Below are 113755 nucleotides of genomic sequence, written 5' to 3' on the forward strand. Positions count from 1 at the left end.
ATTCGGCGAGCTCTGTGTACCGCCGGGCGTTGCCGATTATCGGCGTTTGGCCGGCGGATTTCTGCCGCGAAAGCAGGAATTTGCATAAACTTACGCAAGAAAGTGCCGGTACATTGCCAGCGCGGGCCGCAGGCCGCATAGTAAGTGTCATAATAACCAGATAATTTACCGCGGAAAACAAGCATGCAGTGGAAATCTCTCCAGGCCCTGACGCCTGGTTTGACGCATTTATTGGGCTATCAACGCAGTTGGCTCAAGCCGGATATTCGCGCCGGCCTTTCCGTCGCCGCCGTCGCCCTCCCGGTGGCCATCGCCTACGCCGAACTGGCCGGGGTCAGCCCGGTGGTGGGGCTCTACTCCTGTATCTTGCCGATGATGGCCTACGCGCTGTTCGGCTCGTCGCGCCAGCTGATCGTCGGGCCCGACGCTGCCACCTGCGCGGTGATCGCCGCAGTGGTGACGCCGCTGGCAGCGGGCAATATGGAACGCCATTGGCAACTGACCATTATGATGACCGCCATGATGGGCGGCTGGTGCCTGCTGGCCAGCCGGTTCAAGCTGGGGGCGCTGGCGGATTTGCTGTCGCGGCCGATCCTCAGTGGGCTGCTGAACGGGGTGGCGATCACCATTATTGTCGATCAGATCGGCAAGGTGTTGGGGTTTACGATGCGCCCGGCACAGCTGATCGAGCGCATCTACGCGCTGCCCGGTAACCTGCTGCACAGCGACTGGCTGACGATGGCGGTGTCGTTGCTGACGCTGGTGACGCTGCTCGGATTTAAAAAATGGCGGCCTAACTGGCCGGCGCCGCTGTTCGCTATCGTGCTGGCGGCGTTCGTGACCTGGGCGGGCGGCCTGCAGCAGCATGGCGTGGTGACGGTGGGCGGTTTCAGCGGCGTGCTGCCGATCGTCCAGTGGCCGGACTTCCAGCCCGGTTTGCTGCGCGACATGGTGATCCCGGCGCTTAACCTGGCGGTGGTGAGTTTTGTCAGCATGATGCTCACCGCCCGCAGCTTCGCCGCCAAAAACGGTTATGAGGTGAACGCCGACGCCGAGTTTCGCGCGCTGGGGCTGGTGAATATCGTCTCTGCGCTGTCGCAAGGTTTCGCCATCAGCGGCGCGGATTCGCGCACCGCGGTGAATGATGCCAACGGCGGCAAGAGCCAACTGGTGTCGATCATCGCCGCCGCGGTCATTGCCTTTGTCTTGCTGTTCCTGATGGCGCCGCTGCAGTTTATTCCGGTGGCCGGGTTGGGCGTGGTGCTGATGTATGCGGCCTGGTCGCTGCTGGACATCCGCGGCATCTGGATCTTGCGCCGTCGCAACGCGCAGGCGTTCCGCCTGGCGCTGTTTACCTTCCTCAGCGTGCTGCTGGTGGGAGTGATCAGCGGCATTGGGCTGGCGGTGTTGCTGGGGCTGATGCAGTTTCTGCGCACCGTCTTCCGGCCGACGGAACAGCTGCTGGGCGTCAACGACGAAGGCATGATCCATTCCATGGGCAATAACAATGGGGTGAAGGCGGTGCCTGGCGTCATGATGTATCGCTTCAATTCGCCGCTGACCTATTTCAACGTGGCGTATTTCAAACGCCGTATTCTCAATTTGGTCGACGGCACGCCGTTCCAGCCACGTTGGGTGGTGGTGGATGCGGTGGCCAGTTTCACCCACGCCGATATCAGCGTGCTGGCGGCCATCGACGAACTGAAACGCGACCTGTTACAGCGTAACGTAAGGCTGGTGCTGGCGGGGCGCCGCACCGAGCTGACGCGTTGGTTCCGCATCAACCGCTTAGGGCGCGACAAGGAGTTGATTTTGGTGCCGGACCTGTATCTGGCGCTGAAGCTGATTCAGAGTAAGGAGCAGGCGGAAGCCGCCGTGGTGGGGTAAAAAAAAGGGGCGCGCCGAAGCGTGCCCCTTGGTTTTTGCTTGCGCCGGCGTTAGCCGCGCAGCAGCATGTACAGACGGAACAGGTAGATCAGCAGCAGGGCAGACACCAGGTTGCTCAACGCGGTCAGTACCACGCTGGCGACGTTCGGCGTCAGCACCGACAGATGGCTCACCAAAAACAGCACCAGCAGCTTGGCCGCCAGCCACAGCATCATCGCCGGCACCAGCACGCGCGCATTGGCGAAGGCTAATTTGCTGCTCAGCTTGAGCGAAGCGAAGACGCCTTTTTTGTCGACGGAGGCGATCACCGGCGCCAGTGCGAAGGCGATAGCCATCAGCACGCCCGGCACCACAAACAGCGTCAGGCCAAGTTGGATCAGCAGGGTGCAGATAAACAGCAGCAACAACAGGCGCGGCAGATCGGGCGCCGAAGCGCCGAGCGCGCGCAGGGCGCTGGTGCGTTGCCCTTGCGACACCAGACGGATCAGCGTCAGCATCCCGCCGACCAGCAGCACGTTGCCGACCAGCGCGGAGAAGGTGGCGGCCGCCGACACTTTCAGCAACACCATCTGCTGTTCCGGCGTCATCTGCTGGATCACTTCCTGAATGCCCATGCCGGTAGAGGAAGCGAAATCGCTGGTGGTGGCAGCGAGCGTCGCCAACTGTTCGGCATCGGGGCTGAAGGCCTGATTCAGCAGCACGGAGATAAACGCCGTCAACAGCGCCAGCATCAGGATGCTGGCCAGTTGATTGCGTAAAAAGTTAAAACTGTCACGGTACAAAGCGTTGGCCGTGATAGGCATGCAGACTCCTTGGCGTCGGGAAAACAGAGATAAATCAGTGGGTGATTGTACCCTGTTCCACGCCGCAGTGGCACCCCGCGAATTGCACTACGCCTATTTCTTCAACGATCGTCGTCTCAGGCAGCGATAGCGGCAAGGGCACCGGCAAGGGGGGCAGGCCGTAGCGTTCCCGGGCGCGATCGCAGGCTTCGTTACGCAGGCCGTTTTCACCGGACTGATCGAACTCTCTGCACGGGCTGGGTCGATTGAGGTAGATCGAGCAGGACACGGCTTTGCCGATCTCGCCGTCCAGCGCGGTGCAGCGGGGGGACTTGCTGTTGGTCCCCTGCATGCAGCGCAGGAACGGGCTCAAAGGCTCCGTCAGGGAAAGGGGGACGGTGCCGCCGCCGTCTTCGGCTTCGGCCCAATAGAATGACACTCGAAAATAACCGCAGCATGCGCCGCAGCTGACACAGGGATTAAGGATTTCGCTCATCTTGATTGCCCGCCGACTCCTCACGGCACCAACCAAAACCAACACGGAAAATGAAATTACCTCAGCCGCATTTTTCTCCGCAACTGAAATTTGAACATGTAGATAATTTGCAACAAAATCGTTTTTTTGATGCAGATCAATCCTTGATTTATTAGACGGTTAGGTAACCTTGTTTTTAGTGGGATTTTAAATTTTTACACATAAGATGTGATCTCGATGGGATCACAAATACCCGAAAGTAGGTATATTCCCCCTCGAGCGATTAACCACACAAATGGAATGGATAATGAAAAAGACAACTCTGATGGTATTGGCGACGATGATGGCGCCTATGTTGGCAAGTGCGCATCAGGCCGGTGATTTCCTGTTCCGCGCGGGAACCGCGACCGTGCGTCCAAATGCGGGTTCAGACAACGTACTGGGGTTGGGCTCGCTGGATGCGAAAAACAACACCCAGCTCGGTCTGACCTTCGGTTACATGGTGACGGACAACATCGGCGTTGAGTTGTTGGCCGCAACGCCATTCCGCCACAAGGTGACGCTGGGCGGTACCGATCTGGCGACCGTTCACCAACTGCCGCCTACGCTGATGGCGCAATACTACTTCGGCGACAAGCAGGACAAACTGCGTCCTTACCTGGGCGTCGGCGTTAACTACACCACTTTCTTCGACGAGAAGTTCAACGACTACGGCAAAAGCGCCGGGTTGAGCGACCTCGATCTGAAAGATTCCTGGGGCGTGGCGGCGCAGGCCGGCCTGGATTACAACCTGGATGAGCACTGGATGCTGAACATGTCGGTGTGGTGGATGAACATCGAAACCAAAACTCGCTTCAACGATGCGAATGGTGGGCACCATAGCTTCGATACGCGTCTGGATCCGTGGGTGTTCATGTTCGGGGCGGGTTACCGCTTCTGATGAAGGCTTCCAAGCAGGGAGGCGTTGCGCCTCCCTGTGTCGGTATTATTTAATCTGCATCACGTTTTCAACAGATTTCACGCCGGCTACGCCGCGTGTGACCTGCACCGCACGGTTGGCGTCATCGCTGGACGTCACGAAGCCGCTCAGCTGTACGCGCCCTTTAAAGGTTTCCACGCTAATCTCGCGTGACTTGATGTTTTTATCCGCCAGCAACGCCGATTTCACTTTGGTGGTGACCACGGTGTCATCGATATAACCGCCTGTTCCCTCTGATTTTGCCGTCGGCGCGCAAGCGCTCACCGCGACCGCCACAACGGCTGCCATGCACAAGGCCGAAAGGGTTTTAAACAGCTTCATAAATTACTCTCCATGCAATGTTATGGTTGAAATTCGCTACGGTTTTTCGCCGCAGCGAGCGCATTCCCCAAATCAAACGAAGAAATGCATAGCGAACAAAGTTCATTGTGAGACAAGACTGGGTTTTGTTCAAATTTTTGCTGTAAATAAATGGAACAAACTTTGAGGGGAAACAAGCTGTTAAAGCGAGCGCCGGCAGGGCGCTCGCTAAAGAGGATCACGCCCGGGTGGCGCGCTTCATATTGCTGACAAAGGCCGCCAGCTTAGTCAGCATCTCCGCCGGGTTGGCATGGTGCTGTTCGATGATTTTGACGATTGCCGAGCCGGAGATCGCGCCGGCGGCCCCGGCCTGCAGCGCCGCCTTCACCTGCTCGGGTTCGGAGATGCCGAAGCCCTGCAGCGGCGGCGCGGCGTGATACTCGCGCAGCTTGTTCACCAGGTGATGCAACGGCAGCTGCGCTCGGCTTTCGGTGCCGGTCACCCCGGCGCGCGACAGCAGGTAAGTGTAGCCGCGGCCGTGCGACGCGATTTCACGCAGCAGATCGTCATCGGCGTTCGGCGGGCAGATGAAGATCGGTGCGATACCGTGGCGAATGGCCGCGGCGCGGAACGGCGCAGACTCTTCAAACGGCACGTCGGCGACCAGCACCGAATCCACGCCCACTTCGGCGCAGCGTTGGTAAAACGCATCGATGCCTTTATGGAACACCAGATTGGCGTACATCAGCAGCCCAATGGGAATGGTCGGGTGCTTCTGGCGGATGGCCGCCAGCATCTCGAAGCACTGGGTCGGCGTGACGCCGGCGGCGAAAGCGCGCAGCGTCGCGCTCTGGATAGTGGGGCCATCCGCCAGCGGATCGGAGAAGGGGATGCCCAACTCCAGCGCGTCCGCACCGGCTTCGATCAGGGTGTCGATAATCTGCAGCGATAGCGTCGGATTGGGATCGCCTAACGTCACGAACGGGACGAAGGCGCCTTCCTTGCTGCTTTCCAGACGCGTGAACAGTTGCTGATAACGTTCCATCAGATTTCTCCCCGAGCTTTCAAAATGTCGTGAACGGTAAATATGTCTTTGTCGCCGCGGCCGGACAGGTTGACCACCAAGATTTGCTCTTTCTGCGGCGTTTCACGGATCATTCTCAGCGCGTGCGCCAGGGCGTGTGAGGATTCCAGCGCCGGGATAATGCCTTCATGGCGCGACAGCGCCTTGAACGCTTCCAGCGCTTCGTCGTCGGTGATCGACACGTATTCGGCGCGGCCAGTGCTGTTCAAGTAGGCGTGCTGCGGCCCGACGGATGGGAAGTCCAGCCCGGCGGAAATCGAATAGGACTCTTCAATCTGGCCTTCGTCGGTCTGCATCATCGGCGCCTTCATGCCGAAGTAGATGCCGACGTGGCCGTGCTTGAGCGGCGCGCCGTGCTGACCGGTTTCGATACCCAGGCCGGCAGGTTCCACGCCGATCAGCCCAACGTCGGCGTCATCGATAAAATCGGCGAACATACCGATGGCGTTGGAGCCGCCGCCGACGCAGGCGATGACCGCATCCGGCAGGCGGCCTTCGCGCTCCAGCACCTGCGCTTTGGTCTCTTCGCCGATCATGCGCTGGAATTCACGCACGATGGTGGGGTACGGGTGCGGGCCGGCGGCGGTGCCGAGCATATAGTGCGCGGTTTCATAGCTGCCGGACCAGTCGCGCAACGCTTCGTTGCAGGCGTCTTTCAGGGTGGCGGAGCCGCTGTGCACCGGGATCACTTCCGCGCCCATCAGCCGCATGCGGAACACGTTCGGCGACTGGCGCTCGACGTCTTTGGCGCCCATATAGATGCGGCATTTCAGGCCGAGCAGCGCGCAGGCCAGCGCCGACGCGACGCCGTGTTGGCCTGCGCCGGTTTCCGCGATGATCTCGGTTTTGCCCATGCGCTTGGCCAGCAACGCCTGGCCCAGCACCTGGTTGGTCTTGTGTGCGCCGCCGTGCAGCAGGTCTTCACGCTTCAGATAAAGCTTGGTGTTGCTGCCGGCGGTGAGGTTTTTGCACAGCGTCAGCGCCGTCGGGCGGCCTGCGTAGTTCTTTAGCAGATCGATGAATTCGGCCTGAAACGCCGGATCGCGCTGAGCGCTGACAAAGGCTTCTTCCAGTTGTTTCAGGGCCGGCATCAGAATTTGCGGCACATACTGGCCACCAAATTCGCCGAAGTAGGGGTTAAGCAGCGTCATGAGAGTTCCCGTTATTATCCGTTATTAATGTTGAGCCGTATTCAGTAGGCGCGCAGGGTCTGGAAGACCGAGGCCAGGCGCGCGGGATCTTTGATGCCCGGTTCGCTTTCCACGCCGGAGTTGAAGTCCAGCCCGGCGCAGCCGAGCTTGGCCGCTTCGACGCAGTTGTCGGCGCGCAGGCCGCCCGCCAGCATCACGTTAGTCAGATCTTCGTCTTGCAATACCGACCAGTCGAAGCGTTGGCCGGTGCCACCGGCACCGTTGTCGAGCAGGTAGCGATCGACATACTGCAAATCGCGCGCCGGCACCCGATCTTTCACGCTAAGCGCTTTCCAGATGCGGCAATCGGCCGGCAAGCGGGCGCGCAGGGCGCTGATATAAGCCTGGTCTTCCGCGCCGTGTAATTGCACCGCGTGCAGACCGAGGCGCTCAACGGTCAACGCCACGGTCTCGACCTGGGCGTCGCAGAATACGCCGACGTACTTCAGCGGCGCGCCGGAAATCACTTCGCGGGCGCGGGTGATATCCACGTAGCGCGGGGAGCGGCCGACGAAAATCAGCCCGCCGTAGATGGCGCCCGCCTGATACGCGGCGGCGGCGTCCTGTGGGCGGGTCAGGCCGCACACTTTGTTGTCGCCCAGGATCACGCGGCGCACGGCGGCGCGCAGATCGGGTTCAGACATCAGCGCGCTGCCGATCAGAAAGCCGTTGGCGTAATGGCTCAGCTCGCGGATCTGCCCGTAGTTGTTGATGCCCGACTCGCTGATCACCGTTACGCCATGCGGCACGCGCGGCGCCAGCTCACGGGTGCGGTTCAGGTCGATGCTCAGATCGCGCAGATCGCGGTTATTGATGCCGACCACGCGCGCTTCCAGCGCGATCGCCCGCTGCAGCTCTTCTTCACTGATCACTTCGGTCAGCACGCCCATATTGAGGCTGTGGGCCACCGCGGCCAGCTGGCGGTACTGCTCGTCGGTCAACACCGACAGCATCAGCAGAATGGCGTCGGCCTGATAGTAGCGCGCCAGGTAAATCTGATACGGGTCGACGATAAAGTCTTTGCACAATACCGGCTGGCTGACGGTCTTACTGACCAGCGGCAGGAAATCGAAGCTGCCCTGGAAGTATTTCTCGTCGGTCAGCACCGAGATCGCCGAGGCGAAATCTTTATAGACCGTGGCGATCTCCACCGGATCAAAGCTCTCGCGAATCAGCCCCTTGGAAGGCGAGGCCTTCTTGCATTCGAGAATGAAAGCCGTACGGGTGCCCTGCAGCGCGTGGTAGAAGCTGCGTTCGCTCGGTACGATGTCATTCTGAAAGCCGGCCAGGGGCTGTTGCTGTTGTCGCGCCGCGATCCATTGCGCTTTGTCGCGGACAATCTTGTGTAGCACGGTTTCCTGCATCATTTATCCTCTTGCCGCCAGTGCGATGACACGCTCATAGGCCTGCCCGCTGTTGATCATATCCAGTGCCTGCCGCGCATTTTGGCGCAGGTCTTCATGTCCGAATAACTTCAGAAGCAACGCGACGTTGGCCGCGACCGCCGCGGCGTGCGCCGGCTCGCCTTTACCTTGTAACAGCCGCGCCAAAATGTCACGGTTTTCTTCCGGCGTGCCGCCCAGCAAGGCTTCCAGCGGATAGGTTACCAATCCGAAGGACTGCGGCGTGAGCTGGTAGCTGCTGATTTCGCCGTTGTTCAATTCCGCTACGTGCGTCGGGGCGTGGATCGCCACCTCGTCCATGCCGCCGCCGTGAACCACCGCCGCACGTTGATAACCCAGCACGCGCAGGGTTTCGGCAATCGGCAGCACCAGTTCCGGGCTGTATACGCCGATCAGCGCCAGCGGCGGACGCGCCGGGTTAATCAGCGGGCCCAGCACGTTGAACAGCGTGCGGGTCTTCAGCTGCTGGCGCACCGGCATGGCGTGGCGAAAACCGGTGTGGTACTGCGGCGCGAACAGGAAGCACACGCCGAGGTCGTCCAGCGCCTTGCGCGCTTCTTCCGCCGGCAGATCCAGACGGATGCCGAACGCCGCCAGCAGATCCGAAGAGCCGGAACGGCTGGAGACGCTGCGGTTGCCGTGTTTGGCGATTTTCGCGCCGCACGCCGCCGCCACAAAGGCGCTGGCGGTGGAAATATTGATGCTGTTGGTGCCGTCGCCGCCGGTGCCGACGATATCGGCGAACGGGTAGTCAGGGCGCGGAAACGGCTGAGCGTCGTCCAGCAGCGCTTTGGCGGCGCCGGCGATCTCTTCCGGGCGCTCGCCGCGGACTTTCATGCTGATCAACGCCGCCGCCAGTTGGCTAGGTTCCAGTTCGCCGCGCACGATAGCGCTGAACAGCTGTTGGCTTTCCTGCTGGCTCATCGACTCGGCGCGGTACAGTTTCTCAAGAATAGGTTGCATCGTCGTGTTCCTTATATTACTTCGCCAGCGCCCAGGCGAGGGTCTGCTCAAGCAGGCGCGCGCCATGGGTGGTCAGAATCGATTCCGGGTGGAACTGGAAGCCGCACACGCGGCGGTGGTCGTCGCGCACCGCCATCACCATCTCGCCGAAATGGGCGTTGACGGTGAGATCGGCCGGGATGTTGCTGCCGACCAGCGAGTGGTAGCGCGCCACCGGCAGCGGGTTGGCCATGCCGGCGAACATGCCTTCGCCATCGTGAGCGATCGCCGAGGCTTTGCCGTGCAGGATCTCACCCGCCTGGCCGACCTGGCCGCCGTAGGCTTCGACGATCGCCTGGTGGCCGAGGCAGATGCCGATAATCGGCAGCCGACCGCGCAGACGCTGCAGCAGTTCCGGCATGCAGCCCGCTTCGGACGGCGTGCCGGGGCCGGGCGACAGCATCAGTACCGGCTGAGTCATGTGCTCCAGGCGTTCGATGATCACCTCGGCGGCGATCTGGTTACGGTAAATCACCACCTGGTGGCCGCTGGCGCGCAGCTGATCGACCAGGTTGTAGGTAAAGGAGTCGACGTTGTCGAGCAGCAGGATATCGGCCATCAGAACACCTCCTTGGCATGGTGCGCAGTGGCGATGGCACGCAGCACGGCACGGGCTTTGTTGCGGGTTTCGTCGGCTTCCGCCTGCGGGATGGAATCCAGTACCACGCCGGCGCCGGCCTGCACGGTGGCGATGCCGTCTTCAACGTAGGCAGAGCGAATGACGATGCAGGTATCCAGATCGCCGGTGGCGGTGAAGTAGCCCACCGCGCCGCCGTAGCTGCCGCGGCGCGTGCCTTCTGAGGCGGCGATCAGCTGCATCGCCCGCACTTTCGGCGCGCCGCTGAGGGTGCCCATGTTCATGCAGGCCTGATAGGCGTGCAGCACGTCGAGATCGGCGCGCAGGGTGCCCACCACCCGGGAAACCAGGTGCATGACGAACGAATAGCGATCCACTTTGGTCAGGTCGGCCACGTAGCGGCTGCCGGCCTGGCAGATGCGTGCCAGATCGTTGCGCGCCAGATCGACCAGCATCAGGTGCTCGGCCAGCTCTTTGTGGTCGGTGCGCATTTCCAGCTCAATGCGGCTGTCGAGATCCAGATCCAGCGAACCATCGGCACGGCGTCCGCGCGGGCGGGTGCCGGCGATCGGGTAGATTTCGATCTGGCGATTGCCCGCGTCGTATTTCAGCGCGCTCTCCGGCGAAGCGCCGAACAGGGTGAAGTCATCATCCTGCATGAAGAACATGTACGGGCTGGGGTTGTTGTCTTTCAACGTCTGGTAGGCCGCCAGCGGCGCCGGGCACGGCAGGGTGAAGCGGCGCGACGGCACCACCTGGAAAATCTCGCCCTGGCGGATCGCTTCCTGCAGCTCGCTGACCACCGCGCCGTACTCTTCGTCGCTCTGGTTACAGCTCAGCTGCATGTTTTCCAGCGTTTGGTGCGGGATCGGCTGCGGGGTTTGTTGCAACTCGGCCTGAAGTTGTTCCAGACGTTGCTGCAAACGCTGCGCTTCACTCGCTTGTTCACTGAAGACGCTGGCCTGCAGACGGGCCGTACCGCGTTGGTGATCAAGCACCAACAGCGTTTCAGCCAGATAGAAGCAGAAGTCCGGGCAGCGCTGATCCTGGCGCAGTGCCGGCAGATCTTCGAAACCGGCGACCAAATCGTAGGCGAACAGGCCGCCCAGCATCACGGCTTCGCGCTCGTCCGCCGGAGAGTCCACCAGGGTCAGCAGCGTGCGCAGCGCGTCGAACACCGACAGTGAGCGCAGGCGAGCGTCTTCGTCCTGCACCGCGTCGATCGCCGGGAAGGTCAGTTCGCGGCCGTTGGGGCGCGCCTGATTGCGCACCTCGGACGGCAGCGCTTCGTCCAGCAGCGGCAACAGCGCCGCGCCGTTGGCGGTCAGTGCCTGCACGCTGACGGTGTGGCCCAGTGCGGTAATGCGCAGCGCGCTGTCGATCACCAGCAGGCTCTGCAGATTCTGTTTGCTGTTGATTTCCGCCGATTCCAGCAGCAGGGTGGCCGGACGGGCGCCGCACAGCTGGTGGAAAAGGGTGGTGGGGTCGCCCCGGTAGCTGGCTTGCGCCTTCAGCAATGTCAGTTGTGGTTTGGTGTTCATCATCGGTGGTTCCAGTGAATTCTGTCCATAAAAAAGCCCGCATCAAGTGCGGGCTCAGGAAATCTGCATTGTCAGATGACAGCTATGCGCGATTACACCGCCCGCAAGAGGGAGGTACGCCACCAACCGTGAAGAGAAATATAGTTGTTCATTTGCCGACTCTCTCTGTTAACACTCATCTGACACGGCCGTTGCCGTGAACTTGTGTACTAGTTAACTGGTTCGTGGCGGCAAAGTCAACCCTCTTTTTGCACAATGTTTTAGCGGCCAGGGTGAATTCTATTCATCATCCGCCTGGCGCCTGCGGCCAGGGCAGAATAGATTTCCGTCCGGCCGTCGATCGCGGGTATGATAGAAAACCAAGCCATTGCCGGATAGCCGTTTTGACAGACAGTAACCCCCCATCCACCGCTTTTACTCTGTACGATCTCCACAGCCACACGACCGCCTCCGACGGTTATCTGACGCCGACGCAGCTGGTACTGCGGGCGGTCGAGATGCGTGTAGGCGTGCTGGCGATCACCGATCACGATACCACCGCCGGATTGGCCGAGGCCGCCGCGGCCATTGCGGAGCAGGCGTTGCCGCTGCGGTTGGTCAACGGGGTGGAAATCTCGACGCTGTGGGAAAATCATGAAATTCATATCGTTGGGTTGGGCATGGACGTCACGCATCCGGCGCTGGTGGCACTGTTGGCGGAACAAACCGAACGCCGCAACTGGCGGGCGCAGGAGATTGGCGTGCGCCTGGGTAAAGCGCGGATCCCTGACGCTTATGCCGGCGCGCAACGGCTGGCGGGCGCCGGCGCGGTCACCCGCGGCCATTTCGCCCGTTACCTGGTGGAGCTTGGCGTGGCGAACAACATGGCGCAGGTGTTCAAGAAATACTTGGCCAAGGGCAAAACCGGCTACGTGCCGCCGCAGTGGTGTACAATAGAACAAGCCATTGATGCGATTCATCAATCGGGCGGTCAGGCGGTGATGGCGCATCCCGGCCGTTACGATCTGACCGCGAAGTGGTTGAAACGTTTACTGGCGCATTTCGCCGAACACGGCGGCGACGCCATGGAAGTGGCGCAGTGTCAGCAGGCGCCGCATGAGCGCGCGCAGCTGGCGAAATACGCGCAGGACTACCACCTGTTGGCCTCGCAAGGCTCTGATTTCCATCAACCTTGTTCGTGGATCGAACTGGGGCGCAAGCTGTGGCTGCCGGGCGGTGTCGAGCCAGTGTGGCGCGATTGGCCGCAACCGGGCCAGGCGGTCTGATTTTACGCGCGTGGCAACGCGCGCGGGCATCATTTTAGGAGCAAGTCATGAGTCAGCTTTTTTATATTCATCCGGACAACCCGCAACCGCGTTTGATTAACCAGGCGGTCGACGTGCTACGCAAGGGCGGCGTGATCGTTTATCCCACCGATTCCGGCTATGCGTTGGGTTGCATGCTGGAAGAGAAGGCGGCGATGGAGCGCATTTGCCGCATCCGTCAACTGGACGGCAACCACAACTTTACCCTGATGTGCCGCGATCTGTCCGAATTATCGACCTATGCGCACGTCGATAACACGGCCTTCCGCCTGATCAAAAACAATACGCCGGGCCACTACACGTTCATTCTGAAGGCGACCAAAGAAGTGCCGCGCCGCCTGATGAATGAAAAGCGTAAAACTATCGGCCTGCGCGTGCCCTCAAACCCGATCGCGCTGGCGCTATTGGAGGCGTTGAACGAACCGATGATGTCCACCACCCTGATGCTGCCGGGCAATGATTTTGCTGAGTCCGATCCGGAAGAGATCAGCGATCATTTGGGCAAGGTGGTCGATCTGGTGATCCACGGCGGCTTCCTCGGCCAACAGCCGACTACGGTTATCGATCTGACCGAATCCACGCCGGAAGTGGTGCGCGAAGGGGCGGGCGACGCGGCGCCTTTCCGCTGATGTAAAAGGTTGCCACCTTGCCCATTGTCTGAAAATCGGCTGAAGCGAGGCTATTTCGCGTGAAAGCCGCTATTCTTGATTACTTCAGAATTGATAATGGGCAGGATGCGCAGCAATGATTAAACAGGTTTCTTTTTTAGCGGCCTTATTATTTTCCTCAATGGCAAATGCGGGTTTTTATTCAGGCAGCGGTTTGCTGGCGGAATCCGGCGGTTACGTAAAAAATAAAAGCGGTGAAGCCACCGTGGCCGAAGCGCTGAATGGTGGCATGTTTATGGGATACGTCGCCGGCGTATTCGATACCTATTCTATGCAGGGCAATCGCAATATCTGTCCGGCTGCCGGGATGAGCATCGGCGTCGCCGCCGACGCGGTGATGAAGTATTTGAACGAGCACCCAGAGCAACTGCATTATTCCGCTCCGTCGGTGATCATGCTGGCATTAAGCGCTGCCTATCCCTGCGTGCGCCATTAAGTTCCCGTTCCAATTAGTGCGCATTTTTTCATAAGATGCGCTCGGGGCGCATTCCGCACGAACTTCAATAGATCAATGCCTGCTGCGCTGTCACCTTATTCCCGTCGGTATTTCCCGAACGGGTCGGGGAGAGACGCGCAGGAGGTAATATGACCGCATTTCACAGTGCCAACATGATGCTCGACTATCAGGATATCGGCTCAGGGCCGCTCACGCTGGTGCTGTTGCCCGGCTGGTGCGAACCGAAAACCGTGTTCGAGCCGTTCATTGTTTTGGCGGCCGAACGTTATCGGGTGATCAACATCGACTGGCGGGGCCATGGCCTGTCGTCGAAAGCCGCGGAGATGTCGCTGACGGCGGACGATTTGCTGGAGGATGTGCGCCAACTGCTGACGGCGCTGCGTTTGGATAACGTGGTCACCCTGTCGGTGGCGCACGCCAGCTGGCTGGCGGTAGCGTTGGCTGAAGCGTTGCCGCAGCGGGTGCAGGGCATGGTGTTTCTCGACTGGATCATGACGCAGCCGGAACCGGCGTTCTTTACGGCGGTGAGGCGCATGCAGGAGCCGCAGCAGTGGCTGGCGGCGCGCGACGCCTTGTTCGACTTCTGGCAGGGCGGCATCCGCCACGATCGGGTCAAACGCCATCTGGAGGTTGAGATGGCGCAGGAAGATTACCGGCTCTGGCGTGCCGCCGGCGTGGCCATCGAACAGGCCTATCGGCAATTCGGCTCACCGCTGCAACGCCTGGCGGGAATGAGCGCACCGCCGCCGTGCCGGCACATCTACTCGTTGGATCGCCGTGACGACTATCTGCGGCAACAGCAGGCCTTTGCCGCCGAGCAGCCGTTTTTCTCCGTGGTGCGTCTCGGGGAGGCCCGCACTCACCTCGGCATTCTGGAACGGCCTGACTCGGTGCTGTGGGCTGTGGAGGATTTTTTGGCGCCGTGAACGCCGTCTGAAGGGGGGCACCGCCGATAAAGTGGGTTTCAACACCTTAGAAAGCCTGTATAATACACGGTTCGATCCTGATAAACGTATTATGACCGTTGTGGCTGTTGGCCACGACGGTATCCCCCCGACGCCTGTGAAGGCGACATTAGAGGTTGCTCAATGAGCGAAAAGTTACAGAAAGTATTAGCGCGCGCCGGGCATGGCTCGCGTCGTGAAATCGAAACCATGATTGAAGCCGGGCGCGTCAGCGTCGACGGCAAGGTCGCCAAGCTGGGCGACCGCGTTGAAGTGACCCCGGCGATGAAAATTCGTCTGGATGGCCATGTCCTGTCGATCAAAGAATCCGAAGAGGTGGTTTGCCGGGTGCTGGCTTACTACAAACCGGAAGGCGAGCTGTGTACCCGCAGCGATCCTGAAGGCCGCCCGACGGTGTTCGATCGCTTGCCGAAGCTGCGCGGTTCACGCTGGGTGGCGGTAGGGCGACTGGACGTCAACACCTCCGGTCTGCTGCTGTTCACCACCGATGGCGAACTGGCCAACCGTCTGATGCATCCAAGCCGTGAAGTGGAACGTGAGTACGCGGTACGCGTGTTCGGCCAGGTTGACGATGCGAAAGTGAAGCAGCTGAGCAAGGGCGTGCAATTGGAAGACGGCCCGGCCGCGTTCCGCACCATCAGCTTCCAGGGCGGTGAAGGCCTCAACCAGTGGTACAACGTGACCCTGACCGAAGGCCGCAACCGTGAAGTGCGTCGCCTGTGGGAAGCCGTGGGCGTGCAGGTGAGCCGCCTGATCCGCGTGCGCTACGGCGACATCGATCTGCCGAAAGGCCTGCCGCGTGGCGGCTGGGCGGAACTGGATCTGCCGGCGATCAACTACCTGCGCGAGCTGGTTGAATTGAAACCGGAAACGGTCAGCAAAATGCCGGTGGAGCGTGAGCGCCGCCGCGTGAAGGCTAACCAGATCCGCCGTGCGGTCAAGCGCCACTCGCAGGTAGCCGGCAGCGGCCGCCGCAGCGCGCCTGGCAGCAAACCGGGTAAACCGGGCAAGCCAAGCAAACGCAGCTAATCCCTCATTCTGGCCCCGTTCGGGGCCAGAACTTTTTGTTACCAATCGATCCCTTGTTGCGCCTTCACGCCTGCGTCGAACGCGTGTTTCACCGGTCGCATCTCCGTGACCGTATCAGCCAGTTCCAATAGATCGCGATGGCAACCGCGCCCGGTCAGGATCACCGTTTGGTGCACAGGGCGCCGTAGGAGCGCTTCCTTCAACTCGTCCAGTTCCAGATAGCCGTAGGTCAGCATGTAGGTCACTTCGTCCAACAGCACCAGGTCCAGGCTGCTGTCGGCCAGCATGCGTTTACCGTGCTGCCACACCGCCTGGCAGGCGGCGGTGTCGCCGGCCTTGTTCTGCGTCTCCCAGGTGAAACCGGTGGCCATTACCTGAAATTCAACGCCGTGTTGCTGTAGCAGATTCTTTTCGCCATTGGGCCATTCGCCCTTGATGAACTGGATCACCCCGGCGCGCATGCCGTGGCCAACCGCCCGGGTGACGGTGCCGAAGGCGGCGGTGGTTTTACCCTTGCCGTTACCGGTAAACACCAGCAGCAGGCCGCGGGTATCCTGCGCCGCGGCGATGCGCGCATCGACCTGTTCTTTCAGGCGCTGCTGGCGCTGTTGATGACGATCTTCCGCCATGAAACGCTCCTTATTATTCGGCCGCGCCGGGTTTACGGTTCGGCTGCGCGTCGAAGCTCATGCCAGTTTTGCGGCGGCTGTCCTCGCCCATCAGATACAGGTACAACGGCATAATATCGGCGGGGGTCTTCAGTTTGTTCTTGTCTTCGTGTGGGAAGGCGGATGCGCGCATTTTGGTGCGGGTGCCACCCGGATTGATGCAGTTCACCCGCAAATTGCGAGTTTTGTACTCGTCGGCCAATACCTGCATCATGCCCTCGGTGGCGAACTTCGACACCGCATAGGCACCCCAGTTTGCGCGGCCGGTACGCCCGACGCTGGAGCTGGTGAACACCAGCGAACCGGCGTGGGATTTCAGCAGCAGTGGCAACAGTGCCTGGGTCAGCATAAAGGTGGCGTTGACGTTAACCTGCATCACTTCTTGCCACATGGTCATCGACAGCTCGGCCATCGGCGCGATGTCGCCGAGCAGGCCGGCGTTGTGCAGCACGCCGTCAAGGCGGGGGATCTGGCTAGCCAGATCGTCGGCTATCTGCCGGCATTGCTCCTGAGTGGCGTGCAGCAAGTCCAGCGTCACCACCCGGGCCGGGGCGCCGCCCTGGGCCGCGATCTCTTGTTGTACCGCCAGCAGTTTGCTCTCGGTGCGCCCCAGCAGCACCAGCTGAGCGCCGAAGCGCGCGTAGGTCAGCGCCGCTTCGCGGCCGATGCCGTCACCGGCGCCGGTGACCAAAATGATACGTTGTTCGAGCAGATCTTGTTTGGGTTGGTAATGCACGATAAATCCTCGCCTGGGTGGCTGTTCTCCCGCGAATATCGGGGAGCAAGGGTGAAACGCGCGGCCGGGGCGGGAGCAAAGGCTCGACCGTCTGCGGGCCGCGCAGCGAATTCGTCTCATCGTATTGATGAATAATGGGTGTTATATGCCTTAATCCGTGGGCATTTTCAATGCGTAGCAGGCTGAAATGGCATTCTTTTGTAACAAAAGCACGGCGGTGGCGCCTTGGTTCGGCCTTGAATCGTCCCCATAGTGATGATCCGTGTGCAATGAATTTTCATTTAGCCGCGACAGCAGCCGCTGCGGTTGGCTAAAATGGAAAGAAGCATACTAACAACCTGTAAATAAAGGCGGAATCTGTGGAGTTTATATCTGTTTATGGCCTGTTTCTGGCCAAGGTCGCCACGGTGGTGCTCGCCATCGCCGCGTTGGCCATCCTGGCGGTCAGTTTGGGGCAACGTAAGAACCGCCAGAAAGGGGAGCTGCAGCTGACCGATCTCGGTGAACAGTATCGCGAGATGCAGCGTGATATGCGCCTGGCGCGTATGGATACCGCCGAGCAGAAGGTCTGGCTGAAACAGTTCAAAAAGCAGACCAAGGCCGACGACAAGCTGAAGAAGCAGCGCGCCAAGTCCGGCGCGGTGGAAGTGACTAAGCCGTGCCTGTATGTGCTGGACTTCAAGGGCAGCATGGACGCGCACGAAGTCACCTCGCTGCGCGAAGAGATCTCGGCGGTGCTGGCGGTAGCGTCGGCGCAGGATGAAGTTCTGCTGCGCCTGGAAAGCCCTGGCGGGGTGGTGCACGGCTACGGCCTGGCGGCCTCGCAGCTGGAGCGCCTGCGCAAAGGCGGCATTCGCCTGACGGTAGCGGTGGATAAAGTGGCGGCCAGCGGCGGCTACATGATGGCCTGCGTCGCGGATCGCATCGTGGCGGCGCCGTTCGCCATCATCGGCTCCATCGGCGTGGTGGCGCAGATCCCGAACTTCCACCGCCTGCTGAAAAAGAACGACATCGATGTGGAGCTGCACACCGCCGGGCAGTTCAAACGGACGCTGACGCTGTTTGGCGAAAACACCGAGCAGGGGCGCGAGAAGTTCCGCGAAGATCTGAACGAAACCCACGAGCTGTTCAAACGCTTCGTGCATGAGCAGCGCCCGTCGCTGGACATCGACAGCGTCGCCACCGGTGAACACTGGTTCGGTTCTCAGGCCAAAGAAAAGGGGCTTATCGACGCCATCGGCACCAGCGACGATTTGCTGATCGCCGAGTTGGATAACCACGAAGTGATCGCCGTGCGCTACGCGCGCCGCAAACGCCTGATGGATCGCTTCACCGGCAGCGCGGCGGAAAGCGTCGATCGTTTGCTGTTGCGCTGGTGGCAGCGTGGGGAAAAGCCGTTGTTGTAACGGCGATGAGAGCAGGAATCAACGGGGGCCAGGTGCCCCCGTTTTCTTTACTCAATCGACCAGGTGGTATTTTTCCGAAAGCAGATGGGCCAAATGTTTAAACATATTAAATACCGCGGTGGTTTTGGCGGTGGGCAATCCGTCGGCATCCAAAAAGTATTCGCCGCGAAAAACTAAAACGCCGCTTTTTTGTTCAACGTCGGTGGCGATCATGCCGTGCAGATAATCTTCGTGTTGGCGGATGATGTTATTTGCTTCCGCCAGTAGGGCCTCGCGGCCGATAGGTGCAGTATTCTTGTGCATTTATTAGACTCCAAACAAAAAACGCTGCGCATATTCTAACGCCGGTTCGCTTTTATCCGCAAACCGACTAAGGTTTATTTGCCGTCTGGATGGCCATGGGCGGCCGCCGGTTGGCGAAATCTGCCTTTCCGTGCTAATTAGGTTGCGTGACGCTTTTTATCAGGTACAGTGTGGGATTTTGCGGCGTCGGGTGGAAGGTTTTGTTTACGCCATGAATAAAACTCACACAGCCATACTTCTGGGGCATGGGTGAATAGCAGGCAGGATCAACAACTTGCGTTCAGGTTGAGCAATTGGGCAACCAAAAGAAAAAAATCTGTTGATCTCTTGCCAGACTGCCGCAATATAAAAAAAGAGACACGAATTGCCGCGGCACGGCGAGATAAAAGACTTCTTTTTAGAAGAAATAAATTAGGTAAAGGTAAATATGGGTAAAGCTCTCGTAATAGTTGAGTCCCCGGCAAAAGCCAAAACTATTAATAAATATTTAGGAAGTGACTACGTGGTGAAGTCCAGCGTCGGTCATATCCGTGATTTGCCGACCAGTGGCTCAGCCAGCAAAAAGAGCGCTGACTCAACCGAAGACAAAGCCAAGAAAAAAGTTAAAAAAGATGAGAAGGCGGCGCTGGTAAATCGCATGGGCGTCGACCCTTACCACGGCTGGAAAGCGCATTATGAAATCCTGCCGGGTAAAGAAAAAGTGGTCGCCGAGTTAAAATCGTTGGCGGAAAACGCCGACCACATTTATCTCGCAACCGACCTTGACCGCGAAGGGGAAGCCATCGCCTGGCACCTGCGGGAAGTGATCGGTGGGGATGACAAACGCTTTAGCCGCGTGGTGTTTAACGAAATCACCAAAAACGCAATCCAACAGGCGTTCAAACAGCCGGGCGAGCTGAACATTGACCGCGTCAACGCGCAGCAGGCACGCCGGTTTATGGACCGCGTGGTGGGCTATATGGTCTCGCCGCTGCTGTGGAAGAAAATCGCCCGCGGCCTGTCCGCCGGCCGTGTGCAGTCGGTGGCGGTGCGTCTGGTGGTTGAGCGCGAACGAGACATCAAGGCGTTCGTGCCGGAAGAGTATTGGGAGCTGCATGCCGATCTGCTGGCGAAGGGTGAAACCGCGCTGCAGATGGAAGTGACCCATGCGCACGACAAACCGTTCAAGCCGGTCAACCGCGAGCAGACTCACGCCGCGGTCAAGCTGCTGGAAAAAGCCCGTTATACGGTGCTGGATCGCGAAGATAAACCGACCAGCAGCAAGCCGGGCGCGCCTTTCATTACCTCCACGCTGCAACAGGCCGCCAGCACTCGCCTGAGCTTCGGCGTGAAGAAAACCATGATGATGGCGCAACGGCTGTATGAAGCCGGCCACATCACCTATATGCGTACCGATTCCACCAACCTGAGCCAGGATGCGCTCAACATGGTGCGTGGCTACATCGGCGACAACTTCGGCGACAAATACCTGCCGAAGGCGCCGAATCAGTACAGCAGCAAAGAGAATTCGCAGGAAGCGCACGAAGCGATCCGTCCTTCGGACGTGAACGTGCTCGCCGAGCAGTTGAAAGACATGGAGGCGGACGCGCAGAAGCTGTATCAGCTGATCTGGCGCCAGTTCGTTGCCTGCCAGATGACACCGGCGCAATACGATTCCACCACGCTGACGGTGAAAGCCGGCGATTATCAACTGCGCGCCAAGGGCCGTACGCTGCGCTTTGACGGCTGGACCAAGGTGATGCCGGCGCTGCGCAAGGGCGATGAAGATCGCACTCTGCCATACGTCGAAATCGGCAGCGAACTTGATCTGCAGAAACTGATCCCAAGCCAGCACTTCACCAAGCCGCCGGCGCGCTACAGCGAAGCCTCACTGGTGAAAGAGCTGGAAAAACGCGGTATCGGCCGTCCGTCCACCTACGCCTCCATCATCTCGACCATTCAGGATCGCGGTTATGTGCGGGTGGAAAGCCGCCGCTTCTATGCCGAGAAAATGGGCGAGATCGTCACCGATCGCCTGGAAGAGAACTTCCGCGAGCTGATGAACTATGACTTCACCGCGCGTATGGAAGACGGCCTTGATGAGGTCGCCAACAACCAGGCCGAGTGGAAAGCGGTGTTGGACGAATTCTTCGTCGACTTCAGCGAGCAGCTGGAAACGGCGGAGAAGGATCCGGAAGAAGGCGGCATGCGGCCTAACCAGATGGTGATGACCAGTATTGACTGCCCGACCTGCGGCCGCAAGATGGGCATCCGTACCGCCAGCACCGGTGTGTTCCTCGGCTGTTCCGGCTACGCGCTGCCGCCGAAGGAGCGTTGCAAAACCACCATCAACCTGGTGCCTGAAGCGGAAGTGCTCAACATCCTCGAAGGCGACGACGCGGAAACCAACGCGCTGCGCGCACGCCGCCGCTGCCAGAAATGCGGTACGGCGATGGACAGCTATCTGATCGACAACCAGCGTAAGCTGCACGTCTGCGGTAACAACCCGGCGTGTGACGGTTATGAGATCGAAGAGGGCGAGTTCCGTCTGAAAGGCTATGACGGCCCGGTGGTGGAGTGCGACAAATGCGGCTCGGAAATGCACCTGAAAATGGGGCGCTTCGGCAAGTACATGGGCTGCACCAACGAGAACTGCAAAAACACCCGTAAGATCCTGCGTAACGGCGATGTCGCGCCGCCGAAGGAAGATCCGGTACCGTTGCCAGAGCTGCCGTGCGAGAAGTCCGACGCCTATTTCGTGCTGCGTGACGGCGCTGCCGGCGTGTTCCTGGCGGCCAATACCTTCCCTAAATCGCGCGAAACCCGTGCGCCGCTGGTGGAAGAGCTGGCTCGCTTCAAGGATCGTCTGCCGGAGAAACTGCGTTATCTGGCCGATGCGCCGGTCGCGGATGCCGAAGGCAATAAAACGCTGGTGCGTTTCAGCCGTAAAACCAAGCAGCAGTACGTCTCTTCTGAAAAAGACGGCAAGGCGACCGGTTGGTCTGCGTTCTACGTGGACGGCAAGTGGGTTGAAGGCAAGAAGTAAGGCTGATGTCCTGCCTGTAAGATGAAAAACCAGCCCTGGCGGCTGGTTTTTTATTGGTGAAAAGGGGCAAACGGATCTATCCTTTGCTGTTTTTATCCCTCCGTTACCGTCGTTTCACGTTGATACCAATGCAAAATAATCGTTATCATAGTGTGACGCGGATCTATACTTGAAGCTGCAACGTGGTATAGTGGTTATATAAAAAGTTTTTTTATTATTAAAGCTTATTAACAACGGCGCTTTCTTCACCATCAGGGTAGAACACGGTGTTTATGGCTTGTGAGTTTCAGCATACCGGGGCGACACCGATATACCTGGCTGCGGGTAAGCCGCAGTGTTTAACCTAGGATGGTATAAGATATGAAATTGCAGCAGCTTCGTTACATTGTGGAAGTGGTTAACCACAACCTGAATGTCTCCTCGACGGCAGAAGGGCTCTATACCTCGCAACCCGGCATCAGTAAACAGGTGCGCATGCTCGAAGATGAGCTGGGCATCCAGATTTTCGCCCGTAGCGGCAAGCACCTGACCCAGGTCACCCCCGCCGGCCAGGAAATCATTCGCATCGCGCGTGAAGTATTGTCCAAAGTGGACGCCATCAAAGCCGTTGCCGGTGAACACACCTACCCGGACAAAGGCTCGCTGTACGTCGCCACCACGCATACGCAGGCTCGCTACGCCTTGCCCAACGTGATTAAGGGCTTTATCGAGCGTTACCCGCGCGTCTCGCTGCACATGCACCAGGGGTCGCCGACGCAGATCGCCGAAGCGGTCTCCAAGGGCACCGCCGATTTCGCCATCGCCACCGAAGCGCTGCACCTGTACGACGATCTCATCATGCTGCCGTGCTACCACTGGAACCGTGCGGTGGTGGTGAAGCCCGATCATCCTTTGGCGGGCAAAAGCAGCATCAGCATTGAAGAACTGGCGGCTTACCCGATCGTCACTTACACCTTCGGCTTTACCGGCCGCTCGGAGCTGGACACCGCCTTCAACCGCGCCGGCCTGACGCCGCGCATCGTCTTTACCGCCACCGACGCCGACGTGATCAAAACCTATGTGCGTCTGGGACTGGGGGTGGGGGTGATCGCCAGCATGGCGGTGGATCCGGTGCAGGATCCGGATCTGGTGACGGTGGATGCGCGCGATATCTTCACCTACAGCACCACCAAGATCGGCTTCCGCCGCAGCACCTTCCTGCGCAGCTACATGTACGACTTTATTCAGCGCTTCGCGCCGCACCTGACGCGCGACGTGGTCGACAGCGCGGTGGCGTTGCGTTCCAACGAAGAGATTGAAGCGATGTTCAAGGACATCAAGCTGCCGATTAAATAGCCGCCAGCGTTGACGACATCAAACAACACCCGGACAGGCCTGCGCCTCTCCGGGTTTTTTATGCGTAAAACCCTGCGCCATAACACACCCCATTCGCAAGCTGCGCTAATCCAATCTTGGTTGGGGGAACGCGTTATGGCGCTTTAACGTCAGACCGACTCCCTCTGTCATTTCCACTAAGTTTCTGAATAATGCCCATTCTGGCTTAAGACAGCTTATGTCTTCCTTGTTAGGAATCATCTGAAAACAAAGTGTTTTTGTTCTGGCAAAGAGTTTTTTTTCTCTCGGAAGTTAAAGTAATGCTAACCAATTGCCAGCGGAGCCGCTTATCTCATGACCAGCCGTATCTCTGTTCAATTGCCCGTTGAGGGCCTGCTTTTTTGGAAGCTGGCGGGCCGTGAGGCCTTGTCCGAGCCGTTTGCGCTTACGCTGACCTTGCTGGGACGGGATGCCCGCATTAATCGCAGCGAGCTGTTGGGGCAACCGGTCACGGTGAATCTACCGACGGGACTGCTGTCAGCGGATCGCCATATCAATGGCAAAGTGACCCGCGTTGCCGTCAGTGCCGTCGAATTAAGTGGCACGCGTTATGCTGTGTATACGCTGACGGTGGAATCGGATCTATGGCCGATGAAGCGGGATCGCAATCTGCGCATCTTCCAGGGCCAGACGGTGCCGCAAACGGTGCATGCTTTGCTCAGCGAATATCAGGTTAACGTAGAGGATAAACTCACCGGTCGCTATCGGGTGTGGGATTACTGTGTTCAGTATCAGGAGAGCAGTCTCGATTTTATCAGCCGCCTCATGGAGCTGGAGGGTATTGTTTACCATTTTCGCCATGAGGCGGGCCGCCACACGCTGGTGCTGACGGATGCGGCAGGGCAGTATCAGCCGTTTAGCGGCTACGAGACGATTCCTTACCATCAGACTCCGTCTGGCGGCAGCACCCTCGAGCAGGGCATCGGCCAATGGGCACCGGAAGACAGCGTAACGCCGGGCATTTACGGTTTGGACGACTATGACTTTCGCAAACCGAACGCCTGGCTGTTCCAGGCTCGCCAAAACCCGGCCTCGCCGATGCCGGGCAGCATCGACGTCTACGATTGGCCGGGCCGCTATGTCGAGCACGCCGATGGAGAATTCTACGCACGCGTGCGCCAGGAACGCTGGCAGGTGGAACATCAGCAGGTACATGGCACAGCAACGGCGATCGGAATCGCGCCGGGCTATACCTTTACCCTGATCAACGCCCCGTTTTTCAGCGATAACGGCGAATACCTGACGACGGCCGCCGATTATACGCTCTCCGAGAACCGCTACGCCAGCGGCGAAGAAGGAGAGACGATTCATCGCATCGACTTTACGGTTATCCCGGCTGCTACCGTCTTTCGTCCGCTGACGGTGACGCCGTGGCCGCGCACCTATGGCCCGCAAACGGCCAAGGTGGTGGGGCCCGTCGGCGAGAATATCTGGACGGACAAATACGGCCGGATAAAAGTGAAGTTTCACTGGGATCGCCGCGCCAAAGGGGATGATACCAGTTCGTGCTGGGTGAGGGTCTCGAGTGCCTGGGCGGGGCAAGGGTTCGGTTCGGTACAGATACCGCGCGTCGGTGATGAAGTGGTGGTGGACTTTATCAATGGCGATCCGGATCGGCCGATTGTCACCGGGCGCGTCTACAATGAAGCGAGCATGCCACCGTGGGTGTTGCCGGCGGCGGCTACGCAAATGGGCTTTATGACTCGCAGTAAGGACGGAAGCCGGGACAATGCCAGCTATCTGTTTTTCGAAGATAAGGTGGGCAGCGAGGCCGTGGAACTGCACTCCGAAAAGGATATGAAGGTTTCGGTGGAAAATGACCAGCAGGTCAATATTGACGGTAACCGGTCGACAACTATCCTCAAGCAACAGCAAGACGAAGTGACGGGCAATGCCACCTTCCATTACAAGAGCCAGCGCACCACCACGGTGGATAGAAAAGAAACCGGCTATTTTAATGGCGGTGTCGCTACGGAGATCAAGGCAGGGCGGACGTTCGACATTAAGGACGGCGGTGACAAGGTAACGATCAAAGGCGACCGTACCAGCGATATCGACGGGAATGAAAGCCACCATGTCTCCGGCAAACTGACTGAGACCCTGGATAAAGGGCGGGACGTTACGATCGGCGCTGGCGGCCATAAAGAGAACATCACGGGGGGCGTTACCAGCGAGATCAAGGGCGGCGTCAACGAAACGATCAAAGACGGCGTTACCACCAATATCAATAGCGGCGACTGGACGCAAAACGTCAACGCGGGAACCATTACGATTTACAGCCCGCATCAGATCAAAATTGTCAGCGGCGAAAAGATCAGCCTCGAAGCGCCGGAGTCCGTGTTCAATCCCAAGCTGCACAGCCTGACCGTGACTGCCTTCAGTGAAAGCATTACCGGTAATAGCGTATCGGCATCGGCGATAGCCAGCAGCATCGTTGGCGTGTCCAACGGCCTGACGGGGCTATCCAATTCTTATAAGCTGAAAGAGTTTTCAAAGACGGCGTTCAAAACGGAAACGAACGGGGTGGTGGTGAATGTCGAGGTGACCAATATCAGCAACAGAACGCTGAATGTAACGAATAACTCGTTGTTTATAATTACATAAAATGGAGCAGCACGCTTATGTCTCTGGCTGATATGTCGAAGTACTTCCTGTATGCGGGGATCGCCACCCCTGTCGTGATGGGCATTTTCTTTTACTGTATTTTTAAAAACAACGGCGGTAACTCGACCGAGATGTCTGCAGTTAAAAACTATCTCAACAAGGACAGCTGGCAAGGTGAAATTATCGCCTCACACCTCGAATCCTGTCGGCAAACCAACACTCGATATGGCAATGACTTTTTCTTTGACGTTGATTTTTATCTCCCGGGCGACACCCGACTCCACACTGCCAAGGCCCTGGTTCAACCAGGCCAGATGCATCTACTGCGCAAAGGGATGGACATCAAGGTAAAGAAGGGGCGTAAGAATCAGCTGGCGGTTGTGGAGATGGATTTCCCCGCTGAGCTGTTGTAGCTAACCTTTCCCTGCCAAAGCGCCGCATCGTTGCGGCGTTTTTGTTGGCGTATTGCCTAACCCCTTGGCTGGGCTCGCACTTCCTTCCCGCTGATTGTTCCCGCCTATCGTTGTGATCAAATCGTGTTGTTATCAAAACGTTAACTTATCTTTGTGGTATCTTTAAACAAGACCTCACTGATTACCCTGTTTTAGTCACAATAAGAAATGGAGGAGCTATGTCGTCCGATCTTCGTGAAACAAGTCTGGATAAGCTGGTTGCGCTGAATAGCGAATATTACTACTACAGTCTGCCGCTGGCGGCGAAGCAGCTGGGTGATATCGATCGGTTGCCGAAATCAATGAAAGTGCTGTTGGAGAACCTGCTGCGCCATGTGGATGGCGATACCGTGCAGGTTGACGACCTCAAGGCCATCGTCGCCTGGCTGCAAACCGGCCATGCTGACCGTGAGATCGCCTATCGTCCGGCGCGCGTGCTGATGCAGGATTTTACCGGCGTTCCGGCGGTGGTGGATCTGGCCGCGATGCGCGAAGCGGTACGGCGACTGGGCGGCAACGTCGACCAGGTGAATCCGCTGTCGCCGGTGGATCTGGTGATTGACCACTCGGTTACCGTCGATGAATTTGGCGACGATAACGCCTTCGAAGACAACGTGCGTATCGAAATGCAGCGCAACCACGAGCGCTACACCTTCCTGCGCTGGGGGCAGAAAGCCTTCAACCGCTTCCGCGTGGTGCCGCCGGGCACCGGCATCTGTCACCAGGTCAACCTCGAATACCTCGGCCAAACGGTCTGGCACAGCGACGAAAGCGGCCGCCGCGTGGCTTATCCGGATACGCTGGTGGGCACCGATTCCCACACCACCATGATCAACGGCCTGGGCATTCTCGGCTGGGGCGTCGGCGGCATCGAAGCGGAAGCGGCGATGCTGGGCCAGCCGGTGTCGATGCTGATCCCGGACGTGGTCGGCTTCAAGCTGACCGGCAAGCTCCGCGAGGGCATTACCGCCACTGACCTGGTGCTGACGGTGACTCAAATGCTGCGTAAGCATGGCGTGGTCGGCAAGTTCGTCGAGTTTTACGGCGATGGGCTGGCCGATCTGCCGCTGGCGGACCGGGCAACCATCGCCAATATGTCGCCGGAGTTCGGCGCCACCTGCGGTTTCTTCCCGGTGGATGACGTTACGCTCGGCTATATGAAGCTCAGCGGCCGCAGCGCCGAACAAATCGCGCTGGTGGAAGCCTACGCCAAAGCGCAGGGCATGTGGCGCAACCCGGGTGATGAACCGGTCTTCACCAGCTCACTGGCGCTGGACATGTCAACCGTGGAAGCCAGCCTCGCCGGGCCAAAGCGCCCGCAGGACCGCGTCGCGCTGCCGAATGTGCCGCAGGCGTTCACGGCCGCGACCGAGCTGGATATCGGCGGCCACAAGGCCAAGACAGACAGCAAAACCTTTACGCTGGACGGGCAGCAGCACGAACTGCGCGACGGCGCGGTAGTGATTGCGGCGATCACCTCCTGCACCAACACCTCCAACCCGAGCGTCATGATGGCGGCCGGCCTGCTGGCGAAAAACGCCGTCAAGAAAGGGCTACGCAGCAAACCCTGGGTAAAAACCTCGCTGGCGCCGGGTTCCAAAGTGGTGACCGACTACTTTGACAGTGCCAAACTCACCGCCTATCTGGAAGAGCTGGGGTTCAACCTGGTGGGATATGGCTGTACCACCTGTATCGGCAACTCCGGGCCGCTGCCGGATCCCATCGAGCAGGCGATCAAAGAGGGCGATCTGACCGTGGGCGCGGTGCTGTCGGGCAACCGTAACTTCGAAGGGCGCATCCACCCGCTGGTGAAAACCAACTGGCTGGCCTCGCCGCCGCTGGTAGTGGCTTATGCGCTGGCGGGCAGCATGAAGATCGATCTGACCAAAGAGCCGCTGGGCGAGGGTAATGACGGTCAGCCGGTCTATTTAAAGGACATCTGGCCGAGCAGCCAGGACATCGCTCAGGCGGTGGAAGAAGTGCGCACCGAGATGTTCCACAAGGAATATGGTGAAGTGTTCGACGGCGACGCCAACTGGCAGGCGATCCAGGTGACCGGTTCGGCGACCTATCAATGGCAGGAGGATTCTACCTATATCCGCCATCCTCCGTTCTTCAGCACCATGAAGGTGAAGCCGGATCCGGTGCAGGACATCAAGGACGCGCGCATTCTGGCGATTCTGGCCGACTCGGTGACCACCGACCACATCTCGCCGGCGGGTAACATCAAGCGCGACAGCCCGGCGGGGCGTTATCTGAGCGAGCACGGCGTGGCGCCGCAGGATTTTAACTCCTACGGTTCACGCCGCGGCAACCACGAAGTGATGATGCGCGGCACCTTCGCCAACATCCGCATTCGCAACGAAATGGTGCCGGGCGTCGAAGGCGGCTATACCCGCCATATTCCGTCGCAACAGCAGCTGTCTATCTACGACGCCGCCATGCAGTACCAGCAGGAGAAAGTGCCGCTGGCGGTGATCGCCGGTAAAGAGTACGGTTCCGGCTCCAGCCGCGACTGGGCGGCGAAGGGGCCGCGTCTGCTGGGCGTGCGGGTGGTGATAGCCGAATCCTTCGAGCGCATTCACCGCTCCAACCTGATTGGCATGGGGATTTTACCGCTGGAGTTCCCGCAGGGGGTGACGCGCAAAACGCTGGGGCTGACCGGGGATGAGCAGATCAGCGTTGGCGGCCTGCAACAGCTGCAGCCGGGCCAGACGGTGCCGGTGCATATCACCTATGCCGACGGGCGCAAGGAAGTGGTCGACACCCGTTGCCGCATCGATACCGGCAATGAGCTGACCTACTACGAAAACGACGGTATCCTGCACTATGTGATCAGGAAAATGCTGTAATTAAGCAATAAAAAGGGCGCCGCGAGGCGCCCTGATTGTTTCCACCGCGGTAGCGATCACTTCTGGTCGAGCAAATGGCCCATTTTGGCGGCCTTGGTGGCCAGATAGCGTTCGTTCTTCGGATTGCGGCCGACGATCAGCGGCACGCGCTCGCTGATATTGATACCGGCTTCGGTCAGGATCTCGACCTTTTTCGGGTTGTTGGTCAGCAATCGCACCGCGTCGACGCCCAGCAGTTTGAACATATCGGCGCACAGGGTGAAGTCGCGCTCGTCGGCGGCGAAGCCGAGCTGATGGTTGGCTTCCACGGTGTCTGCGCCCTTATCCTGCAGGGCGTAGGCGCGGATCTTGTTCAACAGGCCGATATTGCGGCCCTCCTGGCGATGATAAAGCAGGATGCCGCGGCCTTCTTCGGCGATCTGTTCCAGTGCGGCTTCGAGTTGAAAACCACAGTCGCAGCGCAGGCTGAATAAGGCGTCACCGGTCAGACATTCGGAATGCACGCGTGCGAGTACCGGCACTTCGCCGGAAATATCACCGAATACCAGTGCCAGATGGTCATGCCCGGTCGCTAGTTCTTCGAATCCTACCATCAGGAAATCGCCCCAAGGTGTCGGCAGTTTAGCCTCTGCCACCCGTTTAAGCTGCATGTCATTCTCCACAAAAACCTACGATTCAATCATTGTCGCGCATCCTAAGTCCGGTTCAGTGAATTGACCAAGACTAAAACGTGCTACGCCGATCTCTATTTCGTTAATTATCGGCTATTTTGCCACAACTTCTTGCCGGGCGGTGCTCAGCAAACCAGCAGATGGCGTTTTCTGACCACCTATTATTGCGATAGGTTGCCTATCTGTTTAATTTTTCGCGTGTTATCAATATTGCACTCTTGTTACACTGCAGACTGATTCACGCAGAGGAAAACGGGAATGTATGAGATAGCGAAACGTACGGCGGGCGGCGCGCTGCTGCTGCTGTTGATGCCGCTGATAGTATGGGCATCCGGCTGGCACTGGCAGCCTGGCGGCAATGATCGGCTGCTCAAAGCGCTGTACTGGGTGACCGAAACCGTGACCTCGCCGTGGGGTATTCTGACCAGCGCTATCCTTTGCGGCTGGTTTTTGTGGTGCCTGCGCTTTCGGTTGAAGGCGGCCATCGGTCTGGCAATCCTGCTTTCCGCCGCGTTGGTGATTGGGCAGGGGGTCAAATCGTTGATCAAGGATCGGGTGCAAGAACCGCGACCGTTTGTGGTATGGCTCGAGCAAACCCACGGTGTGGACGGAAAATATTTCTATTCGCTGCACCGCAAAGAGCGCAGCGCGCTGGTGCGCGAGCAGTTGCAAGACCAGACGCTGGTGCCGAACTGGCTGCGCAAGCACTGGCAGTTTGAAACCGGCTTCGCTTTCCCGTCGGGGCATACGATGTTCGCCGCCACCTGGGCACTGTTGGGCGTAGGGCTGCTGTGGCCGCGCCGCCATTATAAAACTGTCGCGCTGCTGATGGTGTGGGCAACGGGTGTGATGGGCAGCCGTCTGCTGCTGGGCATGCACTGGCCGCGCGATCTGGCAATGGCCACGTTGATCAGTTGGTTGCTGGTGGTGATCACCTGCTGGCTGGCGCAGCGTTGGTTCGGTCCGCTGACGCCGCCGCCGCAAGAGCAGCAGGAAATCGCGGCGCGCAAGCCGGAATAATCACTTCTTTCACAGGCGCCGTTCAGGCGCCTGCCACCAAGACCTTAACGCCTACCTTTTCAAATGCCTGCAGTGCGGAATCGCCAATTCCGTTGTCGGTAATCAAATAGTCGATATGCTGCCAGTCACAAGGCAGCGCAAACATTGAAACCTTATCGATCTTGCTTGAGTCGGCCACCACATACACCGTGTTGGCTGCATTGATCATCGCCATTTTCAGTTTGATGTCGGTTTCGCTTGGGAAACTGAGCCCGTGGCGGGGCGAGATGCAGGCCGTCGCGAGGAACAGCTTTTGCGCCAGCACGTTTTCGAAGAAGCTGGCGGCTTTGTCCCCGGAGGTGGAGAGCGTGGGGAATTTGAATGAGCCCCCGGTCAGCAAAATATTCACACCCGGTTCGCCGCCCAGCTGCAGTGCAATATTGACGCCGGTGGTGATAACGGACAGTTTCTTTATGTGATTCAGGTGATTGGCGATAGCCGTGGTGGTGGTGCCTGAATCAAGAATGATGGTGTCGCCGGGCTCGATAAAACCGGCGGCGAGCTTGCCGATGCGATCTTTGGCGGTCAGGTTAACCTGGCGTTCCAGCAGCATGGCATGAGTATTTTGCTTGCCATCAACCAGAGTTGCACCACCGTGGAAGCGCTGCACATAGCCTTGCTGCTGCAGGACGCGCAGATCGGTACGAATGGTCGCCTCGGTCAGCTTGAAGGTATCGGTAAGCATTTTGACCGTCGCCGAGCCGTCTTCGCGGATCATGTCGAGGATCTTTTCGCGCCGTTGCTGCATTTCCGCCAGCTGTTCGCTTTTGCTTTTCAATCGAAAGACTCCTGCACCTATCAGTACCTGTCAGTTCCCGCCGCGCGGTTTGCTACGGCAACTCCTTATTGATGCGTTGAATTTTAGCTCGCGATTATTGATAAAGCCACGGATAAACCCGGCTAAGCAGTATTGATTTTTATTCGAAAATCATTGGCGTCCGATCAAATCAACGGTAAAAACTAAATCAAAGCAGCTGGGTGATTTTTATCATGTTGTTATTTATTGGTTTTTATCGGCATGGGTGTTGTCTGGTAAGCGCTTTTGCTTGAAATTTGATCTTGCCCACATTAATTATCGTTTTTGCTGCATATGATTTCCATTCGAAAATCAATAATGGGTTAACGGATCGCTTTTGATGCGATAACGATAATCAGGGCGCTTAAGTAGAGGTGACGATGGACTTTCAGGCGATTAAAAACACGGCACGCCAGGCGCGCCGATATGTGGTGACCATGAACCATAAGGCAGGCAAGGGTCATACCGGCGCCGATCTGTCGGAAATCGACATCATCTGCACTTTGTATATGGCAGTGATGGATCGCAGCAATGCCCGGCCCGATCAGGATCGGTTCATTTTGTCTAAAGGGCATGGCGCCGGCGGTTTCTATTGCAGTTGCGCGGCGATGGGCTTGCTGGATCCAGCGGTGCTCGATCAGTTCATGGGCGACGACACCTTGTTGGCCGGGCATCCGGTGCGGCAGAAGCTGCCGGAGCTGGTGGAGATCAACTCTGGCGGTTTGGGGCATGGGCTGCCGATCGCCGTGGGGCTGGCGCTGGGCAACAAGCTGGCGGGGCGTGCGCATCGCCGCGCTTTCGTACTGCTGGGCGACGGCGAACTGGCAGAGGGTTCCAATTGGGAGGCGGTGATGGCGGCCAGCAAATTTAAGCTGGATAACCTGATTGCCATCGTCGATCGCAACCGGCTGCAACTGGCGGGAAAGACAGAGGCCATCATGCCGCTGGAACCGTTGGCGGAAAAATGGCGCGCTTTCGGCTTTGAAACTCTGGAATGTGACGGCCACGATCCGGCGGCGCTGGTGGCGGCGATCCAACGCCCGAGCCAGGACAAGCCGCGAGTGATTTTGGCCAATACCGAAAAGGGGCACGGTGTGTCGTTTATGGCTAACGTTGCCGCCTGGCATCACGCGGTACCGGACGAACAACAGCTGGCGCAGGCGCTGGCGGAACTGGAGGGGTAAACATGCAGGATTTACGCGATGCCGTTGTGACGGTGTTGATCGAACAGCAACGGGCGGGTGCGGATCTGAGCGTGATGGTGGCGGATTCCACGTCCACGTCAAAAATCGCGCCCTTTGAGCAGGCTTATCCGGAGCGGGTAGTGAACGTCGGTATCGCCGAACAGAACATGGTTGGCATGGCTGCCGGCATGGCGCTCAGCGGCCGTACGGTCTTTACCGCCAACGCGGCACCTTTCCTGTTCGCTCGTTCAAACGAACAGATGAAAAACGATGTTTGCTACACGGAGACCAACGTGAAAATGCTTGGCCTGAATGCCGGATTTGGTTACGGGCCACTGGGCGCGACGCACCACTGCATGAACGATATCGCCATCGCCCGTACGTTGGGCAATCTCAGCGTCTATGCGCCGGCGGATGCAAGGCAAGCGGCAGAGATTGTCCGTCATGTCATCGCGCAACCCGGTCCGGCCTATATCCGTATGGACAGTGACAAGCTGCCGGTGTTGAACGCGGATTACCAATTCCGTCCGGGAGAGCCGGAGGTGTTGCACCAGGGGGAAGATAACCTGGTGTTCTGTTTGGGCACGGTGGCTCATGAGGCGATGAAGGTGCTGGCATTGGGCGATAACCCGACCATTGTCTCTCTCCCTTCGCTCTGGCCGCTCAATGAGGAGGCGGTGGTGGCGTTGATGCGCTCGCACCGCCAGGTGCTGACTATGGAGGAGCATGCGCTCAGCGGTGGTTTAGGCACCATCATCGGTGAATTGTTGCTGCGGCATCAACTGCCGCGGCCGTTTACCGCGCTGGGCGTGCCGGCTTACGAATTTACCCACAGCAGCAGCCGGGCGGCGCTGCGGCGGCAATACGCCATAGATACGGCAGGATTGCACGCACAGTTAACGCAATAGGGGGATGCGATGGAGCGGAACGAATACGACGTTAATTTACGCTACGGTGTCGATAGCCGGATGTCGCTGGCAGGGAAGGTTGCGGTAATCACCGGCGGTTTGGGCGGCATCGCGATGGCAGCCAATCGCCTGCTGTTGGAAAAGGGCGCGCGCCTGGTGTTGATGTATCCGGCCTTTGAACAAGACAAGGCCGCGGCAGCGCTGCGAGAGTTGGGCGATGAACAGGTGTTCTGTCAGGTGTGCGACGTGACCGAACCCGACTCGGTGGCTGCCGCCTTCAACGCGGCTGAGCGGCGCTTTGGCCGGCTCGATATCCTGGTCAACTGCGCCGGCTACGTTAATTTGCAGCCGGCGACAGAAGTCACGCTCGAGGAGTGGCAGCGCCATCTGGCGGTCAATCTCACCGGGCCTTTCCTATGCTCACAAGAACTGGCGCGCCGCGCGATAACCGCCGGTCACGGCGGGAAAATCATCAACATCGCGTCGCAGGCGGCTTCCATCGCCATTGACGATCACTGTGCTTACACCTCCGCCAAGGCGGGGCTGCTAGGCATGACCAAGGTGATGGCCAAAGAGTGGGCGCCGCACGGCATCACCGTCAATACGTTATCGCCCACCGTGGTGCTGACGCCTATGGGAGAGAAAGCCTGGCGAGGCGAAAAGGGCGAGGCGATGAAAAAGCTGATCCCACTGGGGCGTTTTGCTTATACCGATGAAATCGCGGCGGCGATCCTGTTTTTTGCCAGCAACGGCAGCGACATGATTACCGGCGCGGACCTGATGATCGACGGCGGTTTTACCATTTGGTAAGCGGCAACCGCAGCGATCGCCAACACCAGACGATGTTCAACACAACGATAAGAGAACACCATCATGAGAAAAATAGCCACTTACCTCACCCTGCTCACCGGTTTTGCCTTCACCTCTGCCATGGCGGCGGAAAAGGGCACGATCGCCATCCTCGTCAACTCATTGGACAACCCTTATTACTCCGCGGAAGCCAAGGGGGCCGAAGCCAAAGCCAAGTCTCTCGGCTATCAGACGCTGGTGCTGTCGCACGGCGAAGACGTTAAGCGCCAGGGAGAGCTCATCAGCCTGGTTATCGGCCGTAAGGTTCAGGGCATCATTTTGGATAACGCCGATTCCCAGGCCAGCGTCGCCGCCGTACAGCAGGCGAAAAACGCCGGCATTCCAGTGGTGCTGATCAACCGCGAGATCCCGGTCGATGGCGTGGCGTTGGCGCAGATCACCCATAACAACTTCCAGGCCGGCTCGGACGTCGCCAACCAGTTTGTGGAAAAAATGGGGGAAACCGGCAAATACGCCGAGCTGACCTGCAACCTGGCGGACAATAACTGCGTTACGCGTTCGCAGTCGTTCCACAACGTGATCGACCAATATCCTGAGATGGTCAGCGTGGCGCGTCAGGATGCCAAGGGTAATCTGCTGGAGGGGAAACGCATCATGGACAGCATTTTGCAGGCGCATCCGGACATCAAAGGTGTGATCTGCGGCAACGGACCGGTGGCGCTGGGCGCAGTGGCGGCGCTGAAAGCCGCTGGCCGGCAGGATGTCACCGTGGTGGGCATCGACGGCAGCAACGATGAACGTGACGCCATTCTCAACGGCAACCTCTACGCCAGCGTGATGTTGCAGGCGCAGGCTATCGCTGCGCAGGGCGTTGAAATCCTCGACGGCTATTTCCAATCCGGCAGCTATACCGGCAAGGAACGCGTGATGTTCCGCGGCATCCTGATCGGCAAAGACAATGCGCAACGGGTCAGTGACTTCAACTTCAAACCGTAACCCGCGCTGAGCGGCGTCTTTCACCACCCCGTCCTGGCGGCGGGGTGCGATCGGAGGTGTTGTTATGTCGATGCGCATTGCGTTGACCCTCATCGTCGTCCTGGCGTTGAGCGGTTGCCGTATCGTCTCGGAGAAAAAGCTGGCGGAGCTTCGCTCCCCGGTGAATCCACATGTGGCGCAGGCAGCGGAGATTTACCGCAGCAAAATCGCCCCGCAAGTGGTCAAAACGGCGCAGCCGCTGGGCGAGCTGATCGCCCGGATCGCCCAGGCCAAGGATTTTGACAGCGCTTGCGGCCTGCTGGGGTACCGTGCTCAACCGGAGTTTCCTTGTTACTTCAACGTTAAGGTCAGCGGTGAAGTTGCGGCGGTCAACACCCGCTCGCGCAGCGGAAAATTAACGCTCGCACTGACCGATGCGCCGCTCAGCAGCGTGGAGGTGCAGATCGGGCCGGTCTACCGCGGTACGGCGTTACGCGACAGCTATCGCGGCCTGAGCTACAGCGATTTCAATGACCAAGCGCTGTTCGGCGATTTTGCCAGGGCGATTAACCAGGCTTCGATCGACGAACTGGCCGGATCCCAGCCCAAGGTGGGTGACCACATTACCGTGTATGGCGTATTCAGCAGCTGGCAGGCACCTGCCGAGCCGCTGTTGATCACGCCGGTGCGCATTCAACCTTAAGGGGGCGTGATGAGCGATCCGATCATTATTCAAACGCGCAACGTTTCGCGTCTCTATCCGGGCGTCACCGCGTTGGATAGCGTGTGTTATCAAGTGTTTCGCAACCAGGTCAACGTGCTGATCGGCGAGAATGGCGCCGGCAAGTCGACCATGATGAAGCTGCTGGCGGGGGTGGAAACCCCGTCCTCCGGCACTATCGAGCTGGAGGGGAAAGCGGTGACGTTAACCTCCACGCAGCAGGCGGAGCGGCTCGGGATCAGCATTATTTTTCAGGAGCTGAACCTGTTCCCCAACATGTCGGTCATGGACAACATTTTTATGGCCAACGAGTTCTTCCAGCGCGGCCGTATCAATGTGGACTACCAGTATCAGCTGGCCAAATCCTTGCTGCAGCGGCTGGAGTTGGATATCGATCCGCATACGCCGTTGGGCAGCCTCGGTATCGGTCATCAGCAGCTGGTTGAAATTGCCCGTGCCCTGGCGAAGGACACCCGGGTGCTGATCATGGATGAGCCGACGTCGGCGCTGAGTCAGGCCGAAGTGCGCACGCTGTTTCGGGTGATCGCCGATCTGAAAAAACGCGGCGTCACCATCATCTACATTTCTCACCGACTGGAAGAGCTGATGGAGATTGGCGATCGCATCACGGTGTTTCGCGACGGGCGTTTTGTTGCCGCCGAACCGGTCAGTAACGTCAGCATTCCGTGGATCATCGAAAAGATGGTGGGGGAAAAGAGCAAGCACTTTGATTATTGCGCGGCAGAACAAGGGGATGAAGTGTTGAAGGTCGAACAGCTGACGCTGCCGCGTGAAAACGGCGGCTATTGCCTTAACGACGTCAGTTTTTCACTGCGCAAAGGGGAAGTGATCGGCATTTATGGCCTGCTGGGGGCCGGCCGTACCGAACTGTTCAAAGTGCTCAACGGCGTGATGCGCCAGACGGCAGGTCGCATTTTGCTCAACGGCAAAAGCGTGGAGCGGCTGGGATTCCGTCAACGCATGGCGTTGGGCATGGCGCTGGTGCCGGAAGACAGGCAGGCGGAGGGGTTGGTGCAGATGATGTCGATCAAGGCCAACATGACCCTGGCCAGCCTGGGACGTAATGCGCTACGGCCGTTGGCGTCGGCCGGGGAGTGTACGTTGGTCGATGGCATGATCGAAAAACTGGCGATCAAGGTCAGTGACCGGGAGCTGCCAATTACCAGCCTGAGCGGCGGCAATCAGCAGAAAGTGGTGTTGGGCAAGGCGCTGCTGACCGGGCCGCAGGTGGTGTTTCTTGATGAGCCGACGCGCGGAATTGACGTCGGTGCCAAAACGGACGTTTACCACCTGATTGGCGCGATGGCGCGCCAGGGGTTGGCGGTGATGTTCTCTTCATCGGAGCTGGATGAGGTGGTCTCACTGGCCGACCGGGTGATGGTGATGGCGGACGGGCAGCTGACGGCCGATCTGCCGCGTGAACGGGCCGATCGCGAAACGCTGATCCGCGCCTCAACCCCTCATGCATAAGGATAAGGCAATGCAAACCAAGTATCGGTTGTATATGTATTTGCTGCAGGCGCGCACCTTCATCGCCCTGTTGCTGGTGGTGCTGTTCTTCAGCAGCATGGTGCCGAATTTTCTGACCGTCTCTAATCTGCTGATCATGACACAGCACGTGGCGATTACCGGGCTGCTGGCGGTTGGCATGACGCTGGTGATCCTCACCGGTGGCATCGACTTGTCGGTCGGCGCGGTGGCAGGTTTGTGCGGGATGATTGCCGGTGCGCTATTGACCGTCGGTATCCCGCTGTGGGAGGGCAATCGGCTGTTTCTCAACGTTTTTGAAGTGATCGGCGCGGTGGCGCTGTTGGGCGTGTTGTTGGGTTTGATCAACGGCACGCTGATCACGCGGCTCGGCGTTGCGCCATTCATCTGCACCCTGGGGGCGATGTACGTGGCGCGTGGGGCCGCGTTGCTGACGGCGGACGGCAAAACCTATCCCAATCTGGTGGGCATGGAAGCGCTGGGCAACACCGGTTTCGCGGCCCTGGGGTCCGGCACCTTCCTGGGAATTTACAACCCGATTTGGCTGATGTTGGCCATCGTGTTGTTGGGGATCTATCTCACTAAGAAAACGCCGCTGGGCCGTTATATCTATGCCATTGGCGGCAATGAGCCGGCAGCGCGGCTGTCGGGGGTGCCGATCGTCAAAGTGAAAATGTTCGTCTATGCGTTTTCCGGGCTGTGCGCGGCGCTGGTGGGGCTGGTCATCGCTTCTCAATTGCAAACCGCGCACCCGATGACCGGCAATATGTTCGAAATGGACGCCATCGGCGCGACGGTGCTGGGTGGTACGGCGCTCAGCGGTGGCCGCGGCAGGGTATTCGGTTCGATCATCGGCGCCTTTGTGATCGTTTTTCTGGCGGACGGCTTGGTGATGATGGGCGTCAGCGAATTCTGGCAAATGGTGATTAAAGGGCTGGTGATCGTCACCGCCGTGGTGATTGACCAGTTCCAGCAGCGTTTGCAGAGCAAGGTCATTTTGATGCAGCGCCAGGAAAAAAAAGCGGTGCAGCCGCTGGCTGAGGTGAGCCATGGTTAAAGCGGATTGCATTGTCGCGTTGGACGAGGGCACCAGCAACGCCAAGGCCGTGGTGGTGGATGCGCAGGGTACGATCGTCGCCAGGGCCAGCAGGCCACTGACGTTGCAGACGCCGCAGCCCGGTTGGGTGGAGCAACGGGGCGAGACCTTGCTGGCGGCCTCTCTGGCGGTATTGCGGGAGGCTATTGCGTTAGCCGGATCATCCCGCATTGCCGGTATCGCCATCAGCAACCAGCGTGAAACCGCCATCGGCTGGCGGCGTTCCAACGGCCAGCCTATCGGGCCTGCCTTAACTTGGCAATGCGCGCGTTCCGCCGATTTCTGCGAACGGCTGCGGCGCGATCGGCAGGAGGAAGCAGTGCGTCGCGCCACCGGTTTGCCGCTTTCACCCTTGTTCTCGGCGTCGAAAATGCGTTGGTTGCTCGATCACTGCGAAGAGGGACAGCGGTTGGCGGAGAACGGCGAGCTGTGCCTGGGCACCATCGATGCCTGGCTGCTGTGGCAGTTGAGCGGAGGACAGGCATTCGGTTGCGATATCTCCAACGCCGCTCGCACTCAGCTGCTGAACCTTGTTTCCGGCGATTGGGACGAGCAGATGCTGGCGCTGTTCAATATTCCCCGTCAGGCGCTGCCGACGATCCATCCCTCCAGCCATCTGTTCGGTACGACGTTGGGATTGGACGGCATTGCCGACGGCATTCCAATTGCTGCGATGGTAGGGGATTCGCATGCGGCGCTTTATGGCCATGCGCTGGGTCAGGCTGGGCAGGTCAAAGCCACCTATGGCACCGGATCATCGGTGATGGCGCCAATCGCCGACGCGCAATGCGATACGAGCGCTCTGGCAACGACCATCGCTTGGCATGACGGTGGACGCATGCAGTACGCACTGGAGGGCAATATTCCCCACACCGGCGACGCTATCGCCTGGATGCTGGATATCGCCGCCATGCCGTCGGAGGGGAAAGCGCCGTTGAGTGAACTGCCTGTTCGCGTGCCCGACAGCGATGGCGTCTATTTTGTACCTGCGCTGACCGGTGCCGGCGCACCCTGGTGGGATGAGCAGGCGCGCGGCGTGATTTGCGGGCTCAGCCGCGGCACGCGGCGAGAACATTTGGTGCGGGCCGCTTTTGAATCGGTGGCTTATCAAATCGCCGATGTGATCGGCGTACTGCGGCAACAACCGGGTTTTGCGCTGCAGGGGCTGATGGCCGATGGCGGCCCCAGCCGCAATGACTGGCTGATGCAGTTTCAGGCCGATCTGCTGGGTTGCCCGGTGTGGCGCAGCAACACGGCGGAACTGTCGGCCCTGGGGGCGGCGTTGATGGCGATGCGCAGCCTGTGGGGCGCTACCGATCGGCAACTGGCGGCACTGTTGCCTCAACATGATGAGTTTAAACCCGATATGCAGCGCCACCGGCAGCTGCAGGAAAACTACAGCGCGTGGCGGCAGGCGGTACAGCGCACCTTGTGGCGGCCGCAGACGGCCTCATTGATGACAGGAGAACAATCATGAATCGTGACTTCACGGGGAAAACCGTGGTGATTACCGGCGCATGCCGCGGCATTGGCGCCGGTATCGCCGAGCATTTCGCCAGTTTGGGTGCCAATCTGGCGATCGCATCGAATGCGGAGCGCATTCTGACCGCGGCGGAAACGCTGCGCCAGCGTTATCGGGTGGCGGTGCTGCCGGTCATCCTCGACGTTACCGATGAAGCACAGGTAGTTGATTTTTATCGTCAGGTCTGGGAGCGATTTGGCGCGATCGACGTTTCTATTCAGAACGCCGGGGTGATCACTATCGATCGTTTTGACCAGATGCCCAAAAGCGATTTTGAGAAAGTGTTGGCGGTAAATACTACGGCGGTCTGGCTCTGTTGCCGGGAGGCGGCTAAATATATGGTCGGCCAGCGCAAGGGGCGCCTGATCAACACCTCTTCCGGCCAGGGGCGTAACGGGTTTATTTACACACCGCATTACGCCGCCAGCAAAATGGGGGTGATCGGCATTACGCAGAGTTTAGCGCTTGAGCTGGCGCCACATGGCATCACCGTCAATGCATTCTGCCCCGGCATCATTGAAAGCGAGATGTGGGAATATAACGACCGCGTTTGGGGAGAAATTCTCAGCGGCCCGGAAAAAACTTACGGCAAAGGGGAGTTGATGGCCGAGTGGGTGGCGGGTATTCCGCTCAAGCGTGCCGGGCAACCCGAAGATGTGGCGGGTCTCGTGGCCTTCCTTGCCTCAGATGATGCCGATTATATCACCGGCCAAACCATCAATGTGGATGGCGGGTTAATCATGTCTTAACGTGACGATGTCACAAAAAGCGCCGCGGCGTCGGATCGGCGCCGCATCAATCGCTTACATTTTCCCGCCATTGCAATCCACGCGGTTGCCCCCATATCCTTATAAATTCGACGTTTTGAGAAGCTTTCTCATCAATTTGTTCGCTAAAGCCGTTTACTGCCGAATATGCCAGCAGATATGTGGTTTTATCGTGCCGCAGGGTTTCCCTGCCGCAGCGGGAAATGCTAACTTAAGGGTTAGGGACGCCACGTTTTGGCATCGTTCATCCGATTCACTCGGCATCGCGGGAAAGAATGTGAAATATTTGCTGATTTTTTTGTTGGTTCTGGTGATCTTCGTGATTTCCGTCACTTTGGGTGCGCATAACGATCAGGTGGTCAATTTTAACTATCTGGTTGCGCAGGGCGATTATCGCGTATCGACCCTGTTGGCCACGCTGTTTGGCGCCGGCTTCGTTCTCGGCTGGATCATTTGCGGCTTGTTCTACCTGCGCACGCGCATTGCGCTGGGCCGCGCCGAGCGCAAGATCAAAAGGCTGGAGCTGCAGCTTGAGCAGCCCGCTGAACCGGCGGCTCAGGCCGTTGTCAGCAAGGAATAACCCTCTATGTTAGAACTGCTGTTTCTGTTGCTGCCCGTGGCTGCCGCGTACGGTTGGTACATGGGGCGCAGAAGCGCTCAGCAGGATAAACAGCAAGAAGCCAACCGCCTGTCGCGCGAATACGTGGCAGGGGTGAACTTTCTGCTTTCCAACCAGCAGGACAAGGCGGTCGATCTGTTCCTCGATATGTTGAAAGAGGACAGCAACACCGTTGAAGCCCACCTGACGCTGGGTAACCTGTTCCGTTCGCGCGGTGAAGTCGACCGCGCCATCCGCATCCATCAGGCTTTGATGGAAAGCGCTTCCCTGACCTTCGAACAGCGCCTGCTGGCGGTACAGCAGCTGGGCCGCGACTATATGGCGGCCGGGCTGTACGATCGCGCGGAAGACATGTTCAGCCAGTTGACTGACGAAGCGGATTTCCGCGTATCGGCGCTGCAGCAGTTGCTGGTGATCCATCAGGCCACCAGCGATTGGCAGAAAGCCATCGACGTGGCGGAAAAGCTGGTCAAGCTGGGCAAAGAGAAACAGCGCGTCGAGATTGCGCATTTCTACTGTGAGCTGGCATTGCAGGCGATGGGCAGCGACGATCTCGATCGGGCGATGAGCTTACTTAAGCGTGCGGACGCGGCCGATAAACAGTGTGCACGAGTATCCATCATGTTCGGGCGCATCTACATGGCGCAAAACGACTACGCCAAAGCGGCAGAGTCGCTGCAGCGCGTACTGAGCCAGGACAAAGAATTGGTCAGCGAAACGCTGCCGATGCTGCAGGAATGCTACACGCATCTGCCGGAACAACAGCACAACTGGGCTGAATTCCTTAAGCGCTGCGTAGAAGAGAACACCGGCGCTACCGCCGATCTGATGTTGGCCGAGATCATCGAGCAGCACGAAGGGCGCGACGTGGTGCAGGTCTATATCAACCGTCAGCTACAGCGTCATCCTACTATGCGGGTGTTTTATCGGTTGATGGATTATCACCTGGCGGACGCCGAAGACGGCCGTGCGAAAGAGAGTCTGCTGTTGTTGCGCGATATGGTCGGCGAGCAAATTCGCACCAAGCCGCGTTACCGCTGCCACAAGTGCGGATTTACCGCACACTCGCTCTATTGGCATTGTCCGTCGTGCCGCGCCTGGTCATCGGTCAAACCGATCCGCGGTCTGGACGGACAATAACGCGGCGGCGCGACAAAATAAAACGGGGCGATTCATCGCCCCGTTTTTCTACGTTCATCGCTTACTTTTTCTTGCCGCCTTTGGCGCCAGTTTTCAACAGCTGACGCAGTTTCTTCAGCTCTTTCTGGCTCAGCGGCTGTTCAATCTCTTCTTCAGTGCTTTGATTGTCGATCTCGCCGTGGTGCAGCTCATCCGCCTTTTTGGTCGGTTTTTCTGCCTTGGCGGCGGGGGCGCTGAAGCTGCTTTCCAGGCGCTGGCACACTTCCACGCTCAATGAAAACTCGTTTTCAGCGGCGGCGGCGCGGATTTTTTCCTTCAGTGCCAGAGGAATTTTAATGGTAAGTGTCGATATCTCGCTCATTTTGAAAGCCTTTCTGCAGGAAGATGCCTTCAAGCTAAGCCACTGGCGATCGGGTGTCTAGTGTGTAATAAAAATTTAATATTTTTGTAACAGTGTAAGGCGAGCAAGATGCGGTTTTTTCAGGCGGGAAACAGAGGCAGGGCCCGAGCGAGCGGGCCCTGTACCGGAAACATTATTTGTAGATGACCGCGGTGCCGCTCAGCATGTTGTTACCACCGGCGGAGATGATGCGGTAGCTGCTGGCGCCCTGGGCATCCGCTTTAGCGGCCAGTTTTTTCTCCAGGCTGCTGAGGGTGGTCGCATGACCTGCGGAAACGACGCCGGTGGCGGTCAGGCTATCGGCCTGCTGGCTGCTGATCGGCTCAGCGGCGAAAGTGGCGAAAGAGGTCAGTGCGATAGCGGCAGCGGCTGCAAAATATTTGATGGTTTTCATAGGTGACTCCAGTCTGTTTATTTAGGAAGGAAGCCATTCGCTTCCGATGTGGTGAATAATAAAGCATCTTGGCCGATTGAAAATCTGATAATGCTGAGTAATTTATTCAAAATATTTGATTGATAATTTACGCATCTTTACGGCGTTTTACGCTGCGTGGTTTATCGCTGGCGCGCTTTCGTTGACGCGCCATGACAAAGGTGAGAGGTAACATGACAGAGCGCCGGTGCGCGCTGCGGCTGGGATTTCTGGCCCCCGGCATGTAGAATGCGGCGGTCAGTTTCGCGGGTGAGTCCCTGATTATGTCTATTTTACAGAAGGTAGAAGAAATGAAGTCTGAAAATAACGCTAATAACAATGACTTAAAATCATCTCCAATCGTTGTGGCGTTAGATTACGCCGATAAGAATGCCGCGCTGGCGTTCGCCGACCGTATCGATCCGCAAGACTGCCGGCTGAAAGTGGGCAAAGAAATGTTCACGCTGTTCGGGCCGCAGCTGGTGCGCGATCTGCACGGGCGTGGCTTCGACGTATTTCTTGACCTGAAATTCCACGATATTCCCAATACCACCGCGCATGCGGTCGCGGCGGCGGCCGAGCTGGGCGTTTGGATGGTCAACGTCCACGCCAGCGGCGGCGCGCGCATGATGACCGCCGCTAAAGAAGCGCTGACGTCATTCGGGGCGGATGCGCCGCTGCTGATCGCCGTGACGGTGCTCACCAGTATGGAAGCGGAAGACCTGCGCGGCATTGGTATCGAAGCCAGCCCGGCGGAACACGCCGAGCGCCTGGCGCGCCTGACCCGCGACTGCGGGCTGGACGGCGTGGTGTGTTCGGCTCATGAAGCGCAGCGCCTGAAGGCCGCCTGCGGGCAGGCTTTCCAGCTGGTGACGCCGGGGATCCGCCCTGAAGGCAGCGCGGCGGGCGATCAGCGCCGCATTATGACGCCAGTGCAGGCGCAGGCCGCTGGCGTGGACTACATGGTGATTGGGCGTCCGATCACCCAATCTGCGGATCCGGCCGCGACGCTGCGCGCGATCCGCGCCTCTTTGGCCTGAGGAACCGCCGATGAATGACGATAACAGCCGCCTGGTGTATTCCACGGACACCGGCCGCATCAAGCAGGAAGACGTTAAACCGCAACGCGCCAAGGGCGACGGCATCGTGCGCATCCAGCGTCAGACTAGCGGCCGCAAGGGGAAGGGCGTGTGCCTGATTACCGGCGTCGATCTGGATGACGCTGCGCTCGACAAACTGGCGGCCGAACTGAAAAAGAAATGCGGCTGCGGCGGTTCGGTGAAAGACGGGATCATCGAGATCCAGGGCGATAAACGCGATCTGCTCAAACAGCTACTGGAAGCCAAAGGCATGAAGGTCAAACTGGCGGGCGGTTGAGGCGAATCGCCATGCCGCAGTGCAATGCTGCGGCATGGCTTGAGGCTGTTGCTGCCGGGGGTTAGCCCGTTAACGGCGAAAGAACCATAGACTTAAAGTAAAGCAGACCTGAAATCATCGTTATTCTGGTTAATACGTCAAAGCGCCTCGGCGCTTTTGCCCGCCTGTCGGCAGAGGAACATCGGAAAGGTTATTTGCCAACCTGGTGACCGATGATGCCCCCTACCGCAGCCCCACCCAGCGTGCCCAACGCGCTGCCGTCTGTCAGCACTGCGCCGCCGACTGCACCGGCGCCGGCGCCGATAGCGGTGTTGCGATCGCGTTTGGACATGTTGGAACAGGCGCTCAGTGAAAACGCCAGAGTCAGAGCCAGAGCGGCGGTGGCGAAACGTTTATTGATAATCATCATAATGACTTCTCCTTAGCATTGGCTATATGGAAGTGCCCTCTAAGTATAGGCGCTAACCATAAATCAGGCCTGCTGTTGATTCCCGTACAGTATCGATATAAAAAATGGCACTTTTTGTTAACGGCCGAATAATTAGCAGGTTACGGCCCAAAAGTGACCGAAACTGAGTATAGGTTTCTCTGAAAGGATAAACAGGTAAATAGTCTTAAAATCCCGTTGCACAAGGGAAACGGCGCGCGGCGTGGCCCGCGCGACGCGAGAGGTGCGGTGGCGGCCCGCGTTATTCGTTGACCAGCTCCACCTGTACGCCCTGGCGTTTCAGCTGATGCTGATACTCCAGCGCCAGGCGTGAATCGGTGATCACTCGGCTGATTTGCCCCGGCTGCGCCAGCGGGTTGGGTTGGATCTGGCCGAATTTGCTGGAGTCCGTCAGCACGATATTCTCCACGCCCTTGGCCAGCACCGCGCTGACCACGTCGGCGCGCATCATGTCGCGGCCGGTAAAGCCGGTTTCGGCCTGAAAGCCGTCAATGCCGATAAACGCCTTGTTGAAATGCACCTGCTGAATGCACAGCCGTGTGAGCGGGCCGACCACGGTCTCGCTTTTCTTCTGATACATGCCGCCGAGGACAATCACGTCGCAGTCGGTTTCTTTCAGCAGGTTGGCGATATAGTGGCTGACGGTGATCAGCGTAATACGCTTGCGTTCGGCGATGTAGCGCGCCAGCAGGGCGTTGGCGCTGCCGCTCTCGATGAAGATCGTCTCACCGTCGTTGACCTGCGCCGCAGCGTACTGTGCCAATCGTTGTTTGAGGGTGAAATTGGACATCATGCGAGCGTCGACGTCGTCGCTTTCCAACGCCACGGCGGAACCGTGTACGCGCTTCAAATAACTGCGTTTTTCCAGCAGGTTGAGATCCTGCCGGATGGTGACTTCCGATACGCCCGAGGCCCGCGCCAGCTCATTGACGCTGATCCGCCGGCGATCGTTAACCAACTGCAATATGGTCTGTTGTCGTAAATTCATATCGGCCTGATGATGCGGCCGCCAAGGCGCGGCCGCTAAGAGTCAAAGGTTTAAAGAGTATGTTCTGTGCGCGCAATAATATCATCCTGCGCCTCAGGGGATAATGCGGTAAAGAAAGCGGAATAGCCAGCTACGCGAACCACTAAATCACGATATTGGTCAGGGTGTTGCTTCGCCGCCAGCAGCGTTTCGCGCGACACGATGTTGTACTGCACATGCCAACCGCGATAGCTCTCGAAGAAGGTGCGCAACATCAGCATCAGCTTTTCCCGATCGCGCGGGTTGTCCAGCGTCGCCGGATTCAGCTTTTGATTGAGCAGCACGCCGCCAAGGATCGCCTCGGTTGGCAACTTGGCGAGCGAATTGAACACCGCCGTTGGCCCCAGGTGGTCGGTGCCGGACGCCGGGCTGGCGCCTTCCGCCAGAGGCTGGTGCGCCTTGCGCCCATCCGGCGTGGCCAGGGTGGCGGCGCCGAAGGGCACGTTGGCCGAAATCGACGAGGTGCCGGCGTAGTAGCCGCCGCCGATCGGCCCGCGGCCGAAGCGGGTGTTGCGGTACTGTTTCAGTTCTTCGATGTAGGTTTGGTAGGCGCGCACCAGCAGCCGATCGACCTCGTCCACATCGTTGCCGTATTTGGGCGCGGCGTTGAGCAGCCGCTGACGCAGCTGTTCGCCATCCAGTCCGGCGAAGTCTTCGGCCAGCGCGGCCGCCAGCTGCTGCTGGCCGATTGCCCCTTGGTCGAACACCAGTTTGCGCACCGCCGCCAGGCTGTTGCCCAGGTTGGCGATGCCGACCTGCAGGCCGGAAACCCAGTCGTATTTGGCGCCGCCTTGCTTGATGCTTTTGCCGCGTTCAATGCAGTCATCCACCAGCGCGGAGCAGAGGATATCGTGGGCGTTCTCCTCCAGCACGCTGTCCACCACGCACTCGATCTCGATCGACTTGCGCGTGTAGTAGCGAATTTGCCGATCCCAGGCGGTTAAGACCTGTTCGAAATCGGCGAAGTTTCCTTTGGACAGCGCCTGTTCCTGCGGCAGGAAGATCTGCCCGGAGGTGGCGTCGCGGCCTTGTTCCAGCGCCGCCAGCAGCACGCGGGCGAAGTTGATGAAGCTCATGCCGGTGCAGCGATAACCCCATTTGCCGCCGACGGCGGTCTCGATACAGCCGATGGCGGTGTAGTCGTAAGCGTCCTGCGGCTCGACCCCCAGCTTGATGAACTCGGGAATGACGATTTCGTCGTTATTGAATGCCGGCATGCCGAAGCCGCAGCGGATCACCTGTACGCAGGCGTCGAGGAAATCGGCGCTCATCCCGGCGTGGTAACGCACGCTGAGGTTGGGCTGGGTGGAACGCAGGCGGCCGCAGGATTCGAGAATGGCGTAGGACAGCGGATTGACCGCGTCACACGGCCGGCCATCGACCCGTTTTTGCCCGCCGATGGTGACGTTTTGGTACAGCGGGCTGCCGGCGGAGGCCTTGGAGTGCGAGCCGGAGCGGATCTTGTTGATCTCCAGCAGCTTCAGCCAGCAGCTGTGCAGCAGCTCGATGGCGTCTTCCCGCGCCAGGTTTTGCTCCAGCTCCACGTCGCGCCGATACCAGGGATAAAGATATTGGTCGAGGCGACCGAAGGAAACCGAATGGCCGTTGGATTCGATCTGCAACGTCAGCTGGATGAAATAGCACAGTTGCAGCGCCTGCCAGAAGGTTTGCGGCGGGCGATGGGCGATCAGGTCGCAGTTGTCTGCGATAGCCAGCAGCTCGGTGCGACGCCAGTCGCGGGTTTCGCGTTGCGCCATATCGCGCGCCAGGCGTGCGAAGCGTAGGATGTGCTCACTCAGCGCCGTCAGCACGATATCGATAGCGTTGAGAAACTGCGCTTTGTGCAGATCTTCCCACTCGGTCAGGCGCAGGCGGCTGCGGCGCGCGTTCACTTTTTCGCGCAGGCCGTCGAGGCCTTGTTCCAGTAGCAGCGGGAAGTTGACCGCCAGATGGGCGTCGCCAGAGGTCATGTTGCCCTCGGCCTTGATGATGCCGGTGGCCAGCAGCGCCTTTTGTTCGTCGGTGAACATGCCGTAGCAGCGATCCTGCACCGTTTGGCCGCGCCACCATGGGCACAGACGGTGCAAAATCGCCTTATTCTCTTCGCTGACCGAGAAGCCGGCACCCGGCCGGTCTGCCAACTGGTCTATCTCGTTTTCTATCCAGCCGACGGTGTATTCGGGGAAGATCGGCGCGGCGCGCAGCTCGCTGGCCTGGTTGCCGACGATCAGCTCGTCGTTGGCGATCCAGATGCTGCGCTTCGCCAGGTGGTTGGCCAGCGCCAGCGCACGGCGCACCGGCAGCGGCCGATCCTGATGCTGCTGATAGGCCTCGGTATAGTGCTGCGCGCGTTCGGTGCACACCGGCGGTTTGACGATGTGGATCAGCGCGTTCTTATGCGCCTGAATACGGGCGCTGAGGGTGGTCAAATCCAATGTGGTCATGGCGTTATCCTCGCAAAATGGCGGTCAGGCCTTTGGCGCCGGCGTACGTTTCGGCGAAGGCCAGCAGATCGGGCGCGTCCAGCGGTGTGCGGGCGGCGCGGTAGGGTTCGCCGAGCAGGTGATACTTGTTGATGCCCAGCGTGTGGTACGGCAGAAAGTGGATCTCCGATACGCCGATCTCGTCGGCGGCGAAGTCGACAATCGCGCGGACAGAGTGGCGATCGGCATTGAAATCGGGGATCAGCGGTACGCGCACGGTCATTGGCACGCCGTGCGCCGCCAGCCGGCGAAAATTGTTCATCACCCGGCGGGCCGAGCCGCCGGTCCAGGTTTTGAAACGCGCTTCATCGGTGTGTTTGAGATCGGCCAACAGCAGATCCAGCCAGGGCAACGAAGGGGCGATGTAATGCCACGGCACGTGCAGACAGGATTCGACGGCGGTGTGGATGCCGGCTTCGCGACCGCGCCGCAGCAGCTCCGCCGCGACTTCCGGCTGCATAAAGGGTTCGCCGCCGGACAGCGTTAAACCGCCGCCGCTGCGCAGGTAGAAAGGCTTATCCCGCATCACCTCGGCCATGATATCGTCGGGGTTGACCACGCTGCCGCACAGGCTGAGCGCGCCGGTTGGGCAGGCGGCGGCCAGCGCCGCGTAGTCGTCTGCGCTGATGACGTCGCGCCGCAGCGTCAGTGCGCCCTCGTCACGTAGCAGGCCTTGTGGGCAGCGCTCGGTGCACAGCGTACAGCCGCTCAGACACAGGCGCTCGTCAAACAGCAGATCCGCGTGGCGCGAGCGGCTTTCCGGGTTCTGACACCAGCGGCAGCTCAGCGGGCACCCTTTTAAAAAGACCACGCTGCGGATGCCGGGGCCATCATGGGTCGAGTAGCGCTGCAGATTGAAGAACATGAATCACCCGTTTGGCGTTGCTGAATCTTTCGCCATTAAAGATCTTTCGAATGAAAGTTGAATTGATTTTGATCAAAAGTTGACGGGGTTTTTGCCCTATGATGATCAGAGTTTGAATCCGCCCACAGAACATGACACAGGAGTCCGTGATGGAGCTTTATCTCGATACCGCCGATGTGACCGCGGTAAAACGCCTGGCGCGCATTCTGCCGCTGCACGGCGTCACCACCAACCCGAGCATCGTGGCGAAGGAAGGCAAGCCGATCTGGGAAGTGCTGCCTGCGCTGCGCGACGCCCTTGGCGGCACCGGCAAGCTATTCGCGCAGGTGATGGCGGCCGATGCGGAGCGCATGGTGGCGGAGGCGTCGCTGCTCAGCCAGCGGGTACCGGGGCTGGTGGTGAAGATCCCGGCAACCGCGGAGGGATTGGCGGCGATCAAGAAGCTTAAAACGATGTCCATCCCGACGCTGGGCACCGCGGTGTACGGTGCCGGGCAGGGGCTGTTGGCCGCCTTGGCCGGGGCGGAATATGTGGCGCCTTACGTCAATCGGGTTGACGCGCAGGGCGGCGACGGTATTGAAATGGTGCACGAGCTGCAGCAGCTGCTGAGCCTGCACGCGCCGTCGGCGCAGGTGCTGGCCGCCAGCTTCAAAACACCGCGCCAGGCGCTGGAATGCCTGCTGGCGGGCTGCCAGGCCATCACGCTGCCGGTGGATGTGGCGGAGCAGTTCCTCAGTGCGCCGGCGGTGCAGGCCGCGGTCGAGAAGTTCGAGCAGGATTGGCAGGGGGCGTTCGGCTCCACGCTGTTAGGCTAAAGCCAGTAAAAAGGGCGCCGCGGCGCCCTTGCTTGATGCTCGGTTCGTTTAGCCGCGGCCGGTCTCCTCTCGCAGCGCGGCGCCGACCTCGTGCGTCGTCGGCTGTTCGGAACGCAGCGCCCGGCGGATCGCGAAGAAGGCGGCAATCAGCATGGTTACCGCCACCAGCATAAAGAACCCGCACAGCGCGGCGTTGATCTGGTTGCTGAACACGATGGTTTCCATGTCTTTCAAAGACTTGGCCGGCGCAATGATCGTGCCTTGCTCGATGCCGGTGGAGAACTTCTTCGCCTGCGCCAGGAAGCCGATGCTTGGTTTTTCGTGGAAGATCTTCTGCCAGCCGGCGGTCATGGAGGTCACGAACAGCCAGGCGGTCGGTAAAATGGTGACCCAAGCGTAGCGCTGTTTTTTCATCTTGAACAGCACCACGGTGCCGAGGATTAGCGCCATCGACGCCAGCATCTGGTTGCCGATACCGAACAGCGGCCACAGGGTATTGATGCCGCCGAGCGGATCGACCACGCCCTGATACACGAAGAAGCCCCAACCGGCCACCGCCACCGTGGTGCCCGCCAGGTTGCCGAACCAGGAGCGGTTGTTGGCCAACTGCGGTACCGCCACGCCCACCAAATCCTGCACCATAAAGCGACAGGCGCGGGTACCGGCGTCGACGGCGGTCAGGATGAACAGCGCTTCGAACAGAATGGCGAAGTGGTACCAGAAGGCCATCATCGCCCGGCTGTTGAATACCTCGCTGATGATGTGCGCCATGCCCACGGCGAAGGTCGGGGCGCCGCCGGCGCGCGACAGGATGGAGTTCTCGCCCACCTCTTTGGCGATCAGCGCCAGCGTTTCCGGCGTGACGATAAAGCCCCAGCTGTTGATCACCTGCGAAGCATTTTCCACCGTGGTGCCGATCAGTGCCGCCGGCGAGTTCATGGCGAAGTAAACGCCCGGATCCAGCACCGAGGCGCAGATCAGCGCCATGATGGCGACGAAAGACTCCATCAGCATGGCACCGTAGCCAATAAAGCGAATGTGGCTTTCGCGTTCCACCAGCTTGGGCGTGGTGCCGCTGGAGACCAGCGCGTGGAAGCCGGAAATGGCGCCGCAGGCGATGGTGATGAACAGGAACGGGAACAGGGCGCCGGCGAACACCGGGCCGCTGCCGTCGATGAAGCGCGAGACCGCCGGCATTTTCATCTCCGGCATGGCGAAGACGATGCCGATAGCCAGGCCGATGATGACGCCGATTTTCATAAAGGTGGAAAGGTAATCGCGCGGCGCCAGCAGCAGCCACACCGGCAGCACCGAGGCGACGAAGCCGTAGATCACCAGCACCCAGGTCAGGGTGGTACCGTGCAGCGTGAAGAACGGCCCCCAATAGGGATCTTGCGCCACGTTGCCGCCGTAAACGATCGCCAGCAGCATCAGCACGAAGCCAATCACCGAAATTTCAGCGATTTTGCCCGGCCGGATAAAGCGCATGTAGATGCCCATGAACAGGGCGATCGGGATGGTGGCGGCGATGGTGAACAGCCCCCACGGGCTGTCGGCCAACGCTTTTACCACCACCAGCGCCAGCGCCGACAGGATGATGATCATCACCCCCAGTGCGCCGAGCATGGTGATCACCCCGGCGAATGCGCCCAGCTCTTGCTTGGCCATTTCCCCCAGCGAACGGCCGTCGCGGCGTGTGGAGATGAACAGCACCAGGAAATCCTGCACCGCGCCGGCCAGCATGACGCCGACCAGGATCCAGATGGTTCCCGGCAGGAAGCCCATCTGCGCGGCCAGGATCGGCCCCACCAGCGGCCCGGCACCGGCGATGGCGGCGAAGTGGTGGCCGAACAGCACCCATTTGTTGGTGGGCACGTAGTCCAGGCCGTCGTTGTGACGTTCTGCCGGGGTCAGACGACGGTCATCCAGTTCAAAGACCTTGTCGGCAATGAACCGGCTGTAGAAGCGGTAGGCGATGCTGTAGCAGGCGACGGCGGCGACCACCAGCCAGACGGCGTTGACGTGCTCGCCACGGCTGAGCGCCAGCATGGCGAAAGCGAAGGCGCCGACCAACGCCACCAGCAGCCAGATAAATCCGGACCTGATGTTTTTCATGAAACAACTCCTTGGCGTGCAGAGGTAAAAATCAACGTTGTTATTAGGAATGACGTTTTAACAGTAGAAGTTTTGCCGCCGAACCGCGGCAGGTCGGATGAGAAATGTGAAGCAGGTGGGGTTTTAGTGTAAAAACAACGTGATGAAACCGCGTTGGCGCAGGCTGTCGCCCACACCATCCTGAGCAGTTATTCATTCTGCATTTTCACGGCGCGCACAGCGAATTATCGTCGTTTTTTATCTGGGCACAGTGTCTGGCGGATTATTATTTTATCTGTCGAGGCGTGCCGAAATAAAATTATTCATGCCGTGTTATACCTTTATTTTCACCCGCAGGCTTAATCATTCATCAAATAAATAATAAAGCTACGAAAGGAATTTAATTATGATAAATAAAATCATCGAAGGGTATTTACCGCAGCTCACGGCCATTCGGCACGATATTCATCAGCACCCTGAATTGGGTTTCGAAGAGTTTCGCACCAGCGATCTGGTGGCGGATTATCTGAGTTCGTGGGGCTATGAGGTGCACCGCGGATTGGCGGGCACCGGCGTGGTGGGTACGTTGCGGGTGGGCGACGGCGTTAAACGCCTCGGATTGCGTGCCGATATGGACGCTCTGCCGATCGAAGAGAACAACGGCAAGCCCTGGAGCAGCAGCGTGGCCAACCGCATGCACGCCTGCGGCCATGATGGTCACACCACTATGTTGCTCGGTGCCGCCCGCTATCTGGCGCAAACGCGCAACTTCAACGGCACGCTGCACCTGATTTTCCAACCGGCGGAAGAGATGCTGAACGGCGGCGCGCGCATGGTGGAACAGGGGCTGTTCGAGCGCTTCCCCTGCGACGCCATCTTCGCCATGCACAACATGCCGGGGATGCCGCTCGGCGAGTTCTTCTTCCAACACGGTCCGTTTATGGCCTCGATGGATCAGTTCAACGTGCGGGTGCAGGGGCGTGGCGGCCACGGCGCCATCCCGCAGCTGGCGGTCGATCCCGTGCTGGTGGCCTCGCATATCACGGTCGCCCTACAGAGCATCGTTTCGCGTAATATCGATCCGCTGGAGGCGGCCGTGATCACCGTCGGCAGCATCAAGGCCGGTGAGGCGGCCAACGTGATCCCGGACAGCGCGGAAATGAAGCTCAGCGTACGCTCTCTGGATCGTCAGGCGCGCGCAACCCTGCTGGCGCGCATTCCGGCGCTGATCGAGGCGCAGGCGGCAAGCTTCGGTGCCCACGCGGTGGTGGAGCACGTTAACGGTACGCCGGTGTTGGTCAACGAAGAAGCGATGACCCGCTTTGCCCACCGTGTGGCGGAGCAGCAGTTCGGCGCCGCCCGCGCGCACTACGGTGCCCGGCCGCTGATGGGCAGCGAAGATTTCGCCTTCATGCTCGATGCACATCCGCAGGGCTGCTACCTGATCGTTGGCAACGGCGATGGCGAAGGCAGCTGCATGGTGCATAACCCGGGATATGACTTCAATGACGGCTGTCTGGCGGCCGGCAGCCAGTATTGGGGAGCGTTGGCGGAAGCGTATTTAAAATAAACGCGAAAAATAATAACAGGGAAGATAATGATGAGTGAAAATACGGCTGAAACCCAAACGGAAATAATATCGGCCCCGAAGGTCGGTGGCAAAAAGGTCATATTCGCCGCCTCCTTCGGTAATGCGCTGGAGTTTTTCGATTTCGGTATTTATAACTTCTTCGTTATTTATATCAGCGTATTGTTTTTTCCCCCGTCTAGCGATCCGCATCTGGCGTTGCTGTTGGCGTTTGCCACGTTCGGCGTCAGCTTTTTCATGCGGCCGCTGGGCGGCATTCTGATTGGCGCCTATGCCGATCGCTGTGGCCGCAAGCCGGCGATGATCCTGACGATTTCCTTGATGAGCCTGGGCACGGCGATGATCGGCTTTGCGCCGACCTACGCCAGCGCCGGCTATTGGGGAACCGCCACGCTGGTGGCCGCGCGTCTGATCCAGGGCGTAGCGGCGGGCGGCGAGGTGGGGGCGTCGATGTCGTTGCTGGTGGAGTCGGCGCCGCCCCATCGGCGCGGTTTCTATTCCAGCTGGTCACTGGCGACGCAGGGCATCGCCACCGTGGTTGGCGGCGTCACCGCGCTGGCGCTCAGCGCGGCCTTGCCGGTGCTTTCCGGCGAACCGAACGCCATGGCCGAGTGGGGATGGCGCATTCCATTCTTTATCGGCGTGGCGCTGGCGCCGCTCGGTTGCTGGCTGCGTCTCGGGCTGGAAAGCGATCGGCCGTCGGTGGCGCGGGCTCACGAGCCGCCTGCTCAGCTGCGCCAGCACTCGCGGGCGGTAGTGCTCGGTGTGATGCTGACCATCGGCGCCACCGTCGCCACTTACATCTCGATGTATTATCTCGGCACCTACGCGGTGAAATACCTGGGAATGGCGCAGGCCTACGGTTATGCCGCGATGCTATTGGCGGGGCTCATCACCTTCGGCGGCAGTCTGCTGGTCGGGCGCTGGTGCGATCGTTACGGCCGTCTGCCGCTGATCCGCGGGTCGCGGATCGCGATTCTGATCGTGGCCCTGCCGGCGTTTTGGTGGCTGAGCGCGGTGCCGCATCCTGCGGTGCTGCTGCTGATCGTCGCGGTGCTGGTCGGGTTGACCACGCTCGGTTCGGTGCCGACCATGCTGATGATTTCGGAGCTGTTCCCGCAGCGCATTCGTGCGCTGGGGTTTGCGTTGGTCTACAGCCTCGGGGTGGCGATCTTCGGCGGCTTCGCCCAGTACATCGCTTCGCAGTCGATCGCGCTGAGCGGTTCGCTGCTGGCGCCCGCCGTCTATCTGATGGTGGCTACGCTGGCTTCGCTGGCGGTGCTGCCATTGCTGCGTGAAACCGGCGGAGAGCCGCTGCGCTAGCCGAAAAAAAACGCCGGCGGTTTTCACCGTCGGCGCTTTGCGTTGCGACCGTTTCAGGTTGGCGTTCAGGCCGCCGGGCGGGCGATCACGCTGCGGGTTTCCATGCGCACTTCGGCGATGGTGACCTGCAAGGTATCGCTCTGGCGGTAAACCACTTCGCCTTTAATCTGCACGGTGCCGGTTTCCTGGCTGCACTGCATCTCGTCACGCACCGCGTGAATGAACGGTGCCGGGATGAAGGCAACCGCGCCGTTGTCCAGCAGGCGTACACGCAGGCCGCCACGGGTCACGTCGATGATCTCGGCGTTGAAGCGGGTATCGGTACCGGCCTTGTCCTGCAGGAAGCGGGCGTACAGCCAGTCGCCGACGTCGCGCTCCGCCATGCGGTTCAGGCGGCGGCGCTCCGCCAGCTGCACCGTGACGTCATCCTGTGGCTTTTCCGCCGGTTGCTGGTTGATGATCGCCTTCAGCAGACGATGGTTGACCATATCGCCGTATTTACGGATCGGCGATGTCCAGGTGGCGTAAGCCTCCAGCCCCAGACCGAAGTGTGGCCCCGGCGTAGTGCTGATCTCGGCGAAGGTCTGGAAGCGACGGATGCGGCTGTCGAGGAATTGGGTCGGCTGCGCATCCAGGTGGCGGCGCAGTTCGCAGAAACCGTCGAGGGTCAGCAGCTTCTCGGCTTCGGCTTCCACGCCGTTGGCCTGCAGCACGGTGACCGCTTGTTCAACCAGCGCAGGATCGAAACCGGTGTGCACGTTGTACACGCCGAAGCCCAGGCGATCGCGCAGCACGATGGCGGCGCAGACGTTGGCGGCGATCATGCACTCTTCAACGATGCGGTTGGCGCTGCGGCGCTGCTCGGTAACGATCTCCAGCACGTCGCCTTTTTCACCCAGCACGAAGCGGTAGTCCGGACGATCTTTGAACACCAGCGCATGCTGGTGGCGCCAGGCATTGCGCGCATCGCAAACGCGCTTCAGCAGGGTGATTTGTTGCGCGATGGCGTCGCTCGGCGGTTGCCAGCCGGCAATGCCGTCCAGCCAGTCGGAGACTTCGTCGTACACCAGTTTGGCTTTGGATTCGATCTCGGCGGCGAAGAACTGAATATCGTCGCCTAGCGCGCCGTCGGCGGCGATGGTCACGCGGCAAGCCAGCACCTGGCGGCGCTCGTTAGGGCGCAGCGAGCACAGGTTGTCCGACAGATCGCGCGGCAGCATCGGGATGTTGAAGCCCGGCAGGTAATTGGTGAAGGCGCGCACGCGGGCGATATCGTCCAGCTTGCTGCCTTGTTCGACGTAGGCAGTCGGATCGGCGATGGCGATGGTCAACTGCAGCGAACCGTCACCGTTGTCGGTCACGTACAGCGCATCGTCCATGTCCTCGGTGCTGGCGCTGTCGATGGTGACGAATTCGAGCGCGGTCAGATCTTCACGCACCAGCGCAGCGTCCGGCTCGCTGAGGGCCTGCATCTCCGGCGCCTCTTTTTCCAGGTTGTGACGCGCCAGCGTCACCCACCACGGGGCGAAATGGTCTTCGCCTTCGGTGATAAAGTGGGTCAGGTCGGCGTTGAAGCCGCGATCGCCTTTCAGCGGATGGCGGCGCATTTCCGCCACCGCCCAGTCGCCGGCCTGGAAGTTGTGGGTCAGTTCACGCACCGGGCGGCACGGAATCGCATCTTTCAGCAACGGATGATCGGGCACGATGGACAGGCGATCGTCGCGCTTTTGCACGCGGCCGACAAAGCGCGACAGGAACGGCTCGACCAGGGTTTCCGGCTCGGCGATTTCGCGCTCTTTCTCGGTGTGCAGGGTGGCGATAATGCGATCCCCGTGCATGACTTTCTTCATGTACGGCGGTGGAATGAAGTAGCTTTTTTGACCGTCTACTTCAAGAAAGCCAAAGCCTTTCTCGGTCCCTTTCACGACGCCTTCAACGCGCGGGGTCTGAGAGTGAAGTTGCTGTTTAAGCTGCGCCAGCAGCGGGTTATCTTGAAACATATCGTCCAGTGAATGGGTTGTGAGTGGCAAGATTTGCGGCTGACAGTTTTACGCGAATCACCCGCTGCGAGCAAGCCTAACGTCACGGAACCCCGCGTTGCCGCGCGATTTTGCGCAAGAATGGTCAATCGAAGGGCGAACGATGAAAAACCCCGGCGCGCAGGCCGGGGTGAAGGGCGTGGGACAATCAGTCCCGCAGCGGCGTCGGCTGCAGGATTTCAATCCAGTAATCGTCCGGATCGCGAATGAACGCCACGTAGTTCATGCGGCCTTCATGCAGGCGTTTCTGGAAGGTGACGCCCAGGCGCTCAAACCGCTCGCAGGCGGCGCGCACGTCCGGCACCGTGACACACAGGTGGCCAAAGCCGCGCGGTTCGCTGTTGCCGTTGTGGTAGTGGAAATCCGCCTGATTTTCGGTGCCGTGGTTATGGGTCAGCTCGAGAATACCCGGCTGGCTCAGCGCCCAGCGTTTGCGTTCGTCGTCATCCTGCGGGATCTGCTCGCGCGGGCTGCGCGTCAGGTAGCAGATGGTGAAAGCGGCTTCTTTGAACTCTTCCAGATAGACCGGGGTAAAGCCCAGCACGCGCGTATAGAAATCCAGCGCTTTGGACAGATCCTTCACGCGGATCATGGTGTGGTTGAACACGTAACCGTCGGTTACCGCGTCCGGTTGGGCTGCCACGCCGGGCAGCGTCAGTAAATCATTCAGTGGCATCAGTGATCCTCCTCAGGGTGTTGGCAGACTGTAGGTGAAATCGATGCTAATCTAAAGTAATTGTTTTTAACTAAAACACTAACTAAAAGTGAATGATAGATGAAGCTGAGCCAGCTGAAGTTTTTCTGCACCGTGGTGGAACACAAAACCATCGCCGCCGCCGCCCGCGAGCTGCACTGCGTGCCTTCCAACGTCACGCTGCGGCTGCGTGAACTAGAGGAGTCGCTGGGCGGCGAGCTGTTTTTCCGCGACAAGAACCGGCTGTACGTCAATCCCAAAGGGCGGCTGTTCTATCAGCAGGCGCGCGACATCGTGGCGCAGGCGGAGCGCAGCAAGCAGCTGTTCGCCGGCGAGCATCAGCATGGGCTGCTGAACCTCGGGGCGCTGGATTTCTCGCTGGTCAGCCATTTACCGGCGCGTATTGCCAGGCTGCGCCGTTTACAGCCTCATCTGCACATCAACGTACTGAGCCGCGACTCGCTGGTGCTGGAACGCATGCTGATCGACAGCGATCTCGACCTGGCGATCACCGACGGCCCGATTGAGCATCCGTTACTGGCCAGCCAAAAGGCATTCGATGAACGGCTGGTATTGCTGATGCCGGCCGATGTCGGGGAACCCGACGCCGCTACGCTGGTGCCGCTGGAGTTTTACACGTTCAGCCGCGAATGTTCGTTTCGCCTGAAGGTGGATCACTGGCTGGCCTCGCGCGGGCTGAAACCGCGCATGACGCTGGAAATGGAGTCTTATGCCGCGATGGCGGCATGCGTGCAGGCCGGTTGCGGCGTGGCCTGCGTGCCCGGTTCGTTGCTGCCGCTGATCTTGCCGGCACCAGGGTTGAAGGTGGTGGAAATGGGTGAGGAGGGCGTGAGCGATCTGTACTTCGTCTGGCGACGGCATCAGCTGTCCGACGAGTTGCAGACTATCCTGGAAATATTGGCGCGCCCGGCGTGAACCGGGCGCGCATGTTCAGGCAATACGCAGCGAGGGTTGCTGCTCGCTGCGGCGAATCACCACCGGGATCGACTTCGAGGTCGGGGTGCCGGTACCGTCGCCGAAGCTGGCCAGCGGCACCAGCGGGTTGGTTTCCGGGTAGTAGGCCGCCAGGTTGCCACGCGGAATGTCGTAACTCACCAGCTTGAACCCGTCCACTTTACGCACCACGCCATCGTTCCACAGGGTTTCTATCTCTACCCGTTCGCCATCCTGTAGGCCCAGTGCCGCCAGATCCTCCGGATGGATGAACAACACTTCGCGCTGGCCGTAAACGCCGCGATAGCGGTCATCCAGACCATAGATGGTGGTGTTGTACTGATCGTGCGAGCGCAGCGTCTGCAGGGTAAACGGCGCTTGCTCGTCGCCCAGCTGCGGGAACAGGGTGGTCGGCAGCGCGGCGGCGCTGAATTCCGCCTTGCCGCTCGGCGTGGCGAAGCGCAGTTCGGCGGCAGCATTGCCCAGGTAGAAACCGCCGGGCTGGTCGCAGCGCCGGTTAAAATCCTCGAAGCCGGGAATGGTGGCGGCGATATGATCGCGGATCAGCGAATAGTCGTCGGCCAGTTCCAGCCAGTCCAGCTGTTGCGTACCTAGCACGGCGTCGGCGATGCCGCAGACGATCGCCGTCTCCGAACGTTGAGTATCCGCCAGCGGTTTGCCGATGCCTTCCGAAGCGTGAACCATGCTGAATGAATCCTCGACCGTGATGTACTGCGAGCCGCTGGCCTGCATGTCCAGTTCGGTGCGGCCGAGCGTCGGCAGGATCAGCGCGTCTTTGCCGGTCACCAGGTGGCTGCGGTTAAGCTTGGTGCTGATATGCACCGTCAAATCGCAGTTGCGCAGGGCGCGGGCGGTGCGTTCGGTGTCCGGCGCTGCGGCGGCCAGGTTGCCGCCCAGCGCGATCAGCACTTTCACTTCGCCGCGCAGCATCGCTTCGATCGCTTCCACCGTGTTGTGCCCCATCGCGCGATTGGCGGTGAAGTTAAAGTGGCGTTCCAGGCTGTCGAGCAGTGCCTTCGGCGACTTCTCATCAATCCCCATGGTGCGGTTACCCTGGACGTTGCTGTGGCCGCGCACCGGGCACAGACCGGCGCCCGGTTTACCCAGTTGCCCGAACAGCAACTGCAGGTTGGTGATTTCACGCACCGTCGCAATAGAGTGTTTATGCTGAGTCACGCCCATCGCCCAGGTGCAGATCACCCGTTCGGCACCCTGGTAGGTGGCCGCCGCCTGGCGCAATTGCGCTTCGCTCAGGCCCGATTGCGCGGTAATGGTCTGCCACTCGGTCGCGTCCACCTGCGCCAGGTAAGCCTCCACGCCGACGCTGTGCTGTTCGATAAATGCCAGGTCGAACAGGGCGGGTTCACCGGCGGCCATACGCTGGCGGTGAGTTTCCAGCAGCGCTTTCACCATGCCGCGCACCGCTGCCATATCGCCGCCCAGATTTGGCTGGTAATAGGAAGAGCTGATCGGCGAGGATTTTGGCGTCAGCATCTGTACCGGATCCTGCGGATCGGCGAACCTTTCCAGCCCACGTTCGCGCAGGGTGTTGAAACTGACGATACGCGCGCCGCGTCGGGCGGCGTTTTTCAGGCTGTGCAACATGCGCGGGTGGTTGGTGCCGGGGTTTTGACCGAACACGAAGATGGCGTCGGCCTTTTCGAAGTCATCGATGCGGATGGTGCCTTTGCCAACGCCGATGCTCTGCTTCAGCCCGACGCCGCTCGCTTCGTGACACATGTTGGAGCAGTCGGGGAAATTGCTGGTGCCGAGCATGCGGCCGAACAGCTGATAAAGGTACGACGCTTCGTTGCTGGCGCGGCCCGAGGTATACAGCTCGATCTGGTTCGGGTTGTCCATACCGTTGATGTGCTTGGCGATCAGCGCCAGCGCGTCCGGCCAATGGATAGGCTCATAGTGGTCGGTTTCGGCGTTGTAGCGCATCGGATGGGTGAGGCGACCCTGGTATTCGAGGAAATAGTCGCTCTGCTGCTGCAGGGTGCTGACGCTGTGGGCGGCGAAGAACTCAGGCTCCACGGCGCTGCGCGTCGCTTCCCAACTGACCGCTTTGGCGCCGTTTTCGCAGAAGCTGAAGGTGCTGTGGTTGTCGTCGCCCCAGGCGCAACCGGGGCAGTCGAAGCCGCGTGCCTTGTTGACGCGCATCAGGTTGCGCATGTTTTTTAGCGTTTGTTTACTGTCGAGGACAAAGCGGGTGGTGGCTTCAAGCGAACCCCAGCCGCCCGCTGGGCCGGTATAAGGCTTGATTGACGGTTTGAATTTCATGGTGACACTTCGCAGGTGGTTGTAGCTAAAAAGTAAACGCTTTTTTATGCGTCTTGCGTATTTATGTCACAAGTTTAGGGGCGTGGCAGGCAGGCGTCTAATCGAATGGGGCAATGGCGGCATAGAGCGTATCTATCGCAGGCGGACGCTGACCTAAACAAATGGTTGCATAAAGACACCCGCTGCAAAAGAGTAATGGTTTCGTCTGAAAGTGAATTCATGCAGTCTATCTCGCGGATTATATTGGCATTTTATTCAGCCTGCGGGCCTGAGGAACACAGCGTGAAGCGTTCAGTATCAGTGGTGATCGGCGGTATATTACTGCCTTTAGCGGCGCAGGCGGCGGAAACGACGCCCCATTTTCCCACCATGACCCCACCGGCGATAGACGCCGCCTCTTACGTTTTGATGGATTACACCACCGGCCAGGTACTGGCGGCCGGCAATGCCGACGAACGGCGCAACCCGGCCAGCTTGACCAAACTCATGACCGGGTTGGTGATCGACCACGCGCTCGATCAGCATAAGATTGGCCTCGACGATGTCGTCACCGTGGGGAAAGACGCCTGGGCGCAGGGCAACCCGGTGTTCAAAGGCTCTTCGTTGATGTTCCTGAAGCCTGGTGACAGGGTCACGGTTCGCGATCTCAGCCGCGGCATCATCATCGATTCCGGCAACGACGCCTGCGTGGCGATGGCGGACTATGTGGCGGGCAGCCAGGCCAACTTCGTCAAGCTGATGAACGAGAAGAGCGCGCAGCTGGGCCTGCAGAACACCCATTTCGAAACGGTACACGGGCTGGATGCGCCGGGGCAATTCACCACCGCCGGCGATCTGGCGGTGATTGCGCGCGCCATCATCATGAGTGAGCCGGCGGAATACCACATGTACAGCGAGAAATCGCTGACCTGGAACGGTATCACGCAGCAGAACCGCAACGGCCTGCTGTGGGATAAGACGCTGCACGTCGATGGGTTGAAAACTGGGCACACCGCCTCGGCCGGCTTCAACATCATCGCCTCCGCCACCGAAGGGGATCGCCGCCTGATTGCCGTGGTGATGGGCGGCAAAAGTTCCAAAGGCCGCGAGGAACAGGCGCGCAAGCTGCTGAGCTGGGGGCTGCGCGACTTTACCACGGTACACCTGTTCAGCGCCGGCCAGAGCCTGGGGGAAGAGCCAGTCTGGTACGGCGAGAATCACCGGTTACCGGTCGGCAGCGTGCAAGAGCAGTCGCTCAGCCTGCCAAAAAACGAAGCGGACAAGCTGAAGGCGCAGTACGTGATCAATACCGCGCGGCTGGAAGCGCCGATTGGTAAAGGGCAAACCGTCGGCGAGATCCGCATCAGCGACAATGGCCAGGTAGTGAAAACCCTACCGCTGGTGGCGCTGCAGGCGGTACCGCAGGGCGGCGTGTTCTCGCGCCTGGTGGATTACGTGAAGCTGAGGCTCTGACTCGTCGGGCGGGCGGCGGCCCCCGGTGGTATACTGGTGCGAATGCCGATCATTGAGCTGCGCTATGGATATTAAACAACTGATTTATTTGTGCAATCTGGAACGAGAGCGCCACTTCGGCCGGGCGGCGGAGGCCAGCTTCGTCAGCCAGCCGACGCTATCCATGCGATTGAAAAATCTGGAAAAAGAGCTGGGCGTGTCGCTGATTAACCGCGGCAACCATTTCGGCGGTTTTACCGCCGAAGGCGAGCGGGTGTTGGCGTGGGCGCGTGAGATCGTCTCGGTTTATCAGGGGCTGAAGCTGGAAGTGGAGTCGCTCAAGCACGGTTTGCACGGCACGCTGCGCCTCGGCGTGGTGCCGCAGTGCAGTATCTCGGTATCGGAAATGCTCAAGGCGGTCAGCGAACGTTACCCGCATCTCGATTACCGGCTGGCGGTGCTGAGCGCTGATCAGCTGTTGGAGGCGCTGACGGCGCACACCGTCGACATCGGCATCGGCTTTTTCGAGCTGTCGACCTTGAAGGAGCTGCATTTCCAATCGCAACCGCTGGTGGAAACCGGCGTCGAGCTGGTATTTCATCCGCAACATTTCCCGAAGCTGGTGGGCGATACGCCGTTGCCGCTGGAGGCGGTGGCCGCCTTGCCGTTGTGTCTCGCCGAGCCGACGCGTTATTTCCGCCGCTATCTCGATCAACACTTTCGCGACGCCGGGTTGACGCTGCACACGCGGCTTGAGACCGCGTCGATCTTCCAACTGCTCGAAGGTATTTTCGTCGGTTTGGGCTGCGGACTGTTCCCGCGCGGCCAGCTGCAATCGCCGTTGATGCCGGCGTTGCAGCGGCGTCCGGTGGCCATCGGCGCCATGCCGCGTCATGCGGCGGTGGTCGTCGATATGGCGGAGCGCGCTACGCCGTTGGCGCAAAAGTTCTTCGATGCCGCCAGCGAGTGGCTGCGTCAGCAGAATGTCTAAAACGCGCCGTATTGCGGCCGGTAATAAGGCCGCATAGCGGTATTCAGTCGGCGGTGATGGAAGATGTTGCATCGCCCAACGTTTGGCGCAGGCGATTTTCCCAGGCGTAGAGTGCGGCGGTGAGGATCACTTCCAGCGCCTGCGCCTGATTCAGACCGCTGTTGAACAACGGCTGCACGCTCTGCGGGGTAAATTTCTCCGGTGCGCGCGTCAGCTCGGCGGCGGTGTGGACCACCGCGCGTTTGACCGTATCCTCGGTAGAGGCCAATCCCTGAGGCAGCCCGGTGAACAGCGCCTGTACCAATCCGTCATCCTGCATTTCATGCGCCACCGTGGCCGCGCAGTAACGGCTGCCGTTGATGCGCGAGACCACCAGCGTCGCCAGCGCCTTCAGGCGGCTCGATAACCCATACCCTTCGGCATTGATGCCATTGAACACGCCGTTGCGTTCGCGCAGTGCGGCGGCATCGTGCGCTAACAGCAGATAATAAGATTCGGCGCGCGCCTGCGGGTGGCTCTGATCCAACACGTCAAGCTGTTCGGCGGCGGCGGTTTCCGTGTCGATCGGCGGCAGCCGCGCAGTCCAGCTCAGTTCTTCGGTACTGAAAGCGACGCCATCGGCGTCTTCGACATTCGGGAAGCCGGGCACCACTACCGCCGGTCGGCCGGCTAACGCCGCGATGCCAGCTACCACACGCGCCTGATAGCTGACAAAACCGATGATTTGCGAAAAGGTGACGATATCCGCAGGGCTCAGCCCGACGTCGACAAGCTGTTGCAGCGCCTTGCGGCAAATCAGCGTGGGTTGGCTGGCAAGCTGGCGGGCATATTGGGTGATCTGGGCGAGCCGGATATTGCTTTCCCGGGAGGCGTCCGGGCTGTGCAGCGGGGCGAGGCGGGCGGCATAGTGGCTACAGAGGGACTGCACGCCGGTCACCTGCGCGACGGTCAGTGCGGTGCTGAGGCGATCGTAGGGTGACAATGTCACGTATCGTGATAGCGACACCTGGTCGGGAAACAGGGCGTGGTAACCGGCCAGTGAGGCGTTGAATACCCCGGCGCGGGCGCCGAGCGCGCTGTTTAACGCTTCATCGGCGAAGGCACCCAGCCCCAGCAGAAAACGATCGCGCAGGGTAGCCGCCTGCGGCTCCAACGGCGTATCGCCCCGCACGCTGCTTTGGGTTTCGTGATACCACTGGGCATTATGTTGTCGACGGAGTCGTTCCATAGGGTCAATCCTTAATCATGATCAACAGCCACCGCTGCGTACGGCAGCGGTGGCTGGACAAAGAGGCAACATGCCCGCAGGCGGGGCGAAAGGCGGATTTAGCGCAGCTCATCGCAGTACAGCGCGTGGCCGTAAACAGAGAAACCGGTGGCCAGCGTGAGCAGAAACTGCGCGAGGCGGCGATGGCGAAGGCTGTTCATCAGTGCGATATCCTGTCGTATGAGAGGCTCAACGTAGGGGATATCCTCACCGATCGCCCTGGCGAGATAAAATAATGTTACGGACTAATCAATAACTGAAAGGAATAAAATATAAGGATATATAACAAGAATGTAATTTGTATGTGCATTTTCTCGCTAAGCGACCGAGGCGCGCAGCAATAAAAAACCCGCCGCAGCGGGTTTGTTGCAGGCCAGGACGGGGCTCAGAAACGGCCGCCGTCGCGTCGCCAGGCGTCGGCGGTCAGCGCCTCGCCGAAGTGGCTGGCGATAAGACGCTTGGTCAATTCGTGCAGCGGCGCCGCCAACACCTCGGCGGTGCTGCCGCGTTCGACGATTTCCCCTTCGTGCATCACCAGCACCTGGTCGCTGATATGCTTCATCATGCCGAGATGCTGGGTGACGTAGATATAGGAAATGCCGTGTTTTTCCTGCAGTTCCAGCATCAGGTTGATGATTTGCGAGCGCATCGACATGTCCAGCGAGGCCAGCGCCTCATCGGCGACGATCACCTTCGGCTGCAGGATCAGCGCACGGGCCAGCGCGACGCGCTGTTTTTGCCCAGAAGCCAGCATGTGCGGATAGTAGTAAGCGTGATCCGGCAGCATGCCGACCTGGCGCAGCGTTTGGTTGATACGCTGCTCGCGCTCGGCGGGCTCCAGATCGGTGTTCAACCGCAGCGGCGCATCCAGCAGCTGGCCGATGCGCTGACGCGGGTTGAGCGAGGTGCTCGGATCCTGAAAAATCATACGAATGCGCTGGCTGCGGTAGCGATAATCACCGAACGCCAGCGGATGATCGTCGATCAGCAGTTCGCCGGCGGTCGGTTCCACCATGCCGGAGAGCATTTTCGCCAGCGTGGATTTGCCAGAGCCGTTCTCACCGATCACCGCCAGCGTCTGACCTTCACGCAGGGTAAAGCTGACGGACTTCACCGCCTCGACGTGCTGACGGCGGAACAGCCCGGTGCGGTAGCGGTAGGTTTTGCTCAGGTTGCGCACTTCCAACAGCGTTTCCATGTTATTGCTCCTCCATGTTCAGCGGGAAGTGGCAGGCGAAGAAGTGGTTTTTGACCGGGCGCAGGCGCGGCGTTTCGATGCACTTCTTCTGCGCGTAAGGGCAGCGCGGCCCCAGGCGGCAGCCGATCGGCAGGTGTTCCAGCGAAGGAATGGCGCCCGGTAGCGTGTTCAACCGGCTTTTGTGCGGCAGCGAGCGGCCGAAGTCCGGCATGGCGCGGATCAGCGCCTGGGTATAAGGGTGGTGCGGCGCCGCCAGCAACTCTTCGCACTGGGCGCTTTCCACCGTTTGCCCGCAGTACAAGACGTTCACCCGGTCGGCCCACTTGCTCATCATCTGCAGGTCGTGGCTGATCAGCAGAATGGTGGTGTTGTTGTTCTGGTTGAGGCGCGCCAACAGGCGGAAAATCTGCGCCTGAGTGGTCGGCTCCATGGCATTGGTCGGCTCATCGGCGATCAGCAGGCGCGGCTGGTTGGCCAGCGCGATGGCGATCATCACTTTCTGGCACTCGCCCTCGGTCAGCTCGTACGGGAAGCTGCCCATGATGTCGTCGTGATCCTTGATGCCGACGCGGTGCAGCAGTTCGATGGCGCGGCGTTTGCGCCAGTTGAAGCGTTGCCACCAGCGGCCCTTGTAGGTCCAGCCCGGTATGGCCTGCGCCAGCTGGCGGCCGATGCTTTCGGAAGGATCGAGACAGGACTGCGGCTCCTGGAAGATCATCGAGACGTTGTGGCCCACCAGCCTGCGCCGCTCGCGCGGGCTTAGCTGCAGCAGGTCGATGTCGTCGAAGCGAAAGCGATCGGCGGTGACGCGCCAGTTGTCTTTGGTCACGCCGCAGATGGCCTTGGCGATCAGGCTCTTGCCGGAGCCCGATTCACCCACCAGGCCGCGCACCTCGCCCTCGGTCAGCGTCATGCTGACGCGATCGACCGCCTTGACCGGCCCTTCGGCGGTCATAAATTCAATCGTCAGATTGCGGATATCGAGTAACGGCATTATTCCACCCCGGCATTGATTGCGCGGCGCATACCGTCGCCTAACAGGTTAACCAGCAGCACGCTGACGAGGATGGCCGCGCCGGGCAGCATCACCGTCCAGGGCGCAACGTACACCAGCTCGAGCGAATCGCCGAGCATCGCTCCCCATTCCGGCGAAGGCAGCTGCGCGCCGAGATCGAGGAAGCCGAGTGCGGCGATATCCAAAATGGCCATCGACAGCGCGCGGGTGAACTCGGTCACCAACACCGCCGCGATGTTCGGCATGACCGCGTACCACAAGATCTGCAGCGTGGAAGCGCCGTCAAGCCGGGCCGCCACCACGTACTCTTTCTCCAGTTCGTCGTGCACCGCGCTGTAGATAGTGCGCACCATGCGCGGCAACAAGGCGAGCCACACCGCCAGCATGGCGTGTTCAAGTTTGGGGCCGATAAACGCCACCACCACGATCGCCAGCAGCAGCGAGGGAATCGACAGCAGGGTATCGAGGATGTGGTTGAGCACCGCCGAGCGCAGCCCGTGGGTGACGCCGGCGAACACGCCGAGGATCACCCCGCAGAACGCCGCGGCCAGCGTCACCGCCAGCGCGGAGCCGAAGGTGGCGGCGGTGCCGGTCAACAGGCGACTAAGGATGTCGCGCCCGAGATCGTCGGTGCCGAGGAAAAACGACACGTTGCCATAGCGCGACCACGACGGCGGCAGCAGCTGATAACCAAGGAACTGCTGATCCAGCGCGTAGGGCGCCAGCAGGCTGCCGAACAGCGACAGTAGCAGCAGGGCGATCACCCCGTAAAAACCGATCATCGCCAGCGCGTCGCCATAGAAAATCCGCCAGGTGTAGCGCAGCGGGCTCGGCATCTTTTTCTCGCGGTATACGTTATCGAAGGGCATACCATTCCTTATGTTTCAGCGGGTTGGTTGCCGCACCCAGAATGTCGGCCAGAACGTTAATGGTGATCACCAGCGTGCCGACCACCATGACGCCGGCGGAAATTGCCGCATAGTCCTGCTGGCGAATGGCGTTGATCAGCCACCGGCCGAGGCCCGGCCAACTGAACACCACTTCGGTGATCATTGCCAGCGTGAGCATGGTGGAGAACTGCAGCCCCAGCTTGGGCACAATTGGCGGCAGCGCATTGTGCAACACGTGGCGGCGAATGATGGTGAAGCGCGACAGGCCGCGGGTAGCGGCGGCCTTGATGTAGTTTTGGCTCAGCACATCGTCGGTGCTGATGCGCATCAGGCGCACCACTTCGGTGGTGGGCGCCACCGCCAGCGCGGCGATCGGCAGGATCATGTGACGCAGTGCGCTGCCGATCATCTCGGCGCGGTACGGCGAGTCCGACAGCCAGGCGTCGATCAGCGCGAAACCGGTGATAGGCTTCACCTGATACAGCAGATCGAAACGGCCGGAAACCGGCAGCCAGCCGAGATGCAGCGAGAAGAACAGCATCAGCAGCAGCGCCAGCCAGAACACCGGCATTGAAAAGCCCAGCAGCGCGAAGGTGCTGATGGCGGTGTCCTGCCACTTGCCGCGCAGCACACCGGCGATGATGCCCAGCGGAATGCCGATAAACAGCGCCAGGGCGAACGCCAGCAGGCACAGTTCCATGGTGGCCGGGAATACTTCGCGCAGCTGTTCGCTGATCGCCTGGCCGTTGATGCTGGAGACGCCGAAGTCCCAGTGCAGCAGGCTAACGAAGTAGAACTGATAGGCGTCCAGCAGGGCGGCGCCGTTCAGCGGCGCGCGCGGCGTGAAATAGCTCAGGCTGAAGCTGACCAGCGTCAGGAAGAACAGCGTGATCAGCAGCAGCAGAATGCGGCGCAGGGTAAAGATAATCACTTGTTCACCTCCGGCGCGGATTCACGGTACACCCCGGCGAACGAGGCGTTGCCGAACGGGCTCAGCACCAATCCCTTGATGTCGTAGCGGTAGGCCTGCAGACGCAAAGAAGAGGCCAGCGGCAGCACCGGCAGTTGCTGCTCGAGGATTTTCTGCGCCTTGCGGTAGTTGTCGATGCGCTGAGACAGCTGCTGTGACAACAGCGCGTTCTGCAGCACCTCGTCGAAGCCTGGGTCACACCAGTGAGCATAGTTGGTTTGCGAACGGATTGCCGCGCAGCTCAGCAGCGGCCGGAAGAAGCTGTCCGGGTCGTTGCTGTCGGTGGCCCAGCCGGTCAGGGTCAGATCGTGGTTCATTTCCATCAGGCGCGCCTCTTGGAAACGGCCTTCTACCGGCACGATGGTGACGTTGATGCCCACCTGGCCGAGATCGGCCTGGATCAGCTCGGCGGTTTTCAGCGGGCTCGGGTTGTAAGACTGCGAGGCGGTCGGCACCCACAGCTTCAGGTTCAGCTGGCCGACGCCGGCCTGCCGCAGCATCTCGCGCGATTTGGCCGGATCGTACTCGGTGACGTGCGCGTCGTTGTCATAGGCCCAGGAGGCGCGCGGCAAGATTGAGGCGGCGGTTTCCGCCGTGCCGTAATAGATCGACTGCATCAATCGTTGGTTGTTGATCGCCAGCGAAATCGCCTGGCGCACATTGAGGTTGTCGAGCGGCGGTTTGCGGGTGTTGAACGCCAGATAGGCGATGTTCATCCCAGGGCGCAGCGTCAGGCGCAGGCGCGGATCGTCGCGCAGGATAGACAGCTGGCTGGCCGCCGGATAGGCGAGGACGTCGCACTCGCCGGTCAGCAGCTTGGAGAGGCGGCCGGTGCCGCCGGCGCCCAGATCGATCACCACCTGCGGCATGCGCGGCAGGCCTTTCCAGTAGGCGGCGTTGCGCGCCAGGCGAATATATTGCCCCGAGCGGTATTCGTTGAGCAGGAACGGGCCGCTGCCGACCGGCTCGCGGTCGATCAGCTCCTGATGGCCTTGGCGCGTCAGCGTGTCGGCGTATTCGGCGGACAGCACCGGCGCGTAGTGGGTCGCCAGGTGCCACAGGAACGAGGCGTCCGGTGACTGCAGGCGAATCTCCACCGTGTAGTCGTCGAGCTTTCTCACGCTCTGCACCGAATCGCCGAACTGCAGGCTGTCGAAATAGGGGTATTCGCCACCGTTGACGTCGTGATACGGGTGTTTTTGGTCAAATACGCGCGCGAAGCTGAACACCACGTCGTCGGCGTTCATCTTGCGGGTGGGCGTAAACCAGGCGGTGGTCTGGAACGGCACGTCCTTGCGCAGATGGAAGCGGTAGGTGGCGCCGTTGTCCAGCACCTCCCAGCTTTGCGCCAGTTCGGGGATCAGCCGGTAGGTGTACGGGTCGACGTCCAGCAGGCGATCGTACAGCTGGGCGGCCAGGGTATCCACCGTCAGGCCGCTGCTGGCCATTTGCGGGTTGAAGGTATTCAGTATGCCGCTGACGCAATAAACAAAGCCGCTCTGGCGAATGTCCGGCAGCGGCGCCGCGCTGGGCGCGGGCGGTGTTGTCGCGGCCAGGGCAGAGCCCGTCAGGCACAACGACAGTATCCAAAAGGGTAAACCACGCATAGAGGCTCATGGGTTAATCAGCAATAGCGTTAGTGTATCGTACTCTGACCAGCAGCCCAATCCATTGAACAAAATCGCTGAGTTTTCTGCGACTTGATTAATCAGGCCGTTCAGCGGCAAGAAAAAAGTTTTTCATGTTATGTTATAATATAACAAAACCGTGTTACCGTTCCCCGGCAAAGTCACAATAACGCAAGGGGATGTATGAACGAAGTTGCACTTCCACCACGCCGTTCGCTGCCGGACGCTCAGGCATGGCGCGGCGAAATGAGTGATGTCGGGCTCGATTGGGTCGGGATGCAAGGGATCGCGCTGCCGCTGGAACTGGCTGGCAAGCCATTGATGGCGAAGGTCGACGCCGGCATCAACCTGCGCGCCGAAGCGGCGGGCGAACGCGGTATTCACATGTCGCGGCTGTATCTGGCGCTGGACGAATTGACGCAGGGCGAGCTGACGGCGCAGCGCATCGGCCGGACGCTGCAGGCCTTTCTGGATTCGCAGCCAGAACACAGCGATCGCGCCAGCTTGTCGATCAGTGGTGAGCTGTTGCTGTCGCGCCCGGCGCTGCTGTCGCCGCAGCGCGGCTGGAAAGCCTATCCGCTGCGCATCGAGGCCACCCTGACGGATACGCTGACGCTGGCGTTGACCGTCGGCGTGCCTTATTCCTCCACCTGCCCGAGTTCGGCGGCGCTCAGCCGCCAGCTGGCGCAGCAACAGTTCCAGTTTGATTTTGAACAGGCGGCGGAGCAGATCAGCCAACGTCAGGTGAGCGAGTGGCTGCTGGAACAGGGGATGCCGGCCACGCCCCACAGCCAACGCAGCTGGGCCTGGATCACCGTGACGCCCGAGAATGAACGGGCGTTCGAACCGGTGAAACTGATTGACCGCATCGAACACGCGCTGGGCACGCCGGTACAAACGCTGGTGAAACGCCGCGACGAGCAGGCCTTCGCATTAGCCAACGGTCAGAACCTGATGTTTTGCGAGGACGCGGCGCGCCGTCTGTATGGCATGCTGCGCAGCCAGTGCGACTACCGCGCTTTTTCGCTGCGCGTCGAGCATCAGGAGAGCCTGCATGCCCACAATGCGGTGGCGGAGCTGAGCTGGCGGGGAGAACACCATGCTGCGTAAAAATCCCAGCGGCCATCTGCCGCAGGTCTCGCCGCTGGCCTACATCGATCCCACCGCCATTATTTGCGGCCGGGTGATCGTCGAAGATTTCGTCTACGTCGGGCCGTATGCGGTAATTCGCGCCGACGAGTTGAACGCCGCCGGCGACATGGAACCGATCGTCATCGGCTCGCACTCCAATATTCAGGACGGTGTGGTGATCCATTCCAAGAGCGGGGCGGCGGTCACCATTGGCCGTTACAGCTCTATCGCCCACCGCGCCATCGTTCACGGCCCGTGTCGCATCGACGATCGGGTGTTTATCGGTTTCAACAGCGTGCTGTTCAACTGCCACATCCAGTCCGGCTGCGTGGTGCGTTATAACGCGGTGGTGGATGGCGTGACGCTGCCGGAAAACCGCTATATCCCCTCGACCGAGCGCGTGGGGCCGGACAGCGACCTGTCGCGCTATCGCCAGGTCGACCGCGGCGCGCTGCAGTTTTCGGAAGAAGTGGCCGCCACCAACGTCGAGCTGGTGCGCGGTTACCAGGCATTACGCAATGAATTTTAGTGAGGCTCTCATGAAACAACTTCCCGTGACCGTGCTTTCCGGCTTTCTCGGCGCCGGCAAGACCACGGTGCTGAACCACATCCTGAACAACCGGCAGGGCATGCGCGTGGCGGTGATCGTCAACGACATGAGCGAGGTGAATATCGACGCCGCGCTGGTGGAGAATGAAGTGCACCTCGATCGCCAGCAGGAAAAGCTGGTGGAGATGAGCAACGGCTGCATCTGCTGTACGCTGCGCGAAGACCTGCTGGTGTCGGTGCGCGAGCTGGCGCAGGACGGGCGCTTCGATTATCTGCTGATCGAATCGAGCGGCATCTCCGAACCGCTGCCGGTGGCGGAAACCTTTACTTTCGAGGATGAAGAAGGGGAAAGCCTGTCGCAGTTCGCCCGGCTGGATACCCTGGTGACGGTGGTCGACGGGGTGAATTTCATCCAGCAATATCAGCAGGCGCAAAGCCTTCAGGAGGCCGGTCAAAGCCTGGGCGAGGACGATCTGCGCAGCGTGGCGGACCTGTTGATTGAGCAGATCGAATTCTGCGACGTGATCCTGGTCAGCAAAACCGATCTGTTGACGCCAACCCAGCAGGGCGAAGTGATGGCGCTGCTGGCCAGCCTGAACCCGGACGCCCGCATTGTGCCGATCGCGCCGGGCAAACTGCCGCTGGAGGTAGTGCTGAATACCGGCAGCTTCAGCTTTGAAAAGGCTCAGCAGGCACCCGGCTGGCTGAAAGAGCTGCGCGGCGAACACGTGCCGGAAACGGAAAGCTACGGCATCAGCAGCTTTGTCTATCAGGCTCGGCGGCCGTTTGCGCCGGACAAGTTCTACCGCGTGATCAACGGCGACTGGGGAGGCGGCAAGCTGCTGCGGTCGAAGGGCTTCTTCTGGCTGGCGACGCGGCCGCGGCAGGCCGGGCAGTGGAGCCAGGCGGGCGGCATCGCCCATTATGGCCTCGCGGGCACCTTTTGGCGCGCCATCCCGCAAGACAACTGGCCACAGGATCCCGAAACGCGGGCGCATATTCAGGAGAAATGGGTGGAACCGTTCGGCGACATGCGCCAGGAGCTGGTGTTTATCGGCCAGCATTTGCAGCAGGCGACGATCGTGCGTCTGCTGGACGACTGCTTGTTGAGCGACGATGAAATGGCCGCCGGCGTGGACTATTGGCTGGACATGGCAGACCCGTTCCCTGAGTGGTAATTGCGCAATCTTCGTGTGGAAATGAGAAAAATTCTCAACAAAGTGCTTTACAGACGATACTGATAACTATTATCATCGCCTGGCAGTTCACGGAAGGCCACAGTTTGCGGCTCTGATGTGGAAGGCACGACATTGCTCACATTGCTTCCAGTGTTTTTTAAGCCAGCTCGGGTGCTGGCTTTTTTTTTGCCTGTTATTCCTCGTCCGCTTCGCCGTTTTGCAGCAGCGCATGCTTTTTCAGCATACCGCGCAGCTGATGATAGGTGAGCCCCAGCAGCTGCGCCGCCTTGCGCTGATTGAACCGCCCCTGCTGCAGCGCCGCTTCGATCAATGCCTTCTCCTGCTCCAGCTGCCAGAGTTTCAAATCCAACGGCAGCGGCGGTAACGCGCCGGCGTCTTCAGGAATGGGCGCGACCGGCGTGGCCTCGCGTGGCGCAAACGGGTTGATGACGATCTCATCCAGCGGGCTGTCGCTGTCGCCGTGGCGATAGACCGAACGCTCCACCACGTTTTTCAGTTCGCGCACGTTGCCCGGCCAGCCATACTCGAGCAACGTTTGCCTGGCACGTTCGGTAAAGCCGGGAAACAGCGGCAGCGCCAGCTCGCGGCACATTTGAATGGCGAAATGCTCGGCCAACAGCATGATATCGGGCCGCCGTTGGCGCAGTGGCGGCAGTTGCACCACGTCGAACGCCAGCCGATCCAGCAGATCGGCGCGGAATTTGCCCGCCGCCGCCAGCGCCGGCAGATCGTCGTTGGTGGCGCACACCAGGCGCACATCCACCCGCAGCGGCTGGCTGCCGCCCACGCGTTCCAGCTGGCCGTATTCGATCACCCGCAGCAATTTCTCCTGCACCAGCATCGGTGCGGTTGCCAGCTCATCGAGGAACAGCGTACCGCCGTCGGCGCGTTCGAAGCGGCCCAGATGGCGCCTTTGGGCGCCGGTAAACGCGCCGGCCTCGTGGCCGAACAGTTCGGAATCCAGCAGGTTTTCATTCAGCGCCGCGCAGTTAAGCGAGATGAACGGCCCTTGCCAACGGTTGGAGAGGTAGTGCAGACGGTGGGCGATCAACTCCTTGCCGGTGCCGCGTTCGCCGATCACCAGCACCGGCTTGTTCAGCTTGGCGACCTGGGAGACTTGCTCCAAGACTTCGACAAAGGCGTTTGCCTCGCCCAACAAATTCTCTGGCTGTTCGTTCATGATGAAATTCGCCAATGTTTGGTGAAAATAATCACTCTACAGCAAGCGCGCAGAGAGTCAAAAATAAAGAGTTGTTGTTTTTCAATGATTTAAAAGTTGGCACGGGTTTTGATTATCTCTTTGGGCAAGCTGTACGACTTAACGCGGCGCTTCAGACGCCATCAGAACCAAGAGGAAGTGAATTATGGGTATTTTTTCTCGTTTTGCCGACATCGTGAACGCCAACATCAACACCCTGCTGGACAAGGCGGAAGATCCGCAGAAGCTGGTGCGGTTGATGATCCAAGAGATGGAAGACACGCTGGTTGAAGTCCGTTCTACGTCGGCGCGCGCGCTGGCGGAGAAAAAGCAGCTGCTGCGTCGCATCGAGCAGGGTGAAAACCAGGTCAGTGACTGGCAGGAAAAAGCCGAACTGGCGCTGCGCAAAGATAAAGAAGACTTGGCCCGTGCGGCGCTGATCGAAAAACAAAAAGTGGCCGATCTGATCGCTACGCTGACGCAGGAAGTGGCGACCGTAGAAGAAACGCTGGCGCGCATGAAGAGCGAAATCGGCGAGCTGGAAAACAAGCTGACCGAAACCCGTGCGCGGCAGCAGGCGTTGGCGCTGCGTCATCAGGCCGCATCTTCTTCTCGTGACGTGCGCCGCCAGCTCGACAGCGGCAAGCTGGATGAGGCGATGGCGCGTTTCGAACAGTTCGAACGTCGCATCGACCATATGGAAGCCGAAGCGGAAAGCATCAGCATTGGTAAAAAGAAGTCGCTGGACCAGGAGTTTGCCGAGCTGAAAGCCGACGACGCCATCAGTGAGCAGCTGGCGGCGCTGAAAGCCAAAATGAACCGCTCCGAGTAAGGCGAGCCGCGGCCACACGCCGGAGGTGGCCGCCTATCCAGGATCCGATAAGAAGGAACAACAATGAGTGCTTTATTACTTGCCATTCCGCTGACAATTTTCGTGCTGTTTGTCGCGCCGATTTGGCTTTGGCTGCATTACAGCAATCGGCAACAGACCGGCATACAGCTGAGTCAGCAAGAAATGCAGCGCCTGGCGCAGCTGGCGGAAGATGCCAAACGCATGCGTGAACGCATTCAGGCGCTGGAAGAGATCCTCGATGCGGAACACCCGAACTGGAGACAGTCCTGATGAGCACGACGCTGGGCAGTAAAAAGCTTTATCGCGTTCCCGAAGAAGGCATGGTGAAAGGCGTCTGCGCCGGTTTGGCGCACTATTTCGACGTACCGGTGCGACTGATCCGCGTGATGGTGGTGCTGTCGCTGTTCTTCGGGCTGTTCTTCTTCACGCTGGTGGCCTATATCGCGCTGGTGTTCGTGTTGGATGAAGCGCCGGCCAGCCGTTTCGAAGGCGAGCATCAGAAGACGCCGCGCCAACTGCTCGATCAGCTGGAGTATGAGTTGGGCAGCGGCGAGCAGCAGCTGCGTCAGGTCGAGCGCTACGTGACGTCCGATACCTTCGGCGTACAGAGCCGTTTCCGCAAGCTGTAACCCTTCTTGCGATACCCGGCCTGCGCAGGCCGGGCATCTTCGCCGCCGTTATCCCGTTGAATGTAATCTTAATCTCTTGTGCCGGAGGGCATTGTCATGAATAAAATCGATGTTGCAAACACCGCCAGAACGGGTGGATTTAAACGAGGAGCGGCGGCAATGTTGAAGACATTGGCTAAAGTCATCATCATAGCGTTATTGAACTATGGCCCGGCGGGCGCCGCCGGCTGGCTGCTGAAAACCGTCGGCCGTAAACCGGTGCGCGTCGTGCTGGCGCTGGTGCTGGAACCGCTGTTCCGTAAAGGCCTGAACAAGGCATTCGGGCGTTACGTCAAGGAGAGCAATGAAACGACTGCAAAATGAGTTAACCTCGCTGGTCAACCGCGGAATGGATCGCCATCTGCGCCTGGCAGTGACCGGCCTGAGCCGCAGCGGCAAAACCGCCTTTATCACCGCCTTCGTCAACCAACTGCTGCATGTGCACAGCGGCGCGCGCATGCCGCTGTTTTCACCGGTGCGCGAAGAGCGCCTGCTGGGCGTCAAACGCATCCCGCAACGCGATCTCGGCATCCAGCGTTTCACCTATGACGAAGGGCTGGCGCAGCTGTACGGCACGCCGCCGGCCTGGCCGACGCCGACGCGCGGCGTCAGCGAAATCCGGCTGGCGCTGCGTTACCGCTCCAACGATTCGCTGCTGCGGCACTTCAAAGACACCTCCACGCTGTACCTGGAGATCGTCGATTATCCGGGCGAATGGTTGCTGGATCTGCCGATGCTCGAACAGGATTACCTGGCCTGGTCGCGCCAGATGACCGGGCTGCTGCAGGGCGAACGCGCCGAATGGGCCAAGCCCTGGCTTGAGCTGTGCAAGGCCTGCGATCCGCTGGCCCCGGCCGACGAAAACCGGCTGGCGGCGATCGCCCAGGCCTACACCGATTATCTGTTGCGCTGCAAAAGCGAAGGGCTGCACTTCATTCAGCCGGGGCGTTTCGTGCTGCCGGGCGACATGGCCGGCGCGCCGGCGCTGCAGTTTTTCCCGTGGCCCGACGTGGCCGCGATCGGCGAATCGAAGCTGGCGCAGGCCGACAAACACACCAACATCGGCATGTTGCGCGCTCGCTTCAACTATTACTGCCAGTCGATCGTCAAAAACTTCTACAAAGAACACTTCGTTCGTTTCGATCGGCAAATCGTGCTGGTTGACTGCCTGCAGCCGCTCAACAGCGGCCCGCAGGCGTTCAACGACATGCGCCTGGCGCTGACCCAACTGATGCAGAGCTTCCATTACGGCAAGCGCACGCTGTTTCGCCGCTTGTTCTCGCCGACCATCGACAAACTGATGTTCGCCGCCACCAAGGCGGACCATATCACCGCCGATCAGCACGCCAATCTGGTGTCATTGCTGCAGCAGCTGGTGCAAGAGGCGTGGCAGAACGCGGCGTTCGAGGGCATTAGCATGGATTGCGTCGGCCTGGCCTCGGTGCAGGCGACCGAGAGCGGCATCGTCGATCACCAGGGGCAACGCATTCCGGCATTGAAGGGCAACCGCCTGAGCGACGGCGCACCGCTGACGGTGTTCCCCGGCGAAGTGCCCGCCCGCCTGCCGGGACCGGCGTTCTGGCAGAACCAGGGGTTCCACTTCGATGAGTTTCGTCCGCGCGCCATGAGCGTGGACAGCCCGTTGCCGCACATCCGCCTGGATGCGGTGATGGAGTTTTTATTGGGAGACAAATTGCGATGAGCGAGCCGATCAAACCGCGTATCGATTTTGACGAGCCGCTGCAGCCGCCGCAGGAGCCGGCGTTGCGCGCCGGCGTCGCTTTCGATGCCGAACAGGCAGAAAGCTTTTTCCCGGCGGCGCCGGAACTGCAGCAGGAAGAGGAAGAAGGGCGCGCCGAAGGCATCATCAACGCCGCGCTGAAACCTAAACGCAGCCTGTGGCGCAAAATGGTCGCTGCCGGGCTGGCGCTGTTCGGCGTCAGCGTGGTGGCGCAGGGCGTGCAGTGGGTGCATACCGCCTGGGTGCAACAGGACTGGATCGCCATGGGCGGCGGCGTGGCCGGCGGCCTGATCGTGTTCGCCGGCGTCGGTTCGGTGGTCACCGAATGGCGGCGTTTGTATCGGCTGCGCCAGCGCGCGGAAGAGCGCGACGTGGCGCGCGAGCTGTTGCACAGCCACGGGCTGGGGCAAGGGCGCGAATTCTGCGAGAAGCTGGCGCGTCAGGCCGGGCTGGATCAGGGGCATCCGGCGTTGCAGCGCTGGCAGGCCTCGCTGCATGAAACCCAAAATGACCGTGAAGTGGTGGAGCTGTACGCCAAGCTGGTACAGCCAGTGCTCGACAACCAGGCGCGGCGCGAAATCAGCCGCTCCGCCGCCGAATCGACGCTGATGATTGCCGTCAGCCCGTTGGCGCTGGTGGACATGGCGTTTATCGCCTGGCGCAACATCCGTTTGATTAACCGCATCGCGGCGCTGTACGGCATCGAACTGGGTTACTTCAGCCGCATTCGTCTGTTCCGCCTGGTGCTGCTCAACATCGCCTTCGCCGGCGCCTCTGAACTGGTGCGTGAAGTGGGCATGGACTGGATGTCGCAGGATCTGGCGGCGCGGCTATCGGCGCGCGCGGCGCAGGGCATCGGCGCGGGGTTGTTGACCGCGCGGTTGGGCATCAAGGCGATGGAGCTGTGTCGCCCGCTGCCGTGGCTGGAAGGGGAAAAACCGAAGCTAGGCGATTTCCGCAGCCAGCTGATCGGCCAGTTGAAAGACACGCTGAAAAAGAGCGACGGCAAGGCCAAATAACCCCGCGACGGCGCTCCCAGGAGCGCCGTTTTCTCAACGGCACCGACGCCGGACGTAATCGAGACTTGACGACAGTCGATCCCCCTGTGATTGCGTGATAAATCTCTGCAAAATTAATTCTGGTTGTGATAACTCTCTGTTTGTAGGCTAAAATGACGCCGATGCTGTTATCCGCTTGCGTTTAAAATCAGCAACAACGGCAATAAATCAGAGTTCTGTCAACTTTTGCTGACAGATCGCTTCTACCGCCCGGTGCGAGGGAGTATCATCATCGTCAACGATCCCCGCACCTGCAGAGATAAGGCCAACACTGATGCGTTTGGAAGTATTTTGCGAAGACCGCCTCGGTCTCACTCGAGAATTACTCGATCTTTTGGTATCGCGCAGCATTGACTTACGTGGCATCGAAATCGATCCCATCGGCCGCATTTACCTCAATTTCTCCCAGCTGGATTTCGATACTTTCCGCGCGCTGATGGCGGAGATCCGCCGCATCGCCGGCGTGACAGACGTGCGCACCGTCAGCTTTATGCCTTCCGAACGCGAACATCGCGCGCTGCGTGCGCTGCTGGAATCGATGCCGGAACCGGTGTTCTCTATCGACATGAAGGGCAAGGTCGAGCTGGCCAACCCGGCGGCGCAGGCGCTGTTCAGCCTGAACGAAGACAAGATCCGCAACCAGACCGCCGGGGCGCTGATCGGCGGCTATAACTTCAGCCGTTGGCTGGAGAGCGAGCATACGGCGCCGCACGCCGAGCGGGTGGTGATCCGCAGCCAGGACTTCCTGATGGACATCACGCCCATCTATCTGGAAGACGAACAGCAGCAGGCGGCCGCGGTCGGCGCGGTGGTGATGCTGAAGTCCACCGCGCGCATGGGCCGCCAGTTGCAAAATCTATCGGTGAACGACGATACCGAATTCGACCACATCGTGGCGGTGAGCGCCAAGATGCGTCACGTGCTGGAGCAGGCGCGCAAGCTGGCGATGCTCGATGCGCCGCTGCTGATCGTCGGCGATACCGGTACCGGCAAGGATATTCTGGCCCGCGCCTGCCATTTGCGCAGCCCGCGTGGCAAACAGCCGTTCCTGGCGCTGAACTGCGCCGCGCTGCCGGATGACGTGGTGGAGAGCGAACTGTTCGGCCATGCGCCGGGCGCTTATCCCAACGCGCTGGAAGGCAAGAAGGGCTTCTTCGAGCAGGCCAACGGCGGTTCGGTGCTGCTGGATGAGATCGGCGAAATGTCGCCGCGTATGCAGACCAAGCTGCTGCGTTTCCTCAACGACGGCACGTTCCGCCGCGTTGGCGAAGAGCATGAGGTGCACGTCGACGTGCGCGTGATCTGCGCCACCCAGAAAAACCTTACCGAGCTGGTGCAGCGCGGCGAATTCCGCGAAGATCTCTATTATCGCCTCAACGTACTGACCATCACCATCCCGCCGCTGCGCGAACGTCCGCAGGACATCATGCCGTTGACCGAGCTGTTCGTGGCGCGCTTCGCCGATGAGCAGGGCGTGGCGCGGCCCAAGCTGGCGAACGATCTGGGCGGCTTCCTCAGCAAGTACGGCTGGCCGGGCAACGTGCGTCAGCTGAAAAACGCTATCTACCGCGCGCTGACGCAAACCGAAGGCTACGAACTGCGGCCACAGGATATCGTGTTGCCGGAGTTTGAGGTGGAGATGTCGCTGGGCGACGAGGTGCTGGACGGTTCGCTGGACGACATCAGCAAGCGTTTCGAACGCTCGGTGCTGACGCGCCTGTATCGCACCTATCCCAGCACCCGCAAGCTGGCGAAGCGGCTGGGCGTTTCCCATACCGCCATCGCCAACAAGCTGCGCGAGTATGGCCTGAGCAGCCGCAAAGGCGGCGCTGAGGGCGAAGAATAAGAAAGGCGCCTTGCGGCGCCTTTAATGGGTATCCAAAGCCGGCGTTCGCCGGCTTTGTTATTTCAGCGCAGCCAGCGCCGCGTCGTAGTCAGGCTCGGTGGTGATTTCGTTCACCAGCTCGCTGTACAGCACGTTGTCCTGGCCATCCAGCACCACTACCGCACGCGCGGTCAGGCCTGCCAACGGGCCTTCGGCGATTTCGACGCCGTACGCCTGCTTGAACTCGGCGCCGCGCAGGGTAGACAGGGTAACCACGTTGCTCAGGCCTTCCGCGCCGCAGAAGCGAGACTGCGCGAACGGCAGATCGGCGGAGATGCACAGCACCACGGTGTTATCCAGGCCGCTGGCCAGCTGGTTGAATTTACGCACCGACGTCGCGCAGACGCCGGTATCGATGCTTGGGAAGATGTTCAGGACTTTGCGTTTACCCGCGAAGCTGCTCAGCGCCACGTCTGACAGGTCTTTGGCAACCAGCGAGAAGGCCTTGGCCTGTTCGCCCTGCTGTGGCAGTTTGCCTGCTACGCTGACCGGATTGCCTTGAAAATGTACTGTCTGAGTCATTGCTAGATTCCTTTTACAGGTGTTTATACAAAGGGTATGAACCTGATGAAACGGCGCGCCGGCAACGGCATTTAACATCAGGTTCACACCCTGGCGCCAGTTTATGACAACCGGGGCGGATTGGATATCAAAGTTTGCTAAATAGTTGTATATATTAGGCTGTTCTATAAAACATCACCGGCGCATCAGCCTGGCTGAATGCGCAGTTTTCGCTCAGGAGCCGTTATGAGAGACATGCGTTTTTACCCGGAAGCCTGGCCGCTGCATACTGCCTTCGTGATTGCGCGCGGTAGCCGCACCGAAGCCCGGGTGGTGGTGGTCGAAATCGAACAGCAGGGCGTGCGCGGCACCGGTGAATGTACGCCGTATCCGCGCTATGGCGAGAGCGAAGAATCGGTGATGACGCAGCTGGCTGAGATGGCGCCGGCGATCGCGCAGGGAATCACCCGCGAGCAGCTACTGACGCAGATGCCGGCGGGCGCGGCCCGCAACGCGCTGGACTCGGCGCTGTGGGATTTGGAGTGTCGTTTGCACGGGCAGAGCCTGTGGCAGCGCAGCGGCGTGACGGCGCCGGCGCAGATCCGCATGGCGCAGACCGTCAGCATCGGCACGCCGGAAGCGATGGCCTTCGCCGCGCGTGAACTGGAGCAGCAGGGCGCCACGCTGCTGAAGATCAAACTCGACGATCACTATATCAGCGAACGATTGGTAGCGATCCGCGCCGCGGTACCGCAGGCGACGCTGATCGTCGACGCCAATGAGTCCTGGCAGGCGGAAGGGCTGGTGGCGCGCTGCCAGCTGCTGGCCGATCTCGGCGTGGCGATGCTGGAGCAGCCGCTGCCGGCCGGTGACGACGCTGCGTTGGAGCACTTTATCCATCCGCTGCCGATCTGCGCCGATGAGAGCTGCCACACCCGTGCCGATCTGCCGCGGCTGGCGCAACGCTATCAGATGGTCAATATCAAACTGGACAAAACCGGCGGCTTGACCGAGGCGCTGGCGCTGGCGCAGGCCGCGCGCGAACAAGGGTTCGCCATCATGCTCGGCTGCATGTTGTGCACGTCACGGGCGATATCCGCCGCCTTGCCGCTGGCGCCGGCGGCGCGCTTCGTCGATCTGGACGGCCCGACCTGGCTGGCGCGGGACGTCGAACCGGGTCTGGCGTTCGAATGCGGGGCGATCGTCGATATCGCCCCGTAGGGATTAATTCGGGTAGGTCAGCAGCTCGGTCATCGCGTCGATGTAGCGCTCGCTGGCGGCATCGGCGGAGATCGGCGGGAATTCGGCGGTGATGCACGGTAGCGACAGATCTGCGCACCAGCTGCCGAACGAACCGGGCGTTTCATAGCCGACGCTGGTCACCAGCGGCAGTTCGAACTTGTGCGACAGCCAAACGCCGAGCCGCGAGCTGGCGGAATCTTCGATGCAGGCCAGCGGTTCGTGGAACGACACCACCCAGTGCGGCTTCAGACGATGGATCAGATGACACAGCGCCTGGGTTTCCGGTTCGGAACCGGGGCGCCCACCGGTGGAGAGCTTGACGTCGCGCACCGGCGCCGCGCTGTTCCAGCGGTAGACGGTATCGCCGGAGCGCCAGTTGGCGGCCGGGAAGTTGCGATTCAGATCGACGCCGTTGGCATTGGCGCGCAGCCCCAGCTGACAGCCGTCGGGGTTGACCGCCAGCACCACGTGGTGACGCAGTCGTTCGGGGGCGATGCTGCGCAGCGCGCAAGACAGGGTCACGATGGCGGCGCTCTCATCGCCGTGGGTGCCGGCGATGATAAGCCCGGTCTCCGGGCCGCTGATCGCCGCCGGGAAATAGAGCAGCGGCGCGCCCAGCAGCGAGCTGCCGTAGTTCTCTCCTGCGATGGCCAACTGGCCACGTTCACTGCGTGGTCGATGTTCGGTCATGGTGTTGTCCCTGGATTAAAGGTCGAGAGTCATTGTCATTTTATTCAGTGTATTACGCTTTGAGGCATCTTTCCCATCGCAATTGTGCGACGTTTGCGCAATCTGTGACGCCGCGGCGGTGAAAATGCCAATTAAACCGCACCTGGCCTGGCGCTGTTGTTATACTAACGGCAGAGCTAAGCCAATCACCCGCAAGAGGATTTAACATGCCAGTAGCCAGAATCATCGCCAGCTATAGCGAAAATGAAAATGACACCATCACGCTGCTGTGCGGCGTGGATGCTGAAAACCAGATCCGTCAGGGGGAATGGTTCGGCGTGGTGAAAAATGACGACGGGCGCGGGGACGAATCGAACTATCCGTTCACCCTGCATATCGATTACCAAAAAGATGTCTTCTACCTCGACTACGGTTACGACGACGCCGACGCGCGCCAGCTGCAAAAAACCGATATCTCGGCCCGTCCGCTGGCCGAGAAAGGCTTTTTCACCGTGTTCGATGAAGAAGAGGGTGAAGAGTTCAGCTACCGCATCAACAGCATCCACCTGTACGACTGACGGTCGCCGCTGTAAACACCGCCCGTGCCGCTCCGCGCCGCACGGGTTTTTTATTGCCTGAATCGCACTTTTTGCAACTTCTCGGCCGTGAGCGCTAGGCCGGACGGATCTTGTGCTATATGATAAAAAATTCAGATGGTTAACGGGGGTAAATCATAATGACGGGAAGAAAAATGCAACGGGGTTTTCGTTTGGCGCTTTGCGCGGCGGCGATCGGCGCCTGTATGAGCAGCGCTATGGCGGCGCAGGTTCCCCCGGGCACCGCGTTGGCGGCCAAACAGGAAATCGTGCGCCACATTAAAGACGAACCGGCCTCGCTCGATCCGATTAAAGCGGTAGGCCTGCCGGAGGCCCAGCTGGCGCGCGACCTGTTCGAAGGGCTGATCAATCAGGACGCCAATGGGAAAGTGATCCCCGGCGTCGCCACGCGCTGGCAGACCAGCGATAACCAGACTTATATTTTCCATCTGCGCAAAGATGCGCGGTGGTCAAACGGTGACCCTGTCACGGCAAAAGACTTCGTCTACAGCTGGCAGCGGCTGGTCGAACCGAAGAACCTGTCGCCGTTTGCCTGGTTCGCGCAGTTAGCGGGGATCCAGAACGCCGAGCAGATCATCAGCGGCAAACTGCCGGCCGATCGCTTGGGCGTGTCGGCGCCGGACGACTATACGCTTAAAGTACAGCTGGACAAGCCGGTGCCGTACTTCGTCAGCCTGACGGCTAACTTCAGCCTGTTCCCGGTGAATAAGGCGGTGGTGGAAAAATACGGCAACGACTGGACCAAGGTCGGCAATCTGGTGGGCAACGGCGCGTTCAAACTGCAAGAGCGGGTGGTGAACGAGAAGCTGGTGCTGACGCCTAACGATCATTACTGGGATCATGCGCAAACCGTGCTGACCAAAGTGACCTTCGTGCCGATCAATCAGGAATCCAACGCCACCAAGCGTTACCTGGCGGGCGATATCGACATCACCGAATCCTTCCCGAAAAACATGTATCAGAAGCTGCTGAAAGATATTCCGGGGCAGGTGTACACGCCGGATCAGCTCGGCACCTATTACTACGCGTTCAACACCCAGCGCGCGCCGACCAACGACGTGCGGGTGCGCCAGGCCTTGTCCTACGCCATCGATCGCAAGATTATCGCGGAAAAAGTGCTGGGCACCGGCGAAAAACCGGCCTATCACTTCACGCCGGACGTGACTGCCGGGTTCAAACCGGAGGCGAGTTTGCTGCAACAGCAATCGCAGGCGGAGCTGGATGCGCAGGCCAAGGCGTTGCTGCAGGCGGCCGGTTACGGCCCGAACAACCCGTTGAAGCTGACGCTGTTGTATAACACCTCGGAAAGCCACCAGAAGATCGCCATCGCCGTGGCCTCAATGTGGAAGAAAAAGCTCGGCATTGACGTCAAGCTGCAAAACCAGGAGTGGAAAACCTATATCGACAGCCGTAATACCGGTAATTTCGACGTGATCCGCGCCTCCTGGGTAGGTGACTATAACGAGGCGTCGACCTTCCTGTCGCTGTTGACCTCTACCCACAGCGGCAACATTGCCAAGTTCAAGAACGCGGACTACGACAAGCTGCTGGCGCAGGCGGGGCGGGAAACCAACCCGGCGGCGGTGACCGCCGATTACAACAAGATGGAGCAAATCATTGCCGATCAGGCACCGATCGCGCCGATTTACCAGTACACCAACGGCCGCCTGATCAAACCGTGGGTAAAAGGCTACCCGATCACCAATCCGGAAGACGTGGCCTATAGCCAAACGATGTATATTATCAAACACTGATTGGGCTTATTTTTCACCCCCGCGTAACGCGGGGGATTTATTTTTATTGACGGTTAAATGAAGAAGGTAATTAATTTATCCACGCGATAAACCCCGTTTAATAATAAACAGGGTTGCCATCATCACATTATTTTTTGCTATTTCAGAGAGCGGTTACGCTTATAGACAGTCCCGCATGGCATCCACCACCACACGGCCGCTCATGTCGGTTTGGGTGATGCGATAGCTGGTGGGGTAAGAGCGGCGAGTGCTGAAACGATCGTGGACGGAGACCTTGCCAATCTGCAGGCCGGCGGCGTTTTTTACCACGAATTCACTGATCTCTTCCTGCCCCTGGTTTTGCAAATGGATATTGCTGATTTTTTCCAGCGTATCGCTGGCGTTTATTTTTAAATGGTCGCGTAACATAACTACCTCCTCGTAGTGAGAAAAGTATATGCCCCTAAAATTTGCGCTGAAACAGCTTTATGTTGATTTATTATTATCATTTTGAATTAAAAGTGATAGCAATATGTTAAGTCATAATAATAACGGCATTACCAGTGCTTTATCGGCGATATTGCCCGATTTATCGGCAATGGTTTATTTCATTACCGTTATTATTAGTCTGCATTAATCGGGAAAAGCGCCTGCCTGGCCGCCGGGGCGGGAAAGACGCAGGCGACGTTGTGCCCGCAGCCGGGAACGATCGTTAACCGATGCGGCTTCTTCGGCGCCAGGTAACGCCGGTCATAGTCGGCATAGGCCAGGGCGCGCTGCAACCGGTAGGGGCCCTGCAGCTGGGCGGCGCAGGATTTGTCGAGTATCCGATAGTAGGCGCCCGGCGCGGTGCCGGTATCCTCGGCGGCAGCCAGATAGGTGATATCGGCGGCGGCGTAACGCCGGCGCGCCGTGTCTGCGGGGCGCTGTAGATGAACGGGAAGCGCTTCCAGGCCGTATTTCCACTGGTTGGCCCGTGGACACTGGCCGGCGTCCAGCGTTTGCCAGCGGAAGCGGCAGGTTGTTTCACCGCCGCAGCCTCCCCAGCTTGTGGGCTGAGGGCGCTGGCGATCAAAGTAGAGCCAGCTGCCGGGGTCTGCCACCACATAGCGCAAACGCACTCCGTTTGGCGGATGGGCAAAGCCGACATAGTGCTGCACGAACTGGGCGCCGGCGGAAAAACCGGCCACGGTGATCGACTGCAGCGATGGCCAGCGCCGTTTCAGATCGGCCAGCAGGTTATCCAGGGCGTTGAACGAACCGGTTTTCCCGCTATTATCCAAATCGCCTGCGATCCAGGAGCCGCAGCGCCACAGGGCATCGCCGTCTTGCGGTGACGGGAGCCCGGCGGAATGGCAATGAACGGCAAGTTTCTCCGGCACCTGGAACAGCGGGGCGACCAATAAGCCATTGTCTCCCGCTCCCTGCGCGGCATCGATCGCCGCTTGCAACGTCTTGGCGACATCGCGCGGGCGGCCGTGCATCACCACCAGTGCGGTGCGCGGCTGGCGGGAGTGAGCGTGAGCGACAAAATAAGGCAGTGAACCCGCCGCCGTCGGCGCGTGATAGGGCGTGGCGAGGCGTTCTAATACCGGCTCTGCACGAACCGATTGGCCGAACAGCAGCAGGGCGGCCATTGCGATGTAGCGCAGGCGGCGCATCCTCGTCAGGTTCGGCGCAGCGCAGTGCGCAGTTGTCTCAGGACTTCCCGGCATCGTTGTTCCTCACGCGCTCGTTGATAGTAGCGATAAAAGGCGCGTTCCGAACTGAGGTTACCCGCCAGCGCCAGTTGCCTGAAGATTAAGTATGTCAGACTGAGCATGATGATAATAAATATAAAGCCGGGGAACAGCAGCTGCCAGCCGTCGGTGATGCGCGCACCGGACATAAACACCAGCGACGGCGCGATAACCAGCACGCCAAGCTGCCGCAAGCCCCATTGCGCCAGCACAGGCATTAGCACCAACAGAGTGACGAATAGCAGGTATTTCAACAGATAGCGACAGGAAAGCAGCGAGCGTTTTAACGCACTGTTGGCGCGTCGTTGCAAAACGAAACCCTCGGACGTGGTGCGCAGGATCTGCTGTCGGCCGCCAGTAGGTCTGTAGCGCTCCAGCGCCGTTACGCCGTCCGGCAGTGCCAGCAATTGCTGCAACTCCGCCAGCCCGACGGTTTTGCTACCGATGTAATCCCTAAACAGTAAGAGCTGCATGCGCTCACTGTGGGGCTTCTCGACGGATTCGAGTAGCTTGAGCAGCTTGTCATGGTTTTCCCGCCGAATACGAAATGGCGTTTTAACAACGGCGATAAACAGGGTGATAACGGTCAAACTGACTTTGAGAATATCTGCGGCGCTGATCTCAAACATGGGGGCTTCCTGTCGTTGCGATGTGTTCCCTAAGGCCAGAAGTATAGAGCACGTTTTTCACCTGGCGTGAAAACTGGCGTTACAGCTTGGCCTTTGATCTCCAAGGCGTTAAGGCTAGACTCAGCAACATAAGTAAGACTGAGGGGATAAATGAATGGATGTGATTGAGGGGAGCGAGCTGCAGATCGCCGATGCGGTTTACGCCTACCAGCTGGACGGCAAGGGCGGCGTCACGCCGATCGAGCAAGATGACAAGATCACCTGCGACGCGCCGTGCTGGCTGCATCTTGATTACGCGCACCCGGCCAGCGCCGAATGGCTGAGCACCACGCCGCTGCTGCCGGACTCGGTGCGCGAAGCGCTCTCCGGCGAAAGCTCTCGGCCACGCGTCAGCCGCCAGGGCGAAGGCACCATGATCACCCTGCGCAGCATCAACTTCAATGCCAACTCACGGCCGGACCAGTTGGTCACCATCCGTGTGTACATCACCGATAAACTGATTATCTCCACGCGGCACCGCAAGGTGTATTCCATCGATCAGGTGGTGAACGATTTGCAAAGCGGCGCCGGGCCGACCAACAGCGGCAACTGGCTGGTGGAGATTTCCGATGCGTTGACCGATCACACCAGCGAATTCATTGAGGATCTGCACGACAAGATTATCGATCTGGAGGACGCCTTGCTGGAACAGCAGGTGCCGGAGCGTGGTCAGCTGGCGTTGATCCGTAAACAGCTTATCGTGCTGCGCCGTTACATGGCGCCGCAGCGTGACGTTTTCGCACGGCTGGCCAGCGACCGCCTGCCGTGGATGAGCGACGACGATCGCCGCCGCATGCAGGACATCGCCGATCGCCTGGGGCGCGGGTTGGACGATCTGGACGGCAGCATCGCGCGCACCGCTATCTTGTCCGACGAAATCACCACGGTGATGGCCGACGCGATGAACCGCCGCACTTACACCATGTCATTGTTAGCGATGGTCTTTTTACCTACCACCTTCCTGACCGGGCTGTTTGGCGTCAACCTTGGCGGCATACCGGGCGGCGGTAACCCCTTCGGTTTCGCGGCATTTTGCCTGATGTTGGTCGGGTTGGTGCTTGGCGTCGCCTGGTGGCTGAAGCGCAGCCGCTGGCTGTAGGTGAAAATGACGAAAACCCGGTTAACATTGAGCAAAATCAACATTTAGCCGGGGGAAATGGGGCATGATCTCTCGCGCAGGTGAATGCAACGTCAAGCGATGGGCGTTGCGCTCCATAATTGTCTTACTTTCTTATTTTTGAATTACTGCATAGCACATTTGATTCGTACAATGCCGGTTTAATCACCGGCATTTTTTTATTCGGCTTCCCTTCTTCTTCAGGCCGCGCTTTCATCCCAGAAGCTGGCTTCAATCTTGTGCCCATCCAAATCCCGGACAAAGCAGCCGTAGTAAGCCTCACCGTAATGCGGCCGCGAACCGGGCGCGCCTTCATCGACGGCACCGGCCAGCAGCGCCTGGCGATGGAATTCATCCACCTGTTGCTTACTGGTGGCGAAAAAACCGACGTGCGTACCGTTGCCGGGTGAGGCCGGGCGGCCGTTGATCGGCACCTGCAGCCAAAACTCCGGGTAGTCGCGGCCGTAACCGATGGCGCCGGGATGCTCCAGCACCCGTCGGCATCCCAAGGCGGCCAGCGCACGATCGTAAAAGGCGGCGGCGGCCTCGAAATCGTTGGAGCCCAGCGAGATGTGGGACAGGCAGGGGGTAATATTCATTGCGCGATCTCCATGTAACTGTATAAATAAACAGTATAGGGTAAAAACGGCACTGCCCAGTAAATTTTGCGCAAACTGTGAACAGGATCGAGATCGTCGAGAAAGGGAAATGTCGCCGCTCGCAGGATGGCAAGCGGCGAGGGGGCTTATTTGATTTCCAGCACGTTCAAACGTTCTGGCGCAGGTATCGCGTCGTCCGAGTCTTCCGGCTGCCAGCCGACCGGCTGCATCGGGATGTCTTCGCGATCGAAGGCCAAATCGCCGCCGTCTACCACGGCGCTCCCGTGGTGAATGCCCTTGAAATCGAACAGATTGATATCGCTCAGGTGCGAAGGCACCACGTTTTGCATGGCGCTGAACATGGTTTCCAGCCGGCCAGGATAACGTTTGTCCCAGTCACGCAGCATATCGCCGATCACCTGGCGCTGCAGGTTAGGCTGCGAGCCGCACAGGTTGCATGGAATGATCGGGAACGCTTTGGCGATCGAGAAACGCTCGATGTCTTTCTCGCGGCAATAGGCCAGCGGGCGAATGACCACGTGCTTGCCGTCGTCGCTCATCAGTTTGGGCGGCATGCCTTTCATCTTGCCGCCGTAGAACATGTTGAGGAACAGCGTCTGCAGAATGTCGTCACGGTGATGGCCCAGCGCGATCTTGGTGGCACCCAGTTCGGTGGCGGTGCGGTACAGAATGCCGCGGCGCAGGCGCGAGCACAGTGAACAGGTGGTTTTGCCTTCCGGGATCTTGTCTTTGACGATGCTGTAGGTGTTCTCTTCGACGATCTTGTATTCCACCCCCAGGCTTTCCAGGTAGGCAGGCAAAATATGCTCAGGGAAGCCGGGCTGTTTCTGATCGAGATTCACCGCGATCAGCGAGAAGTTGATCGGCGCGCTCTGCTGCAGGTTACGCAGGATCTCCAGCATGGTGTAGCTGTCTTTACCGCCGGACAGGCAGACCATGATGCGGTCGCCTTCTTCAATCATATTGAAATCGGCGATCGCTTCGCCCACGTTGCGGCGCAGGCGCTTTTGCAATTTGTTCAGGTTGTACTGCTCTTTTTGGCTAACGGATTGCTTTTCTGACATTTAAATCGTGCTCATTCTCAATAGGGGGCACTAGGGGCATGGCGTTGTAGACCGCGAGTTTACCATTCAACCGGCCGATTTTGATCATTATTCATCATCCAGCCGCCACGCACCCGACGCGAGGTCTGTATGGTACGGATTGTAGCGATGAATACCAGCAGGTTTTTCAGCTCGCCGCTTTATCGGTTTCCCTTAAAAGCCTTCGCCGTCATTTGAACGAAGGCCTTGAGGGAACGTTGTTTCGCGGTGCAGGTCTCATCTCAGACAGAACTTACTTCGAGAGGCACTGAGAGCATGAAAGGAATCGCTGTTGTTGGATTTTACGCATCGTTTTTTGCCTACGCAGAAAACGCACTGGCGTTTGACACGATACCTGTTGGTCTGAGCGAACCGACCGAAACCGTGGTACTGGTACCGCGCGAGCAAAAAGAGCGTCTTGATGGCAAGGATAAGGGAGATGCACTTTATTGTTATTATGACGGGAAATTATTCTCGCTGGGCGCCACGTTCAAAGACAAGGTTTGCGCTTTAGCGGAGATTAAAACGGATAAGCCGTTCTCGGCACGCGTCATGGCCCAATGGATAAAAGAAAAAAGTGCGGCTCGCTAAGTGTGAAACCCCTGAGCATTGAGGCCCACCGCTGATTCAAACGGTATGTGAAAACAGGGCGCGAATCGCTCGCGCCCTGAGGGAGGTTACTCAGCAGCGGACTTTTCCGCCTTACCGGCCAGCAGGCTGAGGAAATCGTATTTCTCCTTCAGCTCTTTCTCGGCGGCCTGATACAGCGCGCTGGCCACCTCCGGCTGCTGCGCGTTCAGGCGGCGGAAACGCTGTTCTTTCAGCAGCGTTTCCGACAGGTTGCTGTTTGGCGGCCGCGAATCCAACGCTAACGCGGCCTTGCCCTCGGCGCTACGGCGCGGATCGAAGCGGTACAGCGGCCAGAAGCCGGTGGCGGTCAGCTGTTTCATCTGATCGTGGCTGAGCGCCAGATCGTAGCCGTGTTCTTCGCACGGGCTGTAGGCGATGATCAGCGACGGGCCCGGATAGGCCTCGGCCTCCTGAATCGCTTTCACCGTTTGGTTAAGCTGCGCCCCCAGCGAGATCTGCGCGACGTAGACATGGCCGTACATCATCATGCTGACGCCCAGATCCTTGCGCGCCTTGCGCTTGCCGTGCTCGCCGAACTTGGTCACCGCGCCGAGCGGCGTGGCTTTCGACTGCTGGCCGCCGGTGTTGGAGTAGCATTGGGTGTCGAGCACCAGCACGTTGACGTTCTCCGTCAGGCTGAGGACGTGATCCAACCCGCCGAAGCCGATGTCGTAGGCCCAGCCGTCCCCGCCGATCAGCCAGATGGATTTATCGACCAGGTAATCGGCGTCGGCCGCCAGCTGGCGTGCGTCTTCACCTTCAATACTCGCCAGCAGCGTGCGCAATTCGGCGATTTGCTTACGGCGCGGCTCCGGCGCCACATCTTCCATCTGCAGGGCATTGACCAACTGCTCCGGCAGCTGCGGCGCCAGCGAATTCAGCAGGCGCAGCACCCGTGCGCGATGTTGATCGACCGTCAGACGGAAGCCCAGGCCGAATTCGGCGTTGTCTTCGAACAGCGAGTTGGCCCACGCCGGCCCGCGCCCTTCGGCGTTGGTGGTGTACGGCGTGGTCGGCAGATTGCCGCCGTAGATCGAGGAACAGCCGGTGGCGTTGGCGATCAGCAAACGGTCGCCATAGAGCTGGGTCAGCAGCTTGATGTACGGCGTTTCGCCGCAGCCGGAGCAGGCGCCGGAGTATTCGAACAGCGGCGTGATCAGCTGCGAGGTGCGAATGTCGATGCGCTCCAGCTGCGCTGGATCGATTTCCGGCAGCTGCAGGAAGAAGTCGTAGTTGTCTTTTTCCGCCGTCAGATTATCGAGGCGCGAAGCCATGTTGATGGCCTTGATCTCTGGGTTCTGGCGATCTTTCGCCGGGCAGACCTCGACGCACAGGTTACAGCCGGTGCAATCTTCCGGCGCCACTTGCAGTACGTATTTCTGGCCGCGCATATCGCGTGATTTGACATCCAGAGACTGCAGGGAAGCGGGGGCGTGTTCCATCTCCGACGGCTGAACCACTTTGGCGCGAATGGCTGAGTGCGGGCAGGCGGCGACGCAGTGGTTGCACTGGGTGCACAGATCGGGCTGCCAGACCGGGATCTCTTCGGCGATGTTGCGCTTTTCCCACTGGGTGGTGCCCACCGGCCAGGTGCCGTCCGGCGGGAAGGCGGAAACCGGCAGCGCATCGCCCAGCCCGGCCAGCATCGCGGCGGTAACGGTTTTGACGAAGTCCGGCGCGGCGTCCGAGACCACCGGTGGGCGCATCGGGCTGCTGTCGTCGACCGGCTGCAGTGGAATTTCAATCAGTGCGCCACGGGTGGCGCCCAGCGCCTGCCAGTTGCGCTCGACGATCTCCTGGCCCTTGTTGCTGTAGCTGCGCGCGATGGCATCCTGCAGCTGTTGCAGCGCCACGTCGCTCGGCAGGATCTGCGTCAGGTGGAAGAACGCCATCTGCATTACGGTGTTGATGCGCGCGCCGAGCCGGCATTCGCGCGCCAGCTTGGCGGCGTTGATGATATAGAAACGCGCCTGGCGTTGATGCAGCAGCGCCTGTACCTCCTGCGGCAAGCGTGACCAGACCTCGTCGGCGCCGTAAGGGGTATTGAGCAGGAAGGTACCGCCGGGTTTGAGACGTTCAACCATCTGATACTTATCGATAAACTGCAGCTGGTGGCAGCCGACGAAATCCGCCTGGCTGACCAGATAGGCCGAATTGATCGGCTGCTCGCTGACGCGCAGATGCGACACCGTCAGGCCGCCGGCCTTTTTGGAGTCGTAGACGAAATAGCCCTGCGCATACAGCGGCGTGGCGTTGCCGATGATTTTGATGTTGTTCTTGGTGGCCGAGACCGAACCGTCGCTGCCCAAACCGTAGAACAGCGCTTCCAGCGAGGCGCGCTGCGGCAGGATTTCGTCGCTCAGCGGCAGTGAAAGCCCGGTGACATCATCGAAGATGCCGACGGTAAAGCGCGGGCGCGGCTGCGGCTGGGCCAGCTCGCGAAACACCGCCAGCGCACAGTCCGGGCCGAACTCTTTCGACGACAGGCCGTAACGGCCGCCGATCACCCGCGGCAGCGTGGCGCGCTCACCCCGGCTGTAGGCCTCCGCCAGCGCGGTCATCACGTCCAGATACAGCGGTTCGGCCAGCGCGCCCGGTTCTTTGGTGCGATCGAGCACCGCGACGTTGCGCACGCTGTCCGGCAGCGCGCCGAGCAGGTATTTGGCGGAGAACGGCCGGAACAACCGGACTTTCAGCACGCCGACTTTCTCGCCGCGGGCCAGCAGGGTGTCAATCACCTCTTCGCAGGTGCCGGCGGCGGATCCCATCACCACCACCACGCGCTCGGCCTGCGGGTGGCCGTAATAGTCGAACGGCCGATAGTGGCGGCCAGTGAGGGCGGCGAAGGCCGCCATGGCGTCGATCACGTGTTGGCCGGTGGCGTCATACCACGGGTTGGTGGCTTCGCGCGACTGGAAATAGGTGTCCGGGTTGGCGGAAGTGCCGCGCACCACCGGATGATCGGGCGACAGCGCCCGGCGGCGGTGAGCGTCGATCGCCGCCTGCGGCAGCATTTGCCGCAGCGTATCGTCGCTGAGCGGCACGATCTTGTTGATTTCGTGCGAGGTGCGGAACCCGTCGAAGAAGTGGATAAACGGCACGCGCGCGTTGAGAGTGGCGGTCTGTGAGATCAGCGCGAAGTCCTGCGCCTCCTGCACGTTGCTGGCGCACAGCATGGCGCAGCCGGTTTGGCGCACCGCCATCACGTCCGAATGGTCGCCGAAGATCGACAGCGCGTGTGTGGCTACGGTGCGGGCGGCGACGTGCAGCACGAACGGCGTCAGCTCTCCGGCCAGTTTGTACAGCGTCGGGATCATCAGCAGCAGACCCTGCGATGAAGTGAACGAAGTCGACAGTGCGCCGGTTTGCAAGGCGCCGTGCACGGTGGCGATCGCGCCGCCCTCAGACTGCATTTCCACCACCCGCGGAGTATCGCCCCAGATGTTTTGCCGGCCATCGCCGGACCAAGCGTCTGCTTGCTCCGCCATGGTGGAACTTGGCGTGATAGGGTAGATGGCAATCACTTCGTTGGTGCGATAGGCCACGGAAGCGACTGCGTTATTACCATCTGTAGTTATCATCGACATTACCTTTTCATTGCTCACAAAGCCGCGAAAGCACACTTTCGCAGTAATGGGAAAAAGTCTAACAGAGGGTTTGAACGTGGCTTTATCGCGTTTGTGTGGCGGGTGATAAATCGTCAATGGCGTATTTCCTCGCCGAATGAGATGCAGTGGCAATAAATTGTTTTGACCGTTTAAAGACAATTTATTTCCGGCGCGTCATAATTGCGCATCGGCAAACTGACAGAAGAAAATCATGAGCGCATTTATGTATTTGACGATGGCGATAGTCGCGGAAGTGATCGCCACCACCATGTTGAAAGCCTCCGAGGGCTTTACCCGCCTGTGGCCGTCGCTGCTGGTGGTGCTGGGTTACGGCGTGGCCTTTTGGGGGCTGTCGATGGTGGTCAAGAGCATGCCGCTGGGCATCGTGTATGCGATTTGGTCGGGTATGGGCATCGTGCTGGTGTCGATCGCCGCGGTATTCGTTTACCAGCAAAAATTGGATTGGCCAGCGATTGTCGGCATGGGATTAATTATTGCCGGCGTGCTGGTGATTAATTTACTGTCTAAAGCCTCGGTGCACTGAGTGTTATTTTAATGTGAAAAAAGGCCGGCGTGACAGTAAGTCGCGCCGGTTGAAGAATTCAGCCATCATTCACTGAAAATAGTGGAATGCTAATTACTTAGCGCCGCCAGCATAGACGTAAATATCGTCCTCTCCGGTAGCAAAAAATGCGTCGTCTCACTGAAAGCACGTGAAGATAATGAATACCGATATCGCGGGAGAAATCTCTTCGTCAGCAGCGGTGACGTTATCACTTTCTGCGTGCGGCCGGGGCCAGGCACAGGGTGGCGCTGTCACGTTTGGCGTATCGCGCCGGGGCGGAAATATTCTGCAAACAAAATAAATGTCCGGCCGGTGCAAAAAAATGACAAATAATGGCTGGAATATATTTTCATTATTTATATATCGAGCTAGATTAAACAAGTTTGCATCAAAGATAGCGAAACGTGTCCGCTAAGTGACGCGCGTTATCAGCAATGGCGATTTTACACAGCGCAGTTCCGGGTTCAGGAGTGGGATAATGACGACATCAAAATGGTTGCTTGCCAGCGCCGTGCTGCTTTTAGCCGCCTGCAGCAGCAATAACGAAGAGCCAGTACAGCAGGGCAACAGTGCCAGAATCAATACGTTGCAGACCAGCGCCGGTTGCGCGGCGGTCGGTGGCGTTACTACCATCGCGCATAACCTGAACGGTGAAGCGCTGCGCATGTGCCAAATGCCGAATGGCAAGCAGTGCGAAGAACGCACGCTGGGCCTGGGCAGCTGCGCCGGGTAAGCCCGCAGCGACAGGCCCGGATCAATACACCCAGTCGCGCAGGGTATAAACCAGCGTGTGGCCGCTGCCGTTGAGCGTCAGTTGCTGCGCGTTCAGCATCACGTCGGCGCCGTTTTCGAGCACGGTGCCGATCACCCGATCCCAGCGGTTGCGCTGCTCATCAGGGCACAGCTTGCGCGTCGAGGCCAACGGTTTTACCTTCAGCACGCCGTCGCGTAACAGCCCCTGGCCGAAGAAGCGGTTGCACATCGCGCCGGAGACATGCAGGTTCTCGCCAAATTCCAAATTGAGCAGGCCGCCATCCGTTCGTGATTGTGCCGCTTCACCGTCTACGCTCTGCAACACGAAGTTGTGATGCAACAGATCGCCGGGTGTGACGGTAGACTGTGGTTTCATGCTGCATCCCCCTAGGACCAGCGTCGCAAGGGCGGCCACCGTGGTTTTTCTCATTGCGTTCTCTCAAATAAACAGGGCGCCGCAAGGGCGCCCCGAAGTTACGCTCAGGCGTTCAGCTGGTTCGGGCAGGCTTCGCCGCGATCCAACAGGCTGATGTTCTGCAGCGTGGTTTGCGAAATGCTGGTCAGCGCCTCTTCGGTCAGGAAAGCCTGATGGCCGGTGAACAGCACGTTGTGGCAGGCCGACAGGCGGCGGAACACGTCATCCTGAATCACGTCGTTAGACTTGTCTTCAAAGAACAGATCGCGTTCGTTCTCGTAGACGTCCATCCCGAGCGCGCCGATTTTTTGCTGCTTCAACGCGTCGATGGCGGCGGTAGAGTCGATCAGCGCGCCGCGGCTGGTGTTGATCACCATTACGCCGTTTTTCATCATCGCGAAGGCGTCGGCATTCAGCAGATGGTGGTTTTCCGGCGTCAACGGGCAGTGCAGGGTAATCACGTCGGATTGCGCGTACAGCGTTTTCAGGTCGACATACTCCGCGCCCAGCGCCAGCGCCTGTTCGCTCGGGAACGGATCGTAGGCCAGCAGCTTCATGCCGAAGCCTTTCAAAATGCGCATCGTCGCCACGCCGATTTTACCGGTGCCGATCACGCCGGCGGTGCGGTTGTGCATGTTAAAACCGATCAGCCCTTCCAGCGAGAAATTGGCGTCGCGAGTGCGTTGATAAGCGCGGTGAATACGGCGGTTCAGGCACATCATCATGCCTACCGCGTGTTCTGCCACGGCCTCCGGCGAGTAGGCCGGCACGCGCACTACCTTGATGCCCAGTTCTTTGGCGGCGTCCAGATCGACGTTATTAAAACCGGCGCAGCGCAGGGCGAGGATCTCGACGCCCAGTGCCGCCAGTTCTTCGAGCACTTCACGGCTGCCGTCGTCGTTGACGAAGATACACACCGCCTTGCAACCGGCGGCCGTTTTGGCGGTTTTTTTGCTGAGTAAAAAGTCGAAGAATTCCAGCTCATAGCCAAACTGCTGATTCACCAGTTCGAGATATTTACGGTCATACTGTTTGGTACTGTATATCGCCAATTTCATCGTGGTTTCTCCACCGTGATTTTGTGATCAATTTAACAGATTTTAGTAAATTCGACAATTGGTTAGCGGTTTGGCCAGCGTGGGGTTTGTTCGGTCAACCAAGAGGATGAAACCGGCCCGCATTGGGCCGGTTCACGCGATGTTAGCGAGCGATTTCCGTGTAATGATGCTCATCGTAGTCATGGGTCAAGTACCCGTTGACGGCATCGTTAAAGGCGACCCAATGCGGGGTTTTCTGGTGTGCCGAAAGCGCCGCCTTATCGTCCCAGTTTTCGATCAGCGCGTAGCTGTTTTCATCGTTCTGGCATTGCCAAAGCTGGTAAAAAGAGCAGCCGGTTTCTTTATTGGATTCCTGCACCATGGTGTTGAGCAGGCTGAGAAACGCGGGGCGTTTGGCCGGATTGACCTGAAAAAAGACATTGAGCGTGATCATGGTTTATTTCCTCAGTCGATAATGAAACTGGAATTTCCAGGTGGCAGCAATGTGCTGACTGCGAGGATTCTACGGACTTGATGGTTGACTAAAAGTGAAATAAAGTTCCGTTGCTATTCATTTTTGGTGAAGGTTTGTGATGTTGAAACGTGCTCAGTTGGTGACCTTTTGCATGGTGGTTGAGTCAGAGAGTCTCACGGCAGCGGCTGAGAGGCTGTTTTGCGTGCCCTCTAACGTGACCAAGAAATTAAAAGAGTTGGAAATGGCGTGTGGCGTTACGCTATTTGATCGTGAGCGCAATCGACTGTCGCTCACACCGGAAGGTCGGGCGCTTTATCATAAAGCCAAGCGCTTTTTGGCTATCGAAGAGCGGGCGCGAGCGCAGCTTGAACAGGATCCGGTGCAGGGTGAACTGAAGCTTGGCGCGCTGGATATCGCCTTGAGTCATCATCTGCCGCAAAAGTTGGCGCATTACCGTGCGCAGAACCGCCGCGTTCAGTTGAGTGTGGTGCAGGGCTATTCGCTGGATCTGGAGTTTCAATTGCAAAAAGGAACTCTGGACGTGGTGTTTTCAGATGGGCCGATAGAACATCCGCAGCTGCAGAGCCGGCGTGCTTTTCAGGAGCGTTTGGTCTTCATTGGCGGGGCGTATCAGCCAGCGTTGTTGGCAAAAAGCGATCTCTATGTTTATTCGCGTCAATGCCACTATCGCCATCTGGTGGACGCCTGGCTGCAAAAGCAGCAAGTGATCCCCGCCGCGCTGCTGGAGGTGGAATGCTATGACGTGATATTCGCCTGCGTAAGCGCGGGGTTGGGGTATGCGTTTGTCCCTGAGAGCCTGGCGCGACAGCGGGAGGTTGCGTATACCGAGTGCGGGAATGAAATGCGCAGCGATATTTATGCTATCTGGCGTAAAGCGAGCGACAGCCGCATAGTACAGGCTTTTATTGAGGCCGTGATTTGAAATTAGCGGCAAAAAAATCCCCACGGGGGTGTGGGGAATGGCTTCTCTAGTACACAGTTAGCTAGCAGCTAAACTTTTATTAGAATGGTTGCAAGACTATTAATCATCAACGGTAACGACAATAACAAAAGTCTGAAAACCGTCCTATTTATGTGATGTATATGTAACGAAAATCTACAACTTCGCACACGTTTGCGCTAAAAAGGTGCAAATCGCCTTTGCGACCCCGCTCAGCTTCACCCTATGTCAAATTCGTGCCATCATTATTGTCAATTCAGGCATAGACTTAACCAATGCCTAACTCAGGAACGAAGCAATCATTTAATGACCAGGCGATTGAAAGTATTCATAGGGACCGTGGCGGGCTGTGCAATTCTGGTGCTGGCGTTATGGCAAACTTTGCCGCGCTGGCTGCCGGGGGTGTTATCGCATTGGTTGCCGGCGGGAAGCCGACTTGAGTTACAGGGCAAGTTGCATTGGCGCCAGGGCGGCCTGGCGTTGCCGGGGGCACGTTTCACCGCGCAAGATTGCCTGCTGGCCAACGTCGGTCCGACGCGGCTGGCTTACCGCCAAGGCCGCTGGCAGCTGTCGAGCGATAAGGTCAGCGTCGATAGCGCCTGTTTGTCAAAACTGCCGGGCGGCGACGCCAACAGCGCGCCGCTGGCGCTCGATCAATTGCAGCGGCAACTGCCGGCGCTGGATCTCACCATTAATGATCTGACGCTTATTCCCTGGCAGCGCTATGCCGGCAAGCTGCAGATTTCCTCCGGCCCCGACGGGCAACGTCTGCATTATCGGGGACCGAATCTCAGCGCCGAGGCGCAGCTGGATGAAAAACAGCAGCTGACGTTGCAGAGTCTGACCGTCGTCCCGCCCAACAGCGCGCAACCGCTGCACCTAGCCGGTAAGATAACTCTCCCGCTGGATCTGGCCAGCCTGCCGAAGCAGGGCGCGTTGCAGGGTGAAATGCAGACGGCCTATCTGGAAAAACCGGTTTTGCTGGATATGCGCTGGCAACAGCAGCAGGGCGTGTTGACGGTGAGCGAGAAAGGCGACGATCGGCCGCTGGCGGTGCTGCCGTGGGAAGTGACCCCGCAGCGGGTCAGCATCAAGCAGGGCGAGTGGCGTTGGCCCTACAGCGGACAGCCGTTGAACGGCGGCCTCAGCATCGCGCTGCACGACTGGAGCAAGGGATTGGATGAAACGGAGATCAGCGCGCGGCTGAACGTGATCACCGCCGGCCACAACGGCAAGGGTAATGCGGTGCTCACCCTCGGGCCGGGCAAGGTGGGGTTGACCGACAGCGATCTGCGCTTCCAACTGACCGGGCAGGCCAATCTGGCCGATTTCTCCACCACCGCGTCGATCCCGGGCGTGATCGGCGGCAGCATTCTTAACCCGACGCTGGTTCTGCAGCCAGGTTCGCTGCTGCGTCTGTGGGGCAAAGCGACGCCGGAAATGACGTTGGAAGAGGCGCGTCTACCGCTGGCCGGCGTGAAGGTGACCGCCGCCGGCATCACCGGCCGCCTGCAGGCGATTTTGAGCGCCAGCGACAGTTATTGGGGGCGTTTCAAGCTCCACCTGGACGGCCAGGCGCAGGATTTCTGGCCGGACAAGGGCGACTGGCAGTGGCGTTACTGGGGCAACGGCCGGTTGCCGCCGCTGCAGGCCGCCTGGGACGTCGCCGGCAGCGGTCGTTGGCAGGACAGCGAGCTGGTGCTCGACAAGCTCTCCACCGGTTTCGACAAATTGAAGTACGGTCTGGTGACGGTCGCCGCGCCGCGCTTGAGCCTCAACCAGCCGCTGCGCTGGCAGCGTGATGAACAAAGCCCGCAGTTCAACGGCGAATTCCAGCTGGCGGCGGATAAGGTCAGCTTCAGCGACGGTGGCTATCTGCCGGCGCCGGTGCTGGCGCTGCAGGTGAACGGCCGTTCGCCGGACAGTTTCCAGATGCAGGGCAAGCTGCAGGCGCAACAGATCGGGCCGATCGCGCTGCGCGGCCGTTGGGACGGCGAACGTCTGCGCGGCGAAGGCTGGTGGCCGAAACAGTCGCTGAAGGTCTTCCAACCGCTGTTGGCACCGGATCTCAATCTCACGCTGCGCGACGGCGAGTTTTACGCGCAGTCGGCGTTTTCCGCCGCCCGTGAACAAGGGTTCGAGGCCGGTGGCCACTGGGTGGTGAAAAACGGCGGCATGTGGCTGAAAGACGGCGAAATGAGCGGCCTGGATTTCATCCTGTCGTACCGTTTCAAGCAGCATCACTGGCAATTGGGAGCTAAACAGCCGGTATCGCTGCGCATCAAGTCTTTCACCAACCTGTTCGAGATGCAGAACATTTCCGCCGATCTGCAGGGCACCTATCCTTATAGCGAAGGGCAGCCGCTGACGTTGAGCAACGTCGGCGTGGACATGCTCAACGGGCATATCAGCCTGTCGGCGCTGCGGTTGCCGCAGCATGACGCCGCGGTACTGAAGCTGGATAAGGTCGATCTCAGCGCGCTGTTTACCGCCCTGAAACCGAAGCAGTTCGCCATGTCCGGCCGGGTCGACGGCGAGCTGCCGCTGTTCCTGAACCATCCGAAGTGGTTGGTGCAAAACGGCTGGATCGCCAACGCCGGCACGTTGACGCTGCGCCTGGACAAAGACATGGCCGACGCCATCGGCAGCAATAACCTGGCGACCGGCGCGGCGATCGACTGGCTGCGCTACATGGAAATCAACCGTTCGCATGCCCGGGTCGATCTCGACAACCTGGGCGAGTTGACGCTGAGCGCGCGCATCGACGGCATCAACCCGCAGAAAAGCGCCAAGCGCGAGGTGATCCTGAACTATCGCCATCAGGAAAACGTGTTTCAGCTGTGGCGCAGTTTGCGCTTCGGCGACAATTTACAGGAGTGGCTGGAGCAGGCCCTCTCACAACCTGGGGAGCAACAATGAAAATCATGAGTGTGTCGACGCTGGCAGCGGTGCTGTGCGTTTCGCTGCTGAGCGGCTGCGTGCCGCGCATCGAGGTGGCGACGCCGAAGGATCCGATCACCATCAATATGAACGTCAAGATCGAGCATGAAATTCATATCAAGGTGGATAAGGACGTCGAAAACCTGCTGAAAACCCAAAGCGGTCTGTTCTAGGAGCCGACATGAAAAAACGTTATTTGTGGCTGGCCGGCGCCGCCTGGTTGTTCAGTGGCATGGCGATGGCGTTGACGCTGGATGAGGCGAAGCAGCAAGGGCGGGTAGGTGAAACCCTGAGCGGCTACATCGCGCCGGTGAAGCAGGACGCGGAAACCCTGGCGCTGGTGAAACGCATCAACGCCGGCCGCGCCGAGAAGTATCAGGAAGTGGCGAACGGCAACCATATCGCCGTCGACGAAGTGGCGCGCATGGCCGGGCAGAAGCTGGTGACGCGGGCGCAGAGCGGCGAGTATGTGCGCGGCATCAACGGGCAGTGGCTGAAGAAATAAAAAAAGCGCGCCGTCTGGCGCGCCAAAAGATACGGATAGATGATTATTATGAGGGTAGTGCAGGTTTGACAGGACTTGCCTCTTGTCCGGCAGGGGCTCGGCGCCCCTGCGCAGGGTCTTAGGCAGCAACCACCTGAGACAGGGCCGCCTTGGCGTCTTCCTGTGCTTTGGTCGCCACTTCCGGGCCATAGGCGATGCCTTCCGCGAAGACGAACTCCACGTCGGTGATGCCGATGAAGCCCAGGAACAGACGCAGGTAAGGTTCTACCAGGTCGGTCGGGGTGCCTTTATGGATGCCGCCGCGGCTGGTCAGGATCACGGCGCGTTTGTTTTTTACCAGGCCTTCCGGACCGTTTTCGGTGTAACGGAAGGTCACGCCGGCGCGGGCAACCAGGTCGAAATAGTTTTTCAGCTGGGTCGGAATGTTGAAGTTGTACATCGGTGCGGCAATCACGATGACGTCATTGGCCTGCAGCTCGGCGATCAGCTCGTCCGACAGGGCCAGCGCTTCTTGTTGACGTGGAGTCAACGGAGCATCGGAAGGACGCAGCGCGCCGACCAGTTCACCGTCCAGCACCGGGATTGGCTGTGCGGCCAGATCACGCACGGTGATGGTGTCGCCACTGTGGGCGTTGCTCCATTGCTCTACGAAGAAATCGGCCAGTTGGTTAGACTGAGAGTAGGTCGCCAGGATGCTTGATTTCAGAACCAATACGTTGCTCATCGATAATTCCTTACGTTGTGACAGTGACATCAGGACTCAGCGTCCCTTGCATGAAGTACATGCTATTCACATTCCCCCAACAGTGATAGCGCAATATTTCGAGATCTCCGTTCAATTTTATTGAATGACATGGCGACGCTTTACTCGCGGAAGTAGGGGGAGAAAGCCGTTTGTGATAGGCTGTGCGGCTAAAGCAAAAAAATCGCTAAAAAAACATTAAACCGTTGCCAAGCCTGGCCTTGGCGGCGAAGAAACAAGGAACACCGAACGTGAAATCTCCGCTCGAGGCACTGCCGGCCCAACTGGGCGAGCTGATGCTCCGCGATCAACAACGCCTGCGTCGTCGCCTGCAGGGCGCACGAAAAATCAAAAATCCCGATGCCCAGCTGGCGGTCGCCGCCGACGTGGAAAGCGACATCGCGACGGCGCGGCAAAAAGTGCAGGCGCGCGCCGCGTCTTGCCCGCGCATTACCTATCCGGAAAGCCTGCCGGTCAGCCAGAAAAAGCAGGACATCTTAAACGCTGTCCGCGACCACCAGGTGGTGATCGTCGCCGGGGAGACCGGCTCGGGAAAAACCACCCAGTTGCCGAAGATCTGTCTGGAGCTGGGGCGTGGGGTGAAAGGGCTGATCGGCCATACCCAGCCGCGCCGCCTGGCGGCGCGCACCGTCGCCAACCGCATCGCCGACGAGCTGGAAACCCCGCTCGGCGGCAGCGTCGGCTACAAGGTGCGCTTCAACGATCAGGTGGGGGAAAGCACCCTGGTCAAGCTGATGACTGACGGTATCTTGCTGGCGGAGATTCAGCAGGATCGCCTGCTGATGCAGTACGACACGTTGATCATCGATGAAGCGCACGAGCGCAGCCTGAATATCGACTTTATTCTCGGCTACCTGCGCGAACTGCTGCCGAAGCGCCCGGATCTCAAGGTGATCATCACCTCGGCGACCATCGATCCGCAGCGTTTCTCGCGCCACTTCAACAATGCGCCGATCATCGAGGTTTCCGGCCGCACCTACCCGGTGGAGGTGCGTTACCGCCCGGTGGTGGACGACGGCGATGATACCGACCGCGACCAGCTGCAGGCGATTTTCGATGCGGTGGACGAGCTTGGGCGCGAAGGGCCGGGTGACATTCTGATCTTCATGAGCGGCGAGCGCGAGATCCGCGATACCGCCGACGCTTTGAACCGCCTCAATTTGCCGCACACCGAGGTGCTGCCGCTGTATGCGCGCCTGTCGAACAGCGAGCAGAACCGGGTTTTCCAGTCGCACCACGGCCGCCGCATCGTGCTGGCCACCAACGTGGCGGAAACCTCGCTGACGGTGCCGGGCATCAAATACGTCATCGATCCGGGCACCGCGCGCATCAGCCGCTACAGCTTCCGCACCAAGGTGCAGCGCCTGCCGATCGAGCCGGTGTCGCAGGCCTCCGCCAACCAGCGTAAAGGGCGCTGTGGCCGCGTGTCGGAGGGCGTGTGCATCCGTCTGTACTCTGAACAGGATTTCCTCTCGCGGCCAGCGTTTACCGATCCGGAAATTCTGCGCACCAACCTGGCGTCGGTCATTCTGCAGATGACCTCGCTGGGGCTGGGCGACATCGCCGCGTTTCCGTTTGTCGAGGCGCCGGACAAGCGCAACATTCAGGATGGCGTGCGCCTGCTGGAAGAGCTGGGGGCGATCACCACCGCCGATAACGGCCACTATCAGCTGACGCCGCAGGGCCGGCAGCTGGCGCAGTTGCCGATCGACCCGCGTCTGGCGCGCATGGTGTTGGAAGCGCAGAAGAGCGGCAGCGTGCGCGAGGTGATGATCATTACCGCCGCGCTGTCGATTCAGGATCCGCGCGAGCGCCCAATGGATAAGCAGCAGGCCTCGGATGAAAAACACCGCCGTTTTGCCGACAAAGACTCGGACTTCCTGGCGTTCGTCAACCTGTGGGATTATCTGCAGGAGCAGCAAAAGGCGAACTCTTCCAGTCAGTTCCGCCGGCTGTGCCGCAACGATTTTCTCAACTACCTGCGGGTGCGCGAGTGGCAGGATATCTATACCCAACTGCGCCAGGTGGTGAAAGAACTGGGGCTGCCGATCAACAGCACGCCTTCCGACTACCGCAGCGTCCACACCGCGCTGCTGACCGGCCTGCTGTCGCACATTGGCCAGAAAGATGCGGACAAACAGGAATTTACCGGCGCGCGCAACGCCCGCTTCTCGATCTTCCCCGGCTCCGGCCTGTTCAAGAAGCCACCGAAGTGGACCATGGTGGCCGAACTGGTGGAAACCAGCCGCCTGTGGGGACGCATCGCCGCGCGCATCGAACCGGAATGGATCGAGCCGCTGGCTCAGCACCTGGTGAAACACAGCTACAGCGAACCGCACTGGTCGAAGTCGCAGGGGGCGGTGATGGCCAGCGAAAAGGTCACGCTGTTTGGTCTGCCGATCGTTGCGGCGCGCCAGGTCAACTACGGCGCCATCGATCCGCTGCTGTGCCGTGAGCTGTTTATCCGCCATGCGCTGGTAGAGGGAGACTGGCAGACGCGCCACGCCTTCTTCCGCGAAAACCAAAAGCTGCGCGCCGAGGTGGAAGAACTGGAGCATAAATCGCGCCGCCGCGACATTCTGGTGGATGACGAAATGCTGTTCGGCTTCTACGATCGCCGCATCCCCAACGACGTGGTGTCCGGCCGTCATTTCGACAGCTGGTGGAAGAGCGCGGCCAAGCAGCAGCCGGATCTGCTGAACTTCGAAAAAGAGATGCTGATCAAAGACGGCGCCAACAAGATCAGCGCGCTGGATTACCCGAACTTCTGGCATCAGGGCAACCTCAAGCTGCGGCTGAGCTACCAGTTTGAACCGGGCACCGACGCTGACGGCGTGACGGTGCACATCCCGCTGCCGATTCTCAACCAGGTGGAGGAGCAGGGCTTCGAATGGCAGATCCCCGGCATCCGCCGTGAACTGGTGATTGCGCTGATCAAGTCGCTGCCGAAACCGGTGCGTCGCAACTTCGTGCCGGCACCGAACTACGCCGAGGCGTTCCTTGGCCGCGTAACGGCGCTGGAATTGCCGCTACTGGACGCGCTGGAGCGCGAGCTGCGGCGCATGACTGGCGTGACCGTGTCACGTGATGACTGGCAGTGGGATCAGGTGCCCGATCATCTGAAGATGACCTTCCGCGTGGTGGGCGAGAAAAACCAGACGCTGCGCGAAGGCAAAGATCTGGCCGCCTTGCGCCTGCAGTTGAAAGAGAAGGTGCAGGAGACGCTGTCGGCGGTGGCCGATGACGGACTGGAGCAGAGTAACCTGCATGTCTGGAGCTTTGGCCAATTGCCGGCGTTTTACGAGCAGAAGCGCGGCGGCTATTCGATGAAGGCATACCCGGCGCTGGTGGATGAAAAGGACAGCGTGGCGATCCGCCTGTTCGACAGCGAAAGCGAGCAGCAACAGGCGATGTGGCAGGGCACGCGTCGTCTGCTGTTGTTGAATATTCCTTCACCGATCAAATACCTGCATGAGAAACTGCCGAACAAAGCCAAGCTGGGGCTCTATTTCAACCCGTACGGCAAGGTGCTGGAGCTGATCGACGACTGCATATCGTGCGGCATCGACAAGCTGATCGCCGAACACGGCGGCCCGGTCTGGCAAGAAGCAGACTTTGCACGGCTGCAGGAGCAGATCCGCGCCGAGCTGAACGACACGGTCGTCGAGGTGGCCAAGCAGGTTGAACAGATCCTGACGGCGGTCTTCAACATCAACAAACGGCTGAAAGGCCGGGTGGATATGTCGTTGGCGCTGGCGCTGTCGGACATCAAGACCCAGCTCGGCGGGCTGGTTTACCGCGGCTTCGTGACTGGCAACGGATGGAAGCGCCTGCCGGATACGCTGCGCTACCTGCAGGCGATCGAGCGGCGGTTGGAAAAACTGGCTATTGATCCGCACCGCGATCGCGCGCAGATGTTGCGGGTGGAGCAGGTGCAGCAGGCCTGGCAGCAGTGGCTGAACAAGCTGCCGCCGAAGCGACAGCAGGAGGAAGAAGTAAAAGCGGTGCGCTGGATGATAGAAGAGCTGCGCGTCAGCCTGTTCGCGCAACAGTTAGGCACGCCTTACCCGATCTCCGATAAGCGCATTCTGCAAACTATCGAGCAGCTTTCGAGCTAAGCTCAGCCGCACCGGCCGGCAAGCGGCCGGCGCAGCGCAAGTTGAAATTCGCAGAGCAGAGAAACAGCAACGGCGCATAATGCGCCGTTGAGAGAGGATTATTTGCCTGCCGCCAGCGCGTCCAGCGCTTCGCGGATACCGGGCACCGCCAGGGCACGGTTATCGGCGCGATAGCGATCTTTCGCCGCCGGTGCCGAGCTTTGGATGGCGATCAGTTGCCAGCCGTCGGCGGTTTTCAACAGCAACGGCGAACCGCTGTCGCCGGGCAGAGTATCGCACTGGTGCGACAGTACGCTTTGCTGGGCCCAGCCGGTGACCTTGCAGTTTTGGTGGCTGTAGAGGTCATCCAGATGATCCTCCGGGTAGCCCGCTTGAGTTATCAGCCGTTTGGCCTGTTTCAGGGCCTGAGTCAGCGCCTTGCTGTCGCCTTGCCACAGCGGCAAGGGTGCGATCGGCAGCGGTTTTTTGTCTTTCAGACGGATCAGCGCAAAGTCATAAGCGGCCGCGGCGGGCGGGACGATCCAGCCATCACCGTCCGGCTTCAGCTTTTTGCCCAGTTTGCTGTCGACCAGGGTCTCGATATTGTCGGTTTGATACTGCCACGACTTATCACCCGCCACGAAGCGCAGAGCGATGGCTTTATCCAATTGCCCCGGCGGTGCCAGCACGCAGTGGCCGGCGGTCAACGCCAGGTGTGGGGAGATCAGCGTGGCGGTACACAGATTGCCGCTGGCGGTTTCGACCTGGCCGATGGCCTGCCACGGCTTGGCGGCGGTATCCGTGACCTTGATTCGTTCATCTTTGCCGAAAAACAGACGCGTTTGCTCGGCCTTGGACGGGCCGTCTGCGCGTGCCGCCTGAGAAGCGATGAGCGGGAGTGAACACAGCAACAGTAAAACGGATATGCGCATAGATCTCTTGCCTGACAAATACGGATCATCCATAAACACACTGAATGCTAACTATAGACTGATTTAGCAGCCATGTGGATGGGCAATAATTGATTTTTCAATAATTTCCCGCCGGCGATGCGGCAGGCTACAGGTAAAAAAAGACGGCGATCAGTCCGCAAAGGATCAGGGCGGTCAGAACGATCTCGAACAGGTAGCGGCGCAGCATCAATGAGAACCCCCCGATGAAAAAACACCCGGTGAACCGGGTGTCGTACACGTCAAGCCTGAAACGGTGAGGGGACCCTCACGACATTACGCTTTTTTGTGGCTGGCTTTCTTGTGGTGCTTTTTAGCCGCCTGGGCTTTTTGCGCCGGGGCTTTCTTGCCGGCTTTTTTGTGATGCTTTTTGGCCGCCTGAGCTTTCTGAACCGGGGCTTTCTTGCCGTGGTGTTTCACCTGAGCTTTAGCCGGCGCAGCGGTGGCGGTGGTTGCGGTAGCCGCAGGTGCGGTGGTGGCAGCCTCGGCAGCGAAAGCCACGGAAGACAGACCCATTGCAGCGGCAACAACCAGAGCTAATACTTTTTTCATCGCAGAATCCTCAACATGACTTTTGGGTACCAACCCCACTGCGGGGCCGTTGAGATGATAGTAGGCAAACGGCGTCCGGCTTTCCGTGAGTGATTGGTTTCGGCATGTAACCTAATGTACAGGGCGGCGGTGGCGAGGGGGATTGCTGCTATAATGACCGCCAGACAAGGAAAAAGGGATTTAAAATGAACGAGATAACGATTCGTTGTGGCGTGACTGAACAGGGCGAGGTGCCGCTGGCCTATGAGGACTGGGGCGATGAGACGCACCCGCCGTTGTTGCTCATCATGGGCATCGGCGCGCAGCTCCTGTTGTGGCCTGACGACTTCTGCCGCGCCCTGGTGTCCATGGGGTTTCGGGTGATCCGTTATGACAACCGCGACGTCGGCCTTTCAGGAAAAACGCAGGCACAACGCTCACAGCCATTGTGGCTGCTGATGTTGCGCGCCCAGCTTGGCTGGCAAACGCCGGTGCCTTATACCCTGGCGGACATGGCAACGGACGCGGCGCATCTGCTCGATCATTTACGCATTCCGCAGGCTCACGTACTGGGCGCTTCGATGGGGGGGATGATCGCCCAGGTGCTGGCCGCCGAATACCCGCAGCGCGTCGCCTCGTTATGCATCTTGTTTTCCAGCACCAATCAGCCGCTGTTGCCGCCGCCGGCGCCTTCGCTGCTGTGGTTGCTGGTGCGCCGGCCTGCCGCCGATATGACGCTGCAGCAGCGCCAGGAAGGGATGAAGGCCTTTCTGCGCGCGCTTGGCACCGCGACTTATCCACCGGAGGAGGCGGAGCTGGATGCCCTGGTGACGCGGTTGCTGAAGCGGGGTGTGGATCCGGCAGGCATGCAGCGGCAACTTTCCGCGTTGCTCGGCAGCGGCGATCTGCGGCGTTACAGCCGGCGCATCGCCGCGCCGACGCTGGTGATTCACGGCGATCGCGATCGGCTGGTGCGCAAGGCCGGCGGGGTGGCGATCGCTCGGGCCGTCGCCAACGCCAGATTGCAGATTATGCCGGGCATGGGGCATGACCTGCCCGCCGCGTTGAGGCCGCAGCTGGCGGCGATGATCGCCCGCCATGCATTGGGATGAGAGGCCGGTTGGTTCGGTATTTTTGCTTTTTTAGTTACAACATACTAATGGTGGGTGGCCACCCGCCACTCTGTAGCCAAAGCGTTACCCGCAGGAAAGTGCACTATGGAACAGTGTCAGGTCAACCAGAGGAAAAAAGGGCGCGGCAGGGCCGCGCCAGGAGAGATTACAGGTAGCGGTTTTCCAAATGCTGACGGAAGTAGCGTGGGTTGAGCGCTTCGCCGGTCGCGTTGGCGATCAGCGTCTCGGTCGGGAAGCGGCTACCGTGGCGCCAGATGTTGTGCTGCAGCCTGTGGAACAGCGGCTGCAGATTGCCGGCGGCGATATCCTCGCTCAGCGAAGGCAGGGCCTGGCGCACGCTGTGGAACAGCTGCGCGGCGTACATCGCGCCGAGGGTGTAAGTCGGGAAGTAGCCGAACGCGCCGTCTGTCCAGTGGATATCCTGCATGCAGCCGTTGCGATAGTTGCCGATGGTGTCGAGGCCGAGGTAAGCGTGCATCTTTTCATTCCACAATGCCGGAATGTCTTCCACTTCGACCTCGCCTTCGATCAACGCTTTTTCAATTTCGTAGCGCAGGATGACGTGGGCAGGATAGCTCACCTCGTCGGCGTCGACGCGGATCAGGCCCGGTTTAACGCGCTGGTTGAGGCGAATGAAGTTGGCTTCTTCCAGCGCCGGCTGTTCGCCAAATTGCGCGGTGACCAGCGGACGCAAGATTTTCAGGAATTCATTGCCGCGCGCCAGCTGCATTTCGAACAGCAGGCTCTGCGATTCGTGGATGGCGGTAGAGCGGGCCAGGGCGACCGGCTGGCCGAGCAGATCGCGCGGCAGGTTCTGTTCGTAACGGGCGTGGCCGGTTTCGTGCACGATACCGAGCAGCGCGGTCAAAAACTCTTTCTCGTTGTAGCGCGTGGTGATGCGTACATCTTCCGGCACGCCGCCGCAGAACGGGTGGGCGCTGACGTCGACACGGCCGTTGTCGAAATTGAAACCGAGCAGTTTCATGACGCTCAGGCTCAGCTGACGCTGGGTGTCCACATTGAACGGGCCTTGTGGCGCCTGGCAGGGCTCATTAGCCTGTTTGGCCACCACGCGCTGCAGCAGATCCGGCAGCCAGGTTTTCAGATCGCCGAAGATGCGGTCGAGATCGCTGCTGCGCATGCCCGGTTCATACAGATTGAGCAGGGCGTCGTAACGGCTGGTGCCGGCCGCCTGCGCACGGATCTGCGCCTCTTCCCGGCTGAGTTTGACCACTTCGCGCAGGTTCTCGGCGAAGCCGTCCCAGTCGTTGGCCGGGCGCTGGGCGCGCCAGGCGTGTTCGCAGCGCGCGCCGGCGAGCGATTTGGCTTCGACCAGCGACGCCGGTAGCAGCACCGCGTCTTCATACTGGCGGCGCATTTCGCGCAGGTTGGCGCGGTCGATCTCGTCCAGCGTCTCTTGCTGCGCGCGATCCAACAGCGCGCCGGTGCTTTCCGCTGTTAAAAGCTGGTGCTGCAGCACGCTCAGCTCGGCCAGCGCTTCGGAGCGCGCCTTGCTGCCGCCCGGCGGCATCATGGTTTGCATGTCCCAACCGGCGATGGCGGACAGGTGGCCGAAACGCGACAGACGGCTAAAAAGCGCGCGCAGGTGATCGTAAGCAGACGTGTTGGAATGTGCAGATGTCATTATTATTCGACTCCAATGAGAAGGGTCCGGCGGTATTACGCCAGATCGGCTTTTAAACTGAATGTCGGCTTCACCGGCCAACAGAAACGGAAACTGGCGCCGCCGAGCGAACTGCCCTCGACGAACACCTGTCCCTGGTAGGCGACGGCGATGGAATGGACGATGGCCAGCCCCAGTCCGCAGCCGCCGGTGGCGCGATCGCGGCTGGGATCGAGGCGAACGAAAGGCTCGAATACCCGCTCGCGCTCTTCCGGCGGGATACCCGGCCCGTCATCTTCGACCTGCAAACAGGCGAGGTCGCCGTCGAACCACAGACCCACGCGCAGACGCTGCTCGGAATAGCGCAGCGCGTTATTGACCAGGTTATCGAGCACGCGTTCCATCAGGCGCAGATCGACGCCGCCAAAGTCGCCGACGTGCGGGATATCGAGCTGGATGTCGCGTTCCTGATGAATAAGACGGATATCGTCGACCTTGTCCTCCAGCCACTTTGGCAGATCGATGGGTTCAATGTTTAGCGCAACCTGCGGCCGGTCCAGGCGGGCATAGGTCAGCAGCTCGTCGATCAGCGACTCCAACTGGCCGATATCGCGGTTCAGCGCTTGCTGTTCGCCTTCGGACAGGTTATCGCTCATCTCGAGCCGATAGCGCAGGCGCACCAGCGGCGTGCGCAGCTCGTGCGCGATGCCGTCGATCAGCTGTTTCTTGCTGGCGATCAGGGTGTTGACGTTGTCGGCCATCTGGTTGAACGCCACGCCGAGCCGGCTTAGGCTGGAAGTGGGATCGAAGTGGGTGCGTTCATCCAGATGCCCGGCACCGAGCCGCTGGGCGGCGTTTTCCAGTTTGAGCAGGTCTTGCCAGTGCGGCCGCATCCACAGAAACACCGGCAGCGCCAGCGACATGCCGATAAACACCAGCAACACCAGATCCAGCAGGCGCATCTGGTGCAGATAGAACAGATAAGGAATGGGGCCGACCACCAACACATAGTGGCTGCGCGGAATGCGCTGCATAAAGGTGTACTGATCGTCGAGGGCGATGATTTCACCCAGCCGCAGCCGCTTTTTCAGATCCTCGCTCAGTTCCTGTTTGCCGAGCGGTTCGATATGCAGCTTGAACGACAGATTGAGATCCAGCGTGGCGATAGTCTTGTTCCAGTCCTTCAGCGGGATTTCGCGCAGCTCGCTGCGCATCAGGTACAGCGAGCTTTTCATCAAATCGTCCATCGACTGGCGGCCTGCGCGCTCGGCGGTCACTTTGTACACCAGGCCGACCAGCATCGCCATCACCAGAAAACAGACGAACAGCAGCAGGAAGAACTGGACGAAAAGTTTTCTCATTGTTGCACCGAAGCCCAGGCGTTAGGGGCGAACAGATAGCCCTTGTTGCGCACCGTCTTGATACGGAAAGGCTCCAGCGCATTG

General features: G+C 59.7%; 103 protein-coding genes, 1 pseudogene and 1 other annotated feature (1 of these 105 running past the window's edge). Of the genes and pseudogenes, 57 read left to right on the forward strand and 47 right to left on the reverse strand.

Translation table 11 applies throughout. The features are described from left to right. Nucleotides 1-183: 183 nt before the first annotated feature. On the forward strand, nt 184-1887 hold the full coding sequence (locus BVU99_RS14590; protein ID WP_025303055.1) for a SulP family inorganic anion transporter: 1704 nt from the start codon (nt 184-186) through the stop codon (nt 1885-1887). 50 nt (nt 1888-1937) lie between these two features. On the opposite strand, the gene BVU99_RS14595 is transcribed toward BVU99_RS14590, so the two are convergent. Together BVU99_RS14595 and BVU99_RS14600 are read right to left on the reverse strand one after the other, a co-directional pair. Next, nucleotides 1938-2690, reverse strand: coding sequence for a YciC family protein (locus tag BVU99_RS14595; protein ID WP_016927513.1), 753 nt, complete (start codon nt 2688-2690; stop codon nt 1938-1940). Between the two features lie 34 nt (nt 2691-2724). Next, nucleotides 2725-3165: a YkgJ family cysteine cluster protein gene (locus BVU99_RS14600; protein ID WP_099817190.1), complete on the reverse strand. Its 441-nt coding sequence runs from the start codon at nt 3163-3165 to the stop codon at nt 2725-2727. Between the two features lie 286 nt (nt 3166-3451). On the opposite strand from BVU99_RS14600, the gene ompW reads away from it, so the two are divergent. Beyond that, complete coding sequence (gene ompW, locus BVU99_RS14605; protein WP_016927514.1) at nt 3452-4084, forward strand: outer membrane protein OmpW; 633 nt, start codon at nt 3452-3454, stop codon at nt 4082-4084. A gap of 45 nt (nt 4085-4129) precedes the next feature. Here the strand turns inward: ompW and BVU99_RS14610 are convergent, their stop codons facing one another. From BVU99_RS14610 to BVU99_RS14640, 6 genes and pseudogenes are all read right to left on the reverse strand, one after another. Next, nucleotides 4130-4444, reverse strand: coding sequence for a BON domain-containing protein (locus BVU99_RS14610; RefSeq protein WP_025303053.1), 315 nt, complete (start codon nt 4442-4444; stop codon nt 4130-4132). A 217-nt stretch (nt 4445-4661) separates the two neighbouring features. Beyond that, the gene (gene trpA, locus BVU99_RS14615) at nt 4662-5468 is read right to left on the reverse strand and encodes a tryptophan synthase subunit alpha (protein ID WP_025303052.1); all 807 of its coding nucleotides are present in this window, start codon (nt 5466-5468) and stop codon (nt 4662-4664) included. Next, nucleotides 5468-6658 carry a tryptophan synthase subunit beta gene (gene trpB, locus BVU99_RS14620; protein WP_025303051.1) on the reverse strand — a complete coding sequence of 397 codons (1191 nt, stop codon included), beginning with the start codon at nt 6656-6658 and terminating at the stop codon, nt 5468-5470. Before trpB ends, trpA begins: the two co-directional genes overlap by 1 nt. Nucleotides 6659-6699: 41 nt before the next feature. Then, nucleotides 6700-8061, reverse strand: coding sequence for a bifunctional indole-3-glycerol-phosphate synthase TrpC/phosphoribosylanthranilate isomerase TrpF (trpCF, locus tag BVU99_RS14625; RefSeq protein ID WP_099817284.1), 1362 nt, complete (start codon nt 8059-8061; stop codon nt 6700-6702). Between the two features lie 3 nt (nt 8062-8064). Beyond that, nucleotides 8065-9661 (reverse strand): annotated as a pseudogene (gene trpD, locus BVU99_RS25315) (bifunctional anthranilate synthase glutamate amidotransferase component TrpG/anthranilate phosphoribosyltransferase TrpD). Beyond that, on the reverse strand, nt 9661-11223 hold the full coding sequence (locus BVU99_RS14640) for an anthranilate synthase component 1 (protein ID WP_099817192.1): 1563 nt from the start codon (nt 11221-11223) through the stop codon (nt 9661-9663). Before BVU99_RS14640 ends, trpD begins: the two are co-directional and overlap by 1 nt. Before the next feature lie 24 nt (nt 11224-11247). After that, nucleotides 11248-11351 (reverse strand) — a sequence feature (Trp leader region). A gap of 252 nt (nt 11352-11603) precedes the next feature. Between BVU99_RS14640 and BVU99_RS14645 the strand changes: the two genes are divergently transcribed. From BVU99_RS14645 to rluB, 5 genes are all read left to right on the forward strand, one after another. Next, a complete protein-coding gene (locus tag BVU99_RS14645; protein WP_049205503.1) occupies nt 11604-12485 on the forward strand; it encodes a PHP domain-containing protein in 882 nt (293 codons plus the stop codon). 47 nt (nt 12486-12532) lie between these two features. Continuing rightward, nucleotides 12533-13153 (forward strand): L-threonylcarbamoyladenylate synthase, encoded by a 621-nt coding sequence (locus BVU99_RS14650; RefSeq protein WP_025303045.1) that lies wholly within the window; start codon nt 12533-12535, stop codon nt 13151-13153. A 115-nt stretch (nt 13154-13268) separates the two neighbouring features. Further along, nucleotides 13269-13628: a Rap1a/Tai family immunity protein gene (locus tag BVU99_RS14655; RefSeq protein ID WP_025303044.1), complete on the forward strand. Its 360-nt coding sequence runs from the start codon at nt 13269-13271 to the stop codon at nt 13626-13628. A gap of 149 nt (nt 13629-13777) precedes the next feature. After that, the gene (locus BVU99_RS14660) at nt 13778-14575 is read left to right on the forward strand and encodes an alpha/beta hydrolase (protein WP_099817193.1); all 798 of its coding nucleotides are present in this window, start codon (nt 13778-13780) and stop codon (nt 14573-14575) included. A 162-nt stretch (nt 14576-14737) separates the two neighbouring features. Further along, entirely contained in the window at nt 14738-15643 is a 906-nt protein-coding gene (gene rluB, locus BVU99_RS14665) for a 23S rRNA pseudouridine(2605) synthase RluB (RefSeq protein ID WP_025303042.1), read from the forward strand. A gap of 38 nt (nt 15644-15681) precedes the next feature. Here rluB and cobO read toward each other — a convergent pair whose 3' ends face one another. Continuing rightward, nucleotides 15682-16272 carry a cob(I)yrinic acid a,c-diamide adenosyltransferase gene (gene cobO, locus BVU99_RS14670; protein ID WP_025303041.1) on the reverse strand — a complete coding sequence of 197 codons (591 nt, stop codon included), beginning with the start codon at nt 16270-16272 and terminating at the stop codon, nt 15682-15684. A 13-nt stretch (nt 16273-16285) separates the two neighbouring features. After that, on the reverse strand, nt 16286-17047 hold the full coding sequence (locus tag BVU99_RS14675; RefSeq protein ID WP_049205499.1) for a YciK family oxidoreductase: 762 nt from the start codon (nt 17045-17047) through the stop codon (nt 16286-16288). Nucleotides 17048-17406: 359 nt separating this feature from the next. Here BVU99_RS14675 and sohB point away from each other — a divergent pair, with 359 nt between their 5' ends. Then, complete coding sequence (gene sohB / locus BVU99_RS14680; protein ID WP_049205497.1) at nt 17407-18453, forward strand: protease SohB; 1047 nt, start codon at nt 17407-17409, stop codon at nt 18451-18453. 51 nt (nt 18454-18504) lie between these two features. On the opposite strand, the gene BVU99_RS14685 is transcribed toward sohB, so the two are convergent. Beyond that, the gene (locus BVU99_RS14685; protein ID WP_033650243.1) at nt 18505-18756 is read right to left on the reverse strand and encodes a YciN family protein; all 252 of its coding nucleotides are present in this window, start codon (nt 18754-18756) and stop codon (nt 18505-18507) included. Between the two features lie 427 nt (nt 18757-19183). Between BVU99_RS14685 and topA the strand changes: the two genes are divergently transcribed. From topA to acnA, 5 genes are all read left to right on the forward strand, one after another. Next, entirely contained in the window at nt 19184-21781 is a 2598-nt protein-coding gene (topA, locus tag BVU99_RS14690) for a type I DNA topoisomerase (protein ID WP_004930691.1), read from the forward strand. 360 nt (nt 21782-22141) lie between these two features. Further along, nucleotides 22142-23116, forward strand: coding sequence for an HTH-type transcriptional regulator CysB (gene cysB / locus BVU99_RS14695; protein WP_004930690.1), 975 nt, complete (start codon nt 22142-22144; stop codon nt 23114-23116). A 333-nt stretch (nt 23117-23449) separates the two neighbouring features. Further along, entirely contained in the window at nt 23450-25759 is a 2310-nt protein-coding gene (tssI, locus tag BVU99_RS14700) for a type VI secretion system tip protein TssI/VgrG (RefSeq protein WP_099817194.1), read from the forward strand. Between the two features lie 17 nt (nt 25760-25776). Then, nucleotides 25777-26172: a hypothetical protein gene (locus BVU99_RS14705; protein ID WP_043142513.1), complete on the forward strand. Its 396-nt coding sequence runs from the start codon at nt 25777-25779 to the stop codon at nt 26170-26172. 218 nt (nt 26173-26390) lie between these two features. After that, the gene (gene acnA, locus BVU99_RS14710; RefSeq protein ID WP_049207441.1) at nt 26391-29063 is read left to right on the forward strand and encodes an aconitate hydratase AcnA; all 2673 of its coding nucleotides are present in this window, start codon (nt 26391-26393) and stop codon (nt 29061-29063) included. A gap of 56 nt (nt 29064-29119) precedes the next feature. Here acnA and ribA read toward each other — a convergent pair whose 3' ends face one another. Continuing rightward, nucleotides 29120-29713: a GTP cyclohydrolase II gene (gene ribA, locus BVU99_RS14715; RefSeq protein ID WP_025303036.1), complete on the reverse strand. Its 594-nt coding sequence runs from the start codon at nt 29711-29713 to the stop codon at nt 29120-29122. Between the two features lie 279 nt (nt 29714-29992). Here ribA and pgpB point away from each other — a divergent pair, with 279 nt between their 5' ends. Continuing rightward, complete coding sequence (pgpB, locus tag BVU99_RS14720; RefSeq protein WP_049295738.1) at nt 29993-30754, forward strand: phosphatidylglycerophosphatase B; 762 nt, start codon at nt 29993-29995, stop codon at nt 30752-30754. 22 nt (nt 30755-30776) lie between these two features. On the opposite strand, the gene BVU99_RS14725 is transcribed toward pgpB, so the two are convergent. Further along, on the reverse strand, nt 30777-31571 hold the full coding sequence (locus tag BVU99_RS14725) for a DeoR/GlpR family DNA-binding transcription regulator (protein ID WP_025303034.1): 795 nt from the start codon (nt 31569-31571) through the stop codon (nt 30777-30779). A 398-nt stretch (nt 31572-31969) separates the two neighbouring features. On the opposite strand from BVU99_RS14725, the gene BVU99_RS14730 reads away from it, so the two are divergent. The 11 genes from BVU99_RS14730 (at nt 31970) to lapB (ending at nt 42840) form a co-directional block, all read left to right on the forward strand. Further along, nucleotides 31970-32773 carry a transketolase gene (locus tag BVU99_RS14730; protein ID WP_099817195.1) on the forward strand — a complete coding sequence of 268 codons (804 nt, stop codon included), beginning with the start codon at nt 31970-31972 and terminating at the stop codon, nt 32771-32773. Between the two features lie 2 nt (nt 32774-32775). Next, on the forward strand, nt 32776-33681 hold the full coding sequence (locus BVU99_RS14735) for a transketolase C-terminal domain-containing protein (protein ID WP_025303032.1): 906 nt from the start codon (nt 32776-32778) through the stop codon (nt 33679-33681). A 9-nt stretch (nt 33682-33690) separates the two neighbouring features. After that, complete coding sequence (locus BVU99_RS14740; RefSeq protein WP_025303031.1) at nt 33691-34491, forward strand: GolD/DthD family dehydrogenase; 801 nt, start codon at nt 33691-33693, stop codon at nt 34489-34491. Between the two features lie 63 nt (nt 34492-34554). Beyond that, nucleotides 34555-35487, forward strand: a complete 933-nt coding sequence (locus BVU99_RS14745; RefSeq protein ID WP_025303030.1) for a D-ribose ABC transporter substrate-binding protein — start codon at nt 34555-34557, stop codon at nt 35485-35487. Between the two features lie 64 nt (nt 35488-35551). Continuing rightward, nucleotides 35552-36169 (forward strand): DUF2291 domain-containing protein, encoded by a 618-nt coding sequence (locus BVU99_RS14750; protein ID WP_060447745.1) that lies wholly within the window; start codon nt 35552-35554, stop codon nt 36167-36169. 9 nt (nt 36170-36178) lie between these two features. Further along, a complete protein-coding gene (locus tag BVU99_RS14755) occupies nt 36179-37678 on the forward strand; it encodes a sugar ABC transporter ATP-binding protein (protein ID WP_099817196.1) in 1500 nt (499 codons plus the stop codon). A 10-nt stretch (nt 37679-37688) separates the two neighbouring features. Next, on the forward strand, nt 37689-38753 hold the full coding sequence (locus BVU99_RS14760; protein ID WP_060447744.1) for an ABC transporter permease: 1065 nt from the start codon (nt 37689-37691) through the stop codon (nt 38751-38753). Continuing rightward, nucleotides 38746-40269: an FGGY-family carbohydrate kinase gene (locus BVU99_RS14765; protein ID WP_099817197.1), complete on the forward strand. Its 1524-nt coding sequence runs from the start codon at nt 38746-38748 to the stop codon at nt 40267-40269. Before BVU99_RS14760 ends, BVU99_RS14765 begins: the two co-directional genes overlap by 8 nt. Beyond that, nucleotides 40266-41063, forward strand: a complete 798-nt coding sequence (locus BVU99_RS14770; RefSeq protein ID WP_060433167.1) for an SDR family oxidoreductase — start codon at nt 40266-40268, stop codon at nt 41061-41063. The genes BVU99_RS14765 and BVU99_RS14770 overlap by 4 nt, the downstream gene beginning before the upstream one ends. 295 nt (nt 41064-41358) lie before the next feature. After that, nucleotides 41359-41661: a LapA family protein gene (locus BVU99_RS14775; RefSeq protein WP_025303024.1), complete on the forward strand. Its 303-nt coding sequence runs from the start codon at nt 41359-41361 to the stop codon at nt 41659-41661. Between the two features lie 6 nt (nt 41662-41667). Then, on the forward strand, nt 41668-42840 hold the full coding sequence (lapB, locus tag BVU99_RS14780; RefSeq protein WP_025303023.1) for a lipopolysaccharide assembly protein LapB: 1173 nt from the start codon (nt 41668-41670) through the stop codon (nt 42838-42840). Between the two features lie 61 nt (nt 42841-42901). Here lapB and BVU99_RS14785 read toward each other — a convergent pair whose 3' ends face one another. After that, entirely contained in the window at nt 42902-43201 is a 300-nt protein-coding gene (locus BVU99_RS14785) for an Arc family DNA-binding protein (protein ID WP_025303022.1), read from the reverse strand. A 172-nt stretch (nt 43202-43373) separates the two neighbouring features. After that, nucleotides 43374-43634, reverse strand: coding sequence for a YdgH/BhsA/McbA-like domain containing protein (locus tag BVU99_RS14790; RefSeq protein WP_025303021.1), 261 nt, complete (start codon nt 43632-43634; stop codon nt 43374-43376). 329 nt (nt 43635-43963) lie between these two features. Between BVU99_RS14790 and pyrF the strand changes: the two genes are divergently transcribed. Together pyrF and yciH are read left to right on the forward strand one after the other, a co-directional pair. Beyond that, the gene (gene pyrF / locus BVU99_RS14795; RefSeq protein WP_025303020.1) at nt 43964-44692 is read left to right on the forward strand and encodes an orotidine-5'-phosphate decarboxylase; all 729 of its coding nucleotides are present in this window, start codon (nt 43964-43966) and stop codon (nt 44690-44692) included. Between the two features lie 10 nt (nt 44693-44702). Further along, nucleotides 44703-45029: a stress response translation initiation inhibitor YciH gene (gene yciH / locus BVU99_RS14800; protein ID WP_025303019.1), complete on the forward strand. Its 327-nt coding sequence runs from the start codon at nt 44703-44705 to the stop codon at nt 45027-45029. Between the two features lie 190 nt (nt 45030-45219). On the opposite strand, the gene osmB is transcribed toward yciH, so the two are convergent. The 4 genes from osmB to BVU99_RS14820 all read right to left on the reverse strand — a co-directional run bounded on the left by osmB (nt 45220) and on the right by BVU99_RS14820 (nt 49852). Next, the gene (gene osmB, locus BVU99_RS14805; RefSeq protein ID WP_004945176.1) at nt 45220-45438 is read right to left on the reverse strand and encodes an osmotically-inducible lipoprotein OsmB; all 219 of its coding nucleotides are present in this window, start codon (nt 45436-45438) and stop codon (nt 45220-45222) included. A gap of 280 nt (nt 45439-45718) precedes the next feature. Beyond that, complete coding sequence (locus BVU99_RS14810) at nt 45719-46465, reverse strand: DNA-binding transcriptional regulator YciT (RefSeq protein ID WP_004930631.1); 747 nt, start codon at nt 46463-46465, stop codon at nt 45719-45721. Nucleotides 46466-46515: 50 nt separating this feature from the next. After that, the gene (locus tag BVU99_RS14815; RefSeq protein ID WP_043140649.1) at nt 46516-48948 is read right to left on the reverse strand and encodes a formate C-acetyltransferase/glycerol dehydratase family glycyl radical enzyme; all 2433 of its coding nucleotides are present in this window, start codon (nt 48946-48948) and stop codon (nt 46516-46518) included. 4 nt (nt 48949-48952) lie between these two features. Further along, nucleotides 48953-49852: a glycyl-radical enzyme activating protein gene (locus BVU99_RS14820; RefSeq protein ID WP_049205489.1), complete on the reverse strand. Its 900-nt coding sequence runs from the start codon at nt 49850-49852 to the stop codon at nt 48953-48955. A gap of 149 nt (nt 49853-50001) precedes the next feature. On the opposite strand from BVU99_RS14820, the gene fsa reads away from it, so the two are divergent. Then, entirely contained in the window at nt 50002-50667 is a 666-nt protein-coding gene (fsa, locus tag BVU99_RS14825) for a fructose-6-phosphate aldolase (RefSeq protein WP_049205488.1), read from the forward strand. Between the two features lie 48 nt (nt 50668-50715). Here the strand turns inward: fsa and BVU99_RS14830 are convergent, their stop codons facing one another. Beyond that, complete coding sequence (locus BVU99_RS14830) at nt 50716-52782, reverse strand: carbon starvation CstA family protein (protein WP_025303016.1); 2067 nt, start codon at nt 52780-52782, stop codon at nt 50716-50718. 385 nt (nt 52783-53167) lie between these two features. On the opposite strand from BVU99_RS14830, the gene BVU99_RS14835 reads away from it, so the two are divergent. Together BVU99_RS14835 and BVU99_RS14840 are read left to right on the forward strand one after the other, a co-directional pair. After that, a complete protein-coding gene (locus BVU99_RS14835) occupies nt 53168-54331 on the forward strand; it encodes a M20 aminoacylase family protein (RefSeq protein WP_049207447.1) in 1164 nt (387 codons plus the stop codon). A 30-nt stretch (nt 54332-54361) separates the two neighbouring features. Then, on the forward strand, nt 54362-55672 hold the full coding sequence (locus BVU99_RS14840) for an MFS transporter (protein ID WP_025303014.1): 1311 nt from the start codon (nt 54362-54364) through the stop codon (nt 55670-55672). Between the two features lie 65 nt (nt 55673-55737). Here the strand turns inward: BVU99_RS14840 and BVU99_RS14845 are convergent, their stop codons facing one another. Both BVU99_RS14845 and gloA read right to left on the reverse strand, forming a co-directional pair. Continuing rightward, the gene (locus BVU99_RS14845) at nt 55738-57672 is read right to left on the reverse strand and encodes an exoribonuclease II (RefSeq protein WP_025303013.1); all 1935 of its coding nucleotides are present in this window, start codon (nt 57670-57672) and stop codon (nt 55738-55740) included. A 187-nt stretch (nt 57673-57859) separates the two neighbouring features. Then, the gene (gloA, locus tag BVU99_RS14850; protein WP_099817198.1) at nt 57860-58387 is read right to left on the reverse strand and encodes a lactoylglutathione lyase; all 528 of its coding nucleotides are present in this window, start codon (nt 58385-58387) and stop codon (nt 57860-57862) included. 99 nt (nt 58388-58486) lie between these two features. Here gloA and BVU99_RS14855 point away from each other — a divergent pair, with 99 nt between their 5' ends. Further along, the gene (locus BVU99_RS14855; protein ID WP_049205484.1) at nt 58487-59341 is read left to right on the forward strand and encodes a LysR family transcriptional regulator; all 855 of its coding nucleotides are present in this window, start codon (nt 58487-58489) and stop codon (nt 59339-59341) included. A gap of 15 nt (nt 59342-59356) precedes the next feature. On the opposite strand, the gene BVU99_RS14860 is transcribed toward BVU99_RS14855, so the two are convergent. Next, nucleotides 59357-61663: an FdhF/YdeP family oxidoreductase gene (locus tag BVU99_RS14860; RefSeq protein WP_099817199.1), complete on the reverse strand. Its 2307-nt coding sequence runs from the start codon at nt 61661-61663 to the stop codon at nt 59357-59359. 282 nt (nt 61664-61945) lie between these two features. Between BVU99_RS14860 and dacD the strand changes: the two genes are divergently transcribed. Together dacD and BVU99_RS14870 are read left to right on the forward strand one after the other, a co-directional pair. Continuing rightward, nucleotides 61946-63115, forward strand: a complete 1170-nt coding sequence (gene dacD, locus BVU99_RS14865) for a serine-type D-Ala-D-Ala carboxypeptidase DacD (RefSeq protein WP_049207451.1) — start codon at nt 61946-61948, stop codon at nt 63113-63115. A gap of 64 nt (nt 63116-63179) precedes the next feature. After that, a complete protein-coding gene (locus tag BVU99_RS14870; protein ID WP_025303008.1) occupies nt 63180-64085 on the forward strand; it encodes a LysR family transcriptional regulator in 906 nt (301 codons plus the stop codon). Between the two features lie 43 nt (nt 64086-64128). On the opposite strand, the gene BVU99_RS14875 is transcribed toward BVU99_RS14870, so the two are convergent. From BVU99_RS14875 to sapA, 6 genes are all read right to left on the reverse strand, one after another. Beyond that, on the reverse strand, nt 64129-65313 hold the full coding sequence (locus tag BVU99_RS14875) for a peroxidase-related enzyme (RefSeq protein ID WP_099817200.1): 1185 nt from the start codon (nt 65311-65313) through the stop codon (nt 64129-64131). A 424-nt stretch (nt 65314-65737) separates the two neighbouring features. Further along, nucleotides 65738-66550, reverse strand: coding sequence for a putrescine export ABC transporter ATP-binding protein SapF (sapF, locus tag BVU99_RS14885; RefSeq protein ID WP_016927550.1), 813 nt, complete (start codon nt 66548-66550; stop codon nt 65738-65740). A gap of 1 nt (nt 66551) precedes the next feature. After that, the gene (sapD, locus tag BVU99_RS14890) at nt 66552-67544 is read right to left on the reverse strand and encodes a putrescine export ABC transporter ATP-binding protein SapD (protein ID WP_019452674.1); all 993 of its coding nucleotides are present in this window, start codon (nt 67542-67544) and stop codon (nt 66552-66554) included. Beyond that, nucleotides 67544-68434, reverse strand: a complete 891-nt coding sequence (gene sapC / locus BVU99_RS14895; protein ID WP_004930580.1) for a putrescine export ABC transporter permease SapC — start codon at nt 68432-68434, stop codon at nt 67544-67546. Before sapC ends, sapD begins: the two co-directional genes overlap by 1 nt. Continuing rightward, nucleotides 68421-69386, reverse strand: a complete 966-nt coding sequence (gene sapB / locus BVU99_RS14900) for a putrescine export ABC transporter permease SapB (RefSeq protein WP_004930575.1) — start codon at nt 69384-69386, stop codon at nt 68421-68423. Before sapB ends, sapC begins: the two co-directional genes overlap by 14 nt. Next, nucleotides 69383-71032: an ABC transporter substrate-binding protein SapA gene (sapA, locus tag BVU99_RS14905; protein ID WP_049207454.1), complete on the reverse strand. Its 1650-nt coding sequence runs from the start codon at nt 71030-71032 to the stop codon at nt 69383-69385. The genes sapB and sapA overlap by 4 nt, the downstream gene beginning before the upstream one ends. Nucleotides 71033-71236: 204 nt before the next feature. Here sapA and folE2 point away from each other — a divergent pair, with 204 nt between their 5' ends. From folE2 to zigA, 3 genes are read left to right on the forward strand one after another with little or no spacing between them, the layout of a single operon-like run. Further along, on the forward strand, nt 71237-72163 hold the full coding sequence (gene folE2 / locus BVU99_RS14910) for a GTP cyclohydrolase FolE2 (protein WP_099817201.1): 927 nt from the start codon (nt 71237-71239) through the stop codon (nt 72161-72163). Continuing rightward, complete coding sequence (locus BVU99_RS14915) at nt 72153-72713, forward strand: carbonate dehydratase (protein ID WP_025303003.1); 561 nt, start codon at nt 72153-72155, stop codon at nt 72711-72713. Before folE2 ends, BVU99_RS14915 begins: the two co-directional genes overlap by 11 nt. Before the next feature lie 10 nt (nt 72714-72723). Beyond that, nucleotides 72724-73911, forward strand: a complete 1188-nt coding sequence (gene zigA, locus BVU99_RS14920) for a zinc metallochaperone GTPase ZigA (RefSeq protein WP_025303002.1) — start codon at nt 72724-72726, stop codon at nt 73909-73911. A gap of 193 nt (nt 73912-74104) precedes the next feature. Here the strand turns inward: zigA and pspF are convergent, their stop codons facing one another. Continuing rightward, nucleotides 74105-75112 (reverse strand): phage shock protein operon transcriptional activator, encoded by a 1008-nt coding sequence (pspF, locus tag BVU99_RS14925; RefSeq protein ID WP_049205474.1) that lies wholly within the window; start codon nt 75110-75112, stop codon nt 74105-74107. A 14-nt stretch (nt 75113-75126) separates the two neighbouring features. Between pspF and BVU99_RS24980 the strand changes: the two genes are divergently transcribed. From BVU99_RS24980 to tyrR, 8 genes are all read left to right on the forward strand, one after another. Continuing rightward, on the forward strand, nt 75127-75330 hold the full coding sequence (locus tag BVU99_RS24980; protein ID WP_144334742.1) for a hypothetical protein: 204 nt from the start codon (nt 75127-75129) through the stop codon (nt 75328-75330). Further along, on the forward strand, nt 75297-75962 hold the full coding sequence (pspA, locus tag BVU99_RS14930) for a phage shock protein PspA (RefSeq protein ID WP_025303000.1): 666 nt from the start codon (nt 75297-75299) through the stop codon (nt 75960-75962). The genes BVU99_RS24980 and pspA overlap by 34 nt, the downstream gene beginning before the upstream one ends. A 63-nt stretch (nt 75963-76025) precedes the next feature. After that, nucleotides 76026-76253, forward strand: a complete 228-nt coding sequence (gene pspB / locus BVU99_RS14935; protein ID WP_004930553.1) for an envelope stress response membrane protein PspB — start codon at nt 76026-76028, stop codon at nt 76251-76253. Next, on the forward strand, nt 76253-76612 hold the full coding sequence (pspC, locus tag BVU99_RS14940; RefSeq protein WP_004930552.1) for an envelope stress response membrane protein PspC: 360 nt from the start codon (nt 76253-76255) through the stop codon (nt 76610-76612). Before pspB ends, pspC begins: the two co-directional genes overlap by 1 nt. Nucleotides 76613-76708: 96 nt before the next feature. Next, on the forward strand, nt 76709-76975 hold the full coding sequence (gene pspD / locus BVU99_RS14945; protein WP_025302999.1) for a phage shock protein PspD: 267 nt from the start codon (nt 76709-76711) through the stop codon (nt 76973-76975). Then, nucleotides 76956-78353 (forward strand): YcjX family protein, encoded by a 1398-nt coding sequence (locus BVU99_RS14950; RefSeq protein WP_025302998.1) that lies wholly within the window; start codon nt 76956-76958, stop codon nt 78351-78353. The genes pspD and BVU99_RS14950 overlap by 20 nt, the downstream gene beginning before the upstream one ends. After that, nucleotides 78350-79411 (forward strand): YcjF family protein, encoded by a 1062-nt coding sequence (locus tag BVU99_RS14955; RefSeq protein WP_089180969.1) that lies wholly within the window; start codon nt 78350-78352, stop codon nt 79409-79411. The genes BVU99_RS14950 and BVU99_RS14955 overlap by 4 nt, the downstream gene beginning before the upstream one ends. A gap of 313 nt (nt 79412-79724) precedes the next feature. Next, entirely contained in the window at nt 79725-81296 is a 1572-nt protein-coding gene (gene tyrR / locus BVU99_RS14960; protein WP_025302997.1) for a transcriptional regulator TyrR, read from the forward strand. A 57-nt stretch (nt 81297-81353) separates the two neighbouring features. Here tyrR and tpx read toward each other — a convergent pair whose 3' ends face one another. Beyond that, nucleotides 81354-81857, reverse strand: a complete 504-nt coding sequence (gene tpx / locus BVU99_RS14965; protein WP_004930536.1) for a thiol peroxidase — start codon at nt 81855-81857, stop codon at nt 81354-81356. 225 nt (nt 81858-82082) lie between these two features. On the opposite strand from tpx, the gene ycjG reads away from it, so the two are divergent. After that, nucleotides 82083-83057: an L-Ala-D/L-Glu epimerase gene (gene ycjG / locus BVU99_RS14970; protein WP_099817202.1), complete on the forward strand. Its 975-nt coding sequence runs from the start codon at nt 82083-82085 to the stop codon at nt 83055-83057. A gap of 3 nt (nt 83058-83060) precedes the next feature. Here the strand turns inward: ycjG and mpaA are convergent, their stop codons facing one another. Beyond that, nucleotides 83061-83768, reverse strand: coding sequence for a murein tripeptide amidase MpaA (gene mpaA, locus BVU99_RS14975; RefSeq protein WP_099817203.1), 708 nt, complete (start codon nt 83766-83768; stop codon nt 83061-83063). 206 nt (nt 83769-83974) lie between these two features. On the opposite strand from mpaA, the gene BVU99_RS14980 reads away from it, so the two are divergent. Both BVU99_RS14980 and BVU99_RS14985 read left to right on the forward strand, forming a co-directional pair. Further along, nucleotides 83975-84325, forward strand: coding sequence for a hypothetical protein (locus tag BVU99_RS14980; RefSeq protein ID WP_025302994.1), 351 nt, complete (start codon nt 83975-83977; stop codon nt 84323-84325). A 158-nt stretch (nt 84326-84483) separates the two neighbouring features. Beyond that, entirely contained in the window at nt 84484-86118 is a 1635-nt protein-coding gene (locus tag BVU99_RS14985; protein WP_043143633.1) for an ABC transporter substrate-binding protein, read from the forward strand. A 159-nt stretch (nt 86119-86277) separates the two neighbouring features. Here BVU99_RS14985 and BVU99_RS14990 read toward each other — a convergent pair whose 3' ends face one another. The 3 genes from BVU99_RS14990 to BVU99_RS15000 form a co-directional block, all read right to left on the reverse strand. Next, on the reverse strand, nt 86278-86526 hold the full coding sequence (locus tag BVU99_RS14990) for a hypothetical protein (RefSeq protein ID WP_004930507.1): 249 nt from the start codon (nt 86524-86526) through the stop codon (nt 86278-86280). Between the two features lie 194 nt (nt 86527-86720). Further along, on the reverse strand, nt 86721-87812 hold the full coding sequence (locus BVU99_RS14995; RefSeq protein WP_099817205.1) for a hypothetical protein: 1092 nt from the start codon (nt 87810-87812) through the stop codon (nt 86721-86723). Then, complete coding sequence (locus BVU99_RS15000) at nt 87764-88465, reverse strand: hypothetical protein (protein ID WP_049207466.1); 702 nt, start codon at nt 88463-88465, stop codon at nt 87764-87766. The genes BVU99_RS14995 and BVU99_RS15000 overlap by 49 nt, the downstream gene beginning before the upstream one ends. A gap of 154 nt (nt 88466-88619) precedes the next feature. Between BVU99_RS15000 and zntB the strand changes: the two genes are divergently transcribed. Beyond that, entirely contained in the window at nt 88620-89603 is a 984-nt protein-coding gene (gene zntB / locus BVU99_RS15005; protein ID WP_025302990.1) for a zinc transporter ZntB, read from the forward strand. 218 nt (nt 89604-89821) lie between these two features. Here zntB and BVU99_RS15010 read toward each other — a convergent pair whose 3' ends face one another. Together BVU99_RS15010 and ttcA are read right to left on the reverse strand one after the other, a co-directional pair. Beyond that, entirely contained in the window at nt 89822-90220 is a 399-nt protein-coding gene (locus BVU99_RS15010) for a VOC family protein (RefSeq protein WP_099817206.1), read from the reverse strand. 146 nt (nt 90221-90366) lie between these two features. Then, a complete protein-coding gene (gene ttcA, locus BVU99_RS15015) occupies nt 90367-91305 on the reverse strand; it encodes a tRNA 2-thiocytidine(32) synthetase TtcA (protein ID WP_025302988.1) in 939 nt (312 codons plus the stop codon). A 294-nt stretch (nt 91306-91599) separates the two neighbouring features. On the opposite strand from ttcA, the gene BVU99_RS15020 reads away from it, so the two are divergent. Further along, the gene (locus BVU99_RS15020) at nt 91600-91914 is read left to right on the forward strand and encodes a hypothetical protein (RefSeq protein WP_025302987.1); all 315 of its coding nucleotides are present in this window, start codon (nt 91600-91602) and stop codon (nt 91912-91914) included. Nucleotides 91915-92000: 86 nt separating this feature from the next. Here BVU99_RS15020 and nifJ read toward each other — a convergent pair whose 3' ends face one another. Continuing rightward, nucleotides 92001-95534 (reverse strand): pyruvate:ferredoxin (flavodoxin) oxidoreductase, encoded by a 3534-nt coding sequence (gene nifJ, locus BVU99_RS15025; protein WP_043143655.1) that lies wholly within the window; start codon nt 95532-95534, stop codon nt 92001-92003. A 238-nt stretch (nt 95535-95772) separates the two neighbouring features. Between nifJ and ssmE the strand changes: the two genes are divergently transcribed. Both ssmE and BVU99_RS15035 read left to right on the forward strand, forming a co-directional pair. Continuing rightward, nucleotides 95773-96105: a multidrug efflux SMR transporter SsmE gene (ssmE, locus tag BVU99_RS15030; RefSeq protein WP_025302985.1), complete on the forward strand. Its 333-nt coding sequence runs from the start codon at nt 95773-95775 to the stop codon at nt 96103-96105. A gap of 499 nt (nt 96106-96604) precedes the next feature. Then, nucleotides 96605-96859, forward strand: a complete 255-nt coding sequence (locus BVU99_RS15035) for a DUF333 domain-containing protein (RefSeq protein ID WP_015377999.1) — start codon at nt 96605-96607, stop codon at nt 96857-96859. Between the two features lie 21 nt (nt 96860-96880). Here BVU99_RS15035 and hslJ read toward each other — a convergent pair whose 3' ends face one another. From hslJ to BVU99_RS15050, 3 genes are all read right to left on the reverse strand, one after another. Further along, complete coding sequence (gene hslJ / locus BVU99_RS15040; RefSeq protein ID WP_099817207.1) at nt 96881-97309, reverse strand: heat shock protein HslJ; 429 nt, start codon at nt 97307-97309, stop codon at nt 96881-96883. Nucleotides 97310-97359: 50 nt separating this feature from the next. After that, a complete protein-coding gene (locus tag BVU99_RS15045; RefSeq protein WP_025302983.1) occupies nt 97360-98352 on the reverse strand; it encodes a 2-hydroxyacid dehydrogenase in 993 nt (330 codons plus the stop codon). Nucleotides 98353-98494: 142 nt separating this feature from the next. Next, nucleotides 98495-98785, reverse strand: coding sequence for a putative quinol monooxygenase (locus tag BVU99_RS15050; RefSeq protein WP_025302982.1), 291 nt, complete (start codon nt 98783-98785; stop codon nt 98495-98497). Between the two features lie 139 nt (nt 98786-98924). On the opposite strand from BVU99_RS15050, the gene BVU99_RS15055 reads away from it, so the two are divergent. From BVU99_RS15055 to BVU99_RS15070, 4 genes are all read left to right on the forward strand, one after another. Further along, nucleotides 98925-99749: a LysR family transcriptional regulator gene (locus BVU99_RS15055; protein WP_080287156.1), complete on the forward strand. Its 825-nt coding sequence runs from the start codon at nt 98925-98927 to the stop codon at nt 99747-99749. A 324-nt stretch (nt 99750-100073) separates the two neighbouring features. Further along, nucleotides 100074-102686 carry a YdbH family protein gene (locus BVU99_RS15060; protein WP_099817208.1) on the forward strand — a complete coding sequence of 871 codons (2613 nt, stop codon included), beginning with the start codon at nt 100074-100076 and terminating at the stop codon, nt 102684-102686. Next, on the forward strand, nt 102683-102880 hold the full coding sequence (locus BVU99_RS15065; RefSeq protein WP_025302979.1) for a YnbE family lipoprotein: 198 nt from the start codon (nt 102683-102685) through the stop codon (nt 102878-102880). Before BVU99_RS15060 ends, BVU99_RS15065 begins: the two co-directional genes overlap by 4 nt. Nucleotides 102881-102888: 8 nt before the next feature. Next, nucleotides 102889-103212, forward strand: coding sequence for a YdbL family protein (locus tag BVU99_RS15070; RefSeq protein ID WP_025302978.1), 324 nt, complete (start codon nt 102889-102891; stop codon nt 103210-103212). Nucleotides 103213-103330: 118 nt separating this feature from the next. Here BVU99_RS15070 and azoR read toward each other — a convergent pair whose 3' ends face one another. Then, nucleotides 103331-103936, reverse strand: a complete 606-nt coding sequence (azoR, locus tag BVU99_RS15075) for an FMN-dependent NADH-azoreductase (RefSeq protein ID WP_015377994.1) — start codon at nt 103934-103936, stop codon at nt 103331-103333. Between the two features lie 269 nt (nt 103937-104205). Between azoR and hrpA the strand changes: the two genes are divergently transcribed. Beyond that, nucleotides 104206-108093 (forward strand): ATP-dependent RNA helicase HrpA, encoded by a 3888-nt coding sequence (hrpA, locus tag BVU99_RS15080; RefSeq protein WP_099817209.1) that lies wholly within the window; start codon nt 104206-104208, stop codon nt 108091-108093. Between the two features lie 98 nt (nt 108094-108191). Here hrpA and BVU99_RS15085 read toward each other — a convergent pair whose 3' ends face one another. Both BVU99_RS15085 and asr read right to left on the reverse strand, forming a co-directional pair. Then, on the reverse strand, nt 108192-109004 hold the full coding sequence (locus tag BVU99_RS15085; RefSeq protein ID WP_043143623.1) for a serine protease: 813 nt from the start codon (nt 109002-109004) through the stop codon (nt 108192-108194). A gap of 294 nt (nt 109005-109298) precedes the next feature. Then, nucleotides 109299-109574: an acid resistance repetitive basic protein Asr gene (gene asr / locus BVU99_RS15090; protein WP_025302975.1), complete on the reverse strand. Its 276-nt coding sequence runs from the start codon at nt 109572-109574 to the stop codon at nt 109299-109301. Between the two features lie 185 nt (nt 109575-109759). On the opposite strand from asr, the gene BVU99_RS15095 reads away from it, so the two are divergent. Beyond that, nucleotides 109760-110665 (forward strand): alpha/beta hydrolase, encoded by a 906-nt coding sequence (locus tag BVU99_RS15095; protein WP_049207473.1) that lies wholly within the window; start codon nt 109760-109762, stop codon nt 110663-110665. A gap of 166 nt (nt 110666-110831) precedes the next feature. Here BVU99_RS15095 and BVU99_RS15100 read toward each other — a convergent pair whose 3' ends face one another. The 3 genes in view from BVU99_RS15100 to rstA are tightly spaced (at most 35 nt apart) and all read right to left on the reverse strand, a layout consistent with a single transcriptional unit that may run on beyond the window. Beyond that, complete coding sequence (locus BVU99_RS15100; protein WP_099817210.1) at nt 110832-112331, reverse strand: carboxypeptidase M32; 1500 nt, start codon at nt 112329-112331, stop codon at nt 110832-110834. 35 nt (nt 112332-112366) lie between these two features. Next, complete coding sequence (gene rstB, locus BVU99_RS15105) at nt 112367-113671, reverse strand: two-component system sensor histidine kinase RstB (protein ID WP_033643213.1); 1305 nt, start codon at nt 113669-113671, stop codon at nt 112367-112369. Further along, a protein-coding gene (gene rstA, locus BVU99_RS15110) for a two-component system response regulator RstA (RefSeq protein WP_004938307.1) crosses the window boundary here: on the reverse strand, nt 113668-113755 show its 3' portion. Its footprint extends 638 nt past the window's final position; the window shows 88 of its 726 coding nt (coding positions 639-726); its start codon lies beyond the right edge, outside the window; it ends in the stop codon at nt 113668-113670. The genes rstB and rstA overlap by 4 nt, the downstream gene beginning before the upstream one ends.

Source organism: Serratia sp. OLAL2, assembly GCF_002752475.1.
GTDB classification, from domain to species: domain Bacteria; phylum Pseudomonadota; class Gammaproteobacteria; order Enterobacterales; family Enterobacteriaceae; genus Serratia; species Serratia bockelmannii.

Bases quoted from the DNA above. Each gene is read 5' to 3' on its own strand.
- BVU99_RS14590 (WP_025303055.1), top strand. From the start codon at position 184: ATGCAGTGGAAATCTCTCCAGGCCCTGACGCCTGGTTTGACGCATTTA.
- BVU99_RS14595 (WP_016927513.1), bottom strand. From the start codon at position 2,690: ATGCCTATCACGGCCAACGCTTTGTACCGTGACAGTTTTAACTTTTTA.
- BVU99_RS14600 (WP_099817190.1), bottom strand. From the start codon at position 3,165: ATGAGCGAAATCCTTAATCCCTGTGTCAGCTGCGGCGCATGCTGCGGT.
- ompW (WP_016927514.1), top strand. From the start codon at position 3,452: ATGAAAAAGACAACTCTGATGGTATTGGCGACGATGATGGCGCCTATG.
- BVU99_RS14610 (WP_025303053.1), bottom strand. From the start codon at position 4,444: ATGAAGCTGTTTAAAACCCTTTCGGCCTTGTGCATGGCAGCCGTTGTG.
- trpA (WP_025303052.1), bottom strand. From the start codon at position 5,468: ATGGAACGTTATCAGCAACTGTTCACGCGTCTGGAAAGCAGCAAGGAA.
- trpB (WP_025303051.1), bottom strand. From the start codon at position 6,658: ATGACGCTGCTTAACCCCTACTTCGGCGAATTTGGTGGCCAGTATGTG.
- trpCF (WP_099817284.1), bottom strand. From the start codon at position 8,061: ATGCAGGAAACCGTGCTACACAAGATTGTCCGCGACAAAGCGCAATGG.
- BVU99_RS14640 (WP_099817192.1), bottom strand. From the start codon at position 11,223: ATGATGAACACCAAACCACAACTGACATTGCTGAAGGCGCAAGCCAGC.
- BVU99_RS14650 (WP_025303045.1), top strand. From the start codon at position 12,533: ATGAGTCAGCTTTTTTATATTCATCCGGACAACCCGCAACCGCGTTTG.
- BVU99_RS14655 (WP_025303044.1), top strand. From the start codon at position 13,269: ATGATTAAACAGGTTTCTTTTTTAGCGGCCTTATTATTTTCCTCAATG.
- BVU99_RS14660 (WP_099817193.1), top strand. From the start codon at position 13,778: ATGACCGCATTTCACAGTGCCAACATGATGCTCGACTATCAGGATATC.
- rluB (WP_025303042.1), top strand. From the start codon at position 14,738: ATGAGCGAAAAGTTACAGAAAGTATTAGCGCGCGCCGGGCATGGCTCG.
- cobO (WP_025303041.1), bottom strand. From the start codon at position 16,272: ATGGCGGAAGATCGTCATCAACAGCGCCAGCAGCGCCTGAAAGAACAG.
- BVU99_RS14685 (WP_033650243.1), bottom strand. From the start codon at position 18,756: ATGCACAAGAATACTGCACCTATCGGCCGCGAGGCCCTACTGGCGGAA.
- topA (WP_004930691.1), top strand. From the start codon at position 19,184: ATGGGTAAAGCTCTCGTAATAGTTGAGTCCCCGGCAAAAGCCAAAACT.
- cysB (WP_004930690.1), top strand. From the start codon at position 22,142: ATGAAATTGCAGCAGCTTCGTTACATTGTGGAAGTGGTTAACCACAAC.
- tssI (WP_099817194.1), top strand. From the start codon at position 23,450: ATGACCAGCCGTATCTCTGTTCAATTGCCCGTTGAGGGCCTGCTTTTT.
- BVU99_RS14705 (WP_043142513.1), top strand. From the start codon at position 25,777: ATGTCTCTGGCTGATATGTCGAAGTACTTCCTGTATGCGGGGATCGCC.
- acnA (WP_049207441.1), top strand. From the start codon at position 26,391: ATGTCGTCCGATCTTCGTGAAACAAGTCTGGATAAGCTGGTTGCGCTG.
- ribA (WP_025303036.1), bottom strand. From the start codon at position 29,713: ATGCAGCTTAAACGGGTGGCAGAGGCTAAACTGCCGACACCTTGGGGC.
- pgpB (WP_049295738.1), top strand. From the start codon at position 29,993: ATGTATGAGATAGCGAAACGTACGGCGGGCGGCGCGCTGCTGCTGCTG.
- BVU99_RS14730 (WP_099817195.1), top strand. From the start codon at position 31,970: ATGGACTTTCAGGCGATTAAAAACACGGCACGCCAGGCGCGCCGATAT.
- BVU99_RS14735 (WP_025303032.1), top strand. From the start codon at position 32,776: ATGCAGGATTTACGCGATGCCGTTGTGACGGTGTTGATCGAACAGCAA.
- BVU99_RS14740 (WP_025303031.1), top strand. From the start codon at position 33,691: ATGGAGCGGAACGAATACGACGTTAATTTACGCTACGGTGTCGATAGC.
- BVU99_RS14745 (WP_025303030.1), top strand. From the start codon at position 34,555: ATGAGAAAAATAGCCACTTACCTCACCCTGCTCACCGGTTTTGCCTTC.
- BVU99_RS14750 (WP_060447745.1), top strand. From the start codon at position 35,552: ATGTCGATGCGCATTGCGTTGACCCTCATCGTCGTCCTGGCGTTGAGC.
- BVU99_RS14755 (WP_099817196.1), top strand. From the start codon at position 36,179: ATGAGCGATCCGATCATTATTCAAACGCGCAACGTTTCGCGTCTCTAT.
- BVU99_RS14760 (WP_060447744.1), top strand. From the start codon at position 37,689: ATGCAAACCAAGTATCGGTTGTATATGTATTTGCTGCAGGCGCGCACC.
- BVU99_RS14765 (WP_099817197.1), top strand. From the start codon at position 38,746: ATGGTTAAAGCGGATTGCATTGTCGCGTTGGACGAGGGCACCAGCAAC.
- BVU99_RS14770 (WP_060433167.1), top strand. From the start codon at position 40,266: ATGAATCGTGACTTCACGGGGAAAACCGTGGTGATTACCGGCGCATGC.
- lapB (WP_025303023.1), top strand. From the start codon at position 41,668: ATGTTAGAACTGCTGTTTCTGTTGCTGCCCGTGGCTGCCGCGTACGGT.
- BVU99_RS14785 (WP_025303022.1), bottom strand. From the start codon at position 43,201: ATGAGCGAGATATCGACACTTACCATTAAAATTCCTCTGGCACTGAAG.
- BVU99_RS14790 (WP_025303021.1), bottom strand. From the start codon at position 43,634: ATGAAAACCATCAAATATTTTGCAGCCGCTGCCGCTATCGCACTGACC.
- pyrF (WP_025303020.1), top strand. From the start codon at position 43,964: ATGAAGTCTGAAAATAACGCTAATAACAATGACTTAAAATCATCTCCA.
- yciH (WP_025303019.1), top strand. From the start codon at position 44,703: ATGAATGACGATAACAGCCGCCTGGTGTATTCCACGGACACCGGCCGC.
- osmB (WP_004945176.1), bottom strand. From the start codon at position 45,438: ATGATGATTATCAATAAACGTTTCGCCACCGCCGCTCTGGCTCTGACT.
- BVU99_RS14810 (WP_004930631.1), bottom strand. From the start codon at position 46,465: ATGAATTTACGACAACAGACCATATTGCAGTTGGTTAACGATCGCCGG.
- BVU99_RS14815 (WP_043140649.1), bottom strand. From the start codon at position 48,948: ATGACCACATTGGATTTGACCACCCTCAGCGCCCGTATTCAGGCGCAT.
- BVU99_RS14820 (WP_049205489.1), bottom strand. From the start codon at position 49,852: ATGTTCTTCAATCTGCAGCGCTACTCGACCCATGATGGCCCCGGCATC.
- fsa (WP_049205488.1), top strand. From the start codon at position 50,002: ATGGAGCTTTATCTCGATACCGCCGATGTGACCGCGGTAAAACGCCTG.
- BVU99_RS14830 (WP_025303016.1), bottom strand. From the start codon at position 52,782: ATGAAAAACATCAGGTCCGGATTTATCTGGCTGCTGGTGGCGTTGGTC.
- BVU99_RS14835 (WP_049207447.1), top strand. From the start codon at position 53,168: ATGATAAATAAAATCATCGAAGGGTATTTACCGCAGCTCACGGCCATT.
- BVU99_RS14840 (WP_025303014.1), top strand. From the start codon at position 54,362: ATGAGTGAAAATACGGCTGAAACCCAAACGGAAATAATATCGGCCCCG.
- BVU99_RS14845 (WP_025303013.1), bottom strand. From the start codon at position 57,672: ATGTTTCAAGATAACCCGCTGCTGGCGCAGCTTAAACAGCAACTTCAC.
- gloA (WP_099817198.1), bottom strand. From the start codon at position 58,387: ATGCCACTGAATGATTTACTGACGCTGCCCGGCGTGGCAGCCCAACCG.
- BVU99_RS14855 (WP_049205484.1), top strand. From the start codon at position 58,487: ATGAAGCTGAGCCAGCTGAAGTTTTTCTGCACCGTGGTGGAACACAAA.
- BVU99_RS14860 (WP_099817199.1), bottom strand. From the start codon at position 61,663: ATGAAATTCAAACCGTCAATCAAGCCTTATACCGGCCCAGCGGGCGGC.
- BVU99_RS14870 (WP_025303008.1), top strand. From the start codon at position 63,180: ATGGATATTAAACAACTGATTTATTTGTGCAATCTGGAACGAGAGCGC.
- BVU99_RS14875 (WP_099817200.1), bottom strand. From the start codon at position 65,313: ATGGAACGACTCCGTCGACAACATAATGCCCAGTGGTATCACGAAACC.
- sapF (WP_016927550.1), bottom strand. From the start codon at position 66,550: ATGGAAACGCTGTTGGAAGTGCGCAACCTGAGCAAAACCTACCGCTAC.
- sapD (WP_019452674.1), bottom strand. From the start codon at position 67,544: ATGCCGTTACTCGATATCCGCAATCTGACGATTGAATTTATGACCGCC.
- sapC (WP_004930580.1), bottom strand. From the start codon at position 68,434: ATGCCCTTCGATAACGTATACCGCGAGAAAAAGATGCCGAGCCCGCTG.
- sapA (WP_049207454.1), bottom strand. From the start codon at position 71,032: ATGCGTGGTTTACCCTTTTGGATACTGTCGTTGTGCCTGACGGGCTCT.
- folE2 (WP_099817201.1), top strand. From the start codon at position 71,237: ATGAACGAAGTTGCACTTCCACCACGCCGTTCGCTGCCGGACGCTCAG.
- BVU99_RS14915 (WP_025303003.1), top strand. From the start codon at position 72,153: ATGCTGCGTAAAAATCCCAGCGGCCATCTGCCGCAGGTCTCGCCGCTG.
- zigA (WP_025303002.1), top strand. From the start codon at position 72,724: ATGAAACAACTTCCCGTGACCGTGCTTTCCGGCTTTCTCGGCGCCGGC.
- pspF (WP_049205474.1), bottom strand. From the start codon at position 75,112: ATGAACGAACAGCCAGAGAATTTGTTGGGCGAGGCAAACGCCTTTGTC.
- BVU99_RS24980 (WP_144334742.1), top strand. From the start codon at position 75,127: ATGTTTGGTGAAAATAATCACTCTACAGCAAGCGCGCAGAGAGTCAAA.
- pspA (WP_025303000.1), top strand. From the start codon at position 75,297: ATGGGTATTTTTTCTCGTTTTGCCGACATCGTGAACGCCAACATCAAC.
- pspB (WP_004930553.1), top strand. From the start codon at position 76,026: ATGAGTGCTTTATTACTTGCCATTCCGCTGACAATTTTCGTGCTGTTT.
- pspC (WP_004930552.1), top strand. From the start codon at position 76,253: ATGAGCACGACGCTGGGCAGTAAAAAGCTTTATCGCGTTCCCGAAGAA.
- pspD (WP_025302999.1), top strand. From the start codon at position 76,709: ATGAATAAAATCGATGTTGCAAACACCGCCAGAACGGGTGGATTTAAA.
- BVU99_RS14950 (WP_025302998.1), top strand. From the start codon at position 76,956: ATGAAACGACTGCAAAATGAGTTAACCTCGCTGGTCAACCGCGGAATG.
- BVU99_RS14955 (WP_089180969.1), top strand. From the start codon at position 78,350: ATGAGCGAGCCGATCAAACCGCGTATCGATTTTGACGAGCCGCTGCAG.
- tyrR (WP_025302997.1), top strand. From the start codon at position 79,725: ATGCGTTTGGAAGTATTTTGCGAAGACCGCCTCGGTCTCACTCGAGAA.
- tpx (WP_004930536.1), bottom strand. From the start codon at position 81,857: ATGACTCAGACAGTACATTTTCAAGGCAATCCGGTCAGCGTAGCAGGC.
- ycjG (WP_099817202.1), top strand. From the start codon at position 82,083: ATGAGAGACATGCGTTTTTACCCGGAAGCCTGGCCGCTGCATACTGCC.
- mpaA (WP_099817203.1), bottom strand. From the start codon at position 83,768: ATGACCGAACATCGACCACGCAGTGAACGTGGCCAGTTGGCCATCGCA.
- BVU99_RS14980 (WP_025302994.1), top strand. From the start codon at position 83,975: ATGCCAGTAGCCAGAATCATCGCCAGCTATAGCGAAAATGAAAATGAC.
- BVU99_RS14985 (WP_043143633.1), top strand. From the start codon at position 84,484: ATGACGGGAAGAAAAATGCAACGGGGTTTTCGTTTGGCGCTTTGCGCG.
- BVU99_RS14990 (WP_004930507.1), bottom strand. From the start codon at position 86,526: ATGTTACGCGACCATTTAAAAATAAACGCCAGCGATACGCTGGAAAAA.
- BVU99_RS14995 (WP_099817205.1), bottom strand. From the start codon at position 87,812: ATGCCGGGAAGTCCTGAGACAACTGCGCACTGCGCTGCGCCGAACCTG.
- BVU99_RS15000 (WP_049207466.1), bottom strand. From the start codon at position 88,465: ATGTTTGAGATCAGCGCCGCAGATATTCTCAAAGTCAGTTTGACCGTT.
- zntB (WP_025302990.1), top strand. From the start codon at position 88,620: ATGGATGTGATTGAGGGGAGCGAGCTGCAGATCGCCGATGCGGTTTAC.
- BVU99_RS15010 (WP_099817206.1), bottom strand. From the start codon at position 90,220: ATGAATATTACCCCCTGCCTGTCCCACATCTCGCTGGGCTCCAACGAT.
- ttcA (WP_025302988.1), bottom strand. From the start codon at position 91,305: ATGTCAGAAAAGCAATCCGTTAGCCAAAAAGAGCAGTACAACCTGAAC.
- BVU99_RS15020 (WP_025302987.1), top strand. From the start codon at position 91,600: ATGAAAGGAATCGCTGTTGTTGGATTTTACGCATCGTTTTTTGCCTAC.
- nifJ (WP_043143655.1), bottom strand. From the start codon at position 95,534: ATGATAACTACAGATGGTAATAACGCAGTCGCTTCCGTGGCCTATCGC.
- ssmE (WP_025302985.1), top strand. From the start codon at position 95,773: ATGAGCGCATTTATGTATTTGACGATGGCGATAGTCGCGGAAGTGATC.
- BVU99_RS15035 (WP_015377999.1), top strand. From the start codon at position 96,605: ATGACGACATCAAAATGGTTGCTTGCCAGCGCCGTGCTGCTTTTAGCC.
- hslJ (WP_099817207.1), bottom strand. From the start codon at position 97,309: ATGAGAAAAACCACGGTGGCCGCCCTTGCGACGCTGGTCCTAGGGGGA.
- BVU99_RS15045 (WP_025302983.1), bottom strand. From the start codon at position 98,352: ATGAAATTGGCGATATACAGTACCAAACAGTATGACCGTAAATATCTC.
- BVU99_RS15050 (WP_025302982.1), bottom strand. From the start codon at position 98,785: ATGATCACGCTCAATGTCTTTTTTCAGGTCAATCCGGCCAAACGCCCC.
- BVU99_RS15055 (WP_080287156.1), top strand. From the start codon at position 98,925: ATGTTGAAACGTGCTCAGTTGGTGACCTTTTGCATGGTGGTTGAGTCA.
- BVU99_RS15060 (WP_099817208.1), top strand. From the start codon at position 100,074: ATGACCAGGCGATTGAAAGTATTCATAGGGACCGTGGCGGGCTGTGCA.
- BVU99_RS15065 (WP_025302979.1), top strand. From the start codon at position 102,683: ATGAAAATCATGAGTGTGTCGACGCTGGCAGCGGTGCTGTGCGTTTCG.
- BVU99_RS15070 (WP_025302978.1), top strand. From the start codon at position 102,889: ATGAAAAAACGTTATTTGTGGCTGGCCGGCGCCGCCTGGTTGTTCAGT.
- azoR (WP_015377994.1), bottom strand. From the start codon at position 103,936: ATGAGCAACGTATTGGTTCTGAAATCAAGCATCCTGGCGACCTACTCT.
- BVU99_RS15085 (WP_043143623.1), bottom strand. From the start codon at position 109,004: ATGCGCATATCCGTTTTACTGTTGCTGTGTTCACTCCCGCTCATCGCT.
- asr (WP_025302975.1), bottom strand. From the start codon at position 109,574: ATGAAAAAAGTATTAGCTCTGGTTGTTGCCGCTGCAATGGGTCTGTCT.
- BVU99_RS15095 (WP_049207473.1), top strand. From the start codon at position 109,760: ATGAACGAGATAACGATTCGTTGTGGCGTGACTGAACAGGGCGAGGTG.
- BVU99_RS15100 (WP_099817210.1), bottom strand. From the start codon at position 112,331: ATGACATCTGCACATTCCAACACGTCTGCTTACGATCACCTGCGCGCG.
- rstB (WP_033643213.1), bottom strand. From the start codon at position 113,671: ATGAGAAAACTTTTCGTCCAGTTCTTCCTGCTGCTGTTCGTCTGTTTT.